This is a genomic window from Streptomyces sp. NPDC060035, from assembly GCF_042736635.1.
Lineage (GTDB): Bacteria > Actinomycetota > Actinomycetes > Streptomycetales > Streptomycetaceae > Streptomyces.
This window is the reverse complement of record NZ_JBHWVO010000005.1, coordinates 220,581-334,340: the sequence shown is the minus strand read 5'-3', so window position 1 is coordinate 334,340 and position 113,760 is coordinate 220,581. Positions and strand designations below refer to the sequence as shown.

Genomic DNA, 113,760 nt, shown 5'->3' with positions numbered 1-113,760 from the left:
ACCCCGTCCAGGTCTGCGTACGAGGAGGGCAGGTAGACGAAGACCGCCACCGCGACCAGGACCAGTGAGATCACCGCGGAGACGAAGAATCCGCGGTTGATGGCCGTCATCCCGCTGCGGTCGGCTCGCCGCGGGGCGACCGCGAAGATGCCGATCATAGCGGTGACCACGCCGATTGCCGGAACGATCAACGGAAAGGCCAGCCCGGCATCCCCGAAAGCCGCCTTGCCGAGAATGAGTGCGGCCACGAGCGTCACCGCGTACGACTCGAAGAGGTCGGCGGCCATTCCTGCGCAGTCACCGACGTTGTCGCCCACGTTGTCGGCGATGGTGGCGGCGTTGCGCGGATCGTCCTCGGGAATGCCCTGCTCCACCTTGCCCACGAGGTCGGCACCCACGTCGGCGGCCTTGGTGAAGATGCCACCGCCGACCCTCATGAACATGGCGATCAACGCCGCACCGAGGCCGAATCCCTCCAGCACCTTGGGCGCGTCGGCGGCGTAGACGAGGACGACACAGGAGGCGCCGAGCAGACCGAGGCCCACCGTGATCATGCCGACCACACCGCCTGTACGGAAAGCGATCTTCATCGCCTTGTGCGAGACAACGGTGAGATCCTTTTCCGGTTCACCCTCCGCAGGAGTGGCCTCGCGCGCGGCAGCGGCCACGCGCACATTGCTGCGTACGGCGAGTCGCATACCGATGTATCCGGTGGCTGCCGAGAAAAGCGCACCCACCAGGAAGAACAACGAGCGGCCTGCACGCTGTGACCAGTTGTCGGCCGGCAGCAGCAGAAGCAGGAAGAACACGACGACGGCAAAGATGCCGACGGTACGCAGCTGCCGGGCCAGATAGGCGTTCGCGCCTTCCTGGACGGCAGCCGCGATCTCCTTCATCCGATCGGTGCCTTCACCGGCCGCCAGGACCTGGCGGACCAGCAGCTGGGCGACGACCAGCGCGGCGAGGGCGACGGCCGCGATGACGACGACGATCAGCCGATTGTCATCGGTGAGTACCGCGGCTGCGAGTGAGGTGGGCCGGCCGGAAGGTGCGGAAACGTGCGTCAGTTCTGCGAGTGGGGTGTTGAAGAACTCCGCCATACGTCCTCCTTGACGCTCAGCGCTCAAGACGTGGACGGATTGTAGGGAGCAGAACCTGATCAAAACAGTGGGTGGTCAATGAAATCGGCGACTGCCCACCCAAAGACAAATGATCTCGCCCGGGATTGCACCCGAATGCAGTAATGGGGCAGCCGCATGCCACCCGGAGGAAATCAATAGATCATCGATCAAGCGCACAGGAAAAAGGCCCTGCTCAGCAGGGCCCGGAAAACTTGATCGCTCGTCTCACCCGAGGGCGTGACACACCTCAGGGAAGCACCACAGCCGAAGTCGTCGGCCAGGTCATACGGATCACTCCGCCGTCCGTGCCCGAACGGACTTCCACGTCGTCGACCAACCCGCTGATGACGGCGAGACCCATCTCGTCCTCGGCATCCGTTTCGTCGAGCCCTCCGGCTCCACCTCCGGGCGCTCCCTCCAGTGAGGTATCACTGCCCGGGCCGGGCACTCCGTCGCCGACCTCGATGGAGAACGCCTTCTCCTCCTCGGTCAGCACGACCGTGACCGGGGTGGTGATGTCATGACTCCGATGCAGCCCGACAGCGCGGCTGCACGCCTCGCCGACGGCGAGTCTGACCTCGTCGAGCACCGCCTCGTCCACGCCGGCCCTGCGTGCCACGGCGGCTGCCACGAGGCGGGCCGTCCTGACGTGTTCGGGCTGAGCGCTGAAGCGGAGTTCAACGGTTGGCATGCCATCCCCCTCGAACGTATGGGCGTGCATCTCAGGGGCCCGGGCGTGGCGCCCGGTACCCCTGCTCTCACTTCTCCACCGGAACCGACGAAGCCGGCAGCCGACCAAAGGGGTCGACCGCCTGCTCGTGGCGGCCCGCCTGCTGCCGCCTGTCGGCCTGTCACAACCTGCTGGCCGGCCCGAAGAGCGACCGACCTGCGCCGACGTCAGTCGGTGGCCGCGACAGCCTCGTCGACCGTGGTGTGAATGGGAAACACCTTGGTCAGACCTGTGATCCGGAAGATCTTGAGAATGCGCTCCTGGTTGCACACCAGTCGCAGCGAGCCCTCATGGGCCCGGACACGCTTCAAGCCGCCCACGAGCACGCCGAGGCCGGTGGAGTCGAGGAAGTCGACACCTTCCATGTCGACAACCAGGTGGTAGCTGCCGTCATTCACCAACTCGACCAACTGCTCGCGCAGCTTGGGCGCGGTATACACATCAATCTCGCCACCGACCTCGACGACCGTACGGTCGCCACCAGGGCCGGACACATTGCGAGTCGACAGGGACAGGTCCACGGATCCTCCAGCACCTTGCTATCGAGCGGTCGCCCCTCGGTCTCCCCGACGGAGGCCAGGGGACGGATCGCCAGCCGCGATGGCATTCAATCACTTACCAGCAGCCATGCACGACGCCTTGGGACCATTGTCCGTCATGCCAGTGACACACTCGATGCCGATGGCCAAGAATCACCGCCCCAGTCGACCGCCCGAGAACGGGGGCTCCCGCCCCTCTCCCGACATGGTCCTCGACCGGCTCGCCGCAGGGGCGGGCCGGGCCGCGCGCATCACTCATACGGAGCACTTGCCCCCGCGTACGGGAACCCATGCCATCTGGCCGGATCGCATCCGGCCGGAAGTGATCGCGGCAATTACCCAGGCCGGGATCGACCATCCGTGGGCACACCAGGCTGCCGCCGCCGAGTACGCCCTGGACGGCGAATCCGTCGTGATCGCCACCGGAACCGCGTCCGGCAAGTCCCTCGCCTACCTGGCTCCGGTCCTGAGCGCCCTCCTGGACGGCTCACAGGCCCCGAACGGCCGCGGCGCGACTGCCCTGTATCTCGCCCCCACCAAGGCCCTCGCCGCCGATCAGCGGCGCTCGGTGAAGGCACTCGCGGCACCGCTGGGCACCGCGGTCCGCCCCGCTGTCTACGACGGAGACACGCCGGTCGAAGAACGCGAATGGGTGCGCCAGTACGCCAACTACGTCCTGACGAACCCCGACATGCTGCACCGGGGAATACTCCCGTCCCACCCCCGCTGGGCCTCCTTCCTGCGCGCCCTGCGCTTCGTCGTCATCGATGAATGCCACACCTACCGGGGTGTGTTCGGGTCGCACGTCGCCCAGGTGCTGCGCCGTCTGCGCCGCCTGTGCGCCCGGTACGGCTCCGATCCGGTCTTCCTCCTCGCCTCCGCCACCGCGGCCCAGCCCTCGGTCGCAGCGGGCCGCCTCACGGGCCTGACCGTCAAGGAGGTCGCCGACGACGCCTCCCCCCGCGGCGAGACGGTCTTCGCCCTCTGGGAGCCGCCGCTGACCGAGCTGCACGGCGAGAAGGGGGCTCCGGTGCGCCGTACCGCCACGGCCGAGACCGCCGACATCCTGACCGAACTGACCCTCCAGGGAGTCCGCTCGGTTGCCTTCGTACGCTCCCGGCGCGGCGCCGAGCTCATCTCCGTCATCGCCAAGGAACGCCTGGGCGAGGTGGACCGCTCTCTGCCGAAACGGATCGCCGCCTACCGTGGTGGCTACCTGCCCGAGGAGCGCCGTGCCCTGGAACGCGCTCTGCACTCCGGGGAGCTGCTCGGACTGGCCGCCACCACGGCCCTGGAGCTCGGCATCGACGTCTCGGGCCTGGATGCCGTCGTCATCGCCGGATACCCGGGTACCAGGGCATCCCTGTGGCAACAGGCCGGCCGCGCCGGACGCGCCGGCCAAGGCGCCCTGGCCATCCTCGTCGCCCGGGACGACCCACTGGACACATTCCTCGTCCATCACCCCGAGGCACTGTTCCAGCAGCCCGTGGAGTCGACAGTCCTGGACCCGGACAACCCGTACGTCCTCGCCCCGCACCTGTGTGCCGCAGCCTCGGAGCTCCCGCTCACCGAAGCCGACATCGCCCTCTTCGGCCCTGCGGTACCCGAGCTGCTGCCGCAGCTGGAGGCGGCGAAGCTGCTGCGCAGACGGGCAACAGGCTGGCACTGGACCCGCCGCGAACGGGCCGCCGATCTGACCGACATCCGAGGCGGAGGCGGCCGCCCGGTCCAGATCGTCGAGGAAGGGACCGGCCGTCTGCTGGGCACCGTCGACGAATCGGCCGCGCACACCGCCGTGCACGAGGGCGCCGTCCACCTCCATCAGGGCCGCACCTACCTGGTCCGGAAACTGGATCTGGAGGACTCGGTGGCCTTGGTCGAGGAAGCCGTTCCGCCGTACTCGACCACCGCCCGCGACACCACCGCCATCGCCGTGCTGGAGACCGACACCGAGATCCCGTGGGGCGACGGGCGACTCTGTTTCGGCTCCGTGGAGGTCACCAACCAGGTCGTCTCCTTCCTGCGTCGCAGGCTGATCACCGGGGAGGTACTCGGCGAGACGAAGCTCGACCTGCCGCCCCGCACCCTGCGCACCCGTGCCGTGTGGTGGACGGTCACCGAGGATCAGCTCGATGCGGCCCGGATCAATCCCGAGATCCTCGGTGGCGCCCTGCACGCCGCCGAACACGCCTCGATCGGGATGCTGCCGCTCTTCGCCACCTGTGACCGCTGGGACATCGGCGGTGTCTCCGTACCGCTCCACCCGGACACGTTGCTGCCGACCGTCTTCGTGTACGACGGCCACCCGGGCGGCGCGGGATTCGCAGAGCGGGCCTTCCACACCGCCCGCACATGGCTGACCGCGACCCGCCAGGCCATCGCTTCCTGCGAGTGCGAGGCCGGCTGCCCGTCCTGCATCCAGTCCCCCAAATGCGGCAACGGCAACGAGCCGCTTCATAAACGGGGAGCCGTACGCCTTCTCACCGAGCTCCTCAGAACCGCGCCCCCGGACCCCGGAGAGGACCGTCACGAGGCGGAAAGCACCGACGGCTAGACATCCGTTCGGCAGTTCCGGCCGGTGCCGCGGTCCCGACCGGTGCCTGTGCTGGTGCCTGTGCCGCGCAGAGCTGAGCCGGTGTCGCAGCGCTTGCCCGTGTCGCAGTGCCAGCCGGTGTCGCAGCGCCAGCCGGTACCGGAGTGCCAGCCCGTGCCGCAGTGCCAGCCGGTACCGGAGTGCCAGCCCGTGCCGCAGTGCCAGCCGGTACCGGAGTCCCCGCTGGTTCCGGAGTCCCCGCCGGATACCTTGCCCCGGCCGGCGTCGGCGTGGCGGCCGGCGGCCTGGTGGCCGGCCCGGTCGCCGGTGGCCCCGCTCGAGACCTGACCTGCGGCGCATACGGGCCGAAGCGCGCGCGGGCCGTCACATCAGCGATCTCGCCCTGGATCGCGCACCGCACCACTTCGGCCCCCTGTGCCCCCGCTACCTCTCTCGCCGCCCCGCATGCCTCGGATGTGCCGCGCAGCGCCCGGTCCGCCGCGGCGAGGGCCGCCAGATCCGCCGCACCGGCCGCCTTGTGGCGGGCGGCCACGGCCTGCCCCAGCGCAAGCACCACTGCGAACACCGCGCACAGCGTCGCCGTCGTCATGGCCACCCACACCGTTGCCAGTCCCTGGTCCCTCACCCTGGACTCCTTCCGCGCCGCCTCCACGACCCCGCCCCCTTCACGGTTCGGCTCCCACCAGGTCCTCGGCCGACGCAACCGCCTCTGCGCTCAACGTCAGGGCCAGCGGCCCCGGTCCTGGTGCGGGAGCCTCCACCCGGACCCGCCACAGCTCCCCAGTCCGCTTGACAGCGACCCGCGCCCTCCCCGGCGCCGCCTCCCGCGCCGCGGAGAGCACCGACGCCTCCGGCTCCGAACGTGCCGCCGCCCGCGCCCCGGCCCGTGCGGCGTCCACACAGCGGATCTGGTCGGCCGCGGCAACCAGCGCCCACACCAGAGCCAGGGCGAACGCCACCAACACGGGAATGGCCATGGCAGCCTCCGCCGTCACCGCGCCCCGGTCCAGGGCCAGGGCCTTGGGTCGGCCCCCCTTCCGGGCCGTCTCAGAACTTCGCATCGAGCGCATCCTTGATCAGCGACTGCATCGCCGACAGCACAGGTCCGCTGGTGACGACCTTGTAGAGCACCGCTGCGAACGCACAGGCCGCGATGGTGCCCACGGCGTACTCGGACGTCGTCATCCCTCGGTCCGGCAGGCCGGACCGCATGAACCTGTCCGCCCATGCACGGCGCACCGCGCTCATTGCACGTCCCATGACGTTCTTTGCCATCTCGTCCCCCGTTTGGTTTGTCGATTTTCGTTTTGCACAGGTGTCCGAAATGGGCACCTGTGGCTCCTGTCAGTTGCCGTGCAACAGCCCCGTCGCAAGCCCGATCACCACCGGCGCCACCCCCACCGCCAGAAAGGCGGGCAGGAAGCAGAGCCCGACGGGTGCGGTGATCAACACGCCCGCACGCTGGGCACGTGCCACGGCGGCACTCGCGCGCTCGGCGCGCATCTCGTCGGCCAGCCGGGAGACCGACTCCGCCGCCGGAGCCCCGGTCGCCCCGGCCCGTTCCAGACAGCGGGCCAGGGGCCCTGCGCCCGGTATTTCTCCGAACCGCCCCCACGCGTCGGCTGGTTCGCCTCCCAGCCGGATCTCGGCTGCCGTACGGGCCAGCCGGTCGCCGACCGGACCGCCCATGGATTCCCCGACAGCCCCTGCCGCCTCCCGCGGTCCTGCGCCCGCCGAGATGCAAGCCGCCAACAGATCGGCGGCCAAGGGCAATTGCCGGGTCACCGCCATGACCTCCTCCGCCTTCTGGACACCGGCCTCTCGGCGTTGCCCGGACTGCTGCCATCGCCACGCTCCGTACGCCGCCGCCAGACCGACCCCACATCCAGCCGGCCCGCCGACGAGAATCCAGCCGGTTGCCCCCGCGCCCAGGAGCGCCGCCCACCGCTGGGCACGGCTCCTGCCCCTCGCCCGCCGGAACCGCCACCCCCGCCGCGGGCTTCCGGAGCAGACGGCCAACAACAGCGCGCCCCGTCCGCGCATCGTCCGTTCCTGCCGTCGCCCGGCCAGGGCCAGTGCCACGTACACAGCCGCACCCAGAACTGCTCCGCCCCCGCCGAGTCTGTGAACCTCTTCGGGCAGCCCGCTCACGGCGCCTCCCCCGCCCGGACGATCCGCGCCGCCCAGAACAGCCCCGCCGTCTCCAGCAGGCAGCCCGCCACCAGACAGGCCAGCCCTCCCGGACTGTGCAGCAGCACCCGCAGCGGGTCCGCTCCGAGCGCCGCCCCCAGCCCCAGTCCCACCACCGGCAGCAGCGCCAGCACCACGACCGTCGACCACGCGCCCGCCAGCTGCGCCCGTAACGCCTCCCGCCGACGCCGCTCGGCCCTCAGCGCCCCTTCCAGGCGGTCCAGACCGGCGGCCAGACCTGCTCCGCCGTCGACCGCCACCCGCCAGCAGGCCGCCACCCCCGCGAGCCCGCCCAGGCCCGGCCCGGCCGACGCCTGCCGCAGTGCGCCGGGTACATCGCCGCCGAACCGCGCAGCCGCCAGCACGGCGGCCTCGGCCACGCCCAGTGCCCCTGCGTTCCGCCCGGCAGCGAGCAATGCCTGCCCCGGCTCGCGCCCTGCCCGCAGCTCACCCACCACGGCCCCGCAAAGTGCCGTCACCGCATCGGCCGCCCGCTCACGCTCGCACCGCAGCACCCGCCGCTGCAGCCATCGCCGCACCAGAGGCACCGCCACGGCCCCCGCAAGCAGGGGCAGCACCGACTCGCCAAACACTGCGAGAAGCGCCGCTACAGGGGCGCACAGCCATTCACGTCGCGCATCGAAGTACGCCCGAGCCATGGCCCACACCGCCCACAGTCCCTGCTGCCCCGCCCCTCCTGCCGAGAACAACGCCCGCGCCCGCCGCACGCCCGGGTCCCTCATCACCGTCAACCCGCCTGCCAGGCCCGCGCAGACCGCTATGGCCAACGCCAGCACCTGCATCAAGGAACCCGGACCGGCGGCTGTCACGGCGCACCCCCGACCAGCGACTCCAGCTGCTCCCAGCCACGTTCCCGGACGAATCCATCGGCGCCCCAGCGCAGCGCGGGCACCGTAACCACCAGCCCCGCCGGATCCCGCTCCAGCACATGCACTTCGGCGAGCCTCCGCTGCCCCGCGCGGTCCCGTACGAGATGAAGCACCACGGAAAGCGCGGCAGCCAACTGGCTGTGCAGCGCCGCCCGGTCGAGCCCGGCAGCAGTCCCCAGGGCCTCCAGACGGGCCGGGACATGCTCCGCAGCATTGGCGTGCACCGTGCCGCACCCGCCCTCGTGTCCGGTGTTCAGCGCGGCCAGCAGCTCCGTCACCTCGGCACCTCGCACCTCTCCCACCACCAGTCGGTCGGGGCGCATGCGCAACGCCTGGCGCACCAGGTCCCGGAGCGTCACCCGCCCCGCCCCTTCCTGATTGGCGGGACGCGACTCCAGGCGCACCACGTGGGGGTGATCCGGACGCAGTTCCGCCGAATCCTCGGCAAGCACGATGCGTTCCTGCTCCCCGACCGCGCCCAGCAGGCTCGACAGCAAGGTCGTCTTACCCGCGCCGGTTCCTCCGCTGATCACATACGAGACCCTCGCCTCGACCAACGCTCTCAGGAACCGGTCGCCGCCGGGCGGGACCGTGCCCGCCCCAACAAGCTCCGCCAGAGCAAATGCCCGGGGCCGAACCACTCGCAGCGACAGGCATGTCGAGCCGACGGACACGGGCGGCAGCACCGCATGCATCCTGGTCCCGTCGGGCAGCCTCGCGTCGACCCACGGCCGGGCGTCATCCAGTCGGCGCCCCGCCACGGCGGCGAGCCTCTGTGCCAGTCTCCGGACAGCTGCCGCATCCGGAAAGGTGACCCCGGTCAGTTCGAGTCCGCCTCCCCGGTCCACCCACACCCGGTCCGGCGCGGACACCAGGACGTCGGTCACCGCCGGGTCTGCCAGCAGCCTTTCCAGTACGCCCGTGCCGACCAGCTCGCCACGCAACTCCTCTGCTGCCCCCAGCACTTCTGCATCGCCGAGCAGTCGGCCTTGCGCCCTCAGGGCGGCCGCCACCCCAGCTGGAGTCGGCGCCTCGCCGCTACGGGCCAGCCGTTGCCGAACCGCGTCGAGCAGGGCCTCCGTCATGACACGCCTCCCCCGGAATGCCCTGCGACAAGGCCGCCCCCGCCGCCCGGCACATCCGCCCTGTCCCAGAACGCTGTACAGAACCGGGCCAGTGGGCCTCGGGGACTGCCACCCGGCGGCTCGCCACCGTCCTGTGCCGTCGTCAGCCCGATTTCCAGGGGCAGATCTCCTACGAGGGGAAGCCCCAGCACCTGTGCCACCCACTCCTCGTCGAGCCCTGCGGAATAGGGACCCCTCGCGACTACCCGCAGGTCCTCCAGCACCATTCCGGCCGCCGACGCCACGCGTTTGGCTGCCGCAACCGCCCTGAGCTCTCCAGGCACCACCAACAGCCCCAGGTCCAGCTGTGCAAGCGCCTCGGCAACGCCTTCGTCGACCCTGCGCGGCAGGTCCACGACGACCACACCGCCGAGCCGGCGCGCGGCCGCGAGCACTGCCTGCATGGCCTGCGGTGGGATGACCACCTCGTCGTCCCGCCCCCAACTGAGCACGCGCAGCCCGTGCAGGGCAGGCAGGGACTCTTCAAGTGCGCCGCCGCCGACCCTGCCTTTGGAACGGACGAAATCAGGCCACCTCATTCCGTCGCTTCCTTCACCCCCGAGCAGCACGTCGATGCCGCCGCCCAAAGGGTCGCCGTCGATCAGCATCGTTCGCCTGCCCGACCTGGCTGCGGTCACCGCGAGCGCACAGGCCAGCGTGGATGCGCCGGAGCCTCCCCGCCCTCCCATCACTCCGACAGTGAGCGCGGGACGGCCCACACCTTCCGCCGCATTGGCGATCTGGTCGACGAGCCAGTCCTCGGAATCAGGCAGCCGCAACACGTATTCGGCCCCGATCTCCACAGCCCGGCGCCACACGTCCGGGTCGTCCTGGTCCCGCCCGACGAGCATCACACCCCGCCTTCGGGCCATCCCGCGACACCGGAGGACCGCGTCATCACCCACCAGAACCATCGGGGCCTGTTCCCAGCCGCCCCTCCGTCCGAGCGGGCCCTGTTGAACCTCCGGCACCGCCCCGGCAGCCGCGCACAGCCTCAGCAGATCGTCGAGCAACTCCACGTCCTCGGTCACGATCAAGGGTCCGCCCCGCCGCTCTCCGCCGATCGGCTGACCTTCTTGTACGAGGGATCCAGCCACGATCTCCGCCCCCTTCTCACTGCCCCTGCAGTACGGTTCGCGGCGATCTCGGACCGATCCGAGATGCGCGATTCCGGAACCCGCGGACTTCGCGGGTGGAATCAACATGCAGTGCCTCGGAAAAACATGTGGATCTTGCTCGAGAACTGTGGACAACTTCGGCATTGTGAATATCTCGGTAGCTCATACCGGCGACTTTCGGAGCGCAACCCTTCCGCAACACAGCGTGACGGTGCACGATCGAGTGAGCCCCCGGCAGAGTCGGAGCGACACAGGCGCGAAGGGAGGGGAAGGCTCGATTCCGGGCGGCAAAAACACATCCGGACATGCGACGACCCCCGCCGGGGGGGAGAGCGGGGGTCGTCCCCACGGCCGACTCGGGGGGGGAGGAGCCGGACCGGGTTAGCACGGTCGCGAACGATCCGTGACTTCCATGGTGTACCCGAGAGCCTTCTCAGGCAAACCCACCCGCCGGATTTTACGCCGAATGGTGGGCCCCTATGCTCACCTTTGTGGAAAACTGCTTCTCGCCGCGCACAGCAGCCTTCTTTGACCTGGACAAGACGGTCATTGCGAAGTCATCGACGCTGACCTTCAGCAAGTCCTTCTACCAAGGCGGGCTGATCAACCGCCGTGCCGTACTGCGCACCGCGTACACACAGTTCGTGTTCCTTGCCGGGGGTGCCGATCACGACCAGATGGAGCGGATGCGCGAATATCTCTCAGCGCTCTGCAAGGGATGGAACGTCCAGCAGGTCAAGGAGATCGTCGCCGAAACTCTTCACGATCTGATCGACCCGATCATCTATGACGAGGCGGCGACCCTCATCGAGGAACATCACATGGCCGGGCGGGACGTGGTCATCGTGTCGACCTCGGGCGCCGAAGTCGTCGAGCCGATCGGTGAACTGCTCGGCGCCGACCGGGTCGTCGCAACGCGGATGGTCGTCGGCGACGACGGCTGCTTCACCGGCGAGGTCGAGTACTACGCCTACGGGCCGACGAAGGCCGAGGCTGTCAAGGAGCTCGCGGCATCGGAGGGATACGACCTCTCACGCTGCTACGCCTACAGCGACTCCGCCACCGATGTACCGATGCTGGAGTCCGTCGGCCATCCGCACGCGGTCAACCCCGACCGGGCACTGCGGCGCGAGGCCACCCTCCGGGAATGGCCGATTCTCGTCTTCGATCGACCTGTCCGCCTCAAGCAGCGGCTGCCCACGTTCTCGATGCCGCCGCGCCCGGCGCTCGTGGCCGCTGCAGCAGTCGGCGCCGCCGCCCTCACGGCGGGACTGGTCTGGTACACCAACCGCCGCCGCCGCGCCGCCTCGCTCACCACCTGACGCAGGCTGTACCGGCGGCCCCGGCGGAGCTGCGCGACGGCTCCGCCGCCATAGCCGAGCAGTGTCCGACTCACCCTTATTTGAACCTAAAAGTAAAGAAGTACGGCCAGGACTTCCGCTACTCCCGGTCCTGGAGTACAAAGGACTCAACGGCCCGCGAGACCAAGGACATCCGAGAGGATCACCTTTACACGCAGAGACGGCCCCACGGACCGCGCATGAAAGTCGAGCACCCACGCGACGTCGACCCGTCGATTACGGGCCAGCCGCACCAGGTGACGGGCAAAGAACCCGACCTGATGGGCATATATCGAGGACGCTTGGTAACTGGGCGGACATGCCAGCGGCGGTACCGGAATCGGTACCGCCGCAACCCTTTCCGGGCAGCGCGCCGCGCGCGTCCGCCAGGTCACGGGCCTTCTATGCCGCACCTCGCTGCAGCGCTTCGCACACCGCCGTCGACTCCCTGGTGCCCAGTTCCACCGAGCGCCCGCAGTGTGCGATCCAGGCAGCCATACCCTCCGGCTTTCCCGAGAGATAACCCTCGAAGCCCGCGACATACGCCGCCCGCCCCTGCTCCGCGTGCCCCACTTCGGCGGGGCAGATCGACTTCGGGTCGAGTCCACTGCCGATCAGCACGATCCGCTCAGCGGTCCGGGCCACCAGACCGTTGTGCGAGCCGAAGGGGCGCAGCGCCAGCAGTTCACCGTGCACGATCGAGGCTGTCACCAACGCGGGCGCCGCACTCCCGGTGATGATCAGCTGCGACAGCCCCTCCAGACGCCCGGCGACTTCGTCGGCATCCGGGACCGGCGCCTCGATAAGCGGCTCATCCACCGGCTCACCCGACAGACGTGGGCGCCCAACAGCATCATCACGAGTTGCCCCGCCGGCCGCTACCAGGTGCAGCCGAGCCAGGACCCGCAGAGGTGACTGCCGCCAGATCGAGAGCAGTTGCCCCGCCTCCGCGGTCAGCCTCAGAGCCGCTCCGATCGTGCGCGCCTCGTCCTCGCCACTGAAGTCGGTACGCCGACGCACCTCCTCCAGATTCCAGTCGGCGCCCGAGAGCGCCGCCGAGCCACGTGCGCCCCGCAGGGCCGCCTCTGCGGTGACCTCATTGCTGCGGCGCCGCATGACACGGTGGCCGTACACCCTGTCCACAGCCTTGCGTACGGAGTCCACCGCGTCGGCGACCCCCGGCAGGGCGCCCAGGGCGGCGAGCGGATCTGAGGCAGTCGTACTCATAAGTAGGGAGGCTACGCGTCCCCTGCGCGGATCCCTCCCTTGAGTGGCCTTCTTCACGAAGTTCGACAGCAGCGAGCGACAACACCGCTACCCTAGGTGAACATGAAGATCGCTTTCGTAGGGAAGGGCGGCAGCGGCAAGACCACGCTGTCCTCGCTCTTCATCCGCCACCTCGCTGCCAATGAAGCTCATGTCGTCGCGGTGGACGCCGACATCAACCAGCATCTCGGGGCCGCGCTCGGCCTGGACGAGACGGAAGCCGCCGCGCTCCCTGCCATGGGGGCCCAGCTGCCTCTCATCAAGGACTACCTGCGTGGCAGCAATCCCCGAATCGCGTCCGCCGAGACAATGATCAAAACAACTCCACCGGGCGAGGGCTCACGACTGCTGCGTGTCCGCGAGGACAACCCCGTCTACGAAGCCTGCGCACGGACGGTCAAGCTCGACGACGGCGACATCCGGCTGATGGCCACCGGCCCGTTCACCGAGTCCGACCTCGGGGTGGCCTGCTACCACTCAAAGGTCGGAGCGGTCGAGCTGTGCCTCAACCATCTGATCGACGGTTCGGACGAATACGTCGTGGTCGACATGACAGCGGGATCGGACTCGTTCGCCTCCGGGATGTTCACACGCTTCGACATGACATTCCTGGTCGCCGAGCCGACCCGGAAAGGGGTCTCGGTCTACCGCCAGTACAAGGAGTACGCACGAGACTTCGGTGTCGCCCTGAAGGTGGTCGGCAACAAGGTGCAGGGCGAGGACGATCTCGATTTTCTGCGCACGGAGGTCGGCGACGACCTGTTGGTCGGAATCGGTCAGTCCGACTGGGTGCGGAGCATGGAGAAGGGCAGGCCGGCCCCGTTCGACCTGCTGGAGGCCGGCAACCGGATGGCCCTGCAGGCCCTGCAGGACGCTGCGGAGGACTCGTACGAACAGCGCGACTGGGAGCGCTACACCCGCCAGATGGTGCACTTCCACCTGAAGAACGCGGAGAGCTGGGGCAACGAGAAAACGGGTGCCGACCTGGCTGCCCAGGTCGACCCCGCCTTCGTACTGAAGGAATGCTGCACGGACGTGGGCGCTGCCCAGCCGGCCTGACCGGCCGACGAGCCCCGGACCGGCCTGCGGGCCCGTGACCCCGCCGACGGATCCATCGCCCGGCCGGGCGTGATCCGGAGAGAGGCCTACTCCGCGCTCCTGTCGGCACCCTTGCCGGCCGGTTGGCCGGACGACTCGGCCGGTGCGGGGCTGCCCAGGCCCTTCCTCGGAGCTACCCCTCCAAGAAAGGACGACCAGCCCTGCTGGGGCTCCTGACCGACCTTCAGCGTTCCGAGTCTGGACAGCGTCCCCGGGTCCTGTGCATCCAGCCAGTCAGCAAGCTGGCGGAAGGAGACACACCGCACATCCTGCTGGGTACAGACAGTCTTGATCGTCTCCTCGATGGCACGCATATAGGTGCCACCGTTCCAGGACTCGAAGTGATTGCCGATGATCAGAGGTGCACGGTTACCGTTGTACGAGCGCTCGAATGCCTGAAGCAGACCGTCCCGCATCTGGTTGCCCCAGTACGCGTGCTGATCCGGGTCCCCTTGCGTCGTACCGGACTGGTTGAACATGAAGTTGTAGTCCATCGAGAGGGTCTCGAAAGCGCGGCCGGGAACCGGTACGAGCTGGAGGGGGAGATCCCAGAGGCCATCCTTCTTCGCAGGCCAGACCTGGTTGCCGACGCCGCTGGAGTCATAGCGGAATCCCATCCTCCGGGCCGCTGCGACCATGTTCTTCTGCCCTTCGAGGCAGGGTGTGCGAGCGCCGACAAGTTCCTTGTCGTAGTCGAAGGGCAGCGGCGCTTCGGCCTTGAGCACCGGGGCGTTGGTCTTCCAGTTCTTCACGAAGGACTTCGCCTGGCTGATCTCGCTCTTCCACTCTTCGACGGACCAAGTGCCCACACCACCGTCGGGGCCACAGAAATGCCCGTTGAAGTGGGTGCCGATCTCGTTGCCGTCAAGCCAGGCGGCGCGTAGTTCGTCCAGGGTGTCGCGGATGCCGTCCGTGTCGTTGAAGCCGATGTCGGAGCGGCCGGCCGAGTGCTGTGGAGGGTCGTAGAGGGCCTTCCTCTCCTCCGGCAACAGATACACGCCGCTGAGGAAGTAGGTCATCTTCGCGTCGTACTTCTTCGCGACGCCGCGGAAGTGCGAAAAGAGCTTCTGACTGTCCTCCCCCGCACCGTCCCAGGAGAACACCACGAACTGCGGTGGCTTCTGGCCCGCCTTCAGGCGCTTCGCCACGGGGAGTTTCGGCTGAACTCCGGTATAGGCCGTCGAGCCGTCACCGATGACCTTGACCGCTCCCTTGGGTGCTGCCGCCGGGGAGTGCTCCTCCGCGTCGGCCGCTGACTTCTTCCCGGTGCCGGACCCGGCACCACCGGCTCCCGTACCGAAACCCGAGCAGCCCGCCAGGCCGGCAATCAATGCCGTGGCTACGGCGCCCAGGGCGATCCTCTTCGTGGCGGCCATCATTCCGTCCACCCTCTTCCTTGCAGAAGTCGTGCGTTGAAGTACCGACACGGCGCCGTCAACGTCGCACGCAGCTCTGCAGGATTCAGTACGACAAGCCGGATGAAAAGCTGCTTATTCACTTGAAGGGGTGACTCAATGGGCTATGTGATCGAAAGTATGGACACTGTTCTTTACTCTGCATTACGATTCATTTACTGAGAGTTGAGAAATCCCGCCGCTGCACGCCGTGACCCACGGCCGCGTCATCACATTCCGCGACCGCGCTGCCCCGGAGGAGACGGGAACATGCCTGCCTGCGTCCCTACCCGCAATGACCACACGTCCCGCAGTTCGCGCCCGCCCCGCGCCTCGGGGATCAAGCGAACGCACAGCCCCCCACCACCGCCCCGAGGCCGCCGATTCCGCATCTCGGGCGCCAATCTGTCCGCATCGATCACTGTCTTTCTGATCGCGGTCCCCATGTCGCTCGGCCTGGCCGTCGCCATGGACGCTCCACTCGAGGCCGGACTGGTCTCAGCAGCCATCGGCGGCATCGTCGCCGGACTGCTCGGCGGCGCCCCCCTCCAGGTCAGCGGCCCGTCCGCCGGGCTGACCGTGGTTACAGCCGAGCTGATCCAGATCTACGGCTGGCGAACTACCTGCGCAATCACCATTGGTGCGGGGCTCCTGCAGTTCCTGCTGGGATCGTTGAAAACCGCCCGCAGCGCACTGGCTGTCAGCCCCGCCATCGTCCACGGCACCCTCGCCGGCATCGGTGTGGCCATCGCGCTCGCCCAACTGCGCATCGTGCTCGGCGGCTCACCCCAGAGTTCCGTCCTCGGCAACGCCCGTGCGTTGCCCGCTCAGTTGACGCAGCTCAGCCCGGCCGCCCCTTCCATCGGTGCACTGACCATCGCTCTGCTTGTCCTGTGGCCACGACTACCCGGCCGCGTCGGGCTCATGGTGGGCCGGATTCCGGCAGCGCTCGCCGCTGTGGTGATCGCGACGGCCGTGGCCGCCGTGGCCACACCCGGGATCGCCCGGGTCGATCTGCCGTCCTGGCGCTCGCATGCACTGCCGGAGCTGCCACAGGGGCCTGTTGCCGCCCTGGCCACCGCAGTCCTCACGGTCATGCTGGTGGCCAGTCTGGAATCCCTGCTCTCCGCAGTCTCCGTGGACAAACTGGCTGCCGACCGGGCAGCCGCCACACCCAAGGACGGCACGGCACCGGCCATGCCCGCAAAGCGCTCCGATCTCGACCGCGAGTTGCGCGCCCAGGGCATGGCCAACGCGCTGGCCGGGATGTTCGGCGGTTTGCCCGTATCCGGGGGCGCGGTGCGCAGTTCGGCGAATGTGCGGGCGGGGGCGACGGGGCGCGCCGCCACGGTGCTGCACGGCTTCTGGGTGCTGCTCGCCGCCGTGCTGCTGGTCACGGCACTCGAGTGGATCCCGCTGGCTGCGCTCGCCGCCCTGGTGATGGTGGTCGGCATTCAGATGGTCAGCTTCGCTCACATCCGTAACGTCCACAAGCACCGGGAATTCCCGGTGTACGGAGCCACGATTTCCGGCGTGATCCTGGTCGGCGTCCTCCAGGGTGTAGCTATCGGCATCGCCGTGGCGGTGGCCTTTGCCCTGCACCGACTTGCCCACACCCGGATCACGGTGTCGGAGCAGGAGGGCAGGTATCTGGTGACCGTCCGAGGGCAGTTGACCTTCCTGGCTGTGCCCAGGCTCAGCCGGACGCTCGGGCGGCTCCCTCAAGGGGCCGACGCAATCGTCGAGTTGGATGGCTTCTTCATGGACCATGCGGCGTACGAGACGATCCAGGAATGGCGTACCACTCAGACCGCCCTGGGTGGCCGGATCGTCTTCACCGGGCGGTCGGGGGGCCGGATCGCCGAGCCGGCGTCGGCGGCCCATTCCTGCTGTCGCCCCTGGACCCCGTGGCGCAACCACCACTGCCACGACCGGTCGGAGCACGCCATCGCGAGCGCGGCCTCCACAGCGGCGGCCTCCATGACGGCCCGCGCCACAGCTGCCAATGCCGGCGACCGGCGCGGCGCCCATTGGCTGCTCAGCGGCCTCAGCTCGTTCCAGCGCACGACGGCCCCGCTGGTTCGCGAAGAGCTGGCCCGGCTGGCCGCCGAGGGCCAGCAGCCCTCCCAGCTGTTCATCACCTGCGCCGACTCCCGCCTGGTGACGAGCATGATCACCTCAAGCGGTCCGGGAGACCTCTTCACCGTAAGGAACGTCGGCAACCTTGTTCCCCTGCCGGATACGGAGGGCGAGGAGAGCAACGACGACTCCGTGGCTGCCGCGATCGAGTACGCGGTGGATGTGCTGAAGGTCGAGTCGATCACCGTCTGCGGTCACTCCGGATGCGGCGCCATGCAGGCTCTGTTGGGGGGCGCGCCGGATACTCCCAAAACGCCTCTGTGGCGTTGGCTGCGGCACGGCCTGCCGAGCCTGGAGCGCATGGGATCCCGCCACCACACCTGGGCGCGGATCTCCGGCCGGCTGCCCGCCGATGCGGTGGAGCAGCTCTGTCTGACCAATGTGGTCCAGCAGTTGGATCATCTGCGGGCCCATGACTCGGTCGCGCGTCGGCTCGCTGCGGGCACCCTGCAGCTCCACGGAATGTATTTTCACGTCGGCGAGGCGCAGGCGTACCTGCTGACCGAGGGAGAAAGTTCCGGTACGGGCCCCGACGAGGTCTTCGCCCGGGTCGCCCCCGGCCCGGAACCCGGCCCGGAACCCGGCCCGAGCCGCCCCGGACTCACCCCTCAACCCTGCGCTCAGCCCGTCCGAGCTGCCCGCGCAGCACCCGGCACAGCGGTCGACGCCTGAACCGCATGCCTCCCAGGTCCGTGAGACCTTGTGGTCCCGCTTCCGCAGCGCACAACGCCGCTTGCGGAAGCGGGGCGCGTGCCCCCATACACGAGACACAGGTCTAAACCAATTCCGGGCAGACACTTGTCACCTGGCCTGCGGCCTGATGAGCTGTCCCCCGGGACACAACGGACACCCTGGGAATGGGAGATGTCGTGAGCAACGAAAGCCTGGCCAATCTGCTCAAGGAGGAGCGGCGGTTCGCACCGCCTGCCGATCTGGCCGCGAACGCCAACGTGACAGTGGAGGCGTACGAGCAGGCCGATGCGGACCGGCTGGGCTTCTGGGCCGAGCAGGCCCGCCGCCTGACCTGGGCCACTGAGCCGACCGAGACGCTCGACTGGAGCAACCCTCCCTTCGCGAAGTGGTTCGCGGACGGCAAGCTCAACGTCGCGTACAACTGCGTGGACCGCCACGTCGAAGCAGGCAACGGCGACCGGGTCGCCATCCACTTCGAGGGCGAGCCCGGCGACACGCGTGCGATCACTTACGCGGAGCTGAAGGACGAGGTCTCCCGCGCCGCCAACGCCCTCACCGAGCTCGGTGTCGGGAAGGGCGACCGGGTCGCCATCTATCTGCCGATGATCCCCGAGGCCGCCGTCGCGATGCTGGCCTGCGCCCGCATCGGTGCCGCTCACTCGGTCGTCTTCGGCGGCTTCTCCGCCGACGCCATCGCGGCCCGCATCCAGGACGCGGACGCCAAGGTCGTCATCACCGCCGACGGCGGCTACCGCCGCGGGAAGCCGTCCGCACTCAAGCCCGCCGTGGACGACGCCGTCTCCCGTTTCGACAGCATCGAGCACGTTCTCGTGGTCCGTCGCACCGGGCAGGACACCGCCTGGACCGAGGGCCGTGACGTCTGGTGGCACGAGATCACCGGCCGGCAGTCCACCGAGCACACCCCCGAGGCCTTCGAGGCGGAGAACCCGCTCTTCATCCTCTACACCTCGGGTACCACGGGTAAGCCGAAGGGCATCCTGCACACCTCGGGCGGATACCTCACGCAGACGGCGTACACACACCAAGCGGTCTTCGACCTCAAGCCCGAGTCGGATGTGTACTGGTGCACCGCCGACATCGGCTGGGTCACCGGACACTCGTACATCGTCTACGGCCCGCTGGCCAACGGCGCGACCCAGGTCATGTACGAGGGCACGCCCGACACCCCGCACCAGGGGCGCTTCTGGGAGATCATCCAGAAGTACGGCGTCACGATCCTCTACACCGCGCCGACCGCGATCCGTACGTTCATGAAGTGGGGTGACGACATCCCCGCCAAGTTCGACCTGTCGTCGCTGCGTGTCCTCGGTTCGGTCGGTGAGCCGATCAACCCCGAGGCATGGATGTGGTACCGCAAGCACATCGGTGCCGACGCCTGCCCGATCGTGGACACCTGGTGGCAGACGGAGACCGGCGCGATGATGATCTCGCCGCTTCCCGGAGTCACGGAGACCAAGCCCGGCTCGGCGCAACGCGCGCTGCCCGGTATCTCCGCCACCGTCGTCGACGACGAGGCCCGCGAGGTACCGGACGGCGGGGGCGGCTACCTCGTCCTCACCGAGCCCTGGCCGTCGATGCTCCGCACCATCTGGGGCGACGACCAGCGCTTCATCGACACCTACTGGTCGCGCTTCGAGGGCAAGTACTTCGCGGGCGACGGTGCCAAGAAGGACGACGACGGTGACATCTGGCTGCTCGGCCGGGTCGACGACGTCATGCTCGTGTCCGGGCACAACATCTCGACCACCGAGGTCGAGTCGGCTCTCGTGTCGCACCCGTCGGTCGCCGAGGCGGCCGTGGTCGGTGCCAATGACGAGACGACCGGTCAGGCCATCGTCGCGTTCGTGATCCTGCGCGGTACGGCCACCGCCTCCGAGGAGCTCGTCGCCGAGCTGCGGAATCATGTCGGCACCACGCTCGGCCCGATCGCCAAGCCCAAGCGGGTTCTGCCGGTCGCCGAGCTGCCGAAGACCCGCTCCGGCAAGATCATGCGGCGTCTGCTCCGTGACGTCGCCGAGAACCGTGAGCTGGGCGACGTCACCACACTCACCGACTCCTCGGTGATGGACCTCATCCAGACGCAGTTGCCGACCGCGTCCACCGAGGACTGAGCCAAGGACGACGAACAAGGCCGAGCGCAGGAACGCCGCGGTCTGCGGTCTGCGGTCCGAGGACTGCGGACTGCGGACTGCGGACTGCGGACTGCGGACCACGAACCGAGGACCACAGGCCGAGAACCACAGGCCGAGGGACCGGTTGACCAGGGACCAGAGTCCGCACCGAGCGTCCAGTTTCTTCGTACGGCTCCGAGGGGCATCCGGCAACGCGCCGGATGCCCCTCGGGCATCCAGGGGCGAAGATGAGCTTCGATGGACGTCGATGGGCGACGAGCACCGGATACGTCCATCGGCGCCCCGGTAGAGTGACGACTGCTTCGTCAATGGAGCAGGTCGACAACCTCATATCAAATCTTCACAGGGGCGCCGGGAAGTCTGGTCGGCACGTGCATCTGCCATGCCATCGCTGCCGTACCGACCCGGAGGTCTCCCCTCGTGGCCGCGCCTGTACCCCCGTCCCCCCGCCGTGCCCTGCTCGGCCGCCTTTCCCTGCCCGAGCGGAACTATGTCGCCGAGGCACTGCGCACCGAGACGGTCGGCGGCGTCATCCTGCTGGCCGCCGCCGTCACCGCATTGATCTGGGCGAACACCGCCGGGTCCAGCTACGCAGCCGTGAGCAATTTCCACTTCGGCCCCGGAACGCTGGGACTCCGTCTCTCCGTGTCCCACTGGGCGGCCGACGGACTCCTCGCCGTCTTCTTCTTCGTCGCAGGCGTCGAACTCAAGCGCGAGCTGGTGGCGGGCGAACTGCGCGACCCCCGGGCAGCGGCCCTGCCCGTAGCCGCCGCGCTGTGCGGCATGGCCGTTCCCGCCGTCGTCTACACCCTGGCCGCCGTACTCGGTGGAGGTTCCACAGCCGGCTGGGCAGTCCCCACCGCCACCGACATCGCGTTCGCGCTGGCAGTTCTCGCGGTCATCGGCACCTCGCTGCCGGCGGCACTGCGCGCGTTCCTGCTCACTCTCGCCGTGGTCGACGACCTGTTCGCGATCCTGATCATCGCGGTCTTCTTCACCGAGGACATCAACCTCCTGGCTCTCGCAGGCGCCTTCGCCGGTCTGGCCGTCTTCCATGTCCTGCTGCGCGCGGGAGTCCGGGGTTGGTACGTCTACCTGCCGCTCGCCCTGGTGATCTGGGGGCTGATGTACAACAGCGGCGTCCACGCCACGATCGCCGGTGTCGCCATGGGCCTCATGCTCCGCTGCACCCGGCGCGAAGGCGAGTCGCACTCCCCCGGCGAACACATCGAGCACCTGGTGCGCCCTTTGTCCGCCGGGTTCGCGGTGCCGGTGTTCGCACTCTTCTCGGCCGGTGTCACCCTCAAGGGCGATGCCCTGGCAGGCGTTTTCACCCGGCCCGAAGCGCTCGGCGTCGTTCTTGGCCTGGTCGTCGGCAAGACAATCGGCGTCTTCGGCGGCACCTGGCTCGTCGCCCGCTTCACCAAGGCGGAGCTGAACAAGGGCCTGGCCTGGGCGGATGTGCTTGCCGTCGCCACGCTCGCCGGAATCGGCTTCACCGTTTCGCTGCTCATCGGAGAGCTCGCCTTCGCGGGCGACGAGGACATGATCAACGAGGTCAAGGCCGCGGTCCTGCTCGGTTCCCTCATTGCCGCCGTACTCTCCGGTGTACTGCTGAAAGTCCGGGTACGCAGATACAGGGCCCTGTATGAGGGGGAGGAGCTCGACGAGGACGAATCGGGTGTGCCCGACATCTACGAGCAGGAGGACCCGGAGTACCACCTGCGGATGGCTGCGATCCACGAGAGGAAGGCTGCCGAGCACCGTCGCCTTGCCGAACAGGCGGGGGCAGCGAGCAGCAAGCCGGACAGTCCGGCATGATCTGACATCGGATGTACTGAAGAGGAGAGGGAGTCAGGGATGAGCGACCCCGGCAACTACGCGGGCAGCGCCGACCGTAGTCTCGGACAGCTGTTCGCTTCGGCGACGGCTGAGATGTCCGCGCTGGTGCACGACGAGATCGCCCTGGCCAAGGCCGAGGTACGCCAGGACGTCAAGCGCGGCGTGATCGGCAGTGTGGCGTTCATCGTCACCGGCGTGCTGATTCTGTTCGCGATCCCCGTGCTCAGCTTCGCGGCGGCCTACGGGATCCACAATCTCGGGCTCGGGCTCGCCTGGTCGTTCCTGATCGTGGGCGGCGCGTTCATTCTGCTGGGGATTCTGCTCGCCCTCTTCGGCCTCGCCAAGTTCAAGAAGGTCAAGCCGCCGGAGAAGTCCATCGCCTCGGCCAAGCAGACCGCGGCGGTCCTGCAGGGCGTCAAGCCGCACCCCCGCCCCACCGTCACCGCGGGTGCGATCGGCCGGGCGCAGGGCAGCACCCTTGCGGACAAGGCCATCGAGAACCGTCCGGTCCAGGACAAGGCGGCCTCTGTGGCACGCTCGTCGACATGACCGACCCCGATTTCAGCGCACCCGGCCCGGCCGGCCCAGCGGGACCGTTGGGACCGGCAGCCGGTTCCGGCAGTCCCGTACGTCTCGACGGTCCCTGGACCCACCGCGATGTGGCGGCCAACGGTGCCCGCTTCCATATCGCCGAGCTCGGCGACGGGCCGCTCGTGCTGTTGCTTCACGGCTTCCCGCAGTTCTGGTGGACCTGGCGCCATCAGCTGACCGCGCTCGCCGACGCCGGGTTCCGCGCGGTCGCGATGGACCTGCGCGGGGTGGGCGGCAGCGACCGTACGCCCCGGGGCTACGACCCGGCCAACCTGGCACTCGACGTCACCGGTGTGATCCGCTCGCTCGGCGAGCCGGACGCGGCCCTGGTCGGACATGACATGGGCGGCTATCTCGCCTGGACGGCCGCGGTGATGCGGCCCAAGCTGGTACGGCGTCTCGTGGTGTCGTCGATGCCGCATCCGCGCCGGTGGCGTTCCTCGATGCTCTCCGATTTCGCACAGTCCCGGGCCGGCTCGCATGTCTGGGGGTTCCAGCGGCCGTGGGTTCCGGAGCGTCAGCTCGTCGCGGACGAAGCGGCGTTGGTGGGCCGACTGATCCGGGACTGGTCGGGCCCGCGGACCTCGGACTTTCCCGACGACAAGACGGTGGACGTCTACCGCCGTGCCATGTGCATCCCTTCGACGGCTCACTGCGCCATCGAGCCGTACCGCTGGATGGTGCGCTCGCTGGCCCGTCCGGACGGCGTCCAGTTCAACCGGCGGATGAAGCGCCCGGTGCGCGTACCGACGCTGCATCTGCACGGTTCACTCGATCCGGCGATCCGTACTCGTAGTTCCGCGGGATCCGGGGAGTACGTCGAAGCGCCGTACCGTTGGCGACTTTTCGACGGTCTGGGGCACTTCCCCCACGAGGAGGATCCGGTCGCGTTCTCGACCGAACTCATCAACTGGCTCAAGGATCCTGAGCCCGACCGGTAGCCGACGGGCACAGTTGTCCGACGAACAGCCAATTGCCTGCCGCATAAGCCAATTGGCTGACTCCCACGCGATTACCGACCTTGGGTCACGGGCAGACGTCGGGGTATGGGCTGGACGCGCGACTTCAGTGACGCAGCACGCAACCGCCGCTCGACCGCTCCTGCTGGTCCGAGCACTCATGAGGGGGGCGGCTCCCGGAGCCGGGTGCACGATGTGAGTGATTTCCATGATCTCCGGCTGGGCATTCCACGCATTCTGCATCGTCGGGCCCGCTGGGTCTCGGCGCGGCTGCGTCATCCCCGTGGATGACACACAGCACCCGTCCGACGCACTACGGCGCAGGCGCCGGCCGGGCTGTGCCTGACGACGGCACACCCGGCGCATCTGCCCCGCACACGCGTCGGGCGTCGCACCGCCTCCCGGTCAGAGCGCGCAGCCCTGACTGTCGACCTGTTGAGCGGCGGCCCTGCCGAGCTCGATGTCCTCGCGGATCTCGTCGGCCGTCAGCGCGTAGCCCGTGTCCGGGTCGTCGAGCGACTTGGCGAACACCACGCCGTACACCTTGCCGTCCGGAGTGAGCAGCGGGCCGCCGGAGTTGCCCTGCCGCACGGTGGCGAACAGGGAGTACACATCGCGCCGCACGGTGCCCCGGTGGTAGATGTCCGGGCCATCGGCGTCGATGCGGCCCCGGATGCGAGCGGAGCGTACGTCGTAGGCGCCGTTCTCCGGGAAGCCGGCGACGATGGCATCGTCGCCGCTCTCCGCGTCGCTCCGGGTGTCGGTGAAGCGCAGCGGCTCCGCGTCGAGGTCCGGGACGTCCAGTACGGCGATGTCACGCTGCCAGTCGTAGAGAACGACCTTCGCGTCGTACAGCCGGCCTTCACCGCCGATCTGCACGGTCGGCTCGTCCACGCCGCCGACCACATGGGCGTTGGTCATCACGCGGCGGTTCGAGAAGACGAAGCCGGTGCCCTCCAGGACCTTGCCGCAGCCCGGCGCCATGCCGACGACCTTGACGATGGACCTCTTGGCGCGGGCGGCTACCGGGCTGCCCTCCAACGCCGGGTCCGGAGCCTTGACCTCGGTGATGGGCTCATTGGCGAAGGGACTGAAGACCTGCGGGAAGCCGTTCTGCGCGAGGACCGACGAAAAGTCGGTGAACCAGTTGGACGCGCTGTCGGGCAGCACCCGGGAGACACCGAGCAGGACCGAGGAGCTGCGGACCTCCTTGCTCACTGTCGGCATCGACGCCTGCGCCAGCAGGGAACCGATCAGCCAGGCGACCAGCAGCATGGCCACCACGTTCACCAGGGAGCCACCGGTGGCGTCCAGGGCGCGCGCGGGCGACCACGTGATGTACCGGCGGAGTTTGTTGCCGAGATGGGTGGTGAACGCCTGTCCGACGGAGGCGCACACGATCACGATCACGACCGCGACGATGGCGGCGGTGGAGGAGACCTGAGACCCCTCGGTCACCTGCTTCCAGATGATCGGCAGCAGATAAACGGCGGCGAGACCGCCACCCAGGAAGCCGATCACGGACAGGATGCCGACGACGAAACCCTGGCGGTAGCCGATGACCGCGAACCATACGGCGGCGACCAGCAGCAGGATGTCCAGCACGTTCACCGTCTATAGCCTCGCAGATTCGTCACCTGGCCCGTCCGGTTCGACGGGGTCCGGGCCAGGCCCGGAACAGCGCAGCAGGGAAGTCAGCCTGTCATGCGCGCCAGTCGAGCGGCACCTGCTTGGCCCGGTCCCAGGGGCGTTCCCACCCCGCGTAGTGCAGAATCCGGTCGATCACACCGGCTGTGAACCCCCAGACCAGTGCGGATTCGACCAGAAATGCCGGACCTCGGTGGCCGCTCGGATGAACGGCCGTGGCCCGGTTGGCCGGATCCGTGAGATCCGCCACGGGAACGGTGAAGACACGGGCGGTCTCGGCCGGGTCGACCACGCCCACGGGGCTCGGCGTCCGCCACCAGCCGAGGACGGGCGTGACCACGAAGCTGCTCACCGGGATGTAGAGACGGGGCAGGACGCCGAAGAGCTGGACACCGCTGGGATCGAGGCCTGTCTCCTCCTCGGCCTCCCGCAGCGCCGCCCTGAGCGGGCCGGTGGTCGCCTGATCGCCGTCCTCCGGGTCGAGGGAGCCCCCGGGGAAGGACGGCTGGCCTGCATGGGAGCGCAGGGAACCGGAGCGCTCCATCAGGAGCAGCTCGGGGCCGCGCTCACCCTCGCCGAAGAGGATCAGGACGGCCGACTGCCGGCCGGCTCCGCTCGCGGGCGGCAGAAACCGGCTGAGCTGCTGGGCCCGGACGCTCTGCGCCGCGCGGGCAACGGGGTCGAGCCAGCCGGGCAGCCCGTCGGTGGTGACGGTGACCGCGCCGTCATGGGGCGCACCTGTCTGCGACGCGTCCGTCCGCGTCGTGGCCGCCTGTGTCGTGGCCGCGTTCCGTGCGGCCCGTGTGCTCTGTGCGTGCGTCATGGGCACCCCCGTCGTTGCAACGCCTGTCGTCGGCCATTTCGTTCCGCACACGGCCGGGGCAGCCCGTGAACGGTGGCTGTCACCCGGCTCCCAGGGGCGGCGCGGGCCTGCCCGGGTAGTCCGGGGGCGGGCTGAGGCGCTGGCCGGGATATCCGCCCATCTCGTACTTGAGGAGCTTCCTGGCCTTCTCGGGGTCCGTCTCGCCCTCACCGTACGAGGGGCAGAGCGGGGCGATCGGACAGGCGCCGCAGGCGGGCTTGCGGGAGTGGCAGATGCGACGGCCGTGGAAGACCACGCGGTGCGAGAGCATCGTCCACTCACTCTTCGGGAAGATCACTGCGATCTCCGCCTCGACCTTCTCCGGGTCCTCCTGCTCCGTCCATTTCCAGCGACGGACCAGCCGGCCGAAGTGGGTGTCGACCGTGATGCCCGGTACGCCAAAAGCATTGCCGAGGACGACGTTGGCCGTCTTGCGGCCGACGCCGGGCAGCTTCACGAGATCGGCGAGGCGGCCGGGGACCTCACCGCCGAAGCTGTCCCGGAGGGCTGCCGACAAGCCGATCAGGGACCGCGACTTGGCCCGGAAGAAACCGGTCGGCCGGATGATCTCCTCCAGCTCCTCGGGCACGGCGGCAGCCATGTCCTCCGGGGTCGGATAGGCCGCGAAGAGTGCGGGAGTCGTCTGGTTGACCCTCAGGTCGGTGGTCTGGGCGGAGAGCACCGTGGCCACCAGGAGCTCGAAAGGATTGCGGAAATCCAGCTCGGGATGGGCGTACGGATAGAGCTCGGCCAGCTCGCGGTTGATCCTGCGGGCACGGCGGACCATCGCGAGATGCGATTCCGGTTTCGCCGTCTTCTTCGCTGCCCGGGGTGTCTGAGCCGTGCGACCGGCCCGGGCTGTCCGGTCAGCCTGCGCGGCCGACGCCCCCTGGGTGTCCGACGACGCTCCCGCTGGGCGTTTTGTGGCACTTCTCCGACCCCGTACGGGCTGTTCGCCCACAGCGGAATTCTTGTCCTCCGACACCCCATCAGCCCCCTTGGCCTGCGCTCTCACCGGCTTTCCGGACACTCGGCCAGCCTAGAGCCAGCCGCCGACATCCGCGCCGGTCACTGCGCATCCACGCCCAATCGGCCCCCTGCCGTAGGGTCCGGCACGCCCGTGCGTCAAACTGGTTTGTGATTGATCGCACTGTTTTACCGTCCGGCATTATGGGGACCACGGTTCCCTGACCAGGCCGACAAGGAGAGAACTCGTGGACGACGTTCTGCGGCGCGCCCCGCTTTTCGCGGCGCTCGATGATGAGCAGGCCGCGGAGCTCCGCGCCTCGATGAGTGAGGTGACCCTCGCACGCGGTGACGCGCTGTTCCATGAGGGCGACCCGGGTGACCGCCTGTATGTGGTCACCGAGGGCAAGGTGAAGCTCCACCGCACCTCCCCCGACGGGCGCGAGAACATGCTTGCCGTCCTCGGTCCCGGCGAGCTGATCGGAGAGCTGTCGCTCTTCGACCCGGGCCCGCGCACCGCTACGGCGAGCGCGCTCACCGAGGTCAAGCTGCTCGGCCTCGGCCACGGCGACCTCCAGCCCTGGCTGAACGCGCGCCCGGAGGTGGCCACCGCACTGCTGCGCGCCGTCGCCCGCCGGCTGCGCAAGACCAACGACCAGATGTCCGACCTGGTCTTCTCCGACGTGCCGGGCCGTGTCGCCCGTGCGCTCCTCGACCTGTCGCGCCGCTTCGGCGTCCAGTCGGAGGAGGGCATCCACGTCGTCCACGACCTGACCCAGGAAGAGCTGGCCCAGCTGGTCGGCGCCTCCCGCGAGACGGTCAACAAGGCGCTCGCGGACTTCGCGGGGCGCGGTTGGCTGCGGCTCGAGGCGCGCGCGGTGATCCTGCTCGATGTGGAGCGGCTGGCGAAGCGCTCGCGCTGACCCGGCGACGTCAACGCATTCCGAAGGGCCCCCGATCCGGTGAAACCGGATCGGGGGCCCTTCTGTGCGTGCTCAGAGCCCCAGCAGCCACTCCATCAGCGACGAATCCACCACGACCACCGTCGCCACCAGACACAGCCGCGCCGTGGCGCGCCAGCTGCGCAGCCCCTCACTCAGCACCCGCCCGGTCTCTTCTGCCCAATTTCCCCTCATGGGCCATCACCTCCTTGGTACGACTAAAACCGCAACTCCCTTCATTTCTTAATCATTTGAACCGGGAGGGAACGAAGTGAGACGTCTCAGACCGCCCGCGCCGCCTCCGCCGTTCGACTCGCACAGCGCGCTCCTGCGAGACCTCCGCGCGCTCAGAAAACTGAGCCGTCTCAGCTTCGAGCAACTCGCCGACGGCTCCGCGGAGGCCGCCCTTGCCCACCCCGGGCTGCTGCCCTACTCCAAGCCGACCTTCAGCCGGTTCCTCGCGGGCAGATCCGGGAGCGACCGGCACCTCGAAACGTTCGTTGCCGTCTGCGTCCTCGCAGCCGAAGCGGCAGGTACCGTGCTTCCCGCCGGCTGGGGCGATCACAGGTGGTGGCTCCGGCGCTGGGCCGCGGTGGGCCCCGGGAGCGAACTGCGGCTGGAGAGCCAGGACGCCACCTGGGAGGGCGACGCTCTGGGGCTGCCGTACGGCTTCCCCGGCGTCCTGCCGACCGTGTTCTGGGGCGATGTCGGGTCGGCCGCCCACCAGCTCGTGGAGCGGATGCGCGCGGCGGGCAGGAACGACGACCCCGAGGGCGCCGTGGAGCTGGCGGACGAACTCACGCGGCACTGCCCCGAAGGCCCCGGCTCCTGGGCCGCCCGCCAGGCGGCCGCGTACTGGGCGGCGGAGGCCGGTCTGCTGCGCAAGGCGCGGCAGCTCACCTCGGATCTGCTGCGTGCGGCGCGTGAGGAGTTCGGCCCCGACGACCCCTTCACCCTGCTCACGGCGCGGCGGCTCGCCGACCGGGAGGCGGACCTCGGGAACCACCGGAGCGCCGTGCTCGGCTACGAGGCGGTGCTGCTCGGCTCCCCGGGCGACGAGAGCAGGCCGGACCCGCTGCTCGCCAGGCTCGGCCGGGCCCGCTCGATGGCCGAGCGGGGGCATTCCTACACCGCGTACGACACACTCGGCCGACTGCTGCCCGTGGTACGCGGCGTCTTCGGGGCCCAGCATCCGGCCAGGCTCCGGGCGGAGCTCGAATTACTGCGGGTCAGAGCGGTGTTGCCGGGTGCTGAGCCGCCCGGCCCGGATGAGTACGCGGCGCTGGGGAGAGACTTCGACAGGGTCTTCGGCGGTGGTCACCGGTACACCGCACTGCTGCGCGCGACCACCGCCGAGCAGCTCACGCACCTCGCGGTGCGCGCGGGCGACCGGAAGCAGGCGCGGGCGCAGCGCGAAACGGTGCTGGGGCTGTGGGAGAGGAGCCGGGCGAAGCGGCAGCACCACCCGGTCACCCTCGCTCTGGGCCTGCTCGGCGCCGCGCTCTCCCTGTGCGACCAGGAGCTGCTCGATTCGGATCATGTGCGGCTCCAGGCCCGTACCCAGGCGATCTCGCTGTGCGAGATCGTGGTGCACCACTGCGCCCACGGGCGGGCCGCCCTCGGCGACCACCACCCTTACGAGGCGGCCGCCCGCAGCGTGCTCGGAGCCCTCCTGCCCGAACACGAACGGCACCGGGAGGCGGCCGAGCACCTGCTGAGCGCGACCTCCATCTTCCGGCGCACGCTCGGGCCGGAGCATCCGGAGGCCCTCGCGTCCCTGGCCGCGCTGGTGCGCGCCGCCCCATCCGGGCCGCCGGGCGTCCACTGCGTGCCCCTGGCGCAACTGCTCGACGAGGAGAGCCAGGGGGCGCTGTACGGGCCCCGGATCCCGCCTCAGCGAGCCCCGGGCTGAGCCGCCGGGGCCTGGCGGGCGGCCGTCGAGCCCTGGGAGACGCCCAGGGACTCGCTCGACGCCATGGCAGCCGACGCCGTCCCGTAGGCCGTACTCCCGTAGCCCTGGCCATCGGCGGACCGGCGGCCGTCGAGCGTGGGCAGCAGCGTGAACCGGCCGAGCGCCGCACCCCGTTCGACACGCAGGACCATCCGCGTGTTCCGGGCGTCCGGCGCCTCGACCTGCCCCTCCTCGAGCAGCAGCTCCCTGACGAGACGGATGAAGCCCTCGAACTCCCCGGCCAGCCTGGCGCTGTCCACCGGCTTCCCCGCCTCGTACGCCGACACGGCCTTGCGAAGGCGGTAGTGCGCGGGCTCACTCTTGAGGAGCGTCACCAGCCGGGCCGGGATCGTCGCGCACTGGTCCAGGCTCAGGGCCAGGAACGGGAGTTCGAAGACTTCGGACACGTGATCGCGATCGTTCTCCCTCTGCCTCGGGAGTCCCCCGCCCAGCGGCAGGTCGATCATCCCCCAGCGCAGGTCTCGCGCCTGCGGATAGTCCGTCGCAAGGCCGAGTGCCAGCGGCACGTTGTAGCGGTAGCAGACCGCCGCCGTGTCATCGATCGCATCCCAGTCGGCCTGACTGAGCGCGCCTGCGTCACGGCTCCGGGTCGCCCACGCCCGCAGCCCGTCGAAGTACACCACCTCTTGGTCATTGATCCACTCGGTCACGAGCGCGCGCTCGCGCGGCGCGAGCGCGCAGCGGACGTTGGCGGGCGAGAACTGGAGCAGCAGCTGGGTACGGAACTGGAGAGCGAGAAGCCCCACATCGTATCCATGCCCGAAATCATGCCGGTTGGCGTCGAGATACTCCACGTATCCGGCAGGAGGCAGGCCTTCGACGCCGCGCTCCCGCTGGGAGGCGTGGATCTCCGTGAGGGACGCGCGGCCCTGGCGCACGACCGGCGTCAGATGCCCGTCCTCGAGCAGTACGGACAGATCGCGGCGGACGGGGAAGACCCGCTCCCTGCCGGGCCAGAGCAGCTCTCTGAGGTGGGGGTTGTTGTTGATCTGCGAGTCGCCGACGAGTAACGGGCCCCGGAACAGCGCGTGCCGTATCAGGTAGCCCCTCAACTGCCGTAAAGAGCTCTCCGGTTCACCTGTGTCAGGGGCCAGCCGGCCGTCCGGGTCGGCCTCCGTCGCGTAGAGCTGCCCCACCGAGTCGATCACGCGCTTCGGCCCTCCCGAGGATCTGGTCCCTGGCCTGGTACAGCAACACCAGGGTCACGGCGTCCTGTACATGGTCGTGGAAGTCCGGCCGGGCGGAGAGCAGGTCGACCGAACGCACCCCGACGATCACCTCGGAGAGCTCAGGAGCCGGGCTCACCTCGCCGCCCACCTCGTCCAGCCACGCGATGAAGCAGTGGTGGGGGTGGGCCGCGAACGCCGGGTCCGGGTGCACCACCCCCGTCGGCTGCAGCTCCCCCGGCACGACAAGGCCGAGCTCCTCCGCCAGCTCCTTGCCGGCTACCGCCTCGGGGTCCAGCTCCGCGGTCCCGAACCCCATGACCGCCTCGGGCGACACGGCGCGCGCGGAGTGGCGGTAGACCTCGACCAGGAGCGCATGGCGCCCGCCGATGACGGGAAGCACCGCGACGGAGTAAGGGGCCCGCCACTGCCAGCGCACATAGGTACCCGGTACGCCCTGCGGCTCGAAGACCACCTCGTCGTCGTAGAGCCGCCCGTAGCTGTTCTCGTAGACAATCCGCTCTTCGGCGATGCGGATCTCGCTGAGGGGAGCCGGCTTGTCCTGATGCATGCACGCAACCTATGCGACCTGAACGAACACCCTCTAGATCAGGCCGTGTTCACTTAGGTACTCCATCTGTGCCCGCACCGACAGCTCCGCAGCCGGCCACAGGGAACGGTCCACGTCCGCGTACACCGCCGCCACCACCTCCGCCGGTGTCCGGTGTCCGGCCTCCACGGCCGTCTCCACCTGGGCCAGGCGGTGTGCCCGGTGGGCGAGGTAGAACTCGACCGCCCCCTGGGCGTCCTCCAGCACCGGACCGTGTCCCGGGAGCACCGTGTGCACCCCGTCGTCGACCGTCAGCGAGCGCAGTCTCCGCAGCGTGTCGAGGTAGTCGCCGAGCCGCCCGTCCGGGTGCGCGACGAGCGTCGTGCCACGTCCGAGGATCGTGTCGCCCGTCAGCACCGCACGGTCGGCGGGCAAATGGAAGGAGAGCGAGTCCGCGGTGTGCCCCGGGGTGGGCACGACCCGGAGTTCGAGCCCCCCGGTGGTGATCACGTCGCCCGCCGTCAGCCCCTCGTCGCCCAGGCGCAGCGCCGCGTCCAGGGCGCGCACCTTCGTGCGGGTGAGCTCGGCGAAGCGTGCCGCGCCCTCGGCATGGTCGGGATGGCCGTGCGTGAGCAGCGTGAGGCCGACGCGCCGCCCGGACCTTTCCGCGGTGTCGATGACGGCCCGCAGATGTACCTCGTCGAGCGGACCCGGGTCGATGACGACCGCGAGATCGGAATCCGGCTCCGCGACGATCCAGGTGTTGGTGCCGTCCAGAGTCATCGCCGATGCGTTGGGCGCGAGGACGTTGACCGCACGGGTGGTGGCGGGGCCGGAGAGGACGCCGCCGCGGGGCTGTCCGGGCAGTGCTGCCGCGTCGCTCATGCGGGCCCACCGTCCGTTCCGCGGTCCGCCGTCCGGTCCGCGCCCGGTCCGCGGCCGCGGTCCTCCGTGCCCGTACCGCTGTCCGCCGCATGCCCGCCCGCGGACGGGATGTGTTTGGTGAACTCCTCGTGCCCGGGCCAGCTCAGCACCACATCGTCGCCCTCCGTACGGGCCTGTGCGAGCACAGGAGCCAGGTCCTGGGAATCCGCAGCCTGCAGCGCCTCGGCGGCCGTCCTGTACGGCCTCAGCGCCCGCAGCGTGGCGACGGTCGGCGGCATCATCAGCAGTTCGCCCTTGTCGTAGCGGTCGGCGGCCTCGCCCGGACGGATCCACACCGTCCGGTCGGCCTCGGTGGACGCGTTCCGGGTGCGCTGGCCCTCCGGGAGCGCGGCCACGAAGAACCAGGTGTCGTACCGGCGCGGTTCGAACGCCGGAGTGATCCAGCGCGCCCATGCGCCCAGCAGGTCGGAGCGAAGGACCAGGCCCCGCCGGTCGAGGAAGGCGGCGAAGGACAGCTCACGGGCGACGAGTGCCTCGCGGTCGGCCTCCCAGTCGGCGCCCGTGGTGTCGCTCACGACGGTGTCGGCGGTCGGTCCGGCCAGCAGGACGCCCGCCTCCTCGTACGTCTCACGGACCGCCGCACAGACGACGGCCTGCGCCTCGGTGACCGTCTCCACGCCCAGCCTTTCCGCCCAGCTCTCCAGGGACGGTCCCGCCCATCCCACGAGGTGGTCGTCGTCGCGCGGGTCGACCCCGCCACCCGGATAGGCGTACGCACCCCCGGCAAAGGCCATGGAGGTGCGCCTGCGCAGCATGTGGACGACGGGACCGGCGGTACCCGTCTCGGACCGGCCGTCCCGCAGCAGCATCACCGTGGCCGCCCGCCTGGGGGTCACGGCTGTGAGGTCGCCGCTGGCGAGGGCCCTGATCCGGGCGGGCCATTCCGGTGGGTACCACTGACCGTTGGGCATGGCCGGAGGCTATCCGGAACCGCGCCGATGTTCGAGGGCTCCATGGCTCCGTGGCTGCCCCTTACACACGTCATCCCGCCCGGTCACAGGGACCGGGCGGGATGACAGGACGGCGACCATACGGCTCAGGCCCCGACGAGCTCGACCTGGACCTCGATCTCCACCGGTGCGTCCAGGGGCAGTACGGCGACGCCCACGGCGCTCCGCGCATGCACGCCCTTGTCGCCCAGGACCGCGCCCAGCAGCTCGCTCGCGCCGTTGACCACGCCCGGCTGCCCGGTGAAGTCGGTGGCCGAGGCGACGAAGCCCACGACCTTCACGACCCGGGCGATCCGGTCCAGGTCTCCGGCGACCGACTTCACGGCCGCCAGGGCGTTCAGCGCGCAGGTCTTCGCCAGCTCCTTGGCCTCGTCCGGCGTCACCTCGGCGCCGACCTTGCCCGTCACTGCGAGCTTGCCGTCCACCATCGGCAGCTGGCCGGAGGTGTACACGTACACCCCGGACTGCACGGCCGGCTGGTACGAGGCCAGCGGCGGGACGACGCCCGGGAGCGTCAGGCCGAGCTCGGCGAGCTTCGCCTCGACGGCGCCCGCCACTACGGCTTCTCCCGCTTCAGGTAGGCCACGAGCTGCTCGGGGTTGTTCGGGCCGGGAACGACCTGGACCAGCTCCCAGCCGTCCTCGCCCCAGGTGTCCAGAATCTGCTTGGTCGCGTGCACGAGAAGGGGCACGGTCGCGTATTCCCACTTGGTCATGAGCCGACTGTAATGCCTGGCACAGGTGGTCTCGTGCGTAGCCTGCCTGCCGACTGGTTAGGCTCGAAGACGTGAGCAGGTTCCAGGTCGTCAGCGGCAAGGGCGGTACCGGTAAGACCACGGTCGCCGCCGCACTCGCGCTCGCCCTCGCGACCGAGGGCAGGCGCACTCTCCTCGTCGAGGTCGAGGGCAGACAGGGCATCGCCCAGCTCTTCGAGTCCGAAGCCCTTCCGTACGAAGAACGCAAGATCGCCGTGGCGCCCGGTGGCGGGGAGGTCCATGCGCTGGCGATCGACGCCGAACGTGCGCTGCTCGACTACCTCCAGATGTTCTACAAACTGGGCAGTGCCGGCCGGGCGCTGAAGAAGCTCGGCGCGATCGACTTCGCCACCACCGTCGCCCCCGGCGTCCGGGACGTCCTCCTGACCGGCAAGGCCTGTGAGGCCGTGCGCCGCAAGGACAAACAGGGCCGGTTCGTCTACGACTACGTGATCATGGATGCGCCGCCCACCGGCCGCATCACCCGCTTCCTCAATGTGAACGACGAGGTGGCGGGGCTGGCGCGGATCGGTCCGATACACAATCAGGCGCAGGCCGTGATGCGGGTCCTGAAGTCTCCCGAGACGGCGGTCCACCTGGTGACGCTCCTCGAGGAGATGCCGGTCCAGGAAACCGCTGACGGCATCGCGGAACTCCGGGCCGCCGAGCTGCCCGTGGGGCGGGTCGTGGTGAACATGGTGCGACCCCACCTGCTGGACGAGGACGCGCTGCGTACGGCGTCGGGGGGCCGCCGCAAGGAGATCGCGAAGACGCTGACCAGGGCGGGCGTGACGGGTTCCGCCGGGCTCGTGCGACCGCTGGTGGAGCAGGCCGCCGAGCACGCCCAGCGGGTGGGCCTGGAGCGCGAGCAGCGCGCCGCGCTTGCCGGGCTGGGACTGCCCACCGCCGAGCTCCCCCTGATGGGCGAGGGCGTGAGCCTTTCCGCGCTGTACGAGCTGGCGGCGGAGTTCCGTAAACAGGGTGTGGGCGACGAGACGGCGGACGCGGCGGGGCAGGGGTCCGCAAGGGGCGCGCGGCGCTCCGGACAAGGGGTGGGTTCATGACGCTGGGCACGGACATCGCATCCGGGCTGGACACCGACGCGCTCCTGGACGACCCGGGGATCCGGATCGTCGTGTGCTGCGGATCGGGTGGCGTCGGCAAGACGACGACCGCCGCGGCGCTCGGTGTACGGGCGGCCGAGCGCGGCCGCAAGGTCGTCGTCCTCACCATCGACCCGGCCCGCCGGCTCGCCCAGTCCATGGGCATCGACCAGCTCGACAACATCCCGCGCCGGGTCGAGGACATCGGCGGCGACGGCGAGCTGCACGCCATGATGCTCGACATGAAGCGCACCTTCGACGAGACCGTCGAGGCGCACACGGACGCCGAGCGGGCCCGCGCGATCCTGGAGAACCCCTTCTACCAGTCCCTGTCGGCCGGTTTCGCGGGCACGCAGGAGTACATGGCGATGGAGAAGCTCGGGCAGCTGCGGGCGCGCGACGAGTGGGACCTGATCATCGTCGACACCCCGCCGTCCCGCTCCGCGCTGGACTTCCTGGACGCGCCGAAACGTCTCGGCTCGTTCCTGGACGGGAAATTCATCCGGCTTCTGATCGCCCCCGCGAAGATCGGCGGGCGGGCCGGGATGAAGTTCCTCAATGTCGGCATGTCGATGATGACGGGGACACTCGGCAAGCTGCTCGGCGGCCAGCTCCTCCGCGACGTACAGACCTTCGTCGCGGCGATGGACTCCATGTTCGGCGGATTCCGTACCCGGGCCGATGCCACGTACAAGCTGCTCCAGGCCCCGGGCACCGCGTTCCTCGTGGTGGCGACGCCCGAGCGGGACGCGCTGCGCGAGGCCGCGTACTTCGTGGAACGGCTGGCCGCGGAGGAGATGCCGCTGGCCGGCCTGGTGCTCAACCGGGTGCACGGCAGCGATGCCGCGCGGCTCTCCGCGGAGCGGGCGCTGGCCGCCGCAGAAAATCTTGACGGCGTCGGCATTGTGGATCAGACGGCCGGGAAGGCTGGCCTTTGTGACCCGGCGGGCTCGGCGGCCGTCACCTCTCCCGAAGCCTCCGAGTCACCGCTCTCCCCCGAGCGCAACGAGCCCACGCCGCACGCCCAAAAGACGCACGAGCCGCACGACCAGAAGCAGCAGCCGCATGACCCGAAGCCGCATGCCCGGTCCAAGACGCCCGAGCACACGGAGGAGGACGACGCCTCCATCGCCGACACCGTTTCCGTCGAGCAGCTGACCGCAGGTCTGCTGCGGCTGCACGCCGAGCGGATGCAGGTCGTCGCGCGCGAGCAGCACACACGCGACCGCTTCACCGCGCTCCACCCCGAGGTCCCGATGACCGAGGTGGCCGCGTTGCCCGGTGATGTACACGACCTCGCAGGCCTTCGGACCATCGGGGAACGGCTCGCGGCCGGTTCCGCTTCTGCTCCGGCCGGAGCTGCGTAGGACCGCCGCCGGGCTCCCCTCACGGGGCCGCCCCGCGCGCGGGTCTACCCCGCGGCTGCGTACGTCTCGTGCAGTTCGTCGTCCTCCAGGCCGACCGCTGCGGGCAACAAGCCCGTGGACCGCTCGTACTCACTGCGTGCGGTCTCCAGCAGACGACGCCAGGACGTGACGGTGGGCCGTCGGCGCAGCAGTGCGCGGCGCTCCCGCTCCGTCATTCCGCCCCATACGCCGAATTCGACGTGATTATCCAGCGCATCAGCCAGGCATTCGGTCCGCACCGGGCAACCGGTGCACACCGCCTTGGCCCTGTTCTGCGCTGCCCCTTGTACGAACAGTTCATCCGGATCGGTAGTGCGGCAGGCTGCCTGCGCACTCCAGTCGGTTACCCAGCCCATGCCGGCGCCGTCCTCTCCCGAATCGAGGCTCCCCCACGGCGGCAGCGGCATATTCACCGCTGCCAGTTGAGGACGTTACGGAAGGCAGCGACAGCACAACACCCCCTTCGGGCCCAATCTTGAATGGCCCGAACGGACTATGCGTACGCGGCAGATCACCCAGAGGAGTGAGGTGAGGACATACAGGGCCATCCCGGAAAAACAGGGACAGTAGACCCAAGTCGCAACGGATATTCAGTGACACATGAGACGAATTCGGGAACGCCTCGACATGTGGCCGAGTTGCGTTGGGCCGTGCACGGGGGTTGATGCAAAACCGGACTGCTGTGACAGTTGAGAGCAGCTTAGGCCAAGGCCTATACGCGTGTCCGGCGAATGAGAACGTAGGCTGCCCCCATGCCAAAGAAGCGCTCAGGCGGGGGTCTCACCACGACCCAGCAGGCCGCCAAGTTCCTCGGTGTCGCCGCGCTGTCCGGAGCTGTGCTGGCAGGCATCGCGCTGCCGGCCGCCGGAGCGCTGGGGCTCGCAGCCAAGGGGACGGTCGAGGGATTCGACGAAATCCCTTCCAACCTCAAGACTCCGCCGCTGAGCCAGCGGACCACGATCCTGGACAGCGACGGCGGGCTCATCGCGACCGACTACTCACGCGACCGGACCGTCGTCCCGCTCAAGGACATCTCGCCGTACATGCAGGACGCGATCATCGCGATCGAGGACTCGCGCTTCTACGAGCACGGGGCCGTCGACCTCAAGGGCATCCTGCGTGCGATGAACCGCAACGTGCAGGCCGGTGGCGCCACGCAGGGCGCCTCGACCCTCACCCAGCAGTACGTGAAGAACGTCTTCGTCGAGGAGGCGGGCGACGACCCGGACAAGGTCGCGCAGGCCACCCAGCAGACCCTGGGCCGCAAGGTCCGTGAGCTGAAGTACGCGATCCAGGTCGAGGAAGAGCTCGGCAAGAAGAAGATCCTGGAGAACTACCTCAACATCACGTTCTTCGGGCAGCAGGCCTACGGCATCGAGGCCGCCTCCCAGCGGTACTTCTCCAAGCACGCGAAGGACCTGAAGGTGGAGGAGGCCGCGCTGCTCGCCGGCCTCGTCCAGTCGCCGACCCGCTACGACCCGGTCAACGACACCGAGGAAGCGACCAAGCGTCGCAACATCGTGCTGCAGCGCATGGCGGCCGTCGGGGACATCTCGCAGGACGAGGCCGCGAAGGCCATCGCCAACCCGATCAAGCTGAAGGTCAGCGAGCCGAAGAACGGCTGCATCACGGCTGTCAGCGGCTCCGGTTTCTTCTGCAACTACGTGCGCCAGATCGTCCTCAACGACCCGGCTTTCGGGAAGACCGGCGAGGAGCGGGCCAAGCTCTGGAACCTGGGCGGTCTGACGGTCAAGACCACGCTCGACCCGAAGGCGCAGCGGGCCGCCAACGAGGCAGCGACCTCGAAGGTGAACAAGGACGACAAGGTCGCCGCCTCGGTGGTGCAGGTCCAGCCCGGCAGCGGCAAGATCCTCTCGATGGCCCAGTCGCGCCCGTACGGCCTGGACCAGAAGAAGCACCAGACGATGCTCAACCTCGGCGTCAGCAACAAGATGGGCGGCAGCACCTACGGCTTCCAGGTCGGTTCGACCTTCAAGCCGATCACGGCCGCCGCGGCCCTGGAGAAGGGCATCAGCCCCGCTCAGAGCTTCTCCACCGGCTGGAAGCTCTCGGTTCCGCAGAACTCGTACCGCAACTGCGCGGGTTCCCCCGCCGGTGGTGGCAACTGGGACCTGCAGAACGAGATGGAGTCCGAGAAGGGCTCCTGGGACATGACGGGTGCGCTCGGCAAGTCCATCAACACCTACTTCGCCCTGCTGGAGCAGAAGGCCGGCCTGTGCGAGACGGTCGAGATGGCGAAGAAGGTCGGCTACGAGCGGGGCGACGGCAAGGAGATCGAGGAGCACACCTCGATCACCCTCGGGAGCGAGGTGAGCACCCCGCTGTCCATGGCTTCCGTGTACGCCACGTTCGCCAACCGGGGCACGTACTGCTCGCCGATCGCCATCGAGGCGATCATCGACCCCGACGGCAAGAAGATCGACGTACCGAAGTCCGAGTGCTCCCGGGCGATGAGTGAGCCGACGGCGGACACGATCAGCCAGATGCTCAAGGGCGTGGTCGAGGACGGCACCGGCACGCTGGCCGGTCTCACCGACCGTGACAACGCCGGCAAGACGGGTACGACCAACGACCGTCTGGACGCCTGGTTCGTCGGCTACACCCCGAACCTCTCGACGGCGGTGTGGGTCGGCGACGACATCGGCGAGAAGACCACCAAGATGTTCAACATCACCATCGGTGGTCAGTACTACGACAAGGTCTGCGGTGGCTGTCTGCCGGGACCCATCTGGAAGATCGCGATGACCGGCGCGCTGAGCGCGTCGGAGACGCCGTCCTTCAACCCGATCTCGGTGCCGCGTGCCAAGCCGAAGGAAGACAAGGACAAGGGCAAGAACAAGGGCCGGGACCGCGAGGACATCGACGAGAAGCCGGGGACCGACGACCCGCTCGGCGGCATCACCTTCCCGCCGGGCATCATCGGCGGGAACGACGGTGGCACGCGCGGCGGAGGCAACGGTCCCTGATCGTCCGGGGCAGGCATGAAGGAGGGCGCTCCCCGCACCGGGGAGCGCCCTCCTTCGTTACGTCCTGAGCCTCGTCGGCCTCTCAGCCCGCGAGGAGCTTCTTCACCGTGGCCGCCACCCGGCCGCCCTCGGCGAGCCCCGCCACCTTCGGGTTCACGATCTTCATGACGGCACCCATCGCTCGCGGCCCCTCGGCTCCGGCAGCCTTCGCCTCCTCGACCGCGGCGGCGACGATGCCCGTCAGCTCCTCGTCCGTGAGCTGCTTGGGAAGGTACGCGTCGAGCAGCTCGCCCTCCGCCTTCTCCCGCTCGGCCTGCTCGCTCCGGCCGCCCTGCGCGAAGGCCTCGGCCGCCTCGCGGCGCTTCTTCGCCTCTTTGGCGATCACCTTCTGCACCTCGTCGTCGGAGAGCTCGCGCGCCGTCTTGCCGCTGACCTCTTCCTTGGTGATCGCGGTGAGGGTGAGCCGGAGGGTGGACGAGGTGAGCTCGTCACGCGCCTTCATGGCCGTGGTGAGGTCTTCCTTGAGCTTGGACTTGAGCGTGGTCATGCGGCGATTGTGACAGGTACCGGGCGCCGGGCGCCCGCCGGTTTTCCTCTCGGCGCACCGTGTCTGCGACGATGGGCACATGCGCGCACGCTACGGAGTACCCCTGAAAGTCACGGCAGTCGGCGCAGCGGTCGGTGCCGCCGGCCTCGTGTACGCCGCCGGATTCGAGGCCCGCTCGTTCCGCCTGCGACGGATCGCGATCCCCGTACTCCCGCAAGGAGCACGCCCGTTGCGCATACTCCAGGTCTCCGACATCCACATGGTGAGCGGCCAGCGCAAGAAGCGGGCCTGGCTGCAGTCGCTGGCAGGTCTGCGCCCCGACTTCGTTGTGAACACCGGCGACAACCTCTCCGATCCGGAGGCGGTACCCGAGGTGCTCGACGCTCTCGGTCCGCTGATGGAGTTCCCCGGGGTGTACGTCTTCGGCTCGAACGACTACTACGGCCCCAAGCTCCGTAACCCGGCCCTCTATCTCCTGGAGAAGATGCAGGGCAAGCACGGCCTCAACGGAAACGCGCCGGCGGTCGGCGTCGTCCACAACCCGTGGGAGCCGATGCGGGACGCCTTCGACGCCGCGGGCTGGCTCGACCTGTCCAACACCCGCGGACACCTCAAGCTGGACGGACTCGAGATCGCGTTCACCGGCCTGGACGACCCCCACATCAAGCGGGACCGCTACGCCGACGTCGCCGGCGGCCCCGAAACGGGCGCCGACCTCTCGATCGGGGTGGTCCATGCCCCCTACCTGCGCTCCCTGGACGCCTTCACCGCGGACGGCTACCCCCTGATCCTCGCGGGGCACACCCATGGGGGCCAGCTCTGCATCCCCTTCTACGGCGCCCTCGTCACCAATTGCGACCTGGACACCGACCGGGTGAAGGGCCTCTCGAGGCATACGGTCGGCGACAAGCGCGCCTACCTCCACGTATCGGCCGGCTGCGGCACCAACCGCTACACCCCGGTCCGCTTCGCCTGCCCGCCGGAGGCGACCCTGCTGACGCTGACGCCCCGCGACTGAGGGTGACCGGCGTTCGCGGGCGCTCCTGTCGGCCGAGACAAAACCGGATTTCGCCTCCGGGCACAGGTGGGCTAAAGTAATCGATGTCGCCGGGCAACCGGTGGGCATCGGGGTGTAGCGCAGCTTGGCAGCGCGCTTCGTTCGGGACGAAGAGGTCGTGGGTTCAAATCCCGCCACCCCGACAGCTGAAACACCAGGTCAGGACCGGTCTTCCTTCACGGAAGACCGGTCCTTATTTGCGTTTCGGGGGCTCCGGGGAGTGAATCAAGGAAATTCACTCCCCAGTCGTCACCCCTGACGCGCTCGCATCAAGGCATCGAGCGCACGCACCGGAGATCGCGGATGCACTGCCACCCGTGCGCCCAACGATTCCTCCCACTGTTCAGTCAGCTCGTCCATGAGCCGATTTCGCATCCGCGCGGTGATGTGCGAGTAGCGAGCCCGCACCGAGCCGTCCTCGTGCCCCATGCGCTCATCCATGAGCTTGGGCGGGACCCCCAACTCCTCCATGACCGTCTTGTGAGGGTGCCTGAGCCCATGCGGAGTGAGGCCCCGTGCAATCGGCAGCCAGCACGCGTCCGCACGGCCCGAAGCGTTCCTTCCTCGCGCCAGGCGGAAGCGTCGGCAGTGCGCCACTGGATTGGGCGTCGGAGCGAGCCGCGGCGCAGGGCAGCGCAGGGCAAGCCGTGGTTGCGGCCAAGGGCTGTCCCGTAATCCCTGGCGGGCGCACGACGACAGCTACGACACCTCGCCCGCGTTGTCGGAACGCCCGAATACATCCAGTATGCGGACGTCCCTTCGCCTTGCGATGCACCGCATCCGACGCCGTGCGCTGATCCACCAGGGATTACGGGACAGCCCTTGGATGCGTGGAAGGACAACCAGGGGCTTGCACCGCTTCTACAAGCGCGCAGGCTTTACACTGTCCGCATCGTGGATCTCCCGCACCGCAGGTCAGGTGCCCCGTTCCAGCGGTCGACCGAATTGGCGCCCGACACCAATAGTTGATTTCAGCACCCTGCCGAGTGCGCACAGACGAGAGACCCCGGCGAGATCGGGGGCTTCTATCGTCTCCCAGCAGGCGAATGGGAGGCCGTGCGCAAGCCGAGCGGAGGCTGCTCCTCTTCGCGACTATAGGGCCAGACCGGTATCCGCATCATCGTTGGCAATGACGGCAAAGTGTTCAGTTGCTTCCCGGTCAAAACCCCGTGAGCGGCTGAGAGGGCGACATGGAATTCACCTACACGAACATCACAACGGATGAGCTGCACGGCACGAGGCTGGAAGAATTCCTCATCAACATCGAGGCCGATATCACTATCGCCGATGACGGAAGGATTGTTTTCTCCGAGGGGAGATTCCCTGTCACCGAGCTTGCCCGCGACCTCACGGAGTGGGCCACCTCGGGAAATCCAGCCCCTGATCGGGACTTCGAATGGGACTCCATGTCCTTTGCGGAGCTTGGTGCAATTCGCATCCAGCAGCGTGAGGGCGGATGGCGCCTGGGGTCAGCCTACGACCCCGAGGTCTGGAGCAGCAGCCTGCCCTGGGCTGCTCTATCTCAGGCAATTTACGAGTACGTGAAACACGTACGCGCAGATGTCGAAAAGCTGGGCATCAACCCTTCCTTCATCCCATAGCCAGAAATCTGTGACGATGACATAGGGAGATGGCTGGCCCATTTTCCCGCCGAGGCGAGAGGGAGGCGACTCACCCCTCTCGCCTCAGCAAGGATTAACAGCTGGAACAGCGGGGAGAGCGGCTCGTGCCTTCAGTTGAGCAGCACCGAGAAACGCTAGATTATCTGATCGATTACGCCCGAATGAGCACTGTCTATTGTGTGGGACGCGGCGGAAGCATTGACGGACGAGAGAGGCTCGAAATCACAGGCTAAGGCATCCACTCTCAAGCTGAACGCTCATTGCTTTGCCCCTGGGTCACGGCATTTTTGAATGACGGACAGTTCTCGCGACGTGGCGAGCTCGCCCTTTCCAAGGATTCCGCGTGCCTCACCAGTTACCTTCACACGCGACGCCGTTCTGCCGTTCACGCAACGAGTGGCAGCTCCCATTCTTCGCGCGCTGTCGAAGCGGGGCCGATCGGTGCGCATCAGGTCGATCGCGCTGTCGAGCGCCATCCGGCTCCCCGCAGCAAGGCCGTGCGACAGCGGCTGGATCTGGCTGGACGCGTACGCCGAGCGGGTCGAGTTCCACTTCCTGGCTGCCTGCATCCCCCGAGCACCGTGCGCGCCTCACGCGCCCGCACCGCCGCCCATGACAGCCTCATCGCGTCCCCGAGCAATTTCGCCTGTACGACGATCTTGCAAGTAATCGAAAAGTCTGGCCTCGATAATCTTTGGTGGTTCACATGATCGACCTTTACGCGATCGGTCCTCGGCATCCAGGCACCGATCCCGCATGGACCACTATCGACATCCAGGGCACTGTGATCCAACAGTCCATCGGGACGACGAAGGTACTGGCGGGGCTGACTTACAACCCGACAACGCGGCTCTACTACACCGTTGCACCGACCAATCCGGAAGGCCCGCTCCTCTGCAGCCTGAGCACAGCCGGAAGTCTCCAGACCGTAGCCGCGGTCGGCCCGAAGCTGAACGGCGGGATCGCCTACCGCGGCCCGGAGAACCGCTTCTACGCGGTCTCGAACGACTCCGACGGAACCGCCAGACTCCATCGGGTCACCATGGGCGGCCAGACCACCCTGATGTTCCCGCTCGCCGTGGGCGTGGTCAGCGGCCTGACCTACGTTCAGGGAAGCGACACCTTCTACGCATTGATCACGCACGACAACTTCACCTGGTTCTACTCCATCAAGCTGAACGGGACCGTGACCCGGCTCTTCGGTGCCGGCCTGCGCGTGCTCGGCGGTCTGTGCCACTCGCCGTCGGAAGGCTTCTTCTACTTCGTGGCAAATCAAACCGACGGCTTCTCCCGGCTGTGGACACTCGCGCTCAACGGCAGCGTTGTCGACCGGATGGGCCTCGGTTACAGATTCAACCACGCCGCGATCAGCACGTCCCCGTGGTTCGGCGGGTCCATGAACATCAAGAGTCCCCTCGCAGGAGAGCGTTTCATCAGCGGCGAGGACACTTTGCTCGATGCGAATATCCTCAGCGTGACCGGGCCGTCCTGGAACAGCGACGGCATCACGTGGCAGTCGAGTCGTGACGGCCTGCTCGGCACGGGCGCGCCAACCGTCAAGCTGTCGACCGGAACGCATGTGATCACCGCTACGAAGGAGCGCTTGAAGCGGAGCGTCAGTGTCCGCGTATTCGCTGATCTGTGGGCGCTGTACCAGTCCCCACCGTCGCAGGCAGAAATCGATCGCGTGCTCAGCCACTTCTCGTTCGAATGGGTGAACGGCGCAGCTGGTGATCCGACCCAGCAGTGGTCCTCCTACCCCGGCTATCCGTTCAACCAGACCTCCCCGAACCCGTCGCGAACCGCCACCATCTGCAAGCTCGACGCGCTCCGGCATCAGCGTTTCCTCCAACCGCTCCCCTTCGGGTCTGCCCAGACCGTCTACGAACACGTGCGGCTGAACACCCACACGATCCGTGTCTCCCTGGGTACCGCGGTCAACATGGCAGGCGGCGGCGTGGTGAACCTCAACCGGACGTTCTCGTTGTGGTCGAACAACCCGTCGCAGCCGACTGTGGTCACCCCGTACGTCCACTCGCTGTACCTGTTCACTCACGAGTGCCGCCACAACGAGCCGGGCGATCCCAGTCATACCTCGTGCGCCACCGCGTGGACAGGTGCCCCCGGCATTCCGAACGGCATGGACGCGCAGTTCGAGCCCGGCAGCGGCTATACGCGCTCCGCCCTCTACCTCATGTGGGTCTACAAGTACGGCCGCTACGACTCCGCGTCGATCCGCACGGAGGCGAAGAACCTCGCAGCGACGTTCAAGGACCGCTTCTGCGCACGTCCTACGAGCACGAACCCACTCGTCCGGGCGCTGCTCACCGAACTGTGGAACGTTTCGTAGGCACCACACATGACGGCGCTCTCGCCACGGGGATTCGCCTGCCGGCGAGAGGCGTCGTCGTGAGACCGGCAGATTCGTCTCACCCTCCTGTCCCGTGGGCTCCGGTTCCTCGCCGAAGTGGACGTCGGATGGAGCCGTGGGAAGCCCGTGGACGTACGCGAGTTCGTTCTGTGGCTACGGACGTGCCACAACCCGGCGCGGGACCGGTGCCGCCCGGACGCGCCCGCTCCGCGTGCCAGGGGCCGTCGCCGTCGTCAAAGGCGCCTTGCGGGTGCCGCTGCGCCAACAGGGTCCGGTAGTCCCGAGGCTTGCGGACAGAACCTGGCCTAATGGCCTCCTACGGTCGTGCCATGACGCAGACGCAGAAGATTCTTGTCGCCGGTGCCACCGGAACCGTCGGACGCCAGGTCGTCGCCGAACTGATCGCCCGCGGCCACGCGGTCCGCGCACTCACCCGGGATGCGTCGAAAGCCACCTTCCCGGTCGGTGTCGAGGTCGTCCAGGGCGACCTGACCGAACCCGACAGCCTGATCCCGGCCCTGGAGGGCGTCACCGGCCTCCATCTGATCACCTTCGGCGCCTACTTCGTTCCGCTCGAGACCGGCCCGCGGATCCTGGAGCTGGCGCGCGCAGCCGGTGTACGCCGGGTCACCGTGCTGCACGGCGGCGGGGCGTCCCTGCTGGAGGACGCCGTGCGTGCCGACGACGGTGTGGACTGGACCGTGCTCATGCCGGTCGAGTTCATGGCCAACTCCCTGGAGTGGGCGGACGGGATCGCGGACTCGGGCGAAGTTCACGAGCCGTTCGTCTCCCGGCTCAGCGCCGTGGTCCACGAGGGCGACATCGGCGCTGTCGCCGCGGTCGCTCTCACGGAGGAGGGCCACGGAGGTCAGGAGTACGTGATCACCGGCCCCGAACTGCTGACCGTCGGCGACAAGGTAGCGACGATCGCTGCCGCCCGCGGCAGCGGGATCGCCCTGGTCGAGCTGACCGAGGAGGAGGCCGTCACGCGATGGCGGGCGGCGGGCCACCCGGAGGGGGTCATCGGCTTCCTGATCGAGGCGTACGGCAACACACCGGAGGTGGGCCGTACGGTCGTCGACACCGTCGAGAAGGTCACCGGCCACCCGGCCCGCACGTTCGCCCATTGGGCTGCGGAGCACGTGGACTCCTTCGCGGCAACAGTTCCCGCAGTCACGGGGTAGCCCCCTGGTGGAGTCGGCGTTGCTACTCCCGTGCCCGCCGGGACATCGAGCGCAAGCGAGAAGGCCGGTGCCCTCCTGGGGCACCGGCCTTCTCGTCAAGGTCGGGCGACGAGCCCGGGCTCGTCCTTCCGCGCCGCGACGGGCGCCCTCCGGAGCCGGACGCAGCCTCGCCGCCCAGCGCGGGTGCGGGCGGCGAAGTGGGTGTGCACGTCCGGGCGGCGGCGCGGCATCCTCGGCGCGCCGCCGTCGGGTGAGCTGCGTCAGGCAGCCGCGGTGGCGGTCTGCTCGGTCACCTGGCGGATGACCTCGGTCAGCGAGGTGACGACCTCGGCGTCGTCGGCCGGGTGGGTCTCGGCGAAGCGGGTCACGGAGCCGGGGATGGACAGCTTGGCGTCCTCGAGGACGGCGCCGCCCGCAATGCCGACTGCCTTGCGGGCCTCGTCCTGGGCCCAGACGCCGCCGAACTGGCCGAAGGCGGTGCCGACCACGGCGGTCGGCTTGCCGGTCAGGGCGCCCGCACCGTACGGGCGCGACAGCCAGTCGATCGCGTTCTTCAGCACGGCCGGCATGGTGCCGTTGTACTCGGGCGAGAACAGCAGGAAGGCGTCGGCCTGGCCGGCTGCCTCACGCAGTCGGGCGGCGGCGGCCGGAACGCTGCCCTCGACGTCGATGTCCTCGTTGTAGAAGGGCACCTCGGACAGGCCCTCGAACAGCTCGACGTCGGCACCCGCGGGCGCGTGCTTGACGGCGGCCTCGGCGAGCTGGCGGTTGTGGGAGCCGGCGCGGAGGCTGCCGACGAGGGCGAGGATGCGTACAGACATGGGGAACTCCTGGGAGACGGAGACTGCGGAGCAAGCGGACCACGGTCCGTTTAAAGTTGTACCACCGAAACGGACCGCGGTCCACTTTCCCTCTCTGGCGTTACGCTGAAGCCATGACCTGTCCCGCCCCTCCGCCCTCCGGGCCGCCCGAACCCGGCGAGGCGCGGACGCATCTCCCGCTCGCGCCGGCCGGTGAGCCGACGGAGCAGCTGCGGGCGGATGCGGCGCGCAATCGCACACGCCTGCTGGACGCCGCCTCCCGTCTGCTGACCGGGTGCGGTGCCGCGAACCTCACCATGGAATCGGTGGCCCACGCCGCCGGCGTGGGCAAGGGCACCGTCTTCCGGCGCTTCGGCGACCGCACCGGCCTCCTCCTCGCGCTCCTCGACCATCGCGAGGGCCTGCTCCAGGCCGCCTTCCTCTCAGGACCGCCACCCATGGGCCCCGGCGCCCCCGCAGAGGAGCGGCTGCACATCTTCGGCCCCGCGGTCATGCGCCACGAACGCGATCACCATGAGCTGATCCTGGCCTCCCGCACCGATCCGCTGCGCGCCTACACCGTCCCGGCAAACCGCCTGCGCCTCAGCCATATCACCATGCTGCTGCGCCAGTTGAACGTGGACGGCAACACGGAACTGCTCGCCCACACCCTGCTCGGGTCGATCGATACCGCCCTCGTCCACCATCTGACCCGCGAACGTGGCATCGCGATCGAGCAGTTGGAGCAGGGCTGGCACGACCTCGTCACGCGCCTCGTGGCGAAGCCGTAGCTCCCGAGCCTTTCGTTTGGATCAGGGCGTGCGTGCCACTGGTGCGCCACGCCCCGCCGGACGCCTCGAGCGCGCTCAGTGTCTGCGGCTCCAGCCCGACGACGACGTCGGACTTCAACGTACGCAGCGCGGCCACGGACCCGGGGAAGTACGCCGTACGGTCCGCGAAGGGCGTCGTCGCGTCCCACAGCCGGTCGCCCACGAGACGGCGGTAGTTGAGGTCGCCCTTCAGGATCGTGAGCGCACCCCCGCCCAATTCCTTCCGCAGGTCCTCGGGCATCTCCTCGTACGGCAGTGGCGCGCAGAAGAACACGTGCGTACGTACCTCCAGGCGCCCCGCACCCATCGCCTCCCAGAGACGCCGGCCGATCCCGCCCGCAGCACCGGGTGCCCGGACGAGACGGCGCAGGGAGTCGATGACATCGGTGGTCGTCGCGTCGGAGACGTAGTACGGACAGGGCTTCACGTGCAGCACGGCACGCTCCGCGTGGCCCTGCTCCAGCAGATGGTCGATCAGGATCAGGTCCGGGATCAGCTCCCGGCCGGCATTGTCGGCCACCACCGCGACGGTCGACGGGGCCCCCACGGGAAGCAGCGACCACAGCAGGGCGCTGTCGTCGGCGACCAGCCCCGGGTCCGCATCTCCCAGCGGTTCGTCCGCCGCCACCCGGAAACCGAGATCGGCACGGTTGCCCCACAGCGAGGCGTGCAGCAGAGCGGACGCCCGCTCTCCGGCCGGGGCGTCGGCGAGCCGGTCCAGGGACCGGAGCTCGTCGTCGACCGCGCTGCCGCTCAGTTCGGCCCGCTTGAAGGGGGCGAAGGGGTCGACCCCTTGCCATGGCCCTTCGTCGAAGTACTCGATGGCCGCGAGGAGCCTGCGGTAGAAGTAGCTCTCGGCCCAGAGGAACGGGGCGTCGAACCAGGACCGTCCGAAGTGCTCACGCCCCCATGCCTGCCAGATTCCGTGGTCCGGGGCTGCGGCGTCGAGCGGTTCGACGACCCCGTGGGTGATCTCGTTCAGCAGGGCATCGAGAGCCCCGTGCTGTCGAGGGCCGTACGGGAAGGCTTCGCGCACCTGTCGGATCAGCGCCGGATGACGCTCGGCCAGCACGCCCCGGGCGAACGAACCGGGCTCGTTGCCGAGGATCACCGGTGCGCCGGTGTCTCCTGCCGTCTCCGAAGCCGCTCGCGCATCACCCATGGGTCCCAGTCTGCCGGGTGACGGGGCGGGCCCGCCGTACGGGGCGCGTCTGCCTGCCGGGCGCCCGGCCCCCTGCACGCATCCCGGAACCGGCACATGGGCATCGCGAGGGCTGGTTACGATATGCCTCGGCTCAGATGACTTACCCCAGAAAGGGAACCTGCACCCATGCCGGCCGAGACATTCGAGTTTCAGGTAGAAGCGCGTCAGCTCCTGCAGATGATGATCCATTCGATTTACTCGAACAAGGACGTCTTTCTTCGGGAGCTCATTTCCAATTCCTCGGACGCACTGGACAAGCTGCGCCTCGAAACTCTCCGCGACGACACGATCCAGGCGGACTCGTCCGACCTCCATATCGCCGTCGAGGCAGATAAGGAAAAGCGCACACTGACCGTGCGCGACAATGGAATCGGAATGTCGCACGACGAGGTCGTGCAGCTGATCGGAACGATCGCGAACTCCGGTACGGCGAAGTTCCTGCAGGAATTGAAGGAGGCCAAGGACTCCGCAACGTCCGAGGAACTCATCGGACAGTTCGGTGTCGGCTTCTATTCGAGCTTCATGGTGGCCGACGAGGTCACACTCCTCACCCGGCGCGCGGGTGAGGACCAGGGCACGCGCTGGACGTCCAGCGGCGAGGGCACGTACACCGTCGAGTCCGTCGACGATGCTCCGCAGGGCACCGCGGTCACTCTGCGGCTCAAGCCCGAGGACGCCGAGGACCAGCTCTTCGACTACACGTCGCCCTGGAAGATCAGGGAAATCGTCAAGCGGTACTCGGACTTCATCACCTGGCCCATCCGCATGGCCGCCGCGTCGGCGGGTGAGGACGGAGCAGTGCCCGAGATCGAGACGGTCAACTCGATGAAGGCGCTGTGGGCGCGGTCGAAGAACTCCGTGACCGATGAGGAGTACAGCGAGCTGTACAAGCACATCAGCCACGACTGGACCGACCCGCTCGAGACCATCCGCATGCAGGCGGAGGGCACCTTCGAATATCAGGCGCTGCTTTTCCTGCCGTCCCACGCACCGCAGGACCTGTTCATGCAGGGGCACAAGCGCGGGGTCCAGCTCTACGTCAAGCGCGTATTCATCATGGATGACTGCGAAGCGCTCATGCCGACGTATCTCCGCTTCGTGAAGGGCGTTGTCGACGCGCAGGACCTGTCGCTCAACGTGTCGCGCGAAATCCTGCAGCAGGACCGCCAGATCGAGCTGATGCGCCGTCGGCTGGTCAAGAAGGTGCTCTCGACGGTGAAGGACATGATGTCCGCCGCCCCGGAGAACTACCGGACGCTCTGGAAGGAATTCGGCCGGGTGCTCAAGGAAGGCCTGCTCCAGGACTTCGAGAACCGGGACGCGATCCTCGAGATCTCCTCGTTCGCCTCGACCCAGGACGAGGAGGGGCTGACCACCCTGCGCTCGTACGTGGAACGCATGAAGGAGGGTCAGGAGCAGATCTTCTTCATGACGGGCGAGTCACGCGCGGCCATGGAGAGCTCGCCCCACATGGAGGCCTTCCGCGCCAAGGGCTTCGAGGTCCTTCTCCTGACCGATCCGGTCGACGAGGTCTGGGTCCAGTCCGTGCCCGAGTTCGACGGCAAGCAGCTGCAGTCGATCGCCAAGGGTGAAGTCGACCTCGACACCGACGAGGAGAAGAAGCAGGTCGAGGCCGAGCGTGAGAAGCAGCAGCAGGACTACGCCGGTCTGCTGACCTGGATGACCGGGCAGCTGGGCGAGAACGTGAAGGAGGTCCGGCTCTCCTCGCGGCTCACCGTCTCGCCGGCCTGCATCGTCTCGGACACGCACGATGCCACCCCGGCCCTGGAGAGCATGTACCGCGCCATGGGCCAGGAGGTGCCGCACATCAAGCGGATCCTCGAGCTCAACCCCTCGCACCCGCTGATCAGCGGACTGAAGAAGGCGCACGAGAAGGCGCACGCCGAACAGGACGCCGGCGAGAAGGCCGGTACGGAGCTGGCGGAGACGGCCGAACTGGTCCACGGGCTCGCCCTCCTGTCGGACGGCGGCGAACTGAGCGATCCGTCGCGCTTCAGCAGGCTGATGGCGGACCGACTGGAACGCACTCTGTAGACAGACCCGCGCACACGACTGCGGCCGCCAGGAGCCCCCTGGCGGCCGCAGTCGTGTGCGGGGCGTGACGGCAGTTGTGAAGGCGGATGCTCACGGCCTCACGGACTGCGGAGCACCCGCGAGCCGTACGCCTCGCGGTGACTCAGAGGAGTCACGGAGTGTCGTAGATGATCCACAACTTGACCCATCTGGGGGCCAGTTGAAGGTTTATCTACGCGCGGAGCATCGGCCCCCGAACGATCATTCGGGCATATCAGACGACTTCCTCCGCCGCCATTACCGGCGGGTACCGGGAGCTGCTACAAACGTGCTCGCCCCACGAACTCCCCACCCGTTCCCCACATTTCGAAGGGCTGGCAGTCATGTCAGTACGAACCTTCTGGGCCTCCGTATCCACCCTCGCGATCGCCGCCGTGGCCGCACTCGGCGTGGCACAGCCTGCGTCCGCCGCAGCCGACAACTACGTTGCTCTCGGTGACTCCTACTCCTCAGGGGTCGGCGCCGGGAACTACACCTCGGAGAGCGGTGACTGCAAGCGCAGCACCAATGCCTACCCGTCCCTCTGGGCGGCCGCGAACGCTCCGTCGTCGTTCACATTCGTCGCCTGCTCGGGCGCAACGACGGGCTCCGTCTCCAGCGGTCAGCTGGGCGCGCTGAGTTCGTCGACCACACTGGTCAGCGTCACGGCCGGCGGCAATGACGTCGGGTTCGCGGATGTCATGCAGACCTGTGTCCTGCAGAGCGAGGCCACGTGTGTGAGCCGCGTGAACACGGCGGTCTCGCAGATGGAGAACTCGCTGCCGAACAGCCTCAACTCGCTCTACGGCAACATCCGTTCGAGGGCGCCGCAGGCTCATGTGGTCGTGCTCGGGTACCCGCGCTTCTACAAGCTCTCGGGCAGCTGCATCGCCGGGCTCACCGAGACCGAGCGCGGAGCGATCAACAACGCGTCCAACGCCCTGAACGGCGTGCTCGCCAAGCGGGCAGCCGACGCCGGGTTCACCTTCTCCAGCGTGGTGGACGAGTTCACCGGGCACGAGCTCTGCTCGGGTGACGCCTGGATCCACAGCGTGTCGATTCCGGTCTCCAACTCGTACCACCCCAAGGCGATCGGACAGTCGAGCGGGTACCTGCCTGCCTTCCGCTCTGTGGCGTAACGCGCGTAGAAGCCCCAGGCGCACACGGCGGCACCACCGGGTCCGTTCGTTCCGGTGGTGCCGCCGCACTGCTGTCAGGCAGTGCACTGGCGTCAGGTGCGGCGAGCTTCCGGTGCGCGGTGGGCTTCCGGTGCGCGGTGGGCTTCCGGTGCGCGGTGGGGCAGCGTCAGTGCTGCGGCGGCTGCGAGTACGGCGGTGGCGACCGCTGCCCACCAGCCCCGGCGGAACGCGTCGAGTGCCGCTTCGGAGGCGGCGGGGGTGCCGAGCAGGGTGACCATCAGGGCGACCCCCAGAACGGCACCGGTCTGGCGGGCCATGGTGGTGACGGCCGAGCCGGTGGCGAAGCGGGCGGGCGGCAGGGCGGCGGCTGCGGCACCGACCAGGGTGGGCAGCGCGAAGCCGACCCCGATGCCGGTGATCAGCATGCCGGGGAGGAACCCGGTTGCGTAGTGGGGGTCGGTGCCGAGCGCCGTGGCCCACCACGCCAGCCCCGCGCCGGACAGCAGGCAGCCGAACGCTGCCGTCCGGCCGACGCCCAGACGGCGGACGACGGGGCCGGAGGTGACGGCGAGCAGCGGAACGACCAGTGGCCCGGGGGCGATCGCCAGGCCCGTACGGATCGCCGAGTACCCCCACACCTGTTGGCACCAGAGCACCGAGGTGAGCAGCATGGCCGCGAACGCGACCGTGAAGAGCAAGGACGCGAGCGTGGCGGCGGCAAAGGCGGGAGTACGCAGCAGAGGAAGCTCGATCACCGGAGCAGCGTGCCGGGCGGAACGCAGCAGAAACGCCGTGGTGAGGACGGCCGCCGCGAGGAGTGCGACAACGACTTCCGGCGAACTCCAGCCCCAGGCGTCCGCCTTGACCAGCCCGAGCGCAAGGGCGCCGATCGCAAGGGTGAGGAGCGCGGCGCCCATGAGGTCCGGGAGGCGGCCTTCACGGTCCGGGCGGGTGTCGGGCAGCAGCTTGGCTCCGGCCACCAGACCGGCCACACCGACCGGCACGTTCACCAGGAACACCCAGCGCCAGTCGGCCTCGACGAGCAGCCCGCCGACGACCGGGCCGAGGCCGGCGGCTATCCCGCCGATCGCCGCCCAGCCGCGAATGGCCTGCGGGCGGCGCTCCGGTGGGGTACCGACGAGAAGCAGGGCGAGCGAGGTCGGCATCAGGGCCGCGGCACCGGCGGCCTGGAGGACACGGGCAGCGACCAGCCAGCCGACGTCGGGCGCGAGCGCACAGAGGGCGGAAGCGACCGTGAAGACCGCCAGGCCCAGCAGAAAGCCACGGCGGTGGCCGTACCGGTCGGCCAGTCGGCCCGCGACGACGAGCAGGGCGGCGAAGACGATCGCATACGCGTTGAGTACCCACGAGAGCGAGGAGAGCGAACTGCCCTCGAAGGCGTCGCCCAGTGCGGGAACAGCCACGTTGACGATGAACAGATCGAGATTCACGACGAAGACACCGGCCGAAACGATCCAGACGAATCCGCGGGAGGCAGTGGGCGCGGGGGATGCGGGGGATGCAGGGTGCGGGGGCATCGAAGAGTCAGAGGGAGCAGGTGGGTTTGATTTTCCAACTGTCATGACGGCAAGCTAGCGCCAGTAAGTTTGAGATGGCAACCTGGTAGGGATGAGTGCCTCGGAGAGTCCTGCCGCCGGCAGCCCGGCCGTAACCCGCCCGGCTGCGATCCGCCCCGCCGCCACGCTGCCCGGGCGGCCCTGTTCCGCCGCCGCCACGCTCCAGGTGGTGGGCGAGAAGTGGGCCCTGCTCGCGGTGCGCGAGATCTTCTTCGGCAACCACCGGTTCGAGGCGATCGCCCGCAACACCGGTGCGCCCCGCGACCGGCTGGCCGCCCGGCTGCGCACGCTGGAGGAGGCGGGGGTGATCGAGCGGCGGCCCTACAACGAGCGCCCGCCGCGCTACGAGTACCACCTGACCCCGTCCGGCCGGGATCTCGCTCCGGTCATCCGGGCGCTGCTGGACTGGGGCGACCGCTGGGTCAACGAGGAACCGCCGGTGGTCATGGTCCACGATCCGCACACCGCGGGCGCGGAGGAGTCCGCGCACGACCTCGATGCCTCATGGGTCTGCCGCACCTGTGGCGAGGAGGTCGCCATGAACACCCTCACCGTGGACGTTCGAGCCCCCGGCTGGGACCGCGCCGGCCCGGTCGCGGCGTCGCAGTAGCAGCCCCAGCGGCAACGGCAGCGGCAGCTCAGTACCGCTCGACGAGGTGCTCCCGGCCTGCCGGGGGCTCGTACGGCTCGGGCCAGAAGTCCGTGACCGCGGTGATCCGCCCCTCGGCGTCGAACGTGAAGAAGTGGATGGCGTGCATCCGGTCGAGGCCGACCGTGACCAGGGTCCGGGCCGCGGCCTGCAGTCCTTCCCCATCGGCCACGATCCGCTCGATCCGGACGTGCCAGTCCCCCGGAAAGTCCCGGTTGAACTCGACGTACCGCTCCTTGCCATGGATCCGCTCACGGCTCTGCGGAAGGTCGTAGACCACGTCGTCGGCGAGTGTCGCCGCGAAGGCGTCCCAGTCGCGGGCTTCGGCCGCGGCCCAGTACGCCTCCACCGCGGCCCGCACCTCGGCCGTCCCGACAGCCCTGCCGGGCGTGCCGGACCCGTCAGCCACACCCGTCCTGTCAGCCATGTCAGCCATGTCAGTCATGCGAACGAGTGTGACCCCCACCACTGACAATCGGCGGAAAACCCCGGCCCGGTCAGCCGCTGACCGGCCTCGACGCCTTGACCGAGTACATCATCGGGATGCGCGGACGGTCCGCCGCGAAGCGGTAGTAGCCGTCCGGGTGCCGCTGCAGCGCCGGGTAGCGCGCGAAGAGCGAGGCATCGTGCTCGTGCAGGAAGTCGATCCGCAGCCCGGCCGCCGCCAGCGCCGAAACCACATCACCGACCGGGTGCTGCCATTCGACGCTGCGGTTGTGGACCGTCGCGGCGTCGAAGTCGGCGTACGTACCCGGTGCTTCCTCCACCCAGGGGTCACGGCTGAAATAGTCGTACGTGATCGTCGAGCCGGTCTCGTCGTCGAGGCAGTCGGTCAGCGGATGGAACTCCGCGAGGTAGAGAAATCCGCCGGGAGCGACCAGCGAGGCGACGATTTCCGCCCAACGGTCCACCTCCGGCAGCCAGTTCAGCGCTCCGATCCCGGTGTAGACGATGTCGTACGAGGAGTCGGGCACGGCCTGCGCAGCGTCGTACACATCGGCTGCCACGAAGGCCGCCCGCTCCGGCGGCAGCCCCAGCGAGCGCGCCAGCCCGCGGGCCGTCTCGACGGCGGGCTCGGAGAAGTCGAGGCCGACGACATGCGCGGCACCGTGGCGGGCCCAGGAAAGGGTGTCGAGCCCGATGTGACACTGCAGATGCAGCAGCGTGCGTCCGGTGACGTCTCCGATCTCGGCGAGCTCGAAGTCGCGCAGGGAGTCCTTGCCTGCGCGGAAGGCATCGAGGTCGTAGTAGTCGCCGGCGGCGTGAATGGCCACGCGTTCGTCCCAGCGTGCACGGTTCGCTTCGTGCCAGTCGTCAGGCGTCGGTGCATACATGCCGGGAAAGTTACCCACAGGCTGGGGGAACGTGCGAACAGTTATCCACAGGCCGCCCGGCGTCACGGCCGTATCGGGTTGGATGGGGCCATGAGCGACACACAGAACGACGCGTCCGTACCTGATCGGGAGCATCGGCCGAAGCGGGACCAGCTGCCGGAGTGGGAGCAGCGTTTCCGTGCTGCCCGTGTGTCCCTGCCCGACTGGGCGGAGGACGCTCCCGACCGCTCGCTCTTCGTCTCCAACGCCACCGGCACGTACGAGCTGTACGCATGGGACCGGGCGACCGGGGAGCAGCGCCAGGTCACGGACCGGCCCAACGGGACGACCGACGGGGTGCTGACGCCGGACGGCGAGGCCGTCTGGTGGTTCGCCGACACCGACGGCGACGAGTTCGGCGTGTGGATGCGGCAGCCCTTCGGCGGCGGCGCGGACAAGCCGGCCGCTCCCGGTCTGGAGCCTTCCTACCCCGCCGGTCTCGCGATCGGACGCGACGGGACAGCGGTTGTCGGCCGGTCCACGGACGAGGACGGCACAACGATTCACCTCGCGCGCCCCGGGTCCGAGCCGGCCGTGATCTACCGGCACCGGGAGTCCGCCGGGGTCGGAGATCTGTCGCACGACGGCAGCCTGATCGCCCTGGAGCACACCGAGCACGGGGACGCGATGCACTCCGCCCTGCGAGTGGTGCGCCCGGACGGTTCGACGGTCGCCGAGCTGGACGACACCGAGGGCGGCACGAAGGAGCTGGGCCTGTCGGTGCTGGGCTTCGCCCCCGTCGCCGGTGACACCCGGCTGCTCATCGGGCATCAGCGCCGCGGCCGCTGGGAGCCGATGATCTGGGATCCGGTGGCCGGCACGGAGACGGACCTGCCGGTCGATCTCCCCGGCGACGTGGGCGCCGAGTGGTATCCGGACGGGGCCGCGCTGCTGATCGAACACAGCTTCGAGGCCCGCAGCGAGCTGTGGCGGTACGAGCCGGGCGCGAAGGGGCCGGTGCGCGTCGAGACACCCGCCGGCACGGTGTCGGGCGCCACGGCACGCCCCGACGGCACGGTGGAGTATCTGTGGTCGTCGGCCGCGCAGCCGCCCGCCGTACGGTCCACGACGGGCGCCGTCGTCCTCGATCCGCCCGGCGCGAAGGCTCCCGCTTCCGTGCCCGTGCAGGACGCCTGGGTGGACGGTCCCGGAGGACGCATCCACGCCCTGGTGCAGACACCCGCCACCGGTGACGGCCCGTTCCCCACGGTCTTCGAGATACACGGCGGGCCCACCTGGCACGACAGCGACGCGTTCGCGTCCGGTCCGGCGGCCTGGGTGGACCACGGTTTTGCCGTCGTACGGGTCAACTACCGCGGGTCGACCGGCTACGGGCGCGCCTGGACGGACGCGCTCAAGCACCGGGTCGGGCTGATCGAGCTGGAGGACATCGCCGCGGTCCGGGACTGGGCGGTGAAGTCCGGGCTCGCGGACCCGGCGCGGCTGGTCCTCGCCGGCGGCTCGTGGGGCGGTTATCTGACTCTGCTCGGGCTCGGTACGCAGCCGGATTCCTGGGCGCTGGGGCTGGCGGCGGTCCCGGTCGCCGACTATGTCACCGCGTACCACGACGAGATGGAGGCCCTCAAGGCGATGGACCGCACGCTGCTGGGCGGGACACCTGAGGAGGTACCGGAGCGGTTCGAAGCGTCGTCCCCGCTGACGTACGTGGATGCCGTGCGTGCCCCGGTCTACATCTCGGCGGGTGTCAACGACCCGCGCTGCCCCATCCGTCAGGTGGAGAACTACGTGGACCGTCTCGCCGTGCGCGGCGCCGTCCACGAGGTGTACCGGTACGACGCGGGGCACGGCTCGCTCGTCGTGGAGGAGCGGATCAAGCAGGTCCGGCTGGAGCTCGACTTCGCGCTGAGGCATCTGGGACAGGCAGCGGGAGAGGCCGCTGGACAGGCAGCGGGGCAGGCAGCTGAGGCATCCGGGCAGGAATAAGGCGCGGATAAATGGTGCACCCCGCTCCGGGCGTCCGGAGCGGGGAACCGTACCGTGGAGGGGTGTACCGGTTCCTGCTGACCCCGCGATGGTGGGGGATCAACCTCTTCGTCGTGCTGGCCATCCCGTTCTGCGTGTTCATGGGCACCTGGCAGCTCGGCCGCTTCGAGGACCGCGTGCAGTCGCACGAGGAGGCCGAGCAGCAGCCCGATCCGGGCACCCGGACCGCGAAGCCGCTCGCCGAGCTGCTGCCCGTGGACCAGAAGACCTCCGGCCGGCCCGCCGTCACGACCGGGACGTACGCCGACCAGTTCCTGGTCCCCGGGCGCACGTTGGACGACCGGGACGGCTTCTACGTACTGAACCTGCTGCGTACCGACAGCGGTAAGGCCCTCCCGGTCGTACGGGGCTGGCTGCCCGGCACCGCGGGTCGCGCCGATGTGCCCGCGGCTCCGGCCGGCGAGGTCACCGTGACCGGCGATCTGCAGGCCTCGGAGAACACCGGCAGCGACGGTGTCAGCACCAGGGGCGGGCTCCCCGAGGGCCAGCTCGGCATGATCAGCGCCGCATCCCTGGTGAACCTCGTCCCGTACGACGTGTACGACGCCTGGGTGACCCTGACCGAGCCCGAGGCGGGCGGTACGGGCGGTTCGATGAAGCCCGTGCCCGCGGCGGCGGCACAGGGCAGTGGGCTCGACCTGAAGGCCTTCCAGAACCTCGGCTACACCGGCGAGTGGTTCGTCTTCGGCGGCTTCGTTCTGTTCATGTGGTTCAGGCTGGTGCGCCGCGAGGCGGAGGCCGCGCGCGACGTGGAGCTGGGACTCGCGGCCGACGCCGACTGAGAGTGCAGGTACGTCGAGAGGCCCGCCGGACCGGATCCGGCGGGCCTCTCGACATACGTACTGTCGTACCGGCTACGAGGCGTTCAGCACACCCGTGCGGTAGATCGTGCCCGCGCAGGCGTGGGGGATCGTGGTCTCCGCCGTCGGCGCTCCCGCCTCCGGGGTGTGCGTCACCGCGACACTCCCGTCGGCCGGGCCCTCGTCCGCGCTGCCGAACTGCGGCGACATGTCCGCCGCCGTCCCCGATCCTGCGGCACCACCACCTCCGTCGCCCTCGGTGGGCGTCGGGCTGGGCGAACCGCCGGTCGTCGGACAGGTCTCCGTCGGCACCCAGGCGAACTGCACCTCGTACGCCATCGTCGGCTTCAGCAGCACCGTCCCGGGCTCCAGCGACGGATCGGGCAGCCCGGCCGCCGGGTCACCCGAGGCGTGCTGCACGACCACGATCTTCTGCGGGTCGGCGGCGCCCGCCGCCTGGAAGCCGACCGTGCCGTTGCTCGTCACCGAACAGCCCTTGCCGGACGCGTTGGCGATCCTGAAGGTCCCGTACACCGTGCCGTCCGCGCCTGCCTCGCCCGTCTGGGCGGAGGCGACACGGAGCTGGCTGGGGTCACAGGCCGGCAGGGCCGCCGCCTCGGACTGCGGCGAGTCGTCGGTGCCGGTCCCGTTGCCCTCGGTGTCCGAACCGTCGTCCTGCGACGGCGTCGTGGAGTTGCCGGTTTCGCCCTTGCTGCCCTGGTTCTGCTGGTCGGCGGGGTCGGCGTTCTGCTCACCGTCGGCCACGGCGCCCGAATCCTCGCCGTTGCCGCCCTGGGCCTGCTCGCCGTGACCGGCGATAGCGGGATTGGCACTGTCCGCGCCGTCCGAATTCGCCACATGGACGAAGGCGGGCACCGCCGTACCGATCAGGAGCGCCGCAGCTGCCGCGCCCACCACGGCCTGACGCCGCTTGGCGCGCCGGGCGGGCACCGCACGGTGCAGGTGGTCGAGCGTGCCGTCCGGGGGTTCGAGACTCCGGACGGCGCCGTGGAGCATGCGGCGCAGCGCGGCCTCGTCCATCTCCGCCGTACCGGCGCGGCCGTTCCCGAAGAGTTCGGTCAGCGTGCCGCCTCCGCCGGACGCACCGGCATCGGCACCGCCGGCCTCTTCGGCCCTGCCGGAGGCGGCAGTCCTGCTGCCGGAGGCGGCAGCCCTGCCCGAGGCATCAGCCCCGCCCACTGCGTCGGCCCCGCCGGAGGTATCAGCCCCGCCCACTGCGTCGGCCCCACCGGAGGCGCCGGAGGCGACGCCCGCGACCGCATCCCTGCCCTGCTCCCGCTGACCGCCGTGCTCCGGCTCGGTGTTCGGGGTCTTCTCCGGCCCGTGGTTCACAATTCCGTTTCCAGTCCGGTCATCGTCGTGCCTGTGTTCGGGCCCGCTCATGCCTGCGCCTCCATCACGACGCGCAGTGCCGCAATGCCCCGGGAGCCGTACGCCTTCACCGAACCGAGCGATATCCCCAGCGTCTCCGCGACCTGGGCCTCCGTCATGTCCGAGAAGTAGCGCAGCACCAGCACCTCGCGCTGGCGGCGCTGCAGCCCCTTCATCGCCTTGATCAGCGCATCGCGCTCCAGCTGGTCGTAAGCCCCCTCCTCGGCGCTCGCCATGTCCGGCATCGGCTTGGAAAGCAGCTTCAGCCCGAGAATGCGGCGGCGCAGCGCGGACCGGGAGAGGTTGACCACGGTCTGGCGGAGATACGCGAGCGTCTTCTCCGGATCGCGCACCCGGTTGCGCGCCGAGTGCACGCGGATGAACGCCTCCTGCACCACGTCCTCGCAGGACGCGGTGTCGTCCAGCAGGAGGGCTGCGAGGCCCAGCAGCGAACGGTAGTGGGCGCGATAGGTCTCGGTGAGATGGTCGACCGTGGTTCCTGCCGCCACCGTCTCGTCAGCGCCCTCGCGCTGCGACGGCAGCGCGGTGGGCCGCGCAGCGGGCATGGGCGCAATCACCGGCATACCGCCGGCTGCGCGGGGCCGCCGGAGCGGGCGCACCGAAGCGCCGCGCAACGGGCCCACCACTGTGATGTCGAGAACCTCTGCCACGCCAGTTGGACACGCTTCCCCCCGTCAGGGTTGTACGCGAACGGCACCGCGTTCGATGCTGTGCGACATGCCCTCATTCGTACCTGCTCTTCCACAAATGCCCCGAAAACACATCCAGCCATGCAAGAAGTGACGGCATAGACGCGCCGCTTCCGGCTAGCGGTTGCAGGGGGCCAGGAGATCATCGTCGGATATGGCAACGCCCCAGCTCAAGAGGTTCAGACCAGCAAGTTGCCCACCGGCCGCACACAGATCCTACAAAACTGGTTCGATCAGGCCCGAGGGAATTCCGCGGCCACGGATTCGGCGATCTGGGCCACATTGAGAGCCGCACCTTTTCGGAGGTTGTCTCCGCAGATGAACATCTCGACGGCCCGCGGGTCGTCCATCGACTGCCGTACCCGCCCCACCCAGGTCGGGTCGGTGCCCACCACATCGGACGGCGTGGGAAAGTCGCCGGCTGCCGGACTGTCGAAGAGCACCACTCCGGGCGCGGTCGCCAGGATCTCGTGCGCCCGGTCCACCGCCACCTCGCTCTCGAAGCGGGCGTGGACGGACATGGAGTGCGTCGCGATGACGGGTACGTACACGCAGGTCGCCGTGACCTTCAGGTCCGGCAGGCCCAGGACCTTGCGGCACTCCGCGCGGATCGCGAGCTCCTCGGACGACCAGCCGTCCCCCGCATCGGTACCCGCCCACGGCACGACGTTCAGCGCGACAGGAGCGGCGAAGGGACTCCTGGCCCCGTCGTCGCCCAGCGCCCGCCGTACGTCCCCGGGGCGGGTGCCCAGCTCCGTACCGGCCACCAGCGACAGCTGCTCGCGAAGCGCGGTGACGCCGTCACGGCCCGCGCCGCTCACCGCCTGGTAGGACGAGACGATCAGCTCCCGCAGCCCGAATTCGGCATGCAGCGCGCCGACCGCGACGATCAGCGACAGCGTCGTGCAGTTCGGGGACGCGACAATGCCGCGCGGCCTCAGCCGCGCGGCATGCGGGTTGATCTCGGGGACGACCATCGGCACGTCGTCACTCAGACGGAACGCCGCCGAGCCGTCGATGACCACGACACCCTTCGACGCGGCGATCGGCCCCCACTGTGCGGACACCTCGTCCGGCACCAGGAACAGGGCCACGTCCAGGCCGTCGAACACGTCCTCGCCGAGCGCGAGGACCTCGGTCTCCTCACCGCGTACGACCAGCTTGCGGCCGGCGAGACGCGGTGAGGCGATCAGCTTCACCTCGCCCCAGACATCCGCGTGCTGCGAAAGGATCTGGAGCATGACGCCACCGATCGCCCCGGTCGCGCCTACGACCGCGAGCGAAGGGCGGCGCTGCGTCATCGGCCGGTGCCCCCGTACACGACAGCCTCGTCGGAGTCGCTGTCGAGACCGAAGGCGGTGTGCACGGCGCGCACGGCCTCGTTGACATCGTCGACGCGGGTGACCACCGAGATACGGATCTCGGACGTCGAGATCAGCTCGATGTTCACGCCGACGTCGGACAGCGCCTCGAAGAAGCCCGCAGTGACACCCGGGTTGGTCTTCATACCGGCGCCGACCAGGGAGATCTTGGCGATCTGGTCGTCGTAACGCAGCGACTCGAAGCCGATGCCCTCCCGGCAGCGCTCCAGGGCGTCGATGGCCTTGCGGCCCTCCGCCTTGGGCAGGGTGAACGTGATGTCGGTCAGACCGGTCGACGCGGCGGAGACGTTCTGCACCACCATGTCCATGTTGATCTCGGCGTCCGCGATGGCGCGGAAGATCGCCGCGGCCTCGCCGGGCTTGTCCGGCACGCCGACGACCGTGACCTTGGCCTCGGAGACGTCGTGGGCGACTCCGGAGATGATGGCGTGCTCCACCTGCTGGTCCCCTTGCGGCTCGTTGCTGACCCAGGTTCCGCGCAGTCCGGAGAAGGACGAGCGTACGTGGATCGGGATGTTGTAACGGCGTGCGTACTCGACGCAGCGGTGCAGGAGCACCTTGGAGCCGGACGCGGCCAGCTCCAGCATGTCCTCGAAGGAGATCCAGTCGATCTTCTGGGCCTTCTTCACGACCCGGGGGTCGGCGGTGAAGACACCGTCCACATCGGTGTAGATCTCACAGACCTCGGCGTCCAGCGCGGCGGCCAGCGCGACAGCGGTGGTGTCGGACCCGCCGCGGCCGAGGGTGGTGATGTTCTTGCCCTCCTGGCTCACGCCCTGGAACCCCGCGACGATGGCGATGTTGCCCTCGTCGATCGAGGTCCGGATGCGGCCCGGCGTGACATCGATGATGCGCGCTTTGTTGTGGACCGAGTCGGTGATGACACCGGCCTGGCTGCCCGTGAACGACTGGGCCTCGTGGCCCAGGTTTTTGATCGCCATCGCCAGCAGGGCCATGGAGATCCGCTCTCCGGCGGTCAGCAGCATGTCGAATTCACGCCCGGCAGGCATCGGGGATACCTGCTCGGCGAGATCGATCAACTCGTCCGTCGTGTCGCCCATCGCGGACACCACGACAACCACCTGGTTGCCGTTCTTCTTGGCATCAACGACTCGCTTGGCGACGCGCTTGATGCCCTCGGCATCGGCTACGGAGGAGCCTCCGTACTTCTGCACGACAAGGCCCACGTGCGCTCCTCGCTCAATAATGGTGCGGTCGGCTCAGTTTAACGAGCAGTCCGGAATGGACCCGCTCCTACCAGATGGTGAGATGTCCCGCCCACCAAGTGGTCCGGCGTGTCGCTCCGAACTGCTCGTATCCGTCTGCTGCCCACTGCCGTGCCCCGCACGCCTGTTTGTGTCCCAGGCCACAGGAGTGGCCCGGCGTCACTTGACCGGCCGCAGCCCCAGTGGTCCCGCGATCTCCTCCACCATCACACGGCCCGCCTCCTCGGCCAGGTCGTCCTCTCCCGGGTCCTGGTCCGTGTCCAGGCCGTCGAGCTCCTGGAGGGGCTGGTTCAGCCGGATGTGGGCGATCAGGGACTGGAGGGCACGCAGGGTCGCCGATGCGGTGGAGCCCCAGTTGGAGAAGTACGAGAACTGCCACCACCACATGGCCTCCGCCGTGCGGTCCGCCTCGTAGTGGGCCAGGCCGTGGCCGAGGTCCGTGACCAGGTCGGCCAGGTCGTCGGAGATGCGGTGCGGGACGGGGGGCTTGCGGGGCTCGTACGGGTCGAAGACCTCGGAGTAGACGTCGATCGGCTCCAGGAGGGCCGCGAAGCGCTCACGCAGGCCGTCGGCGTCCGGTTCGGGGCCCAGGTCCGGCTCGTAGCGCTCGTCCGGAAGGATGTCCTCGTACGCACCGAGTCTGCCGCCCGCCAGCAGGAGCTGGGAGACCTGGAGGAGCAGGACGGGGACGGCCTCCTCGGGCTCCTCGGCCTTGGACACCTCGGTGACCGCGACGATGAACGTCTTGATCTGGTCCGCGATCTGGACGGCGAAGTCGTCCGGGTCCTGGGTGACGGAGTTCAGCGTGGCGTCAGACATCGAGGAGACCTCCCGTGGGCACGATCGCGACCAGTGGGTAGAACATAGCGCCGCCGAACATAAAACCGCCGTCAGACATCGAGCAGCCTTCTCCCCTCGAACGCGCGGCCGAGGGTGACCTCGTCCGCGTACTCCAGGTCGCCGCCCACCGGCAGCCCGCTGGCCAGCCGCGTCACCCGCAGGCCCATCGGCTTGACCATCCGCGCCAGGTACGTCGCGGTGGCCTCGCCCTCCAGGTTGGGGTCCGTCGCCAGGATCAGCTCCGTGATGGAGCCGTCCGCGAGCCGGGCCAGCAGCTCCCGGATGCTCAGATCGTCGGGGCCGACGCCCTCGATCGGGCTGATCGCGCCGCCGAGCACGTGGTAGCGGCCCCGGAATTCACGGGTCCGCTCGATCGCGACGACATCCTTGGGCTCCTCGACCACACAGATCACCGTAAGGTCGCGGCGCGCGTCCCGGCAGATCCCGCACTGCTCCTGCTGTGCGACGTTGCCGCAGATCTCGCAGAAGCGGACCTTGTCCTTGACCTCGAGGAGGGCGTGGGCGAGACGGCGTACGTCGGTGGGCTCGGCCTGCAGGATGTGGAAGGCGATCCGCTGCGCGCTCTTGGGACCGACGCCGGGCAGCCTGCCCAGTTCGTCGATGAGCTCCTGAACCACGCCTTCGTACAACGGAAACGCCTTTCCCTATTCGTGCTCGTACCGTAGCCCGTACGCCCGGGTAGCCACAGGTCCCTGCGAGAAGGTCAGAAGGGGAGACCGGGCATGCCGCCCAGGCCCTGCGCCAGCGGGCCCAGCTTCTGCTGCTGGAGCTGCTGGGCGTTCTCGTTCGCCGCCTGCACCGCGGCCACCACGAGATCGGCGAGCGTCTCCGTGTCCTCCGGGTCCACCGCCTTGGGGTCGATCACCAGGGCTCGGAGCTCGCCGGAGCCGGTCACGGTGGCCTTCACCAGGCCGCCGCCCGCCTGCCCCTCGACCTCGGTCCTGGCCAGCTCCTCCTGGGCCTCGGCAAGATCCTGCTGCATCTTCTGGGCCTGCTGGAGCAGCTGCTGCATATTGGGCTGGCCACCACCGGGAATCACTGTCACTCCTGGCATTTCGACGACGAATTGTTTCGGTACGCCGAGCCTACGTGCTCACCGGACGCCGCGCCCCACCCGCCGGGGACCAACTCTTTCGAGTGAGTTCCGGAAAGTGCCTGTTGCGCTCCTATACCTGACCAGAGGCCGTGTGCACGCGGGAATCCCGCGATTTCGACCCCATGGCCCACCATTCGGCGGTAGGAAGGGCATGCGTAACCGTACGCACACGCACCTACAGGTAACGCAGAGTTACGCGGGCGCGGCCCCGTCATATGCCGGAGTCCGCCCCGCCCGTGTCCACAACCGTGCCGATCCGCGTAGTCATGCGCCGATACGCGCCGAACGCAGAGTGCAGAGGAGTGCCCGGGTGAGCCAGCCGGAGATGCAGCCCGAGGGGCCCCACCGCAAGGAGTCCGGCGGGAAATCCGGCGCAGACACCGGAACCGAGTCCTCCGGTTCGCGCTACGGTGCGGGTCCCCGGGACCTGACCGGCCGCGCCTTCCCCCTCGGCGACTGGGGCGAACCCGCGGAACGGCTCGACGAGCTCTACCGCTGGGTCGAGGCAGGCGCCCTGCACACCGCCGACTGGTACCTGCGCGACCGGATCCGCAAGCGGCGGGCGGCCAGGCTGCTGCGGTTCGGCACGGCGGCCGGGGTGATCGCGGGCGCGGCCCTCCCTCTGCTCGATCTGACCGGGGAGCTCCACGGGTCGGCCGGCTGGGGCTATCTGTCGCTGCTGCTGGGCGCCGCGTGCATGGCGTGCGACCGGTACTTCGGACTGACCTCGGGCTGGATAAGGAACTTCGCGACGGCGCAGGCCGTGCAGCGGCGTCTTCAGGTGCTGCAGTTCGACTGGGCCTCGGAGTGCGTACGGGAGATGCTCGGGCCGACGGAGGGCACGGCCAGCGAGGCCGCGGAGCGGTGCCTGGGGGTGCTGCGGCGGTTCTCCGAGGACATCACCGAGCTCGTGCGCCTGGAGACCGCGGACTGGATGGTTGAGTTCCGGGCGGGGCCCGCACCCATGGGAATGCAGTCGCTGGTCCCGGGCGGAGCGGGCTCGCGGCCGGAGCAGGGAACATCGCCGGGGCGCCTCACCATGCCCTCGGTGACCCGGCCGAACATGCCGCGGCAGCGACCGCCCGAGCCGCCCCGCTGAACCCCGTCTGCCCGCTGAACCCCGCCGCCTTCCGGACGGCGCCTCGCCGCTCCGGACGTCCGGAGGAACCCCGCCGGGCCTCCGGAGCCGCTCCGCCGGATCTCCGGAGCGGCTCACGGCCGGCCGGTCAGCTGAAGATGATCATTGAGCCCTGCGCGAGGCTGCGTGTCGCCGCCGCGTGCAGGCCCAGCCAGACGTGACGCTCGCGTGCGAACGGGCTCTCGTCGTACGGAATCGGGCCGGCCGGCTCCTCCAGCGAGGTCGGGCCGGAAGGCGGAAGCGGTGCGGCCGGCGGATTGGCCGGGTCGATACCGATGGACGGGGCGACGGACTCCAGTTCGCGCAGCAGCCCGTGCGAGGAGCCCAGCGGGCCACCGCCCTCCAGAAGCTGGTCGTCGGAGAGCGGAGCGGAGAAGTCCACCGGGACGTACGCCCCGGCATGGTCGTAGTGCCAGACCAGATGCGACTGCTGTGCGCTCTGCTCGAACATCTCCAGCAGCTGCTCGTAGTCCCCGCCCAGTTCATCGATGGGGGTGACGGCGAGCCCGCTCAGCTGGAGCAGATAGGCGCGCCGCAGGAAGTGCAGCGCGTCGTAGTCGAAGCCCGCGACCGGGGCGACGTCCCCCGTGAGACCGGGCATGTAGGCGTAGACGGGAACGGGGGGCAGCCCCGCCTCGCTCAGCGCCTTGTCGTAGATGGCGATCTCTTCGGCGAACGGATTGTCGGGGCTGTGGCACAGCACATCGACGAGGGGAACCAGCCACAGGTCACAGGCCACGAATTCTCGCTCTCCAACGGGTTCTTGCGATGGTCGGAACAGCGTAATGCGGCCGGAACCCTACGCACAGTGCCCGGGTCAGCCCCTGCCCCGGGCCGGGTGCGGCGGGTCGTCCGCGGCCAGCCGGTCCGCCCACTTCATCCCGTGCGCGTAGTAGGCGTCGAGCACCGCGCGTACCGCATCGCCGTCAGCGGCGATGATCGCTTCCACCAGCTCCTGGTGGCCGTTCCACAACCAGTCCCGCACATCGGCGTCCCCCCGCAGGTAGGGGACGGCGAAGACCCACGCCTGCACCCGCAGCCGGTGCAGGAAGTCGGTGATGTAGGTGTTTCCGACAACCGCGCCCAGCTCCCGCCAGAACCGCAGGTCGTATCCGATGAGGATGTCGAGGTCGCCGCAGCGTGCCGCCCGCGCGGCCTCCTCGGCCCTGCGGCGTACGGAGACCAGGGCGTCATGGTGGGCGCCCAGGACCCCCGGCGCCGAGCCCGTACCGTCGAAGATCCTCCGGAACACCCCGTCTATGACGAGGGCGCGCGCCTCCACCATCGAGCGGTAGTCGGCGACGGTGAACCGGCGCACCCGGAAGCCCCGGTGCTGATCGGATTCGAGCAGCCCTTGCGCGGAGAGGTCGAAGAGCGCCTCGCGGACGGGCGTCGCGGACACTCCGTACTGCTCGGCGATCTGCTTGACGGTGAACTCCAGCCCCGGCTGGAGACGCCCCGCAAGCACCTCGTCACGCAGCGCGTCGGTGATCTGCTGTCGCAGCGTGCTGCGGGTGACACCTCCGCTCGCACTCATGACGCCCCCTCCCGGTTCTCGGCTCCGGTCACCTTAAGCCAGGGCCCGCGCCCGGATCCGGGCCCGGGGGCGGCGTCCCGTTCGGTGTCTCCTACATGGGTGCCCGGTGCGCACTCGGCTGCACGGTGTGCTCGTCGGCGACCGCGAGGGCCGCGTCCAGGGCGGCGAGGCCTTCCTTCGCCTCGGCCTCGGTGACATTGCAGGCGGGGACCGCGTGGGTGCGGTTCATGTTGATGAAGGGCCACAGGCCGTTCTTCTTGCAGGCCGCACCGAAGGCAGCCATGGGCGCGTTGGCCTCGCCGGTCGCGTTGTACGGAACCAGCGGTTCGCGGGTCTCCTTGTTGCGGACCAGCTCCAGCGACCAGAAGGCGCCGAGGCCGCGGACCTCGCCGACCGACGGGTGGCGTTCGGCGAGCTCGCGCAGACCGGGGCCCAGGATGTGCTCACCGAGGTGGGCGGCGCTCTCGACGACCTTCTCCTCCTCCATGACGTTGATCGTCGCGACGGCCGCTGCGCAGGCCAGCGGGTGACCGGAGTAGGTGAGTCCGCCGGGATAGGGCCGCGTCTCGAAGGTGGCGGCGATCTCGGCGCTGATCGCGACGCCACCGAGCGGCACATAACCGGAGTTGACGCCCTTCGCGAACGTCATCAGGTCCGGCACGACGTCGTAGTGGTCGGCGGCGAACCACTTCCCGGTGCGCCCGAAGCCGGCCATCACCTCGTCGAGGACGAAGACGATCCCGTACCGGTCGCAGATCTCACGGACGCCCGCGAGATAGCCGGGCGGCGGCGTCATGATGCCCGCCGTGCCGGGGATGGTCTCCAGGATGACCGCGGCGACGGTGGACGGGCCCTCGAACGCGAGGGTGTCCTCGAGGTGTTGCAGTGCGCGGGCGCACTCCTCGGCCTCCGTCTGCGCGTAGAAGGGCGAGCGGTAGAGGAACGGCGCCCAGAACCGGACGACACCCGCCGAGCCGTTGTCGGACGCCCAACGGCGCGGGTCGCCGGTGAGGTTGATCGCGGTGGAGGTGGCGCCGTGGTACGAGCGGTAGGCGGAGAGCACCTTCGTGCGGCCGGTGTGCAGCCGGGCCATGCGGACGGCGTTCTCGACGGCCTCGGCACCGCCGTTGGTGAAGAAGATCTTGTCCAGGTCGCCGGGGGTGCGCGCGGCGATGAGGCGTGCGGCCTCGGAGCGCGCCTCGATGGCGAACGCGGGGGCGAAGGTGGTGAGTCTGCCTGCCTGTTCCTGGATCGCGGCGACGACGGCGGGGTGCTGGTAGCCGATGTTGGTGAAGACGAGGCCGCTGGTGAAGTCCAGGTAGCGGTTGCCGTCGTAGTCCCAGAAGTACGCCCCCTCGGCGCCGGCGACGGCGAGCGGGTCGATCAGGCCCTGGGCGGACCAGGAGTGGAACACATGCGCGCGGTCGGCGGCCTTCACGGCCGCACCGGCGGCGGAGTCGACGTAGGGGGCGCGAGGGGCGTGAGGGGTCATGGCGGTGAGCGTAGGAGACGCGGTGACCGTGCTCCATGGCCACTGTGTATGGCGTGGGGCGCCCGGCTCGGCAGGATGTCGGGTCCTGGTCGGGCCCGCGCCCCGGCCTCGAACAATTGACAACATGCTGTCGTCATGACAGCCTTCTGTCATAAGGGTTCCACGAGGGTTCCTCATTCCCTTTCGGAGGTCATCATGACCAGCACGAGCGTTCACCTGGCCGTCTACGACACCTTCGCCGACTGGGAGCCGGGCTTCGCCACGGCCCACCTCGCCCAGAACGGCCACACCGTGCACACCGTCGGAGCCACCACCGACCCCGTCACCACCATGGGCGGCATGCGCATCCGGCCCGACCTCGCACTCGATGACCTGCGCCCCGAGGACAGCGCACTGCTCATCCTCACCGGCGCCGGCCTCTGGGACACCGGCGACACACTTGCCCCCTTCGCGCGCAGGGCCCGCACCTTCCTGGACGCGGGGGTGCCCGTTGCGGCGATCTGCGGGGCGACGGCAGGGCTGGCCCGCGAGGGGCTGCTCGACGACCGCGCCCACACGAGTGCCGTCTCCTTCTATCTCGCGGCGACGGGGTACGCGGGCGGCTCGCACTACATCGACGCCGACGCGGTGACGGATACCGGCGGTGCCTCGCACGGCGCGCTCGTCACGGCCGGGCCGACCGAGCCCGTGGCCTTCGCCCGCGAGATCTTCGGACTGCTCGGGGTGTACGAGCCGAAGAAACTGGACGCGTGGTACCGGCTGTTCCACGACTCCGACGCGAGCGCGTACGAGGTGCTCCAGGGATGAGCAGCGAGAATCAGGACCGGTTCAGCCGGACGGCCATCGGGGTGTTCAGGCTCAACGGGCAGTTCCTGTCCGTGGCGGAGGAGCTGGCGAGGCCCTCCGGACTCACCGCGGCGTGGTGGCAGGTCCTCGGCGCCGTCCTGGACGAGCCGCTCCCGGTGTCGGGGATCGCCCGGTCGATGGGGATCACCCGGCAGAGCGTGCAGCGGATCGCGGATCTGCTGGTGGCCAGGGGCCTCGCGGAGTACGTGCCGAATCCGGCCCACCGGCGGGCCAAGCTCGTCAGGCCCACCGACGAGGGGCGCGCGGCAGTGAGCCGGATCGGCCCCGCTCACGCGGAGTTCGCCGGGCGGCTGGCCGAGGAGCTGGGCGAGGAGGAGTTCGCGCAGACCGTACGGGTGCTGGAGCGGCTGTCTGAAGCGGTGACGGCGGTGGCCTCCGGGGCGGCCTCGCCCCCGCCTGAGGGCTGAGAGCGGAACGGGTCCTGGGCAGGGGGGTGGTGGGCGCCGCTATCCTCAAGCACGGTCTGCCATGACCGCACGGGGGAGGAAGCGCACCATGGAGAAGCTGGGCTCCGGCGATCCACTACGCATCGGCGCCTACCGGCTGCTGGGACGCCTCGGCGCCGGGGGCATGGGACAGGTGTTCCTGGCCCGCTCCGAGCGGGGCCGTACCGTCGCCATCAAGCTGGTCCGGCCCGATCTGGCCGAACAGCAGCAGTTCCGCGACCGCTTCCGGCAGGAGGTGCAGGCCGCCCGCCGGGTCGGCGGCGCCTGGACCGCGCCGGTGCTCGACGCCGACATCGACGCTGCGGTGCCCTGGGTCGCCACCGGTTACGTCGCCGGCCCGTCGCTCCAGCGCATCGTCTCCGGCCGGCCGGGCACCCCGGTGACCGCCTCGGGGGCGTACGGTCCGCTGCCCGCACGATCCGTCCGCATCCTGGGCGCCGGGCTCGCGAGCGCCCTGCAGGACATCCACCGCGCCGGACTGATCCACCGCGACCTGAAGCCCTCCAACGTCCTGATGACGATCGACGGTCCGCGCGTCATCGACTTCGGCATAGCCCGGGCGCTGGATACCGTCACCGACGGCGGCCTGACCCGCACGGGTGCGCTGATCGGCTCCCCCGGTTTCATGGCGCCCGAGCAGGTGCGGGGCGAACGCGTGAGTTCGGCGTGCGATGTGTTCTGTCTCGGTTCCGTGCTCGCGTACGCGTCCACCGGCCGGCTCCCGTTCGGCGCGGCGGACAGCGGGGTCCACGCCCTGATGTTCCGGATCGCGCAGGAGGACCCGGATCTCACCGGTGTCCCCGTGGACCTGGTCGAGCTCATCCAGGACTGCCTGGCCAAGGACCCGGCCGCGCGGCCCTCCACCGACAGTGTCCTGGAGCGGCTGGGCGGGCCCGAGACCGGGGAACCGTGGCTGCCCGGTGCGCTGATCGCCCAACTCGGCCGGCACGCTGTGGAGCTGCTCGATTCCGAGGACCCGGAAGAGGGCCCTGCACCTTCCCCGGCCAGCCCGGTGTCACCGGCACCCCCGGCCACCCCACCCGCACCCCAGCGCCCGACCGGCCAGGCACAGGCTCCCCAATTGCCGCCCGGCCAGGCACAGGCGCCCCCGCTCCCACCCAGCCAGGCACAGGCACCCCCGCTCCCACCCGGCCCCGTACACACGCTGCCCACGATGGTCGGCCCGCCCGCACCGCCGCAGACACCCCGGCCTCCTTCCTACGGCTACCCGCAACAGGCCGCACCGGGGTACGGCACCGGCTACGGCCCCACGCCCGGGTACGGCCCGACTCCCCCCTACGGCCCGCCCCACTTCCTCGCACCCCTTCCCGCTCCCGAACCGGAGCGCCGCCGCTCCGCGGGCTCGACCGTGCTGCTGGTCGCGGTCGCCCTGCTCGTCGCGGTAGGAGTGGGCTGGTCGGTGTACGCGTTCATGAAGGACGGCGACGGACACACCACGACGTCTCCGACGCCCACCCCCACGGCCGGCCCGTCCCGGTCCCTCTCCCCCTCCGCCGCGGACCCCAGCCCCTCGACGGACGAGAAGAGCGGCGAGGGCACCATTCCCACCGGCTATCTGGGCACCTGGTCCGGCACCATCGACAGCGGTTCGGGACAGTCCACCCGTCAACTCGTCATCGAGCAGGGCGAAGTCGGCGACACCGTGCTGTCCCTCACCGCCGACGGCCCGCTCGACACCGGAGGCTCGTACCACTGTGTCTTCCAGGCACCCCTTCAGAGCGAGCCCTCCTCCGGCTCCCCGGTCAGCATCGGTCCGTCCACGGTCACCGTCGGCGAACCGATGACGTCGTGCACCCCGGGCAGGTCCACCGTCCTGACGCTGCTGCCCGACGGCACCCTGCGCCGCGAGATCGCAGACACGGGCGAGAGCCTCACGTACACGAAGTCGGGCTGATCAGGGGCCGGGCCCGGCACCCGCCCGGTCCGGCTCTCCCGCCGTCAGGTCGACCGCCCTGAACGCCAGCCACAGGTCGTGGCGCGCGCTCGGGGTCTGGAGCAGCGAGCGGCCGATCACGGCTTCCAGCCGGGTCAGGCGCTTGCGCGCCCCGGGTACGGAGATGCCCAGCTCCGCTGCGGTCGGGCCCAGTTGGGCCTCGCACCGCAGCCACGTACGCAGGGTCTCCCCGGCCGTGGGGCCGGCCGGCGCGAGGAGGCTCAGCTGATGGGACGCCCAGTCCTGGACGGCGGGACTGCGCAGGATCTCGTCGAGGTTCCCGGCAGTCCCGGAAGCCCGCCCGCCCGGGCGGCCTGGCCGGATGAGGGCGGGGGTGGCCCTGATGCAGAGGGCGAGGTCCAGGGCCGCCTGGTCCGCGACCCGGTTCAGATCCAGGCCGAGCAGTTCGCCGATCAGCTTGAGCCGGGCGGTGAGGGTGTTGCGGTGGATCTTCAGGTGCTGGGTGGCGTGCGAGGAGAACGCCAGCCAGGACGCGACGGTCGCCGCCAGTTCCTGGCTGCCCGGGTCCTGCGAGCGGCGTGGCAGATAGGCGAGCAGCGGCGCGAGCAGCGCGTCGGCCCACTGCGTGCCCGCGCTGCCGACGACCAGGGCGGGTTCCGGCGAGGAGCCGAACCGGGCGTGCCGGCCGGGCAGTCCTCGGGCCACGGCAAGGGCGTGGAAGGCCTGCCGGTACCCCGTCGCCGTGTCGGAGAGCTGCACTTCCTCGCTGACGCCCACGACGCAGTCGTCCACCAGCTCGGCGACGGTCCGGTCGAGTGCGGCACCGCCCTTCGCCGCCTCCGGTTCCGCTTCCGATTCCGGGTCCGCCGGCATGACGAGGATCAGATGACGTGCGTACACCGGGCACCGGACGATCCAGGTCCTGCCGCCCGAGGCGTCCGCGCATATGCGCGCCACCTCGTTCCGCTGTCCGCCCGAACACTCGACGACACAGACCCGCACGGGGTCGGGGAGTTTCGGCCGCAGTGCCCCTGCCACCTGGTGTGCGATGGAGAGCTGACCGGTCATGAGCAGATGCAGCACCGCCTCGCGGCCCCGGGACTCCGCGAGGTCGACCCGGCGCCGTCTGCGTTCGAGGGTCTCCGCCGCCCAGGCCAGCGTCAGGGGCATCATCGCGTCGGCGAGCAGCGTGGACAGCCCGCCGGGCAGCGGCCGGGGGGCGACGACGGCGAGAACCGGGGCGCGGTCCTCCGGCGGCCCGTCGAGGGGGAGCACCAGCGCGGTGCACCGGTCCGCGTCGAGCGAATAGGCGCGGGCGCCCCGGGACTTGAGCTCTTTCGCGGCCTCGGCCGCGAGGGCGGCAGCCTCCTGGCCGGGCCGCTCGGAGGTCCGGGCCACGGCCTGGAGCACCGTGCCGTCACCGTCGAGCAGTCCGGCCCAGCCCCCGGCGCGCTGCGCCAGCCAGCGCAGCAGTTCCGACGATCCGCCTGTCCGGGCCGCCCGGTACATCCGCAGTACGTCGTCGGCCCGTTCCCACCCGCGCACGCATCCCCCGCTCGTACCCGAAAACCGGAGTGCAGAGTACCGGTTCGGCTGTGCGGTCTGATACCCCCGCGAGGCCCTCACAGTGCGGATTGAAGCTCCCGTTCCACTGCCCTGCCCGCCTAGAGTCCGAGAGGTGTTCCGGGACGTCCGGGGGACGTCGGGGGACGTCAAGGGCGTCCTGGATCCGGGGGATTGTCGAAGGGCGTCGGGGGACGCCCGGAGGCGTGGCGGCAGCGGCCCACGGGGGTGGTCGCTGTCGTCGTCCACCGGTGATTGTCAGTGGCGGCGCATAGCGTGTTTCCCGACCGTGTCGTACACCGGACGAGAGGCCCCCTGCCATGGAGTTCAGCATCGAGCGTGGGGCACTGGCCGATGCCGTGACCTGGGCTGCCCGTGTACTGCCGACGCGGTCACCCGTTCCCGTCCTCGGTGGCCTGCTTCTCGAAGTGACCGACGGCCGGCTGAGCGTCTGCGGGCTGGACTTCGAGGCCTCCGCGCGCATCGAGGTGGGGGCACGGACCGTACGGACCGGGAAGGCGCTGGTCATGGGCCGACGGCTGCTCGACATCTGCAAGGTGCTCCCCGACGGACCCGTGGAGTGCGCGGTGGAGGGCTCGCGGTTCACGGTGACCGGGGACGGCGCCCGGTTCGGGCTCTCGTTGCTGCCGCTCGACGACTACCCCGCGCTGCCGCCGCTGCCCGAGGTCCGCGGCGCGGTGGACGCCGCCGCGTTCGCCGCGGCCGTCGCCCAGGTGAGCGTCGCCGCGGGGCGGGACGACACCCTGCCGACACTCACCGGGGTCCGGCTCGGGCTCGACGGCTCCACGATGACCCTGGCGGCCACCGACCGGTACCGCTTCGCGGTGCGCACGCTGCCCTGGAAGGCGACGGCGCCGGACGTCACCGCCGATGTCGTGGTGTCGGCCCGCAGACTGACCGAGATCGCCCGGTCGATGGGCCGGTCGGGTCTGGTCAGCGTCGCTGTGGACGCGGGTTCGGTCGGCTTCGAGCACGCCGGGATGCGTACGACGGTGCGCCTCCTGGACGGCCGGCTGCCGCGCCACGACAAGCTGTTCGCGCTGTCGGAGCCTGCGCTCGCGGTGACGGACCGCGCCCGGCTGGTGGAGGCGGTGAAGCGCGTCTCCGTGGTGGCGGACGGCGGCAGCCCGCTGCAGATGACCTTCTCGGCACCGGACGGTTCGGTGCTGCTGCAGGCGGGCTACGAGGACGATGTTGCCTCGCAGCGGCTGCCGGCCACGCTGGAGGGCGCCGAGGAGATGACCGTGGCCTTCAACCCCGCCTACCTCGTGGATGCCCTGTCCTCCCTGGAGGAGCCGACGGTCCGGATGAGTCTGATGGGGCCCGGCCAGCGCGCCTTGATCACCGGAGGCGACGAGGACGCACATCAGCACCAGCACCTGCTGATGTCCGTGAAGCCGGCGCTGCTCTGACTCCGCCCGCTCCTCATCCGGGCAGTGTCCCGGCCTCGCCCACGGCGGCGAGCAGCCAGATGGGAAATTCGGGGTCGGCCTGACCCACGGTCAGACCCAGCCACCGCTCGCTCCGCCCGCCCTGGCGCTCGCCGTTGCGCTCGCTCTTCCGCCCGCCCGGCGGAAGGCGCCAGACCTGCATGCTGCCGGCCAGATTGCAGAGCTGCCCCATCGGCTCCGGGGCCGGACCGCCCATGTCCAGATACGGCCACAGGTCAACGGTCTCCGGCTCGCCCCACCGATCCGTCAACACGGTGGCGACGGAGCTGAATTCGGCCTCGATCTCCTGCTCGGCCGGCTCGACCAGCTCGGGGGACCGGTCGTCCCAGAAGTCCTGGCTCGCCCGCAGGATCAGAAGGTGGTGTCCGGGGCTCGCTGCTGCGTACGCCGCTGTCCTCGCTCTCCTCCCCCGCCGGGAAGGGCAGAGCGAGGACGCTGTCGATCAGGGCGAGCCGGGCCCACCCGGTGCTCGCGGGCGGTGTGCTGCTGTCCGGTGTCATGGTGCGTGATCCTGCCAACCGCCGGCCCCGGAAACCGAATCGGGGGGCGCACCCGGCCGTGGCCGGGCACGCCCCCCGTTCAGGTGGGGGCAACGAACGTCAGCAGCTCAGGTTCCCACCGGGGGTCGTGCCGAGGATCTGGACGAACGCCTGGTACTTGTCGATACGGCTCTGGACCTGGGCGGGGTTGCCGCCGTTGCACTCGATGCTGCCGTTGATCGAGCGGATCGTCTCGCCGAATCCGCGGCCGTTGACGATGGCGTTGTGGGGCGTCATCGTGCCGGGGCCGCTCTGGGTGTTCCAGTACCAGAGACCGGTCTTCCAGGCCACGGAGGCGTTCTGCTCCACCTGCCACGGGTTGCCGAGCAGGTCGATGCCGAGCGCGTCACCCGCGGCCTTGTAGTTGAAGTTCCAGCTGAGCTGGATCGGGCCGCGGCCGTAGTAGGCGGCCTGGCCTGCCGGGCAGCCGTAGGACTGGCTGCTGTCGCAGTAGTGGGGGTAGTTGGCCGTGTTCTGCTCCACGATGTGGACCAGACCGCCGGTCTCGTGGCTGACGTTGGCGAGGAACGCCGCCGCCTCCTGCTTCTTGACCGTGTCGCTGCCCGTGTTGGCGAAGCCCGGGTAGGCGCTCAGCGCCGCCGTCAGGCCGCTGTACGTGTAGAACGAGTTCCGGCCCGGGAACATCTGGTTGAACTGGGCCTCACTGACGACGAATCCGGAGGGGTTCGGCTGACCCGGGTCCGTACCGCCGCCGCAGCTGCCCTGGTCGGCCCAGACGTCGACCGTGCCGGGGATCTCGTTCTGGGTCCACCACTTCGCGGACCAGTTGTGCCCGTTGTACGAGGCCGATCCGCCGCCCCAGTACACGGACGAGGAGTTCCAGGCCGGGGCGCAGGCCGCTGCCGAGGCAGTGGAGGCGGGGAGGAAGACGAGGGCCGCGACGACCGCACTCAGTGCGGTCAGCAGGCTCATGACACGTTTGATCACGTGATCACTCCTTCGGCGCGGCGCCGGCGATGAGCGTGCGCCGCCATGGGGGGTGACCGACACTCAACCGCCGATGGTCTGGACCTGTCAAGGTCTAGACCAGGATTGCCCGCGCTCGAGACGGCCCGGCCAACTGCCCCGGACTTCCAGCCGGTTGAACGCGAGACGAACTTCTCCGGAAGGAATCCGGCCACCCGCCCGCCACCCTGCCCCCGGTCGTACGGTGGCGCGAACCGGCACACCGCACCCACGAGGGAGGGGCGAGGAGACCGTGGAGTGGTTCAGTCCCGAGAACGTCGTGGCCGTGCTCACCGCCGTACTGGGGGTCCTCGCGTCCGTGGGCGTGCTCTGGTACGAACGCCGTGTCCCGCGCCGCAAGCGCATCGGCTACCGCGTCCAGATGGATACCCCGATCGGCAGCGGCGTCAGCCCGGGCCGCGCCAATGTGCGCCTCGGCCTCTTCAGCGAGACCGCGGAGATGTCCGATGCCACACTCGTCCTGCTGCGCATAGAGAACGACGGATCGCAGTCCATCGCCCAGGACGACTACACCGGGCGTGGTGAGCAACTCCACGGGCTGACAGCCGAGTTCACCGGTCGTACCGTCCGCGGCATCGCCGTCACCCACTCGGCGGGCGCCGACCATCTGATGGAGCACTTCACCCCGGCGGCCGGCATGCGGCACAGCGGCTCCCTCATCCGGCTGCCGCGCGTCCCCCTCAACCGCAACGAACACTTCAAGCTCCTGGTCCTGCTCACCGGCTCGCACGTGGGCAGCCCGATCAAGATCACCGGGGGCATCAGGGACGGCAAGGTCGCGACGAACAAGGCGGCCCGCCCCGACGAGAAGCCCCCGCTGTTCGGCCCTGCCGCCCGGCTCATCACCGTGGCGCTGACCGTCTGCGTCGTCACGCTCGCCGCGATCATCCTCGTACGGGACGACACCCCGCCGCCGATCGAGTGCGCCCCGGGCACGCTGACCGTCACCGGTTCCACGGCGTTCGGGCCGGTCCTGGAGGAGGTGGCCCAGAAGTTCGAGGACAAGTGCGAGGGCGCCACGATCGACGTGGACCCGCACGGCAGCAACGCCGGCATACGGCAGCTCGACAGCGACGGCGCCGAGGCGGGCAACTCCGGCTCGCCCGCCCTCATCGCCTTCTCCGACGGCCCGAAGCCCGACGGCTACACGGAACTGCGCGAGACCCGCGTCGCCGTCTCGCTCTTCCACCTGGTCGTCAACGACCGTGTACCGGTGCGCAACCTCAGCCTCGACGCCATCCGGAAGATATACCGCGGCGAGATCCTCAACTGGAAGGAACTCGGCGGACCCGATCTGAGGATCCTTCTGGTCAGCAGGGACGCCAACTCCGGCACCCGGGAGGTGTTCCAGCGCCGGGTCCTGGGCAGGAACGAGCCGGCCCAGTCCTCCCGCGACTGCGTCACCAAGGACGACGCCCAGGCCCGCGTGATCCGCTGCGAGCTCGACAGCACCGAACAGGTTCTGCCCAGGGTCGCCGAGCTCGACGGCGCGATCGGCTACAGCGAACTGCGCAACGGCAAGGACCTGAACGGGCTGCACCAGATCGCCATCGACGGCACGGCACCGTCCGTCGACACGATCGACTCGACCGCGTACCCGTTCCGCGAGATCGAGTACGCCTACACCTACGGCCGCCCACCCGCCGACTCCCTCGCCTCCGGCTTCCTCGGCTACCTCAGCCGGGGCAGCGGCCAGGACGTCGTCCGTACGCATGGACACCTGCCGTGCGCGACGCCCAAGGGCCTGCGGATCTGCGGCACGGACTGAATCCGTCGCCACGGCCGTCCCGGAACAGCACCGAGCTCTGTTCGCTCACGTACGGCAGATTCCCCGGCCGCGGGGCGGACGCCGAAACGCGAAAGGGCGGCCGGTCCCGATGAACAGGACCGGCCGCCACTTCGTCGACTCCTACAGGAAGGAGTTGATCTCGATCGTCTCGGTGCGGCCGGGGCCGACACCGATCGCGGAGATCGGAGCGCCGGACATCTCCTCCAGCGCCTTCACGTAGTCCCGCGCGTTCTTCGGCAGGTCGTCGAAGGTCTTGGCCTTCGTGATGTCCTCCGACCAGCCCGGCAGCATCTCGTAGATCGGCTTCGCGTGGTGGAAGTCGCTCTGGTTGTACGGGAGCTCCTCGACGCGCTTGCCGTCGATCTCGTACGCCACGCACACCGGGATCTGCTCCCAGCCGGTCAGCACGTCCAGCTTGGTGAGGAAGAAGTCCGTGAGGCCGTTGACCCGGGTCGCGTACCGCGCGATCGGAGCGTCGAACCAGCCGCAGCGGCGGTCACGGCCGGTGGTGACCCCGCGCTCGCCGCCGATCCGGCGCAGTGCCTCGCCGTCCTCGTCGAGAAGTTCGGTCGGGAAGGGTCCGGCACCGACGCGCGTGGTGTAGGCCTTGAGGATGCCGATGACCCGGCTGATCTTCGTCGGGCCCACGCCGGAACCGGTGCAGGCGCCGCCCGCGGTCGGGTTCGACGATGTGACGAAGGGGTACGTGCCGTGGTCGACGTCCAGCAGGGTGCCCTGGCCGCCCTCGAAGAGGACGACCTTGCCCTCGTCGATGGCGTTGTTCAGGATCAGCGTCGTGTCGGCGACGTACGGCTTGATCTGTTCCGCGTACTGGAGCAGCTCCTCCACGATCTTGCCGGATTCGATCGCGCGCCGGTTGTAGAGCTTGGCGAGGATCTGGTTCTTGAAGTCGAGAGCCGCTTCGACCTTCTGGACGAGGATCGACTCGTCGTAGAGGTCCTGGACCCGGATGCCGACGCGGTTGATCTTGTCCGCGTACGTGGGTCCGATACCGCGACCGGTGGTACCGATCTTGCGGGAGCCGAGGAAGCGTTCCGTCACCTTGTCGACCGTGGTGTGGTACGAGGTGATCAAATGAGCATTGCCGCTGATCAGAAGCTTGGACGTGTCGACGCCTCGCTCGTTCAGACCGCTCAGCTCGGAGAGCAGGACCGCCGGGTCGATGACGACACCGTTACCGATCACCGGCGTACAGCTCGGCGACAGGATTCCGGAGGGGAGGAGATGAAGTGCGTACTTCTGGTCGCCTACGACGACCGTGTGGCCGGCATTGTTGCCGCCCTGGTAGCGCACCACATAGTCCACGGATCCACCGAGGAGGTCGGTGGCCTTCCCCTTGCCCTCGTCACCCCACTGAGCACCGAGCAGCACAAGTGCGGGCACAGGCGTACACCCCTTCCGGGCGGGGCATGTCCAAGGTCAGGGGGCGTACGTAAAGGTCGTACCTGCCGTACGACGATGTACGGCAAAGCCTGAGCCGTCGAACCGGGTGCCCCGGAATAGACGAAGCCCCTGGCGCAATAGCGCAAGGGGCTCTTGCACCAAGATGCTACCCGAGGAAGGACCGAGGTGTCGGCTGCAGAGCCCCCCGGCGACGGCGACCACCAGCTACTGGTACTCATCGACCCCCTTGCCCGCAGGGCCGACGGCGAGTCCGTGCGTATCGCGAAGGACGTGCTGAGCGCTGGTTCACACGCCAAGATCTGCCTCCCGGACAGTCCGGAGGAGTTCGCCCGGGCCTTGTCCCGGCGTGGCGGGCGACGGCCGGTGGTCGTCGGCGACGACCATGCGCTGCTGCGTGCCGTGTCCCAGCTCCACCGGGAGCGCGAGCTGGCCGACAGCGCGCTCTCCCTGATCCCGGTCGGCGCGGCGCACGCGCTGGAACTGGCCCATGGGCTCGGTGTGCCCCGGGGCGCCGTGGCCGCGGCCCGTGCGGCGCTCGACGGGACCGCCCACCGACTGGACCTGCTGGTCGACGACAGCGACGGCGTCGTGCTGGGCGATCTGCGCATCCCGGCACTGAGCCCGGGGGCGGTCCCCGGGGCGCCCCATACGGGTGTCACTGCGGTCTGGGACACCTGCCGGACCCTGGTGGCGGCCCTGGTCCGCCCGGCCCCGTCCTCGTCCCAGCCGCACGCGCACCGGCTGCGGGTCGAGGCGGACGGGGTCCTGCTGAACGACCTGGACCGGCCGGTCGAGGGCGTCTCGGTGACCTCACAGGGCGACGGGGGCCTGGCGGACGTGGTGATTCACACCACGTCCGGCGAAACGGTCACGGTGGAGGCCAAGTCGGTCACCGTCTCCGGACCCGACTTCCGCTACCGCGCGGACATACAGGTCGCGGGCCCGGTCCGGACCAGGACGTGGACGGTGCGGGCGGGGGCGTGGGGGCTGATACTTCCGTCGACGGCGAGCCCGGGGCAGGTGACGGGCACAGGCGCCCGGGGCAGGTGACGGACACAGAGCCTGCCGGCCGCTGGTCACGCGGCCCCGCTGGTCCCGCGGTGCCGCTGATCACGCGGTGCCGCAAGGGCGGGCGGCGACCGCCCGGGGTCGTTCCCGGGTGTCAGCTCCCGCCCGCCGCCCCGCGGCTCTCGCGCCACCGGTCCATCACGCCGACCAGCTCCGTCTGCAGGAACTCGAAGAACTCAGCGGTCTCGGTGATCCGCGCACCGGCCGGTGTGTCCTCGCCCAGGGAGCGCGCGCCGTCCCTGAGCGTGCGCTCCCAGCGGGTCAGCACCTGGTCACGGCTCGCGAAGGTGGCGTACCAGATCTCGTTGTGCAGCCGGTAGCGGTCGCGGCGTGAGCCCGGTTCGCGCTCCCGGCCGACCATGCTGACCTGGGTGAGGTAGTTGATCGCGCCCGAGACCGCGGCCGGGCTGATCTGCAACTGCTTGCCGAGCTCGGCCGAGGTCATGGAGGCGTCGTCGTCCGCGAGAAGCGCCGCGAAGACCCGCGAGGCCATCCGCTGCATGCCCGCTGCCGTCATCTCGGCTGCGAAGCGCTCGACAAAACGCGCCACGGCCTCCTCGTCGCGCTCGGCACCTTCCCCGGCCCGGCTGGTCATCGTGTCGTCGCCTCCCCTGCCCCGATCATGGCGCCAACTTTATACGCTTCCTTAACTTCACAACTTTGTGAATTCAGCGTACGTTCAAAATCATGACGAAGGCAATCAGCGTCGCCGGACTTCACAAGTCGTTCGGGCGGACACACGCACTGGACGGCCTGGACCTGGACGTCGAAACGGGCGAGGTCCATGGCTTCCTCGGGCCCAACGGCGCCGGAAAGTCCACCACCATCCGGGTCCTGCTGGGTCTCCTGCGCGCCGATTCGGGCGCGGCACAACTGCTCGGCAAGGACCCGTGGAACGACGCCGTCGAACTGCACCGGCGCCTGGCCTACGTCCCCGGCGACGTCGAGCTGTGGCCCAACCTCACCGGCGGCGAGGCCATCGACCTGCTCTCACGGCTGCGTGGCGCGAGCACCATCAAGCGCCGTGACGAGCTCATCGAGCGCTTCGATCTCGACCCGACGAAGAAGGGACGGGCCTACTCCAAGGGCAACCGCCAGAAGGTCGCGATCGTCGCCGCGCTCGCTTCCGACGCGGAGCTGCTGCTGCTCGACGAACCGACCGCCGGACTCGACCCCCTCATGGAGGTGGTCTTCCAGGACGTGATCCAGCAGGCGAAGACCGCGGGAAAGACGGTGCTGCTCTCCAGCCACATCCTGGCCCAGGTGGAGAAGCTGGCCGACCGCGTCAGCATCATCCGGCTCGGCAGGATCGTGCAGTCCGGGTCGCTGAGCGAGATGCGCCATCTGACGCGTACGACGATCGAGGCCGAGACGGCCCGACCGGTCACCGGGCTCGACGAGCTGGCCGGCGTGCACGGGGTGCACACCATCACCGAAGGCGCCGAGGGCGCCGGCCGGGTGCGGTTCGACGTGGACGGGGGCCACCTCGACGACGCGATCCGCCGGCTCGCCGAGTTCGGCGTCCGCAGTCTGACCAGCCACCCGCCGACCCTCGAGGAGCTCATGCTGCGCCACTACGGCGACGAGCTCGCCGGCGGCGGCCACCCCCACGGAGGCAGCCGATGACCGCCGCCACCACAACCCGGGCACCCGCAGCCGACCGGTCCCTCGCGAACGGCGGCGGCACGCTGGCCGGAACCCGCACCCTGATCCGGTTCGACCTGCGCAGGGACCGCGTCCGGCTTCCCGTATGGATCCTCGCCCTGTTCATCGGAACGGCCTCCACGGCGAACAACTACAGGACGCTGTACGCCGATCCCGAGGACCGCGCCTCCGTCGTCACCACCATGCAGAGCCCGGCCGGGCTCGCCATGACAGGGCCCGGGCACTACCTCGACGACTACACCTTCGGCTCGATGATGGGCCACCAGATGCTCGGCTTCATGGCCGTCCTGGTCGGCCTCATGAGCGTCCTGATCGTCACCCGGCACACCCGCAACGAGGAGGAGACCAACCGCGCCGAACTGGTCCGCTCCACCGTCGTCGGCCGGCATGCGCACCTGGCCGCCGCCCTGTCCGTCGCGGTGCTCGCCAACCTCGCACTCGCCCTGCTGCTGGCCCTCGGCCTCGGCTCGATGGGCCTCGACTCCATCGACACCGGCGGCTCGCTGCTCTACGGGTTCTCGCACGCGGCCGTGGGCATCGTCTTCGCCGGCGTCGCCGCGGTCACCGCACAGATCACCGCGCACACCCGGGGCGCCTCCGGCACGGCCATGGCCGTCATCGGCCTCGCCTACGTCCTGCGCGCCGCCGGTGACGCGGGCGGCAGCGACGCACTGTCCTGGCTGTCCCCGATCGGCTGGGTACAGCGCACCTACGTCTACGTGGACAACCGCTGGTGGCCGCTGCTGCTCTGCCTCGCACTCGCCGTCCTCTCGGCGGGCGCGGGATTCGTCCTGTCCACCCGGCGGGACGTGGGAGCCGGACTGCGCGCCGCACGGCTCGGCAGCCCGGTCGCGTCCGCGTCCCTGACCCGGCCGCTGGGCTTCGCCCTGCGGCTGCACCGCTCCATGCTGGCCGGCTTCGGCGCCGGCCTGTTCCTGATGGGCGCGATGTACGGGTCGATCCTCGGCAACGCGGACGACATGCTGAAGAACATCGACCAGCTCCAGGAGGCGCTGAAGGACATCGGCGGCGCGACCATGGCCGAGTCGTTCGCGTCGATGGTCATGGTGGTCCTCGCCGTCGTCACCGCCGTGTACGTGGTGATGGCCGCCCTGCGGCCGAGGTCCGAGGAGAACGCGGGCCGGGTGGAGCCCCTGCTCGCGACCGGCCTGTCCCGCACCCGCTGGGCGGGCAGCCACCTCACCGTCGCGCTGGCGGGCGGCACGCTCCTGCTGCTCCTCGCCGGGCTCGGCATCGGCGTCGCGGGGGCGGCGTCGGCCGAGGACCGGGGATTGTTCCTGAAGCTGGTGGGGGCCTCGCTGGCGTACGCACCGGCGCTCTGGGTCACCGTCGGGGTCGCTGCCGTCCTCTTCGGCTGGCTGCCCCGGGCGGCCTCGGCGGCCTGGGCCGTACCGGTGTACGCGTTCGTGGTCGGCTACCTGGGCAAGCTGCTGCAGTTCCCGCACTGGATGAACAATGTGTCGCCCTTCGGACACGTGCCTCAGCTGCCGGCCGCGGAGATGAGCTGGACACCGATGGTGGTGCTCACCCTGATCGCGGCCGCCCTGCTGTGGCTGGGGCTGGAGGGCTTCCGGCGCCGCGATCTGGAAACCAAGTAGCGGCGCCCGGGCCCCCCGTCTCAGATCTCCACCAGCAGCTCCCGCAGCCCCCGGATCACGTACCCCGGCTTCCACTCCGGCTCCGTCGACAGCCGCATGCCGGGCGCCCTGCGCAGCAGCTCCCCGAACGAAGCCGCCAGTTCGAGACGGGCCAGCGGTGCGCCCAGGCAGTAGTGGATGCCCGCCCCGAAGGAGATGTGCGGGTTGTCCTCCCGGGACAGATCCAGCGTCCCGGCCTCGGCGAAGCGCTCCGGGTCCCTGTTCGCCGAGCCGAAGAGCAGGGCGACCTGCGAGCCGCGCGGAATGATGGTGCCCTCGATCTCGATGTCGTCCAGGACCCAGCGCGCGAACATGGGCACCGGGGTGTCGTACCGAAGCAGCTCCTCCAGCGCGGTCGGCAGCAGACCGTGATCGCCGCGCAGGGAGGCCAGCTTCTCGGGGTGCTGGAAGAGCGTCCACCAGCCGTTCACGGTGGCGTTGACCGTCGCCTCGTGGCCCGCGTTGAGCAGGAGCACACAGGTGGAGATGATCTCCTGCTCGGTCAGCCGCTCCTCCTCGTCGTGGGCGGCGATGAGCGCGGTGATCAGATCCGTACCGGGGTCCCCGCGCCGCTCGTCGATCAGCCCGCGCAGATACGCGGAGAACTCGACCGACGCCTGCACGGCGGCCCGCGCCCTCTCCTCCGGCGGGTTCAGCTCGAACATCCCGCAGATCGCCGCCGACCAGGGGCGCAGCAGCCCCCGGTCGGACTCCGGGATGCCGAGCATCTCGGCGATGACCGCCACGGGCAGCGGCTCGGCGACCGCGGTGAGCAGATCGCCGCCGCCCGCCGCGACGAACTCCTCGACGAGCCCGGTGGCCAGCCGCTCCACGGCCGGGGCGAGCATCTCGACCGTGCGGGGCGTGAACGCCTTGGCGACCAGCCGTCTGATCCGGGTGTGGTCGGGGGCCTCCAGGTCGAGGATCCCCTGCCCGTTGAGCGTGTGGAAGGGCTCGTGGGCGGCGGGCGGGGCGTCGAGGCCGAACTCGTCGTGGGTGAAGCGGTGCAGATACGTCCGGCCGAGGCGCCGGTCGCGCAGCAGCCCCGCCACATCGGAGTAGTGCGGGATCAGCCACTGCCGGGTGGGCTCGAAGTAGTGCGCCCGGCCGGTGGCGCGCAGCGCTGCGTAGGCGGGGTACGGATCGGCGACGAACGCCGGCGACCAGGGGTCGAAGGACACATGCATGAGCCCGACGCTATCCGGGTGTGACCAGCCTCGCCTCGTACGCGAACACGGCCGCCTGGGTCCTGTCCCTGAGCCCCAGCTTCACCAGGATGCGGCTCACATGTGTCTTGATCGTGGACTCGGCGACCACCAGGTGCGAGGCGATCTCCAGATTCGACAGCCCCTGGGCGATCAGCACGAGCACCTCCGTCTCGCGCTCGGTGAGGTCACCGATCCGGGCCATGGCGGGCGGCCGGGGTGCCTCGGCGAGCTTCGAGAACTCCTTGATCAGCCGCCTGGTCACGGTCGGCGCGAGCAGCGCCTCACCGGAGGCCACCACCCGTACTCCGTCAGCAAGTTGGCGGGCCGAGGCATCCTTCAGCAGGAAGCCCGAGGCCCCTGCGCGCAACGCCTGGTACACGTACTCGTCCAGGTCGAACGTGGTCAGGACGAGCACCTTGGCGTCCGCGTCGGCGGCGACGATCTCGCGCGTGGCCTCGATGCCGTTGAGCTCCGGCATCCGAATGTCCATCAGCACCACGTCGGGGCGCAGGGCCGCGACCTGCGAGACGGCCTGCCGGCCGTCGACGGCCTCGCCGACGACCTCGATGCCGGGCATCGCGTTGAGCAGCACGGAGAAACCCTCGCGGACCATCATCTGGTCGTCGACGATCAGCACCCGGATGGTGGAGTCGTTCACGCGTCCCCGCCCTCCCCGGCGCCTGCCTGCACAGCAGCGACGGGCAGGAACACGGCGACCTCGTAACCGCCGTCCCCCGTGGCCTCGGCCGTCATCTCGCCGTTCAGCATCGCGACCCGCTCCCGCATCCCCGTGATCCCGTGCCCGGCCCCGGGCGACGGCTTGACCAGCCCCGTCGCAGGCCCGTTGACGACCCGCAGCCCCAGCCCACCGAGCACGTACCCGATCTCCACCTTGGCCGTGGCGCCGGGCGCATGGCGGAGCGTGTTGCTCAGGGCCTCCTGGATGATCCGGTACGCCGACAGTTCGACGCCCGGCGGAAGCTCGCGCACCGCACCGGTGACCGTCTTCTCCGTCTCCAGGCCCGCTTCCCGCACATTGGCCAGCAGCCGGTCGGTCTCGGCCAGGGTGGGCTGAGGGGCGTCCGGTGCCTCGTAGTCGTCCGCCCGTACGACGCCGAGGACGCGCCGCAGCTCGGTGAGCGCGGCGACCGCGTTCTCCCGGATCGTGACGAAGGCCTGCTCCAGCTCGGGCGGCGGGTTCTCCACCCGGTACGGGGCGGCCTCGGCCTGGATCGCGACGACGGACATGTGGTGGGCGACGACGTCGTGCAGCTCACGGGCGATGGTGGTGCGCTCCTCCAGGAGCGTGCGCCGGTCGCGCTCGACGGCGGTGACGGTGCGCTGCACGGTCACCTCGCGCTCGGCGTCACGGCGTACCTGCACCACGGTGACGAGGAGCAGGGCGAAGGCGGAGGTGACGGCCATGGGCGCGGTGGTGGAGGAGTAACCGCCTCCGAAGTTCCCCAGGAAGGACCCGACGAGCAGGGTGATCAGCCACATCCAGGCGGCGGTACGCGGCCGGGTCCTCGCCGCGACGACGATCAGCACACCCAGGTGACACGCGAAGGCGTTCGGCCCCCACGGCCAGTCCCCGTGGCCCGCGACGGCCACCAGCGGGGTGGCCGCGAGCGACACCCAGAACGCGAGAACGGGGCGGATCAGTGTCATCAGCAGGGCGGCGGACGGCACCACACCGGTGATGAGCGTTGCTATCCCGAACACCGAGTAGGTGTTCGCCTCGAAGACTCCGGCCAGCAGTGAGATCAGCGCGACCGCCCCGACCACCGCGTGCGGCGTCCAGACCGCCCGCGTCCGGATCGCCCTGGGCAGCCTCCTGATCACCGGACCGCCGGTGCCCAGCGGGTCCAGCGGACGGTAGTCGAACGCGTCGTGGAAGAGGTCCTGCCGCAGGCCGTCTATCGCCCCTGCGGCCAGCCGGAACTCGGGGCTTCTGGTCTTGGTCTCGGTCACGCTTCCCAAGGTAGGCGCCACCGCGGCCGGGGTCGTCAGCAGTGATGCGGATCCTGCGCCGTCCGTCGCAAGTACTACCGGGCCCATCGGCCCGGACCTGTAGGACCTACCAGGCCAGCTGGGCGATCTCCTCCGCCACCACCGCGCACGCGTCCGCCGACGGATCGATCAGCGCAAAGTGCCCGACCCCGTCCAGCAGCGTCAGTCCGACCATCTCTCCCGCCTTCGCCGCGGCGTCCACGAACGCCTCGGTGACCGCCTGCGGCACGGTGAGGTCCTCGACGCCCTGGACGACGGCCGTCGCGATCCCGGTCGGGAGCAGCTCGGCCGGATCGGCGTGCATCCTGCGTTCCTCGAAGTCCGCTTCCTTGCCGAGGAATTGATGCACCGCACCGGAGCAGACGTCCAGCTCGACGGCGCTCGAGAAGTCACCGATCGGCGCCAGCGCGACCACCCCGCGCAGCGGCGGCGGCGCGGGCAGCCGCCACGGCGAACCGAGCGGAAGCACGTGCCGGGCGGCGGCCCACAGGGCCAGCTGCCCGCCGGCCGAGTGCCCGGTGACCACGGTCCGCCGCACATCGGCCTGCGGCAGTTCCCGGGCGGCGAGCACCGGAAGGGCGTCCATCGCGGCGGCCACGTCGTCGAACGTCTCGGGCCAGCGCCCCGCGACCGGACCGTCTCCACCCTGCTGCGGGATCTCACTGCCGCGCCGGTACTCGACACTGGCGACGGCGAACCCGCGCCGGGCCAGGAAGTCCGCGAACGGCGACAGATGATGCCGGTCGTACGGGGCACGCCAAGCCCCTCCGTGCAGGACGACCACGAGCGGCGCCCCGTCCCGGCCGTCGCGCGGAGCGAAGAAGTCGATCACCTGGTCGGGGTGGCTGCCATAGGCCGCTGACCGATCGGGGGCGACCACCGGATGCGCGAACGCCGACTCGGTCTCGGCGGCGTCACGATCACGCGCGGCAGAATCCGACATGCTGCTCCAACCGTCCTACGCATATGCCCAACTGGACTGACCTGCGGGGACGGTATCAGTACGGCGGGCCGCCGCCGGACCCGCGGCAGGGCAGGACGGGCCCGGTCCGGAAACCGGGCCCGTCCGGCACGGCGGCACCAGGACCTCTCGGCCGGATCATGCTCCGTTCGCGGGGCCCGATCCAGTCGAAGACCCTAGGCCGCCAGCACCTCCGCCAGGATCCGCGCGGCGCGTTCCGCGTCCGCGAAGCCGACGTACAGCGGGGTGAAGCCGAACCGCAGCACGTCCGGGCGGCGCAGGTCGCCGATCACGCCGCGCTCGATGAGCGCGCGCATCACCGGCTCGGTGTCGTCCGCGTTCTCGCACCGCAGGGACACCTGGCTCCCGCGCTCCGCGTGTGCGGCCGGGGTGACGGGGACAACCCGGCCCTCGGGTACGTACGCGTCGACGCACTCGAGGAAGAAGTCCGTCAGGGCAAGGGACTTGGCCCGTACGGCCTCGACCGTGACGCCCTCCCACACGTCCAGCGCCGCTTCGAGCGCCAGCATGGAGAGGATGTCCGGGGTACCGACCCGGCCCCGTACGGAACCGTCCGCCGGGGTGTATTCGGGAGTCATCCCGAAGGGGTCGGCGTGCGAGGTCCAGCCGGGGAGGGGCGAGTCGAATGCCGGCTGGTGGCGTTCGGCGACGTACAGGTAGGCGGGCGAACCGGGTCCGCCGTTGAGGTACTTGTACGTACAGCCGATGGCCAGGTCCACCCCGTGCGCGTCGAGGCCGACCGGCAGGGCGCCCGCGCTGTGGCACAGGTCCCAGACCGCGAGGGCACCCGCAGCGTGGACGGCGGCGGTGAGGCCCGGCAGGTCGTGGAGCCTGCCCGTGCGGTAGTCGACGTGGTTGAGCAGGACGACCGCCGTACGGGGGCCGAGGGCGCCAGGTACGTCGGCCGGGGCGACGGGGACGATGCGGTGGCCCGTCATCCGGGCCGCCGACTCGGCGAGGTACCCGTCCGTGGGGAACGTCGTGGCGTCGACCAGGATCTCGTCGCGCCCTTCGGCTGCCAGCCGGCTCGCGGCGACCAAGGCCTTGAAGACGTTCACGCTGGTGGAGTCGCCCACCACGATCTGTCCGGCGGCGGCCCCGACCAGCGGGGCGATCCGGTCGCCGATCCGCTCGGGCGCCGTCCACCAGCCGCTCTCGTCCCAGGAGCGGATGCGCAGGGCGCCCCACTCCCGGGTGATGACCTCCTGCATGCGGGCGGGGACGTGGCGGGGCAGTGCGCCCAGCGAGTTGCCGTCGAGGTAGACGGTGTCGTCGAGGACGAACAGGTCCCTGAGTACGGCCAGTTCGTCGGCGGTGTCGAGCGCCTCCGCGCGCTCCTGCAGGTCAGACATGGCTGCGCGCCGTCCACAGCTCGGGGAACACGCTCTTCGTGGCGCGCTTCTCCAGCCAGGCGACCCCGGCCGACCCTCCGGTGCCGGTCTTCGAGCCCATCGCCCGCCGGGTGGCGGTGAGGTGGTCGTTGCGCCAGCGCCACACCAGCTCGCCGACGTCGGTCAGCACCTCGCCGAGCCGCACGAGCTCGTCGTTCTGGTCCGGGTTGGCATAGATCTCCGCCCAGACGGCCTCGATCCGGGGGGACGGTTCGTACTTCTTCGACAGGTCCCGGCCGAGCACCGACTGCGGCACGGCGTGACCGCGCCGGGCGAGCAGGGCGAGCGTCTCGTCGTACAGGCCGGGCTCGTGGAGCGCCTTCTCCAGCTCGGCGTGGACACGGGGGGCGCCCCGGTGCGGCACGAGCATGGACGCGGACTTGTCGCCCAGCAGGAACTCCATCCGCCGGTACATCGCCGACTGGAAACCGGAGCCCTCGCCGAGGGAGCCCCGGTAGGAGTTGAACTGGGCGGGAGTGAGGCCTGCCAGCGGCTTCCAGGAGGCGTTCAGTGCCTCGAGCTCCCGGAGCGAGCGCTTCAGCGCGTCACGGGCGACGGGTATGCGGTCCTCGCGCAGGGCACGGGTCGCGGTCTCCCACTCATGGACGATGACCGTGAACCACAGCTCCATGACCTGGGTGGTGACCAGGAAGACCATCTCGCCGGGATCGTCCGAGCGAAGGTGCTGGAGGTGGGTCAGGACATCCGCCTGGACATAGTCCTCGTACGGAGTCGTTCCCGCGAAGTCCAGGTGCGGGGTGTCCGCACCGGTGGCTTCGGGGTCGGGGTGGATCGTCGACATTTCTGTCTCCTCGACACGAGCTTCCGGGTAGCGGTCCGCCCCTTCCTCTGAGGTGGTGGAGCTCCGGTCCCCTGTTCGCATCCTAAACCGGAGCGACGCCCGGTGACGGGCCGGTCGGCGTGCGGTGCCGTCGGGGCGGGTGCCGTCGACGCCATACGGGCCCCGCAGGCGGCGGTGCTGCCTGCGGGGCCCGGACGGGCCCGGACGGTGCGTGGAGGGGCAGCCTCTCGGAGGGCAGCCCGTCGGCCTCTCAGCCCAGGGTGTCGGCTGCGGTCTGCGAGGAGTCGCGGAGGAACGAGGAGCAGCGCTCGTACTCCTCCTGCTCACCGATCGACTGCGCGGCGCGCGCGAGGGCGTGCAGGGCGCGCAGGAAGCCACGGTTCGGCTCGTGCTCGAACGGGACGGGGCCGTGGCCCTTCCAGCCCGCCCGGCGCAGCGCGTCGAGGCCACGGTGGTAGCCGGTGCGGGCGTACGCGTACGACTCGATGACCCGGCCGCCCTCGTACGCCTCGTCGGCGAGCTGGGCCCAGGCCAGCGAGGACGTGGGGTACTTCGCCGCGACATCGGCGGGCGCGGCGCCGCCGGCGAGGAGGTCGCGCGGCTCCGGGTCGTCGGGCAGGTGGGTCGGGGCGGGGCCCCCGAGCAGGTTCTCGTGGATGGACATGGTTCAAGTGTGCCTGGCTCCGCCCGCATCCTGGACACCCGGGCGACTACGTTCCGCCTGCCTGTTCCGCGGTCTGCCGCTCCGGCTCCAGGGGCGGGGCCGTGACCCCGCAGTGCATCGTGCACTCGGGCCGGCACTCGCGTGCCGCCTCCGGGGACGTCCGTACCGTCCACCAGGCGATCACCGCCCCCGCCACCAGCAGCCCCGCGCACATCGGCATCGCCCGGCGGAAGGTCGAGGCGAACTCCCCCGCATCGCGGTACGCCTCCGGGCCCATCCCTGCGAGCAGCGGCAGCGCGGCCACGGCGATCAGCCCGGCGGCCCGCGCCGCCGCGTTGTTGATCCCGCTGGCGAGCCCGGCCCGCCCCGTGTCGACGGCGGCCAGGACGGTCGCGGTGAGAGGCGCCACGAGGACGACCATGCCGAGGCCCAGCACCAGGACGGCCGGCAGGACGTCCTGGACGTACGAGGAGAGCGAGGCCCCGGGGCCGACCCGCAGCATCAGCAGCATCCCGGCCGCTGCCAGCAGCGGGCCGACCGTGAGCGGGATCCGTGGACCGATGCGCCGGCCGAGGTCACCGGCGGACGCGGAGAAGAGCAGCATGAGCGCGGTGGTCGGCAGGAGCGCCGTGCCCGCGCCGAGCGCCGAGTAGCCGGCGACGACCTGGAGCTGGATCGCGGAGAGGAAGAAGAAGCCGCCGAGGGCCGCGTACACGCAGAACGTCACGATGTTGACGGCGGTGAACTGCCTGGACGCGAAGATCGACGGCGGCACCATGGGGTCGGCCCGGGTCCGTTCCACCTGGACGAACGCCACCCCGAGGAGCACGCCGCCGATCGCCGCACCGACGACCGGCACGGACGCGCCCTGCTCCGGTACCTCGATCAGCGCGTAGGTGACCAGCGCGAGCGCCAGGGCCGCCAGCGCGGCTCCGAGCACGTCGAAACGGCCGTGGGCGTCCGGGTCCCGGGACTCCGGTACGTGGCGCAGGGCGACGGGTAGGCAGACGGCGGCGAGCGGGAGATTGAGCAGGAACACCCAGCGCCACCCGGGCCCGTCCACGAGCCAGCCCCCGAGGAACGGCCCGACCGCGGCGCCGACCCCGCCGAGCCCGGACCACAGCCCCACGGCGCGGGCCCGGTCGTCGGGATGGAAGCTCGCCTGGATGAGCGCCAGCGAACCGGGGGTGAGCAGGGCTCCGCCGATGCCCTGGAGGGCGCGGGCCGCGATCAGGATGGCCGCGTTGGGCGCCAGGCCGCAGAGCAGCGAGGCCACCGCGAACCAGACGACGCCGATCACGAAGACCCGCCGCCTGCCGAACCTGTCCCCGAGCGCACCGCCCAGCAGGATCAGTCCGGCCAGCGTGAGCATGTAGGCGTTGACGGTCCACTGGAGGGCGGCGAGGTCGGTGCCGAGGTCCTCGCCGATCCGGGGGAGGGCGACGTTGATGACCGTGGAGTCGAGCAGTGCCATGCTCGACCCCAGGACCGTGGTCAGGACGATCCACCGCCCGGCGGGCGAGGCAACCCGGATTCCGCCGTCGGCCGCGTCTGTCATACGAGCAGCATCGCCCGCCCGGCGCTCGGGAGCACCTTCAAGCCCACCCGGGCGCACCCTTCAGGCCCGCCCGGCGCTCGGAAGCACCTTCAAGCCCACCCGGGCGCACCCTTCAGGCCCGCCCGGCGATCGAGGGCACCTTCAAGCCCCTCCGGCGATTGAGGAGCGGGGTCCGGGGCGGAGCCCCGGTTCGGGAAGGGGCGGCAGGGGACAAGGGCCCCGCGCAGCGGCCCCGCACCCCGCACCCCCTACCGCACCGCCCGCACCCCCCGCACCAACGCCGCCACCCCCGCCTCCACCTTGCTCCGCGGGCACCCCGCGTTCAGGCGGAGGAACCCCGGCGCCCCGTACACCGCACCCGGCATGATCGCGACCTTCTCCCGCTCGATCAGCGCCCGCTGCAGCGCCTCGTCGTCCACACCCAGTGGGCGCAGATCGATCCAGGCCAGGTAGCCCGCCTGGGGCGGCTCCCACCCGAGCTCCGGGAACGCCTCGTTCAACCGCTTCGCTATGAGCGCCAGGTTCCCGGCGACGTACTCCCGTACCTCGTCCAGCCAGGCCCCGCCCTCCCGGTACGCGGCGATGTGCGCCGTCAGCGACAGTACGGCCGGTGAGGCGAGCCCCTCCGCCGTCTCCATGCGCCGCAGGAACTCCTCCCGGTCCGCCGGATCGCCGATGATCCCGTACGAACCGGTCAGCGCCGGAAAGTTGAACGCCTTCGACGCCGAGCTGATCAGCGCCCAGCGCCCGTCACCTGCCACCCGCGGCCACGGCACGTGCCGGTATCCGTCGTGCACGAAGTCCGCGTGGATCTCGTCGCTGATCACAGCGACCCCGTGGCGCAGGGCGAGCGCGGCCATCTCCCGCAGCTCGGCCTCCGTCCACACCCTCCCCGTCGGGTTGTGCGGCGAACACACGACGAGCACCTTCGCGTCGGCCCGCCCCAGCTCCCGCTCGAGCGCCTCGGTGTCCCCCACCGGCACCCCACGCAGCTCCCGCCCGAGACCGGTGACGGCCTTGCGGAAGCCGTCGTACGTGGGGGTGTGGACGACCACGCCGTCCCCCTCGCGTGTCCACATCTGCAGCAGCTGCGAGAGCTGGCTGAGCACGGAAGGACCGTAGACCAGCCGGCCGGTGTCGAGCTCCGTGCCGTGCCGGGTCGCGTACCAGTGCGCGATCGCCGACCTGAAGTCGTCCTGCTGCCAGGTCGTGTAGCCGAGAACCCCGTGATCGAGCCGGGCGCGCAATGCGCTCAGCACCTCGGGCGCCGTCTCGAAGTCCATGTCGGAGATCGTGAACGGCAGCAGCCCGTCCACCCCGAACCGGTCGGCGACCCCGTCCCACTGGACGCACCAGGTGCCCCGGCGGTCGATGACGGTGTCGAAGTCGTAGCGCGCACGCGTACTCACAGGGGATCCCTCGATGTATCGGTCGGACATGGAACGGGCCCGGCACCCCAGGAAGGGGGACCGGGCCCGGTACGTCCGTGACGTACTTACTTCAGCTTGGTGCCCGTGGAACGCAGGTTGGCACAGGCCTCCGTGACGCGCTTGGCCATGCCCGCCTCGGCGGACTTGCCCCAGCTGCGCGGGTCGTAGACCTTCTTGTTGCCGACCTCGCCGTCGACCTTCAGCACACCGTCGTAGTTGCGGAACACGTGGTCCACGATCGGGCGGGTGAAGGCGTACTGGGTGTCGGTGTCGAGGTTCATCTTCACGACGCCGTTCTCCAGCGCGGTGGCGATCTCCTCGGCCGTGGAGCCGGAGCCGCCGTGGAAGACGAAGTCGAACGGCTGGCTTCCGGCCTTGCCGTACTTGGCGCCGACGCCCTCCTGGAGGTCCTTGAGGAGCTCGGGGCGCAGGACGACGTTGCCCGGCTTGTAGACGCCGTGGACGTTGCCGAAGGACGCTGCCAGCAGGTAGCGGCCCTTCTCGCCCAGACCGAGCGCCTCGGCGGTACGCAGCGCATCGTCGACCGTCGTGTACAGCTCGTCGTTGATCTCGTGCGTGACGCCGTCCTCCTCGCCACCGGTCGGGGTGATCTCGACCTCAAGGATGATCTTGGCGGCAGCGGCCTTGGCGAGCAGCTCCTGGCCGATGGCCAGGTTGTCGGCGAGGGTCTCGGCCGAACCGTCCCACATGTGGGACTGGAACAGCGGGTTCAGGCCCTTGGCGACGCGCTCCGCGGAGACCTCGATCAGCGGACGTACGTACGTGTCCAGCTTGTCCTTGGGGCAGTGGTCGGTGTGCAGGGCGACCGTGATGTCGTACTTGGCGGCGACGATGTGCGCGAACTCGGCCAGGGCTACGGCGCCCGTCACCATGTCCTTGTTGTGCTGGCCGCCCAGGAACTCCGCCCCACCGGTGGAGATCTGGACGATGCCGTCGCTCTCCGCCTCCGCGAAGCCGCGCAGCGCAGCGTGCAGGGTCTGGGTCGACGTCACATTGATGGCCGGGTAGGCGAACTTGCCTGCCTTCGCCCGGTCGAGCATCTCGGCGTAGACCTCGGGGGTTGCGATGGGCATCTGTCCGCTCCTTGGGATGTGCGGGTGTGCAGTGCTGGTCCCTGACCTGGGGGCGACGTCATCGTCGCCCCCATCTTTCCAGACTCTCGCCCCGGCTCCACCCTGCCCATGGCCCGAGCATCTTTCCGGGCATACGCGAAGGGCGGCCGGTTTCACGTGAACCCGGCCGCCCTTCAGGAAAGGTGCAGGTCAGGCCAGGTCGAGGTCCGCCACGCCATAGGCGTTGACGTACGGCAGACCGGCCTCGGCGATCGCCGGAGCGGCGCCCCGCTCCACGATCACGGCAACGGCGACGACCTCACCGCCGGCCTCGCGCACCGCCTCGACCGCGGTCAGCGGGGAACCACCGGTGGTCGAGGTGTCCTCGACCACGAGGCAGCGGCGGCCCTTGACGTCCGTGCCCTCGATCCTGCGCTGCATCCCGTGCGCCTTCTGCGCCTTCCGGACGACGAACGCGTCGAGCCTCTTCCCGCGCGCCGCGGAGGCGTGCAGCATCGAGGTGGCGACCGGGTCGGCGCCCAGCGTCAGACCGCCGACGCAGTCGTAGTCCAGCTCGGCGGTGGCATCGAGCATCACCTGGCCGACCAGCGGTGCGGCCTTGCCGTCCAGCGTGATCCGGCGCAGGTCGATGTACCAGTCGGCTTCCAGACCCGAGGAGAGGGTCACTTTGCCGTGCACCACGGCCTTGTCCTTGATCTGCTGGAGCAGCTCAGCGCGTACGTCAGTCATGCCCACGAGGGTAAGCGCTGCAGCAGCCGCGCTGCCGCCACCTCTCAGAGCCGTACCCAGTTCCAGGTCGTCGCGATCTCGAGCGGCTCGATCGGGGTGACCAGCCGGGGCGCGGTGTTCAGCCCGTTCGGCGGGCCCGACTGCGGCTCCACGCACACCGCTTCGGGCTGTTGGTCGTAGATCACCACCCACTCGTCCCGGCTCTTCACCGTCAGCTCCAGCTGCTCGGGCCAGGTGAGCTTCACATCCACGCCCTCGGGCATCCCGAAGCAGTCGTCCCACGGGCCGGGCAGGGGATCGATCCGGCGGCCGGTCGGCAGATGGTTGTCGCCGCGCTCCTCCTGCCAGGCGGCGTCGAAGTCGATCCGCACATCCTGGCCGCCGGTGTTGCGGAGGAACCAGGGGTGCCAGCCGGCCTGCGCCGGGAAGGAGTTCCCGTACGTCTCGATGCCGAGGCGGAGCGTCAGCGCGTCCTCGGTCAGCTCGAAGGACTGCGTCACCCGGCCCTCGTACGGCCATGGGTCGGCCAGGTCGTAGAAGAAAGCCGCCTCCGCTTCGTCCTGCCGGGCGGGCTGCCAGGCAGTGTCGCGGCCTGTGCCGTGGATGGCGTGCGGCGGGGGGTTCAGTGGCAGTCGGTGCAGCTCGCCGCCGTTGCGGAACAGGCCGTTCTCGGTGCGGCCGCACCACGGCACCATCGGGAAGCAGCCGTACCGCTCTCCCTGGCGCAGCAGTTCGGTGCCACCGATCCGCAGGCTGCGGATGCGGCAGCCATGGACGGGGTCAACGGTCAACTCGGCGTCGCCGGCGGTCAGCCGGACGTTCTTCGCATCTCTGCTCACCCCACGACACTACTGGCGCGACCAGGGGCTGTCCCGCCGTCCCCGGCGTCCCCTGCGGATCGGCGCACGGCGTCGGATGCGGCGCGTCCGACGGTGCGCGGACCGGGACGGCCGTTACCGTCGGCGCCGCAGCGCCCGGCCCACGACCACGGCCGAGGCGATCGCGAGGGCGGCCGCGGGAGCGACCCAGCGAAGTGTGGCGCCGACGGCCGTGTCGTCCGGCGAGGGCACCGGGGCGTACCGGCCGCGTGGCGGGGCGTGGTCGACCTCTTCCGTGCTCCGGCCGATCATGGTGCGCCGGGCGTGCGCGGCCTCGGCCGGCGGGCCGTCGGGCACGGTGAACTCCAGCTCCGCGGCCGGGTCGAGCGAGGGCGGGGGCACGGGGGCATCGAACACCGAGCCCTTGTCGGGGGCGTCGGCGGAGGAGGACGGCTCGGAGGACGACGGATCGGGCTGCGCCGGATCGGACGGCGACGCGTCGTCCGCGGCGGAGGCGGCGGAGTCGGCGGAGTCGGCGGAGTCGGCGGCAGGCTCGTCCCGAGCGGAGTCGGCGGCAGCAGCCTCCTCCGGAGCGGAGCCGGCGGACTGTCCGGTCGCACCGGAGCCGGCACCGGACTCCGGAGCAGCCCCGGGAGCGGTCTCCTGCGCATCCCGTGCTGCCAGGGACTCCGTCACCAGCTGCTGCGTGAAGCGGTCCAGCAGCCGGTACGCCGCGGTGAGCGCCGCTGCCTCGTCCAGTTCCACGATGCGGCCCTCGCCGCTCGCCGACCCGACGAATGCGACCGTCGTGCCGCCGTCCGTCTCCGTGAGGCCGACCGTCAGGGACAGCTCCGCCGAGCCCGTACCCCGGGCCTCCACGCCCTGCCCGGTCACCGAGAAGGTGTCGCCACCCCGGTCGGTGAGCGTCAGCGACCCCCGGTAGGTGATCGTGTGGCCGTCGATCCGGATCTTCAGCCGGCCGGTCAGGGGACCCGCCGCCACGTCGGCGTCCTGCTGGAGGCCGGGGACGCAGCGCGCCACACGGGCGGGATCACCCAGCGTCCGACGAAGGGACGCGACCGGAACCGGAACGAACACCTCATGCTCCATACCGACCGAGCCTACTCAGCCGGGGCCGTCCCGTCAGCGCTTCCACACCCCGTACACCGTGAGGTCCACACCGCCCCGCCCTGCTCACGGTTCCTCCCAGTAGCGCGGATGCACCAGCGTCGACGGCAGGGCACCCCTCAGCCGTACACGCTCCGCAGAGCGCTCGGCGGCCCGCAGCTCCCGTTCCCCCAGGGACCGCAGCGTCGGCACCCGCGGGTCGAGGCCGAGCGGGCCCAACGCGTGCGGAGCGGCCAGCACGAACCCCCAGTCGTGCGGCGCCTTCGACTCGCCCGTGGCCCGGTCCGGGCCCGCGGCGAAACCGTTGAGTCTGCCCTCGATGCGGTACGGGAGGGTCGCCAGGCCCCCGGCCCTCATCGACGCCTCCACCGTCCAGAACGTCTCCGGCCTGCTGCCCAGTGGCCCCGCGTGCACCACCAGCCGGCCGGCCGGGGCCAGGACTTCCGCGACCAGACCGTAGAACTCCGCCGAGTAGAGCTTCGTACTGGCCGTGATCCCCGGGTCGGGCAGATCCGAGATCACCACGTCGTAACGGCCACCCGTGGCACGCAGCCAGTTGAACGCGTCCCCGTCGGCCGCCGTCAGCCTCGGATCCCGGTATGCGTGCCCGTTCAGCCCGGAAAGCGCAGGGTCCGTGCGGGCCAACCGGGTGACGGCCGGATCGAGCTCGACCACCACGACGGACTCGACATCCGGATAGCGCAGCACCTCGCGGGCGGCCAGCCCGTCGCCCCCGCCGAGGATCAGCACCCGATCGTGCCGGCCCCTCATCACCGGGTGCACCAGCGCCTCGTGGTAGCGGTACTCGTCGCGCGAGCTGACCCTCAGCCGGCCGTCCAGATAGAGGTCGAGCGAGCCCCGCCCCGGGCCGGTGAGGACGACCTCCTGCACCTCGGTCTGCACGGCGACCCGCACCTCGTCCCCGTACACCGCGCGCCGCGCCGCCCTCTCGAAGTCGTCGACCAGGACCGTGGCCGTGGCCAGCAGGATGATCACCACGGCGTTGACGACGATCAGCAGCCAGCGCGCGCGGGTGCCGAGATCCCGCCGGAACACCCACAGCACCAGCGCCCCGCCCGCCGCCGCGTTGACCGCACCGGTGAACAGCGCACCGGTGAGCTGCCCCATCATCGGCAGCAGCAGGAACGGAAACGCGAGCCCGCCGACCAGCGCGCCCACATAGTCGGCGGCGAAGAGATCGGCGACGGCGCCGCCCGCGTCCTGCCGGTCGACCCGCTGGATCAGCGTCATCAGCAGCGGGATCTCCGCGCCGATGAGGATCCCGATCGCGAGCGAGAACCCCACCAGCGCGTAGCGCGACTCGCCGAGCCAGGCGAATGACGCGTACAGCACCAGGGCCGATGAGCCGCCGACCAGCGCGAGAGCGGCTTCGATCAGTCCGAATCCGACCGCGGCGCGGTTGCATAAACGTTTCGCGAGAAGCGACCCGATCCCCATCGCGAACACCATCACGGACAGCACGACGGAGGCCTGGGTAACCGAGTCACCGATCAAGTAGGAGGCCAGTGCAACCAGTTCGAGCTCGTACACCAGACCGCATGCGGCGCAGATGAAGACCGCGGTCAGCACGAGGAAGCGGCCGGTCCTCGGCCGTACGGGAAGTCGCGCCGCGCCCCCTCGCAGCGACACCTGCTGGTCGATCATGAGGCGAACGCTACGTTACGAATTCGTCGCCACCTGTCACCCACAAGGGTGCAAGTGAGGCACGCCGGAGGCGCGTTGAACGCGCCCCGCACCGCCCCGGCCGGACCCTCGCCCGTTCACAGAACCGGCGTCGGCATCCGCACACCCACCCGGGTCCGGGTCACCACCAGTTGCCCCTCCTGCGGATACGCGTGCCAGGTCCGCCACCGCACCTGACCCTCCGAGAACTGCGCCAGCATCGCCGTGAAGGCATACGGGCTGCCGGGAAACGTCCCCGCAAGGCCGTGCGGATGATCGGTCACCAGCGCGAGCAGCTCCTGCGCGCGCCCCGCGAACGAGCCCTCGGAGAGAGTCTCGACGCGCGCAGCGAACTCGTACTCCCACTCGCCCATGCGCTTGGCGACGCCGAGCGGCAGGGGCGTGCTGCTGCCCGGAATGCAGGCAACGGTCTCGGAACAGGTACCGCGCTCCTCTTCCAGGAGGACCTGGTGCGAGGCACCGAGCAGTCTCATCTGCAGCTTGGCGCACGGGAGTTGGAGGTCGAGGACGGCGAGGGCCGGCAGCGGCTCCCGCCCCAGCGCCCAGGCCAGATCGGCGGCACGAGTATCGGAATAGGCGGTCTGGAGGGTCGTGAGCATGGGTCGGCTCCGCAAATCACGCATGGACACACGGACAGGAGGCGCCCCCGGTGCATCGCACGTGGGGGAAGGGGAACGCCGAATCGACCCGAATGGGGTCCGATGGCTGAATGTTCCCTTCACAGCGAGGGAATCATGAAGTACGCCGTACTCACAGCGTTTTTACCCAACTTGACGTGGTTTCCATCCCCTCGGGGGCAGCACGGTTCACCTGTTCCCGAAGAACCCCAACGAAAAGGTGCCCGGCGGGAGTTCACCCACCGGACACCTCACGGACGCGGCGCCCGCTTCCCGGTCGGCACACCCGGGTCAGCTCCCCCCGCCGCATCCTCCCCCGCCACCGCAGGACGAACTGCTGCTGCCACCGCCGCACGAGTGACCGCCTCCGCACGAGTGACCGCCCCCGCTGTCCCCGCCGCCCCACCAGCCGGAAGCCCCGGCCCCGCCTCCGCCGGAGGCGGACGAGTACCGGCGCCGGCCGCGCCCCGCCGGCACCTTCTTCCTGCCGGCCGCCCTTGCCAGGAGCGCGACCGCACCGCCCATGACCACCAGGACGACCACGATGAAGATGAAAAGCTCCACCGACCTCACATCCTTCTGTCCCCCGAAGCGAGGTCCCCCGCTTCTCACGTGACAGGGGGATTCCCTCGCCCTGCCGCGGCCAAAGCAGACTTGAGCAACTCCAGAGCTTCGGCACAGGATGGCGCCATGACACAGGGACGACCGCTGCTCAACCGCCGCCTCGCCGAGTTCGGCACGACGATCTTCGCGGAGATGTCTGCACTGGCCGCACGGACCGGATCGATCAATCTCGGCCAGGGCTTCCCCGACACCGACGGCCCCGAGGAGATCCGCGAGGCCGCGGTGCGGGCGCTGCGCGCCGGCCACGGCAACCAGTACCCACCGGGCCCCGGCGTGCCCGAGCTGCGCACTGCGATCGCGGAGCACCAGCAACGGCGCTACGGACTGGCGTACGACCCCGACACCGAGGTCCTGGTCACGACGGGCGCCACCGAGGCCATCGCCGCCGCCCTGCTGGCCCTGCTGGAGCCCGGCGACGAGGTCATCGCGCTGGAGCCCTACTACGACTCGTACGCCGCCTGCATCGCCATGGCGGGCGGCACCCGCGTCCCCGTCACCCTTCACCCCCACGAGGGTGCCTACCGGCTCGACCTGGACGAGCTGCGCGCCGCCGTCACCCCGCGCACCCGTCTGATCCTGCTCAACACCCCGCACAACCCGACCGGCACCGTCCTGACGCGCGAAGAGCTGGCCGCCGTCGCCGAGCTCGCGTGCGAGCGCGACCTCCTCGTCGTCACGGACGAGGTCTACGAGCACCTGGTCTTCGAGGGCGAGCACATCCCGCTCGCCTCCTTCCCCGGCATGCGCGAGCGCACGGTCTCCATCAGCAGTGCGGGAAAGACATTTTCGTTCACCGGCTGGAAGGTCGGCTGGATCACGGCGAACCCCGCCCTGGTCACCGCGGTCCGCTCCGCCAAGCAGTTCCTGACGTACGTGTCGGGCGGGCCCCTCCAGTACGCGGTCGCCGAGGCACTGCGCCTGCCCGACAGCTACTTCGACGCACTGCGCGCGGACCTGCGCGCCAAGCGCGACCTGCTGAGCAACGGCCTCGCCGAGGCCGGCTTCGAGGTCTACAAGCCTGCCGGAACATACTTCGTCACCACCGACATCCGGCCGCTCGGCGGTGAACGGGACGGCCTCGCCTTCTGCCGGGCGCTGCCGGAGCGGTGCGGGGTCGTCGCCATCCCGAACGCGGTGTTCTACGACCACCGCGAGCAGGGCGCACCCTTCGTACGCTTCGCCTTCTGCAAGCGTACGGACGTACTCGCCGAAGCGGTCACCCGCCTGAAGAGCATCGGTCCGAGCTGAGACCGCCCGGACGGGAAGAAGCCCCGCCCGGACAGGAAGAAGCCCGGCCCGGCGGCGCGGTCGCGATGACCGCCGCCCCCGGCCGGGCTGTCGCTCCGGCGCCGGATCAGGCCTCCGGGGACTCCTCGCCCTCGGACTTCTCCTCGGCGGACTCCAGGCCCAGGCGCTCCACGAGCCACTTGTCGAACTCGATCGAGGCCCGCACCCAGCTGACCGTCGAGGAGACGAAGTGCTCCAGGCTGACGCCGGTGCCGATGAGCATCTGCGCCTCACCGATCAGCCGGACGGAGGCGGCAGCGCCCTCCTCGCCCTCGTGGGCATGCGTGTAGACCTTGGGCCACAGGGTGCGGCGGTTCCAGTCGTCGATAGCGTCGAGGAGGACGGCGCGCTGGTCGACGGCGTGGGGGCGGTCGTAGAACGTACGGACCGAGAAGACCTGCTGCTCATCCTCGCCGCGGAACATGAAGTACGTGCGGAACTCTTCCCACGGCGCTGCGAGGTCACCCTCGTCATCGACGACGTACTTCAGCTCCATCTGCTCGAGAAGCTGCTTGACGAGGTCCTGGTCAGGGACAACGGGCCCCTCGGGTCCTGCCGCCTGCGGCTCGGGCTGGCCCCCGAAGTTGGGAATCGAGGACGGGTCGATAGACATCGCTGGGTACTCCTGTGGATCGCTCGTGGTTTCCTGCCATCGACCCTAACCGCGATCGGCGGCCAGTAGTCCTACGCCCTCAGGGGAATCGTCCCCGCGCCGCTCCCACGAGCCCGCGACCAGGCAACCGCGACCAGAATCGCGCACAGCGTTCCCAGAAGTCCCGCCCCTCCGATCGTGTCCGAGCACGATCCGGACAGCTCCGCCGCCAGACCGCCGGCCGCGACGCCGATCCCCTGCATGGCGGTCAGCCCCGACCTGGCGAGCCCCAGTACCTGGCCGCGCTGGCCGGCCGGGGTGAGCAGGACGAAGGTGGCTCCGGCGGTGATCTGGTAGGCGGAGCACACTCCCGATGCCATCAGCAGCAGGACGGCCACCCCGACACCGGGGCCCGCCCAGTACACGAGCAGCGGCAGATTCGCGCCGATCGCCAGCGGCCCGAGCAGACGTCGGCGCCAATCGTCCCCGACGCCCGCCCGCCCGAGCAGGGCCGCCCCCAGCACCATTCCCGCCGGGTGCGCCGCGAGCAGGAGCCCCACGGAGGCGCCGCCCCCGCCGGCCTCGTCCGCGAACGGAGCGGCCAGTCCCTCCGGCAGCACGATGAATCCCGCCAGCCATCCCAGGCCGACCAGCGCCCGCAGCCGGGGGTCCGCCCAGATCAGTGCCGCCGCGCTCCCGACCTGGGTGCGCAGCCTCTTCTGCCGCCCGTCGTCGCTCGCGATCGGCCGTGCCTTCACACCGAACCTGATCAGGGTCGCCGAGACCAGGAACGATGCCGCGTTCAGCCCCAGGGAGGTGTGGCTGCCCAGCCACACCACGAGCACACCGCCACCGGCGAAGCCGACCAGCTGCCCGGTCTGGTGGGTGATCAGCATGACCCGCTGGCCACGCTCGTACCTCCGCTCGCCGAGCACGGTCGGCAGCAGAGCGCCCTGCGCGGCGCCGAAGGGCGCCTCGGCCAGCTGCGCCAGCACCAGCAGCGCCGCCAGCAGGGGCAACGGCGTCCCCGGGAGGGCCATCAGCCCGACCAGAACGGCGCGCACCAGGTCGCATCCGACCATGACCGTCCGCCGGGGAAAGCGATCCGCCAGGCCGGACAGCAGCACCCCGGACAGCAGGGCGGGCAAGGTCGTCAGGGCATACGTCGCCGCGGTCCAGCCGGCCGACTCGGTACGTTCGAAGACCAGCAGCGACAGCGCCACACGCGCCAGCTGGTCGCCCAGGACCGACTGAGCATAAGCCGCCCAAAGAGTGCGAAATTCGCTGAGGCGAATTAGGTTGTCACTTTTGCAATCCTTCGGCTCCGTGCTTATCTCATCAGGTATGCGCTCCGTCATGCGCGTACCTTACCGGCTTCCAAATTCCGCATATGCCCCCTCCGACAGATCACGAAAGGTGGTCCGGAGTGTCCTGGTATTGAGCGGAAACCGCTTGGTTGCCTGGCCGTTGACCGGAGTGTGATCGGGATACGGATATGCGCCGGCCTCGCCCGGAGAACACCCGGGGGCAGCGCACTGCGCCTGCCATTCGGCCACGGAATGGACATTTTCGGCTCAATTTGGCGGGCGGCTGCGCAGCGCGGCTCGACTTACTTCTCCAGCCCGCCACCAGGGCGCTTCAACAATCAAGGGTGTCGGATGCACACATCAATGCAAACGATGCTGCACACAAACGTGTCCCCGGCCGGGACGCAGGGTCCTCGGGCCGGGGACACGACACGTGGTCTACCTGACCTTCTCCGAGGTCACGGACCTCACGACCAGACCGTCCCCGGCCCGGTCCACCCGCACGGTGTCGCCGTCCTTGACCTCGCCCGCGAGGATCTCCTTCGCGAGCCGGTCACCGATCGCCGTCTGGATCAGCCGGCGAAGCGGCCGGGCACCGTAGGCCGGGTCGTTGCCCTCCACGGCCAGCCAGGCCAGGGCGTCCGGGGTCACGTCGAGGGTGATCCGGCGGTCGGCCAGCCGGCCCGCGAGGCGGCCGACCTGGAGGCCCGCGATGTGGGCGAGCTCGTCCCCGGACAGGGCGGAGAAGACCACCAGGTCGTCGAGCCGGTTGAGGAACTCCGGCTTGAAGGATGCCCGTACGACATCCATGACCTGCTGCTTCTTCACGTCCGGCTTGGTCAGGGGGTCGACCAGGAACTGGCTGCCGAGGTTCGACGTGAGGATCAGGATGGTGTTACGGAAGTCCACCGTCCTTCCCTGCCCGTCGGTGAGCCGGCCGTCGTCGAGCACCTGCAGCAGGATGTCGAAGACCTCGGGGTGGGCCTTCTCCACCTCGTCGAGCAGGACGACGCTGTACGGGCGGCGGCGGACGGCCTCGGTGAGCTGGCCGCCCTCCTCGTAGCCGACATAGCCGGGCGGGGCGCCGACGAGCCGGGCGACGCTGTGCTTCTCGCCGTACTCGCTCATGTCGATGCGGATCATGGCCCGCTCGTCGTCGAACAGGAAGTCCGCGAGCGCCTTGGCCAGCTCGGTCTTGCCGACCCCGGTCGGGCCGAGGAAGAGGAACGAGCCGGTGGGACGGTCGGGGTCGGCGATCCCGGCGCGGGTGCGGCGTACCGCGTCCGACACGGAGCGCACGGCCTCGGTCTGGCCGATGAGCCGACGGCCGAGCTCGTCCTCCATGCGCAGGAGCTTCTGGGTCTCGCCCTCCAGGAGGCGTCCGGCCGGAATGCCCGTCCACGCCCCGACGACGTCGGCGATGTCGTCCGGTCCGACCTCCTCCTTGACCATGGTGTCCTTGGAGGCCTCCTGCTCGGCCTCCGCCGCTTCGGCCAGCTCGCGCTCCAGGCCGGGGATCTCCCCGTACAGCAGCTTGGACGCGGTGTCGAAGTCGCCGTCGCGCTGGGCGCGTTCGGCCTGGCCGCGCAGTTCGTCCAGGCGCTCCTTCAGCTCGCCGACGCGGTTGAGGCCCTGCTTCTCCTTCTCCCAGCGGGCGGTCAGGCCGCGCAGCTCCTCCTCCTTGTCGGCGAGGTCGCGGCGGAGCTTGTCCAGGCGCTGCTTGGAGCCTGCGTCGGTCTCGTTCTTGAGGGCGAGCTCCTCCATGTGCAGGCGGTCGACGGCTCGCTGGAGCTCGTCGATCTCCAGGGGAGAGGAGTCGATCTCCATGCGGAGGCGGGAGGCGGCCTCGTCGACCAGGTCGATGGCCTTGTCCGGAAGGAAGCGGGAGGTGATGTAGCGGTCGGAGAGAGTCGCGGCTGCCACCAGCGAGGAGTCCGCGATCTGGACCTTGTGGTGCGCCTCGTACCTGCCCTTGAGGCCACGCAGGATCGCGATCGTGTCCTCGACGGACGGCTCGGCCACCAGGACCTGCTGGAAGCGGCGCTCCAGCGCGGGGTCCTTCTCGATACGCTCGCGGTACTCGTCCAGCGTGGTGGCACCGACCATACGGAGCTCACCGCGGGCGAGCATCGGCTTGAGCATGTTGCCCGCGTCCATCGCGGAGTCGCCGCCGGCGCCCGCGCCGACGACGGTGTGCAGCTCGTCGATGAACGTGACGATCTGGCCGTCGCTCTCCTTGATCTCGGAGAGGACGGTCTTGAGGCGCTCCTCGAACTCGCCGCGGTACTTGGCACCCGCGACCATCGCGCCGAGGTCGAGGGAGACGAGCCGCTTGTTCTTCAGCGATTCGGGGACGTCCCCCTTGACGATCCGCTGGGCAAGCCCTTCGACGACGGCGGTCTTGCCGACGCCCGGCTCCCCGATGAGCACGGGGTTGTTCTTCGTACGGCGGGACAGGACCTGGACGACGCGGCGGATCTCCTGGTCACGTCCGATGACGGGGTCGAGCTTGCCCTCGCGCGCGGCGGCCGTGAAGTCGGTGCCGAACTTCTCCAGGGCCTTGTACTGGCCCTCCGGGTCGGGTGTGGTCACCCGGCGCCCTCCCCTGCTCTTCTCGAATGCGTCCAGCAGCTTCTTCGCACTGGCTCCCTGCCGAGTGAGGATCTCACCGGCGCGGCCGCCCTCGGCGGCGATACCGATCAGCAGGTGCTCGGTGGAAAGGTAGTCGTCACCGAGTTCCTTCGCCCGCTGTGCGGCGTCGGAGATGACGGCGAGCAGCTCACGGTTGGGCTGCGGCGGGGCGACGGTGGATCCGGTGACGCTGGGCTGTGCGCCGAGGAGCTGTTCCGTCTCGGCACGCACGGCCACCTGGTCGGCGTCGGCCGCGGCCAGCAGGTCGGTGATGTTCGCGTTGTCCTCGCCCGCGAGCAGTGCAAGCAGCAGATGCCCGGGGGTGAGGTCGGGGTGCCCCTCCTTGACGGCCCTGCTGGTGGCCGCGTTGAGGGCGTCCCGGCTCCTGTTGGTCAGCTCGGCGTCCACGGGCGCTGTCTCCTCCCTGGTACGGGTGTTTCTCGGCTTCACGGAAGTTTGACTCGAATAACGGGTACAAAGTTGAGTCTATTCCACTCAAGCTTGACCGGGTGCGAGCGTCGGGGCCCGTCTCTCTAGGCTGACCCCATGCCTGATGTACGCAACCCCGGACCCGATTACCTGGCCTTCTGGCGGGAGCGCCATGTGTGCACCCTGACGACGCTCCGCCCGGACGGCACCCCGCACGTGGTGCCGGTCGGCGTGACGTACGACCCGCAGACGCGACTGGCACGTGTCATCACCAACAAGAACAGCCGGAAGGTCGCCCACATCCTGGCGGCCGGCCCGCAGGGCGCACGGGTCGCGGTCTGCCAGATGCAGGGACGCCGCTGGGCGACCCTGGAAGGCCTCGCGGCGGTCCGTACGGAGCCCGGGCAGGTGGAGGACGCGGTACGCCGCTACGCGGAGCGGTACGAGCGCACCCCGGCGCACAACCCCGACAGGGTCGTCATCGAGATCGCCGTGGACCGGGCGCTCGGCAGGGGCTGAGAAATCCACCCGGACAGCACAACGGCGCCATCGTGTTCAGGTCACGATGGCGCCGTTGTGTGGGGGAAGCGCCTGAACGACATGGAACGACGGGGGAATCGTTCAGGCACTGCGGGGGGTGGCGGAGATGGCTTCTTGTTCGAACAGCTCGTGGTCCCGCTGATCGAGATTGACGAAAATCATGCCGTACCTCACGGCACAGCGAACCGGCTGCGGCGCTCCGCGCGGCCGGCGAAGACAGCGATAGGCGCGGACGTCGTCGTCCGTTTCCATCACCACGACGATCGGCTCTCCGAACAGGGTGACCATCAACGAATCGCCACGGCCGGTGAGCGCCGTGAGCAGATCGATGAAGTGCCACCCTGACCGGTAGGCCGTGGCCATTTCACGTCGGAACGTGCGGTCGTCCGGAGGGGTGGTCATGCGCCGGTAAGGGTCGGAGCGGACCAGGCGATGTCACCGGGCGCAGGCGCGGCCGGAACACCCCAGGCGATGTCACCCGGAGCCGGCGCGGCCTCGACGCTCCAGGCGATGTCACCCGGTGCGGACGCAGCCGGAACACCCCAGGCGATGTCACCCGGAGCCGGCGCGGCCTCGACGCTCCAGGCAATGTCACCCGGTGCTGCGGCAGCCTCCCCGCCCCATGCGATGTCGCCTCCGCCCGCCAGTCCAATGCCCAAGGCTGCAACGAACGAGGCGGCAAGCGCCGAGCGAAGCATTCGCTTATACATAGTCGGCTTCGTCCTCACTTGTGGTTTCTTCTCCCCCGCACTTAAGACGATGTCTCACCCAGGCACTCGAACACCACTGAGTCGATGCATCATGTTCCTGCATGTTCAGGAACCTGGGGGGTGGAGATATGACCACAAGCTACACAAAGCCGACACATCCTCACGGGATCACCGAACTATGCGAAGAGGGAGGGCGCTTGTACGCCAGCGCTTTGCGCTCCGGGCGCATCGCCCGCACCGAGGTGGCGTCCGCTCCGTGCCTGATCGACTTCGCCCTGCTGCACCCCGACCCCGACGACGCGGACTGGCTCCGCCCCGTGCCCCCGTCCGCCGCGCTGGCCAAGCACCTGCACCCGCTCGAACGCGAGATCCTGGAACGCCGTCGTCGCTCCGTCCTGCTCACGGAGTCCTTCGAGCCCTACATGGACATCAGCGCCCAGGACCCGCCGACCACCCACGCCATCACCGTCCTCGAAGGCGCCCACCGGATCAACGCGGCGCTGGACCTCGCCACGGCCGAGTGCCGGACCGAAGTCCTGACCGTCCAGCCGGGGGGCGGCCGGAGCGAAGACCGCCTCATCGAGGCCCTGGAGCGGGGCCTGTCCGTCGTGGACCGCGGCGTACGTATCCGCACGCTCTACCAGCACACCGTGCGGCACAGCCCCAGCACACTGGCGTACGCCGAACGCATCGCGGACGAGAACGTGGAAATCCGCACGCTCGAGGAACTCATAGAGCGCCTGATCATCTTCGACCGCACGGTCGCATTCATCCCCGCCACGAACGACCGTCAAGTCGCTCTGGAACTGCGGCATACGGGGCTGATCGAGTACCTCGTCAAAGTCTTCGAACAACTCTGGACCCGAGCAGCTCCTCTGCTGGAGGAAGTCAAGTACAACCCGACATCCCTCGGCATCAGCGGAGTTCAGCATTCGATAGCCCAACTCCTCGTCGAGGGACACGTCGACGACTCAATTGCCCGTCGTCTCGGCATGAATGTCCGCACCTGCCGCGCACATGTGGCCAAACTGAACGCCGCTCTCGGCAGCAACAGTCGCGCCCAACTCGGCTATCTGATCGCGCAGTCAGGGATCCTGGATCAGGAGTGACCTCGATTCGTCCGGCGGGTGCGGCCGCGCCGGGGGAGGATCCCGACCACACCCCGAGTGCCCCGGAGGAGTCGCTCGCTCCTCCGGCACGACCACGATTCCCCCAGAGTTAGGCTTCCGCCACCGTCATCTTGTTGCAGTGCAAAAAAATGAGGGACCCAAATCGACGCGGAAAAGGCAAAACCGACCCATTCCCATGGGAATCGAGAGCTGTGCGACCCGGCGATACGGCTGTACGAGGAGGCGCTGCACGCGGGACGCCTCCCCCGCGCCGACCTGGACTCCGCCCCGTGCCTGCTGGAGATGGGCCTCGTCCAGCCCGACCCGGGCGACGACGCGTGGCTTCGACCGGTCCCGCCGTCCGCCGCTCTGGCCCACCTGCTGCAGCCCATCACCAGGGAGATAGACGAGCGGATACGGCTGACCGCCGCGCTGTCCGGGGCCCTGGCGCCGCTGATGGCCGTCGCCGATGAAGACCCCAACCACGCGATCACCGTGCTCGAAGGCCGGTCGCTGATTATTTCCGTGCTCCGGGAGGCTTCCACCCATGCCAAGGAGGAGGTCCTGACGGTGCAGCCAGGAGGCAACCGGCTCGCGCACAACATGCGGCAGGGGCTGGAGAACGCCCGTTCCGCGATCGCCTCAGGAGCCCGTCTCCGGCATCTCTACCAGCACCCGGCACGCTACAGCCCCGGGCTCAAGGACTATCTGGCGGAGATACCGTCCGACCGCCTCCAGGTGCGGACCGTCGAGCAGACCGTCGACCGGCTCATCATCTTCGACCGCGCCGTGGCCTACATCCCTGCCACTCCCACGCGGGAGACCGCCCTGGAAATCCGCCATCCTGCCCTCGTCGCCTACCTCACCCAGGTCTACGAGGTCCTCTGGGCGCAGGCCACCCCCCTCGCCCAGCAGCTGCCGGCGACCGTCCCCGGCACCCCCGTCACCGCCGTCCAGCAGAGCGTCGCCCGGCTGCTGGCCGAGGGCCACGTCGACGACGTGGTGGCCCGCAAGCTGGGCATCAGCGTCCGCACCTGCCGCTCCCACATCTCCAAACTCATGCAGACGCTCGACGCCACCAGCCGGACCCACCTCGGGGCGCTCATCGTCCGGTCCGGCATCGCGGAGGCCGGCACCGGGACAGCGCAGAGGCCCGCCCCCGGGTCATGAACTCCGAAGGGCGGGCCTCTGCAGCCAATTTCAGTCCTTCGGCCTCTTGGGCCGCCAGACGACCAGCGCACTGGTCTGCTGCACATCCTGGTACGGCACCAGGTCACGCCGGTACGAGGCATGCACCTGGGCCTCGCGCTGCTGCATGGCCACGGCCGCGCCGTCCACCGCCGCCGAGAGCTCGGCGACGCGCTGCTGGAGCGCTGCGACCTGGTTCTCCAGCTCGATGATGCGCTTGATGCCCGCCAGGTTGATGCCCTCGTCCTGCGACAGCTGCTGCACCGTGCGCAGCAGCTCGATGTCGCGGGCCGAGTAGCGCCGGCCGCGTCCGGCCGTGCGGTCCGGCGAGACCAGGCCGAGGCGGTCGTACTGGCGCAGCGTCTGCGGATGCAGGCCCGAGAGCTGGGCCGCGATCGAGATCACGTACACCGGTGATTCATCGGTCAGCTGGTACGGATTGCGTCGACGGCCGTCCATCTCAAGCTCCCTTCGCAGCCTGGAACAGCTCCGCCCGCGGGTCCTCCCCCGCGGTCGCCTTCCGGTAGGCCTCCAGCGCTTCCTGCGCCTCTGCGCCGAGGTCCTTGGGCACGGACACCTCGACGGTGACCAGGAGGTCGCCACGGGTGCCGTCCTTGCGCACGGCGCCCTTGCCGCGGGCCCGCATCGTACGCCCGTTGGGTGTTCCGGGCGGGAGTTTCAGGGTGACCGGAGGTCCGCCGAGCGTGGGGACCTTCACCTCGCCACCGAGTGCTGCCTCCGCGAAGGTGACGGGCACCGTGACGGTGAGGTTGTCACCCTTGCGGCCGAAGACCGGGTGGGCGTCGACGTGGACGACGACGTACAGGTCGCCGGCCGGACCGCCGCGCTCGCCCGGGCTGCCCTTGCCGCGCAGACGGATCCGCTGGCCGTCCAGCACGCCCGCCGGGATCCGCACCTGCATGGTGCGGGCGGACTTCGCCCGGCCGCTGCCCTTGCAGACCTCGCAGGGGTCCTGGGCGATGAGGCCCCGGCCCTTGCAGTCCACACAGGGATCGGTGAGCGAGAAACCGCCGCCGCTGCCGCGTGACACCTGACCGGTGCCGACACAGGTCGGGCAGACCCTCGGGGTGCCGTTCCTGTCGCCGGTGCCCGAGCATGCCTTGCAGGGCGCCTGGCTGGACATCCGCAGCGGGACCGTGGCCCCGTCGACCGCCTCGGTGAAGCTGAGCGTCACCTCGGACTCGATGTCCTGGCCCCGGCGCGGCTGCACGCGGGTGCCCGCACCGCCCCGGTTGAACAGTCCGCCGAAGACGTCGCCCAGGCCGCCGCCACCGCCGAACCCGCCGGCACCGCCGCCCTGGCCACCGCCCGGTGCGCCCCCGAAGAGGTCGCCCAGGTCGAAGTTGAAGTTGCCGCCCGCACCGCCGGGACCCGCCCGGAAGCCTCCGTTGCCGAAGAGGGCGCGCGCCTCGTCGTACTCCTTGCGCTTCTTGGGGTCACCGAGGATGTCGTTCGCCTCGGAGATCTCCTTGAAGCGCTCCTCCGCCTTCGCGTCGCCCTTGTTGGCGTCCGGGTGGAACTCGCGGGCGAGCTTCCGGTACGCCTTCTTGACCTCGGCGTCGGTGGCGTCCTTGGGGACGCCGAGGACCTTGTAGTAGTCCTTCTCGACGAAGTCCTTCGTGCTCATCGACGTCCCTCCTTCCGGACGATCGGCCGTGGGGGGGGGGCGGGGGGCGCCGCCCCCCCCCCCCCCGGCGGCCCCCACACGAAGGGCGAGGTGGGGGGGAAAGAGGAGGAGC

The 113,760-nt window shown here is 69.7% G+C and carries 103 protein-coding genes, 1 tRNA gene and 1 pseudogene (1 of these 105 cut by a window edge); 38 read left to right on the top strand and 67 right to left on the bottom strand.

What is annotated here, in order from left to right; genetic code table 11:
- The 3 genes from ACFWBQ_RS10730 to ACFWBQ_RS10720 all read right to left on the bottom strand — a co-directional run.
- On the bottom strand, positions 1-1,100 hold the 5' portion of the coding sequence (locus tag ACFWBQ_RS10730; RefSeq protein WP_385486324.1) for a sodium-translocating pyrophosphatase. The gene continues 1,342 nt to the left of window position 1, outside the view; the window shows 1,100 of its 2,442 coding nt (coding positions 1-1,100); its start codon is at positions 1,098-1,100; the stop codon falls past the left edge of the window.
- A 268-nt stretch (positions 1,101-1,368) separates the two neighbouring features.
- Positions 1,369-1,812: an ATP-binding protein gene (locus ACFWBQ_RS10725; protein WP_385486322.1), complete on the bottom strand. Its 444-nt coding sequence runs from the start codon at positions 1,810-1,812 to the stop codon at positions 1,369-1,371.
- A gap of 206 nt (positions 1,813-2,018) precedes the next feature.
- Positions 2,019-2,372 (bottom strand): STAS domain-containing protein, encoded by a 354-nt coding sequence (locus tag ACFWBQ_RS10720; protein WP_003967428.1) that lies wholly within the window; start codon positions 2,370-2,372, stop codon positions 2,019-2,021.
- Between the two features lie 79 nt (positions 2,373-2,451).
- Between ACFWBQ_RS10720 and ACFWBQ_RS10715 the strand changes: the two genes are divergently transcribed.
- Positions 2,452-4,944: a DEAD/DEAH box helicase gene (locus tag ACFWBQ_RS10715; RefSeq protein ID WP_385486320.1), complete on the top strand. Its 2,493-nt coding sequence runs from the start codon at positions 2,452-2,454 to the stop codon at positions 4,942-4,944.
- Here ACFWBQ_RS10715 and ACFWBQ_RS10710 read toward each other — a convergent pair.
- From ACFWBQ_RS10710 to ssd, 7 genes are all read right to left on the bottom strand, one after another.
- Positions 4,883-5,533: an Rv3654c family TadE-like protein gene (locus ACFWBQ_RS10710; protein WP_385486496.1), complete on the bottom strand. Its 651-nt coding sequence runs from the start codon at positions 5,531-5,533 to the stop codon at positions 4,883-4,885. The genes ACFWBQ_RS10715 and ACFWBQ_RS10710 overlap by 62 nt on opposite strands.
- Positions 5,534-5,609: 76 nt before the next feature.
- A complete protein-coding gene (locus ACFWBQ_RS10705; protein WP_385486318.1) occupies positions 5,610-6,005 on the bottom strand; it encodes a TadE family type IV pilus minor pilin in 396 nt (131 codons plus the stop codon).
- Positions 5,992-6,219 carry a DUF4244 domain-containing protein gene (locus ACFWBQ_RS10700; RefSeq protein ID WP_385486494.1) on the bottom strand — a complete coding sequence of 76 codons (228 nt, stop codon included), beginning with the start codon at positions 6,217-6,219 and terminating at the stop codon, positions 5,992-5,994. The genes ACFWBQ_RS10705 and ACFWBQ_RS10700 overlap by 14 nt, the downstream gene beginning before the upstream one ends.
- A gap of 69 nt (positions 6,220-6,288) precedes the next feature.
- Positions 6,289-7,095 carry a type II secretion system F family protein gene (locus ACFWBQ_RS10695; protein ID WP_385486316.1) on the bottom strand — a complete coding sequence of 269 codons (807 nt, stop codon included), beginning with the start codon at positions 7,093-7,095 and terminating at the stop codon, positions 6,289-6,291.
- Positions 7,092-7,937 carry a type II secretion system F family protein gene (locus ACFWBQ_RS10690; RefSeq protein ID WP_385486492.1) on the bottom strand — a complete coding sequence of 282 codons (846 nt, stop codon included), beginning with the start codon at positions 7,935-7,937 and terminating at the stop codon, positions 7,092-7,094. Before ACFWBQ_RS10690 ends, ACFWBQ_RS10695 begins: the two co-directional genes overlap by 4 nt.
- A 23-nt stretch (positions 7,938-7,960) precedes the next feature.
- On the bottom strand, positions 7,961-9,109 hold the full coding sequence (locus ACFWBQ_RS10685) for a TadA family conjugal transfer-associated ATPase (protein WP_385486314.1): 1,149 nt from the start codon (positions 9,107-9,109) through the stop codon (positions 7,961-7,963).
- Positions 9,106-10,179: a septum site-determining protein Ssd gene (gene ssd / locus ACFWBQ_RS10680; protein ID WP_385486312.1), complete on the bottom strand. Its 1,074-nt coding sequence runs from the start codon at positions 10,177-10,179 to the stop codon at positions 9,106-9,108. Before ssd ends, ACFWBQ_RS10685 begins: the two co-directional genes overlap by 4 nt.
- A gap of 566 nt (positions 10,180-10,745) precedes the next feature.
- Between ssd and ACFWBQ_RS10675 the strand changes: the two genes are divergently transcribed.
- Positions 10,746-11,588, top strand: a complete 843-nt coding sequence (locus ACFWBQ_RS10675; RefSeq protein WP_385486310.1) for an HAD family hydrolase — start codon at positions 10,746-10,748, stop codon at positions 11,586-11,588.
- A 420-nt stretch (positions 11,589-12,008) separates the two neighbouring features.
- On the opposite strand, the gene ACFWBQ_RS10670 is transcribed toward ACFWBQ_RS10675, so the two are convergent.
- Positions 12,009-12,833, bottom strand: coding sequence for an oxidoreductase (locus ACFWBQ_RS10670; protein ID WP_385486308.1), 825 nt, complete (start codon positions 12,831-12,833; stop codon positions 12,009-12,011).
- Between the two features lie 102 nt (positions 12,834-12,935).
- On the opposite strand from ACFWBQ_RS10670, the gene ACFWBQ_RS10665 reads away from it, so the two are divergent.
- The gene (locus tag ACFWBQ_RS10665) at positions 12,936-13,931 is read left to right on the top strand and encodes an ATP-binding protein (RefSeq protein WP_385486306.1); all 996 of its coding nucleotides are present in this window, start codon (positions 12,936-12,938) and stop codon (positions 13,929-13,931) included.
- A gap of 86 nt (positions 13,932-14,017) precedes the next feature.
- On the opposite strand, the gene ACFWBQ_RS10660 is transcribed toward ACFWBQ_RS10665, so the two are convergent.
- Positions 14,018-15,349, bottom strand: a complete 1,332-nt coding sequence (locus tag ACFWBQ_RS10660; RefSeq protein WP_385486304.1) for a hypothetical protein — start codon at positions 15,347-15,349, stop codon at positions 14,018-14,020.
- A 285-nt stretch (positions 15,350-15,634) separates the two neighbouring features.
- Here ACFWBQ_RS10660 and ACFWBQ_RS10655 point away from each other — a divergent pair, with 285 nt between their 5' ends.
- From ACFWBQ_RS10655 to ACFWBQ_RS10630, 6 genes are all read left to right on the top strand, one after another.
- Positions 15,635-18,175 (top strand): SulP family inorganic anion transporter, encoded by a 2,541-nt coding sequence (locus ACFWBQ_RS10655; RefSeq protein WP_385486302.1) that lies wholly within the window; start codon positions 15,635-15,637, stop codon positions 18,173-18,175.
- Positions 18,176-18,360: 185 nt separating this feature from the next.
- Positions 18,361-20,328, top strand: a complete 1,968-nt coding sequence (gene acs / locus ACFWBQ_RS10650) for an acetate--CoA ligase (RefSeq protein WP_385486300.1) — start codon at positions 18,361-18,363, stop codon at positions 20,326-20,328.
- 441 nt (positions 20,329-20,769) lie between these two features.
- Complete coding sequence (nhaA, locus tag ACFWBQ_RS10645; protein WP_385486298.1) at positions 20,770-22,170, top strand: Na+/H+ antiporter NhaA; 1,401 nt, start codon at positions 20,770-20,772, stop codon at positions 22,168-22,170.
- Between the two features lie 39 nt (positions 22,171-22,209).
- Positions 22,210-22,740, top strand: a complete 531-nt coding sequence (locus tag ACFWBQ_RS10640; RefSeq protein WP_385486296.1) for a phage holin family protein — start codon at positions 22,210-22,212, stop codon at positions 22,738-22,740.
- Complete coding sequence (locus ACFWBQ_RS10635) at positions 22,737-23,723, top strand: alpha/beta fold hydrolase (RefSeq protein ID WP_385486294.1); 987 nt, start codon at positions 22,737-22,739, stop codon at positions 23,721-23,723. Before ACFWBQ_RS10640 ends, ACFWBQ_RS10635 begins: the two co-directional genes overlap by 4 nt.
- A gap of 105 nt (positions 23,724-23,828) precedes the next feature.
- Positions 23,829-24,032 (top strand): hypothetical protein, encoded by a 204-nt coding sequence (locus ACFWBQ_RS10630; protein WP_383182993.1) that lies wholly within the window; start codon positions 23,829-23,831, stop codon positions 24,030-24,032.
- 114 nt (positions 24,033-24,146) lie between these two features.
- Here the strand turns inward: ACFWBQ_RS10630 and ACFWBQ_RS10625 are convergent, their stop codons facing one another.
- The 3 genes from ACFWBQ_RS10625 to nth form a co-directional block, all read right to left on the bottom strand.
- Positions 24,147-25,352, bottom strand: a complete 1,206-nt coding sequence (locus ACFWBQ_RS10625) for a MarP family serine protease (protein WP_385486290.1) — start codon at positions 25,350-25,352, stop codon at positions 24,147-24,149.
- A 91-nt stretch (positions 25,353-25,443) separates the two neighbouring features.
- Entirely contained in the window at positions 25,444-26,211 is a 768-nt protein-coding gene (locus ACFWBQ_RS10620) for an NUDIX hydrolase (RefSeq protein WP_385486288.1), read from the bottom strand.
- Positions 26,212-26,290: 79 nt separating this feature from the next.
- Entirely contained in the window at positions 26,291-27,235 is a 945-nt protein-coding gene (gene nth, locus ACFWBQ_RS10615; RefSeq protein WP_385486286.1) for an endonuclease III, read from the bottom strand.
- A gap of 229 nt (positions 27,236-27,464) precedes the next feature.
- Between nth and ACFWBQ_RS10610 the strand changes: the two genes are divergently transcribed.
- The gene (locus ACFWBQ_RS10610; protein WP_031090867.1) at positions 27,465-28,139 is read left to right on the top strand and encodes a Crp/Fnr family transcriptional regulator; all 675 of its coding nucleotides are present in this window, start codon (positions 27,465-27,467) and stop codon (positions 28,137-28,139) included.
- A 72-nt stretch (positions 28,140-28,211) separates the two neighbouring features.
- On the opposite strand, the gene ACFWBQ_RS10605 is transcribed toward ACFWBQ_RS10610, so the two are convergent.
- Complete coding sequence (locus tag ACFWBQ_RS10605; protein WP_385486284.1) at positions 28,212-28,352, bottom strand: hypothetical protein; 141 nt, start codon at positions 28,350-28,352, stop codon at positions 28,212-28,214.
- A 76-nt stretch (positions 28,353-28,428) separates the two neighbouring features.
- On the opposite strand from ACFWBQ_RS10605, the gene ACFWBQ_RS10600 reads away from it, so the two are divergent.
- Positions 28,429-30,069, top strand: coding sequence for a hypothetical protein (locus ACFWBQ_RS10600; RefSeq protein ID WP_385486282.1), 1,641 nt, complete (start codon positions 28,429-28,431; stop codon positions 30,067-30,069).
- Here ACFWBQ_RS10600 and ACFWBQ_RS10595 read toward each other — a convergent pair.
- The 6 genes from ACFWBQ_RS10595 to ACFWBQ_RS10570 form a co-directional block, all read right to left on the bottom strand.
- Positions 30,051-31,277 carry a hypothetical protein gene (locus tag ACFWBQ_RS10595; protein ID WP_385486280.1) on the bottom strand — a complete coding sequence of 409 codons (1,227 nt, stop codon included), beginning with the start codon at positions 31,275-31,277 and terminating at the stop codon, positions 30,051-30,053. The genes ACFWBQ_RS10600 and ACFWBQ_RS10595 overlap by 19 nt on opposite strands.
- Entirely contained in the window at positions 31,213-31,866 is a 654-nt protein-coding gene (locus ACFWBQ_RS10590) for an NUDIX hydrolase (protein WP_385486278.1), read from the bottom strand. The genes ACFWBQ_RS10595 and ACFWBQ_RS10590 overlap by 65 nt, the downstream gene beginning before the upstream one ends.
- Before the next feature lie 33 nt (positions 31,867-31,899).
- Positions 31,900-32,730: an MBL fold metallo-hydrolase gene (locus ACFWBQ_RS10585; protein ID WP_385486276.1), complete on the bottom strand. Its 831-nt coding sequence runs from the start codon at positions 32,728-32,730 to the stop codon at positions 31,900-31,902.
- Positions 32,727-33,701, bottom strand: coding sequence for an NUDIX hydrolase (locus ACFWBQ_RS10580; RefSeq protein ID WP_385486274.1), 975 nt, complete (start codon positions 33,699-33,701; stop codon positions 32,727-32,729). Before ACFWBQ_RS10580 ends, ACFWBQ_RS10585 begins: the two co-directional genes overlap by 4 nt.
- A 125-nt stretch (positions 33,702-33,826) precedes the next feature.
- The gene (locus ACFWBQ_RS10575) at positions 33,827-34,297 is read right to left on the bottom strand and encodes a RidA family protein (RefSeq protein ID WP_385486272.1); all 471 of its coding nucleotides are present in this window, start codon (positions 34,295-34,297) and stop codon (positions 33,827-33,829) included.
- Positions 34,297-34,455 carry a DUF4177 domain-containing protein gene (locus tag ACFWBQ_RS10570; protein ID WP_019992579.1) on the bottom strand — a complete coding sequence of 53 codons (159 nt, stop codon included), beginning with the start codon at positions 34,453-34,455 and terminating at the stop codon, positions 34,297-34,299. The genes ACFWBQ_RS10575 and ACFWBQ_RS10570 overlap by 1 nt, the downstream gene beginning before the upstream one ends.
- A 71-nt stretch (positions 34,456-34,526) precedes the next feature.
- On the opposite strand from ACFWBQ_RS10570, the gene ACFWBQ_RS10565 reads away from it, so the two are divergent.
- Positions 34,527-35,558 carry an ArsA family ATPase gene (locus ACFWBQ_RS10565; RefSeq protein ID WP_385486270.1) on the top strand — a complete coding sequence of 344 codons (1,032 nt, stop codon included), beginning with the start codon at positions 34,527-34,529 and terminating at the stop codon, positions 35,556-35,558.
- Positions 35,555-36,964, top strand: coding sequence for an ArsA family ATPase (locus ACFWBQ_RS10560; protein WP_385486268.1), 1,410 nt, complete (start codon positions 35,555-35,557; stop codon positions 36,962-36,964). Before ACFWBQ_RS10565 ends, ACFWBQ_RS10560 begins: the two co-directional genes overlap by 4 nt.
- A gap of 44 nt (positions 36,965-37,008) precedes the next feature.
- Here the strand turns inward: ACFWBQ_RS10560 and ACFWBQ_RS10555 are convergent, their stop codons facing one another.
- On the bottom strand, positions 37,009-37,359 hold the full coding sequence (locus ACFWBQ_RS10555; protein ID WP_385486266.1) for a WhiB family transcriptional regulator: 351 nt from the start codon (positions 37,357-37,359) through the stop codon (positions 37,009-37,011).
- Positions 37,360-37,755: 396 nt separating this feature from the next.
- On the opposite strand from ACFWBQ_RS10555, the gene ACFWBQ_RS10550 reads away from it, so the two are divergent.
- The gene (locus tag ACFWBQ_RS10550) at positions 37,756-39,990 is read left to right on the top strand and encodes a transglycosylase domain-containing protein (RefSeq protein ID WP_385486264.1); all 2,235 of its coding nucleotides are present in this window, start codon (positions 37,756-37,758) and stop codon (positions 39,988-39,990) included.
- Positions 39,991-40,072: 82 nt separating this feature from the next.
- Here ACFWBQ_RS10550 and ACFWBQ_RS10545 read toward each other — a convergent pair whose 3' ends face one another.
- The gene (locus ACFWBQ_RS10545; RefSeq protein WP_385486262.1) at positions 40,073-40,537 is read right to left on the bottom strand and encodes a GatB/YqeY domain-containing protein; all 465 of its coding nucleotides are present in this window, start codon (positions 40,535-40,537) and stop codon (positions 40,073-40,075) included.
- Between the two features lie 79 nt (positions 40,538-40,616).
- Here ACFWBQ_RS10545 and ACFWBQ_RS10540 point away from each other — a divergent pair, with 79 nt between their 5' ends.
- Both ACFWBQ_RS10540 and ACFWBQ_RS10535 read left to right on the top strand, forming a co-directional pair.
- Positions 40,617-41,555 (top strand): metallophosphoesterase, encoded by a 939-nt coding sequence (locus tag ACFWBQ_RS10540; protein WP_385486260.1) that lies wholly within the window; start codon positions 40,617-40,619, stop codon positions 41,553-41,555.
- A gap of 108 nt (positions 41,556-41,663) precedes the next feature.
- Positions 41,664-41,737 (top strand) — tRNA-Pro (locus ACFWBQ_RS10535).
- Positions 41,738-41,843: 106 nt separating this feature from the next.
- On the opposite strand, the pseudogene ACFWBQ_RS10530 reads toward ACFWBQ_RS10535, so the two are convergent.
- A pseudogene (locus ACFWBQ_RS10530) lies at positions 41,844-42,164 on the bottom strand (tyrosine-type recombinase/integrase); the annotation flags it as partial.
- Between the two features lie 620 nt (positions 42,165-42,784).
- Here ACFWBQ_RS10530 and ACFWBQ_RS10525 point away from each other — a divergent pair.
- From ACFWBQ_RS10525 to ACFWBQ_RS10515, 3 genes are all read left to right on the top strand, one after another.
- Positions 42,785-43,195 (top strand): hypothetical protein, encoded by a 411-nt coding sequence (locus tag ACFWBQ_RS10525; RefSeq protein ID WP_385486258.1) that lies wholly within the window; start codon positions 42,785-42,787, stop codon positions 43,193-43,195.
- Positions 43,196-43,922: 727 nt separating this feature from the next.
- The gene (locus ACFWBQ_RS10520; RefSeq protein ID WP_385486256.1) at positions 43,923-45,566 is read left to right on the top strand and encodes a hypothetical protein; all 1,644 of its coding nucleotides are present in this window, start codon (positions 43,923-43,925) and stop codon (positions 45,564-45,566) included.
- A 350-nt stretch (positions 45,567-45,916) separates the two neighbouring features.
- Positions 45,917-46,771 (top strand): NAD(P)H-binding protein, encoded by an 855-nt coding sequence (locus ACFWBQ_RS10515; protein ID WP_385486254.1) that lies wholly within the window; start codon positions 45,917-45,919, stop codon positions 46,769-46,771.
- A gap of 260 nt (positions 46,772-47,031) precedes the next feature.
- Here the strand turns inward: ACFWBQ_RS10515 and ACFWBQ_RS10510 are convergent, their stop codons facing one another.
- Positions 47,032-47,592, bottom strand: a complete 561-nt coding sequence (locus ACFWBQ_RS10510; protein ID WP_385486252.1) for an NAD(P)H-dependent oxidoreductase — start codon at positions 47,590-47,592, stop codon at positions 47,032-47,034.
- A gap of 113 nt (positions 47,593-47,705) precedes the next feature.
- On the opposite strand from ACFWBQ_RS10510, the gene ACFWBQ_RS10505 reads away from it, so the two are divergent.
- Positions 47,706-48,362, top strand: a complete 657-nt coding sequence (locus tag ACFWBQ_RS10505; RefSeq protein ID WP_385486250.1) for a TetR/AcrR family transcriptional regulator — start codon at positions 47,706-47,708, stop codon at positions 48,360-48,362.
- Here ACFWBQ_RS10505 and ACFWBQ_RS10500 read toward each other — a convergent pair.
- A complete protein-coding gene (locus tag ACFWBQ_RS10500; protein ID WP_385486248.1) occupies positions 48,337-49,563 on the bottom strand; it encodes a damage-control phosphatase ARMT1 family protein in 1,227 nt (408 codons plus the stop codon). The two genes, ACFWBQ_RS10505 and ACFWBQ_RS10500, sit on opposite strands and share 26 nt — an antisense overlap.
- A gap of 168 nt (positions 49,564-49,731) precedes the next feature.
- Between ACFWBQ_RS10500 and htpG the strand changes: the two genes are divergently transcribed.
- Positions 49,732-51,660 carry a molecular chaperone HtpG gene (htpG, locus tag ACFWBQ_RS10495; protein ID WP_385486246.1) on the top strand — a complete coding sequence of 643 codons (1,929 nt, stop codon included), beginning with the start codon at positions 49,732-49,734 and terminating at the stop codon, positions 51,658-51,660.
- 362 nt (positions 51,661-52,022) lie between these two features.
- Positions 52,023-52,817, top strand: coding sequence for an SGNH/GDSL hydrolase family protein (locus ACFWBQ_RS10490; protein WP_385486244.1), 795 nt, complete (start codon positions 52,023-52,025; stop codon positions 52,815-52,817).
- Between the two features lie 92 nt (positions 52,818-52,909).
- On the opposite strand, the gene ACFWBQ_RS10485 is transcribed toward ACFWBQ_RS10490, so the two are convergent.
- Complete coding sequence (locus tag ACFWBQ_RS10485) at positions 52,910-54,355, bottom strand: MFS transporter (protein ID WP_385486242.1); 1,446 nt, start codon at positions 54,353-54,355, stop codon at positions 52,910-52,912.
- A gap of 91 nt (positions 54,356-54,446) precedes the next feature.
- Here ACFWBQ_RS10485 and ACFWBQ_RS10480 point away from each other — a divergent pair, with 91 nt between their 5' ends.
- On the top strand, positions 54,447-55,004 hold the full coding sequence (locus ACFWBQ_RS10480; protein ID WP_385486240.1) for a winged helix-turn-helix transcriptional regulator: 558 nt from the start codon (positions 54,447-54,449) through the stop codon (positions 55,002-55,004).
- 28 nt (positions 55,005-55,032) lie between these two features.
- On the opposite strand, the gene ACFWBQ_RS10475 is transcribed toward ACFWBQ_RS10480, so the two are convergent.
- Both ACFWBQ_RS10475 and ACFWBQ_RS10470 read right to left on the bottom strand, forming a co-directional pair.
- On the bottom strand, positions 55,033-55,470 hold the full coding sequence (locus ACFWBQ_RS10475; RefSeq protein ID WP_385486490.1) for a nuclear transport factor 2 family protein: 438 nt from the start codon (positions 55,468-55,470) through the stop codon (positions 55,033-55,035).
- A 70-nt stretch (positions 55,471-55,540) separates the two neighbouring features.
- Entirely contained in the window at positions 55,541-56,377 is an 837-nt protein-coding gene (locus ACFWBQ_RS10470; RefSeq protein WP_385486238.1) for a class I SAM-dependent methyltransferase, read from the bottom strand.
- A 90-nt stretch (positions 56,378-56,467) separates the two neighbouring features.
- On the opposite strand from ACFWBQ_RS10470, the gene ACFWBQ_RS10465 reads away from it, so the two are divergent.
- A complete protein-coding gene (locus ACFWBQ_RS10465; protein ID WP_385486236.1) occupies positions 56,468-58,360 on the top strand; it encodes a S9 family peptidase in 1,893 nt (630 codons plus the stop codon).
- A gap of 62 nt (positions 58,361-58,422) precedes the next feature.
- The gene (locus tag ACFWBQ_RS10460; RefSeq protein ID WP_385486234.1) at positions 58,423-59,202 is read left to right on the top strand and encodes an SURF1 family protein; all 780 of its coding nucleotides are present in this window, start codon (positions 58,423-58,425) and stop codon (positions 59,200-59,202) included.
- A 72-nt stretch (positions 59,203-59,274) separates the two neighbouring features.
- Here the strand turns inward: ACFWBQ_RS10460 and ACFWBQ_RS10455 are convergent, their stop codons facing one another.
- From ACFWBQ_RS10455 to ACFWBQ_RS10425, 7 genes are all read right to left on the bottom strand, one after another.
- Positions 59,275-60,624, bottom strand: coding sequence for a hypothetical protein (locus tag ACFWBQ_RS10455; RefSeq protein WP_385486232.1), 1,350 nt, complete (start codon positions 60,622-60,624; stop codon positions 59,275-59,277).
- Positions 60,621-61,196, bottom strand: coding sequence for a SigE family RNA polymerase sigma factor (locus tag ACFWBQ_RS10450; protein ID WP_329215230.1), 576 nt, complete (start codon positions 61,194-61,196; stop codon positions 60,621-60,623). Before ACFWBQ_RS10450 ends, ACFWBQ_RS10455 begins: the two co-directional genes overlap by 4 nt.
- 359 nt (positions 61,197-61,555) lie before the next feature.
- Positions 61,556-62,623 carry an aspartate-semialdehyde dehydrogenase gene (locus ACFWBQ_RS10445; RefSeq protein WP_385486230.1) on the bottom strand — a complete coding sequence of 356 codons (1,068 nt, stop codon included), beginning with the start codon at positions 62,621-62,623 and terminating at the stop codon, positions 61,556-61,558.
- Complete coding sequence (locus ACFWBQ_RS10440) at positions 62,620-63,891, bottom strand: aspartate kinase (protein WP_385486228.1); 1,272 nt, start codon at positions 63,889-63,891, stop codon at positions 62,620-62,622. Before ACFWBQ_RS10440 ends, ACFWBQ_RS10445 begins: the two co-directional genes overlap by 4 nt.
- A 198-nt stretch (positions 63,892-64,089) precedes the next feature.
- Positions 64,090-64,749, bottom strand: a complete 660-nt coding sequence (locus ACFWBQ_RS10435; protein WP_385486226.1) for a DUF5063 domain-containing protein — start codon at positions 64,747-64,749, stop codon at positions 64,090-64,092.
- Positions 64,750-64,820: 71 nt separating this feature from the next.
- Complete coding sequence (gene recR, locus ACFWBQ_RS10430) at positions 64,821-65,420, bottom strand: recombination mediator RecR (protein WP_385486224.1); 600 nt, start codon at positions 65,418-65,420, stop codon at positions 64,821-64,823.
- A gap of 74 nt (positions 65,421-65,494) precedes the next feature.
- Complete coding sequence (locus tag ACFWBQ_RS10425; RefSeq protein ID WP_277329769.1) at positions 65,495-65,830, bottom strand: YbaB/EbfC family nucleoid-associated protein; 336 nt, start codon at positions 65,828-65,830, stop codon at positions 65,495-65,497.
- A 367-nt stretch (positions 65,831-66,197) separates the two neighbouring features.
- On the opposite strand from ACFWBQ_RS10425, the gene ACFWBQ_RS10420 reads away from it, so the two are divergent.
- Entirely contained in the window at positions 66,198-66,986 is a 789-nt protein-coding gene (locus tag ACFWBQ_RS10420) for an SLATT domain-containing protein (protein WP_385486222.1), read from the top strand.
- A gap of 127 nt (positions 66,987-67,113) precedes the next feature.
- Here the strand turns inward: ACFWBQ_RS10420 and ACFWBQ_RS10415 are convergent, their stop codons facing one another.
- The 3 genes from ACFWBQ_RS10415 to ACFWBQ_RS10405 all read right to left on the bottom strand — a co-directional run bounded on the left by ACFWBQ_RS10415 (position 67,114) and on the right by ACFWBQ_RS10405 (position 70,054).
- The gene (locus ACFWBQ_RS10415; protein WP_385486220.1) at positions 67,114-67,764 is read right to left on the bottom strand and encodes a hypothetical protein; all 651 of its coding nucleotides are present in this window, start codon (positions 67,762-67,764) and stop codon (positions 67,114-67,116) included.
- Between the two features lie 78 nt (positions 67,765-67,842).
- Positions 67,843-68,562, bottom strand: coding sequence for a GntR family transcriptional regulator (locus ACFWBQ_RS10410; RefSeq protein ID WP_385486218.1), 720 nt, complete (start codon positions 68,560-68,562; stop codon positions 67,843-67,845).
- A 91-nt stretch (positions 68,563-68,653) separates the two neighbouring features.
- Positions 68,654-70,054, bottom strand: coding sequence for an aspartate aminotransferase family protein (locus ACFWBQ_RS10405; protein ID WP_385486216.1), 1,401 nt, complete (start codon positions 70,052-70,054; stop codon positions 68,654-68,656).
- A 195-nt stretch (positions 70,055-70,249) separates the two neighbouring features.
- Here ACFWBQ_RS10405 and ACFWBQ_RS10400 point away from each other — a divergent pair, with 195 nt between their 5' ends.
- The 3 genes from ACFWBQ_RS10400 to ACFWBQ_RS10390 all read left to right on the top strand — a co-directional run bounded on the left by ACFWBQ_RS10400 (position 70,250) and on the right by ACFWBQ_RS10390 (position 73,282).
- The gene (locus tag ACFWBQ_RS10400) at positions 70,250-70,861 is read left to right on the top strand and encodes a DJ-1/PfpI family protein (RefSeq protein WP_385486214.1); all 612 of its coding nucleotides are present in this window, start codon (positions 70,250-70,252) and stop codon (positions 70,859-70,861) included.
- The gene (locus ACFWBQ_RS10395; protein ID WP_385486212.1) at positions 70,858-71,328 is read left to right on the top strand and encodes a MarR family winged helix-turn-helix transcriptional regulator; all 471 of its coding nucleotides are present in this window, start codon (positions 70,858-70,860) and stop codon (positions 71,326-71,328) included. The genes ACFWBQ_RS10400 and ACFWBQ_RS10395 overlap by 4 nt, the downstream gene beginning before the upstream one ends.
- A gap of 88 nt (positions 71,329-71,416) precedes the next feature.
- Positions 71,417-73,282 carry a serine/threonine-protein kinase gene (locus ACFWBQ_RS10390; RefSeq protein ID WP_385486210.1) on the top strand — a complete coding sequence of 622 codons (1,866 nt, stop codon included), beginning with the start codon at positions 71,417-71,419 and terminating at the stop codon, positions 73,280-73,282.
- On the opposite strand, the gene ACFWBQ_RS10385 is transcribed toward ACFWBQ_RS10390, so the two are convergent.
- The gene (locus tag ACFWBQ_RS10385) at positions 73,283-74,791 is read right to left on the bottom strand and encodes a helix-turn-helix domain-containing protein (protein ID WP_385486487.1); all 1,509 of its coding nucleotides are present in this window, start codon (positions 74,789-74,791) and stop codon (positions 73,283-73,285) included.
- A 374-nt stretch (positions 74,792-75,165) separates the two neighbouring features.
- Here ACFWBQ_RS10385 and dnaN point away from each other — a divergent pair, with 374 nt between their 5' ends.
- Entirely contained in the window at positions 75,166-76,278 is a 1,113-nt protein-coding gene (dnaN, locus tag ACFWBQ_RS10380) for a DNA polymerase III subunit beta (RefSeq protein ID WP_385486208.1), read from the top strand.
- Between the two features lie 13 nt (positions 76,279-76,291).
- Here dnaN and ACFWBQ_RS10375 read toward each other — a convergent pair whose 3' ends face one another.
- Both ACFWBQ_RS10375 and ACFWBQ_RS10370 read right to left on the bottom strand, forming a co-directional pair.
- Positions 76,292-76,570, bottom strand: coding sequence for a hypothetical protein (locus ACFWBQ_RS10375; protein ID WP_385486206.1), 279 nt, complete (start codon positions 76,568-76,570; stop codon positions 76,292-76,294).
- 346 nt (positions 76,571-76,916) lie between these two features.
- A complete protein-coding gene (locus tag ACFWBQ_RS10370; RefSeq protein WP_385486204.1) occupies positions 76,917-77,804 on the bottom strand; it encodes a glycoside hydrolase family 19 protein in 888 nt (295 codons plus the stop codon).
- 271 nt (positions 77,805-78,075) lie between these two features.
- Between ACFWBQ_RS10370 and ACFWBQ_RS10365 the strand changes: the two genes are divergently transcribed.
- Positions 78,076-79,611, top strand: a complete 1,536-nt coding sequence (locus ACFWBQ_RS10365; protein WP_385486202.1) for a substrate-binding domain-containing protein — start codon at positions 78,076-78,078, stop codon at positions 79,609-79,611.
- Between the two features lie 141 nt (positions 79,612-79,752).
- Here ACFWBQ_RS10365 and ACFWBQ_RS10360 read toward each other — a convergent pair whose 3' ends face one another.
- Entirely contained in the window at positions 79,753-81,036 is a 1,284-nt protein-coding gene (locus ACFWBQ_RS10360) for an adenylosuccinate synthase (RefSeq protein WP_385486200.1), read from the bottom strand.
- A gap of 186 nt (positions 81,037-81,222) precedes the next feature.
- Here ACFWBQ_RS10360 and ACFWBQ_RS10355 point away from each other — a divergent pair, with 186 nt between their 5' ends.
- Positions 81,223-82,107 (top strand): diacylglycerol kinase, encoded by an 885-nt coding sequence (locus ACFWBQ_RS10355; RefSeq protein WP_385486198.1) that lies wholly within the window; start codon positions 81,223-81,225, stop codon positions 82,105-82,107.
- A gap of 112 nt (positions 82,108-82,219) precedes the next feature.
- Here ACFWBQ_RS10355 and ACFWBQ_RS10350 read toward each other — a convergent pair whose 3' ends face one another.
- A complete protein-coding gene (locus tag ACFWBQ_RS10350; protein ID WP_385486196.1) occupies positions 82,220-82,720 on the bottom strand; it encodes a GbsR/MarR family transcriptional regulator in 501 nt (166 codons plus the stop codon).
- A 92-nt stretch (positions 82,721-82,812) separates the two neighbouring features.
- Between ACFWBQ_RS10350 and ACFWBQ_RS10345 the strand changes: the two genes are divergently transcribed.
- Together ACFWBQ_RS10345 and ACFWBQ_RS10340 are read left to right on the top strand one after the other, a co-directional pair.
- Positions 82,813-83,751, top strand: coding sequence for an ABC transporter ATP-binding protein (locus ACFWBQ_RS10345; RefSeq protein WP_385486194.1), 939 nt, complete (start codon positions 82,813-82,815; stop codon positions 83,749-83,751).
- Positions 83,748-85,409, top strand: a complete 1,662-nt coding sequence (locus ACFWBQ_RS10340; protein WP_385486192.1) for an ABC transporter permease — start codon at positions 83,748-83,750, stop codon at positions 85,407-85,409. Before ACFWBQ_RS10345 ends, ACFWBQ_RS10340 begins: the two co-directional genes overlap by 4 nt.
- A 20-nt stretch (positions 85,410-85,429) precedes the next feature.
- Here the strand turns inward: ACFWBQ_RS10340 and ACFWBQ_RS10335 are convergent, their stop codons facing one another.
- The 15 genes from ACFWBQ_RS10335 to ACFWBQ_RS10265 form a co-directional block, all read right to left on the bottom strand.
- Positions 85,430-86,635: a cytochrome P450 gene (locus tag ACFWBQ_RS10335; RefSeq protein WP_385486190.1), complete on the bottom strand. Its 1,206-nt coding sequence runs from the start codon at positions 86,633-86,635 to the stop codon at positions 85,430-85,432.
- A 10-nt stretch (positions 86,636-86,645) separates the two neighbouring features.
- Positions 86,646-87,314: a response regulator transcription factor gene (locus ACFWBQ_RS10330; RefSeq protein WP_329209540.1), complete on the bottom strand. Its 669-nt coding sequence runs from the start codon at positions 87,312-87,314 to the stop codon at positions 86,646-86,648.
- Positions 87,311-88,627 (bottom strand): sensor histidine kinase, encoded by a 1,317-nt coding sequence (locus ACFWBQ_RS10325; protein WP_385486188.1) that lies wholly within the window; start codon positions 88,625-88,627, stop codon positions 87,311-87,313. The genes ACFWBQ_RS10330 and ACFWBQ_RS10325 overlap by 4 nt, the downstream gene beginning before the upstream one ends.
- Positions 88,628-88,733: 106 nt before the next feature.
- The gene (locus tag ACFWBQ_RS10320) at positions 88,734-89,609 is read right to left on the bottom strand and encodes an alpha/beta hydrolase family protein (RefSeq protein WP_385486186.1); all 876 of its coding nucleotides are present in this window, start codon (positions 89,607-89,609) and stop codon (positions 88,734-88,736) included.
- 194 nt (positions 89,610-89,803) lie between these two features.
- A complete protein-coding gene (kynU, locus tag ACFWBQ_RS10315; protein WP_385486184.1) occupies positions 89,804-91,000 on the bottom strand; it encodes a kynureninase in 1,197 nt (398 codons plus the stop codon).
- Entirely contained in the window at positions 90,993-91,841 is an 849-nt protein-coding gene (locus ACFWBQ_RS10310; RefSeq protein WP_385486182.1) for a tryptophan 2,3-dioxygenase family protein, read from the bottom strand. Before ACFWBQ_RS10310 ends, kynU begins: the two co-directional genes overlap by 8 nt.
- A 250-nt stretch (positions 91,842-92,091) precedes the next feature.
- Positions 92,092-92,505: a DUF3151 domain-containing protein gene (locus tag ACFWBQ_RS10305; RefSeq protein ID WP_385486180.1), complete on the bottom strand. Its 414-nt coding sequence runs from the start codon at positions 92,503-92,505 to the stop codon at positions 92,092-92,094.
- A 46-nt stretch (positions 92,506-92,551) separates the two neighbouring features.
- Positions 92,552-94,063, bottom strand: a complete 1,512-nt coding sequence (locus ACFWBQ_RS10300) for an MFS transporter (RefSeq protein ID WP_385486178.1) — start codon at positions 94,061-94,063, stop codon at positions 92,552-92,554.
- Between the two features lie 248 nt (positions 94,064-94,311).
- Positions 94,312-95,502 (bottom strand): MalY/PatB family protein, encoded by a 1,191-nt coding sequence (locus tag ACFWBQ_RS10295; protein ID WP_385486176.1) that lies wholly within the window; start codon positions 95,500-95,502, stop codon positions 94,312-94,314.
- A 56-nt stretch (positions 95,503-95,558) separates the two neighbouring features.
- Positions 95,559-96,587 carry a class II fructose-bisphosphate aldolase gene (gene fbaA / locus ACFWBQ_RS10290; RefSeq protein WP_385486174.1) on the bottom strand — a complete coding sequence of 343 codons (1,029 nt, stop codon included), beginning with the start codon at positions 96,585-96,587 and terminating at the stop codon, positions 95,559-95,561.
- A 189-nt stretch (positions 96,588-96,776) separates the two neighbouring features.
- Positions 96,777-97,316, bottom strand: coding sequence for an orotate phosphoribosyltransferase (pyrE, locus tag ACFWBQ_RS10285; protein ID WP_385486172.1), 540 nt, complete (start codon positions 97,314-97,316; stop codon positions 96,777-96,779).
- A gap of 44 nt (positions 97,317-97,360) precedes the next feature.
- The gene (locus tag ACFWBQ_RS10280; protein WP_385486170.1) at positions 97,361-98,155 is read right to left on the bottom strand and encodes an aldose 1-epimerase; all 795 of its coding nucleotides are present in this window, start codon (positions 98,153-98,155) and stop codon (positions 97,361-97,363) included.
- A gap of 114 nt (positions 98,156-98,269) precedes the next feature.
- Entirely contained in the window at positions 98,270-99,244 is a 975-nt protein-coding gene (locus tag ACFWBQ_RS10275) for an SRPBCC domain-containing protein (RefSeq protein WP_385486168.1), read from the bottom strand.
- Positions 99,245-99,328: 84 nt separating this feature from the next.
- Complete coding sequence (locus ACFWBQ_RS10270) at positions 99,329-100,927, bottom strand: polyamine aminopropyltransferase (protein WP_385486166.1); 1,599 nt, start codon at positions 100,925-100,927, stop codon at positions 99,329-99,331.
- Between the two features lie 116 nt (positions 100,928-101,043).
- Positions 101,044-101,565: a DUF2617 family protein gene (locus ACFWBQ_RS10265; protein ID WP_385486164.1), complete on the bottom strand. Its 522-nt coding sequence runs from the start codon at positions 101,563-101,565 to the stop codon at positions 101,044-101,046.
- Positions 101,566-102,273: 708 nt separating this feature from the next.
- Here ACFWBQ_RS10265 and ACFWBQ_RS10260 point away from each other — a divergent pair.
- Complete coding sequence (locus tag ACFWBQ_RS10260) at positions 102,274-103,455, top strand: pyridoxal phosphate-dependent aminotransferase (protein WP_385486162.1); 1,182 nt, start codon at positions 102,274-102,276, stop codon at positions 103,453-103,455.
- Positions 103,456-103,561: 106 nt separating this feature from the next.
- Here ACFWBQ_RS10260 and ACFWBQ_RS10255 read toward each other — a convergent pair whose 3' ends face one another.
- The 3 genes from ACFWBQ_RS10255 to clpB form a co-directional block, all read right to left on the bottom strand.
- Positions 103,562-104,107, bottom strand: a complete 546-nt coding sequence (locus tag ACFWBQ_RS10255) for a YbjN domain-containing protein (protein WP_385486160.1) — start codon at positions 104,105-104,107, stop codon at positions 103,562-103,564.
- A 71-nt stretch (positions 104,108-104,178) separates the two neighbouring features.
- Positions 104,179-105,444 (bottom strand): MFS transporter, encoded by a 1,266-nt coding sequence (locus ACFWBQ_RS10250; protein ID WP_385486158.1) that lies wholly within the window; start codon positions 105,442-105,444, stop codon positions 104,179-104,181.
- A gap of 387 nt (positions 105,445-105,831) precedes the next feature.
- Positions 105,832-108,432: an ATP-dependent chaperone ClpB gene (gene clpB, locus ACFWBQ_RS10245; RefSeq protein ID WP_385486156.1), complete on the bottom strand. Its 2,601-nt coding sequence runs from the start codon at positions 108,430-108,432 to the stop codon at positions 105,832-105,834.
- Positions 108,433-108,570: 138 nt separating this feature from the next.
- On the opposite strand from clpB, the gene ACFWBQ_RS10240 reads away from it, so the two are divergent.
- Complete coding sequence (locus tag ACFWBQ_RS10240; RefSeq protein ID WP_385486154.1) at positions 108,571-108,972, top strand: pyridoxamine 5'-phosphate oxidase family protein; 402 nt, start codon at positions 108,571-108,573, stop codon at positions 108,970-108,972.
- A gap of 102 nt (positions 108,973-109,074) precedes the next feature.
- On the opposite strand, the gene ACFWBQ_RS10235 is transcribed toward ACFWBQ_RS10240, so the two are convergent.
- On the bottom strand, positions 109,075-109,395 hold the full coding sequence (locus tag ACFWBQ_RS10235; protein WP_329209504.1) for a (2Fe-2S)-binding protein: 321 nt from the start codon (positions 109,393-109,395) through the stop codon (positions 109,075-109,077).
- Positions 109,392-109,652, bottom strand: a complete 261-nt coding sequence (locus tag ACFWBQ_RS10230) for a 5'-nucleotidase (RefSeq protein ID WP_385486152.1) — start codon at positions 109,650-109,652, stop codon at positions 109,392-109,394. Before ACFWBQ_RS10230 ends, ACFWBQ_RS10235 begins: the two co-directional genes overlap by 4 nt.
- A 179-nt stretch (positions 109,653-109,831) precedes the next feature.
- Here ACFWBQ_RS10230 and ACFWBQ_RS10225 point away from each other — a divergent pair, with 179 nt between their 5' ends.
- Positions 109,832-110,812 (top strand): helix-turn-helix transcriptional regulator, encoded by a 981-nt coding sequence (locus tag ACFWBQ_RS10225; protein WP_385486150.1) that lies wholly within the window; start codon positions 109,832-109,834, stop codon positions 110,810-110,812.
- A gap of 303 nt (positions 110,813-111,115) precedes the next feature.
- Positions 111,116-111,982: a LuxR C-terminal-related transcriptional regulator gene (locus tag ACFWBQ_RS10220; RefSeq protein WP_385486148.1), complete on the top strand. Its 867-nt coding sequence runs from the start codon at positions 111,116-111,118 to the stop codon at positions 111,980-111,982.
- A 30-nt stretch (positions 111,983-112,012) separates the two neighbouring features.
- Here ACFWBQ_RS10220 and ACFWBQ_RS10215 read toward each other — a convergent pair whose 3' ends face one another.
- Positions 112,013-112,459, bottom strand: a complete 447-nt coding sequence (locus tag ACFWBQ_RS10215; RefSeq protein WP_014155378.1) for a heat shock protein transcriptional repressor HspR — start codon at positions 112,457-112,459, stop codon at positions 112,013-112,015.
- 1 nt (position 112,460) lies between these two features.
- Positions 112,461-113,648: a molecular chaperone DnaJ gene (dnaJ, locus tag ACFWBQ_RS10210; RefSeq protein ID WP_385486146.1), complete on the bottom strand. Its 1,188-nt coding sequence runs from the start codon at positions 113,646-113,648 to the stop codon at positions 112,461-112,463.
- Positions 113,649-113,760: the final 112 nt, after the last annotated feature.

Coding starts and splice junctions, on each gene's coding strand:
- ACFWBQ_RS10475 (WP_385486490.1), bottom strand. CDS start 55,470: ATGGCTGACAGGACGGGTGTGGCTGACGGGTCCGGCACGCCCGGCAGG.
- ACFWBQ_RS10705 (WP_385486318.1), bottom strand. CDS start 6,005: ATGCGAAGTTCTGAGACGGCCCGGAAGGGGGGCCGACCCAAGGCCCTG.
- ACFWBQ_RS10665 (WP_385486306.1), top strand. CDS start 12,936: ATGAAGATCGCTTTCGTAGGGAAGGGCGGCAGCGGCAAGACCACGCTG.
- ACFWBQ_RS10240 (WP_385486154.1), top strand. CDS start 108,571: ATGCCTGATGTACGCAACCCCGGACCCGATTACCTGGCCTTCTGGCGG.
- ACFWBQ_RS10235 (WP_329209504.1), bottom strand. CDS start 109,395: ATGACCACCCCTCCGGACGACCGCACGTTCCGACGTGAAATGGCCACG.
- ACFWBQ_RS10310 (WP_385486182.1), bottom strand. CDS start 91,841: ATGTCGACGATCCACCCCGACCCCGAAGCCACCGGTGCGGACACCCCG.
- ACFWBQ_RS10560 (WP_385486268.1), top strand. CDS start 35,555: ATGACGCTGGGCACGGACATCGCATCCGGGCTGGACACCGACGCGCTC.
- ACFWBQ_RS10670 (WP_385486308.1), bottom strand. CDS start 12,833: ATGAGTACGACTGCCTCAGATCCGCTCGCCGCCCTGGGCGCCCTGCCG.
- kynU (WP_385486184.1), bottom strand. CDS start 91,000: ATGTCTGACCTGCAGGAGCGCGCGGAGGCGCTCGACACCGCCGACGAA.
- ACFWBQ_RS10445 (WP_385486230.1), bottom strand. CDS start 62,623: ATGACGCAGCGCCGCCCTTCGCTCGCGGTCGTAGGCGCGACCGGGGCG.
- dnaN (WP_385486208.1), top strand. CDS start 75,166: ATGGAGTTCAGCATCGAGCGTGGGGCACTGGCCGATGCCGTGACCTGG.
- ACFWBQ_RS10220 (WP_385486148.1), top strand. CDS start 111,116: ATGGGCCTCGTCCAGCCCGACCCGGGCGACGACGCGTGGCTTCGACCG.
- ACFWBQ_RS10520 (WP_385486256.1), top strand. CDS start 43,923: ATGATCGACCTTTACGCGATCGGTCCTCGGCATCCAGGCACCGATCCC.
- ACFWBQ_RS10265 (WP_385486164.1), bottom strand. CDS start 101,565: ATGCTCACGACCCTCCAGACCGCCTATTCCGATACTCGTGCCGCCGAT.
- htpG (WP_385486246.1), top strand. CDS start 49,732: ATGCCGGCCGAGACATTCGAGTTTCAGGTAGAAGCGCGTCAGCTCCTG.
- ACFWBQ_RS10525 (WP_385486258.1), top strand. CDS start 42,785: ATGGAATTCACCTACACGAACATCACAACGGATGAGCTGCACGGCACG.
- ACFWBQ_RS10485 (WP_385486242.1), bottom strand. CDS start 54,355: ATGCCCCCGCACCCTGCATCCCCCGCATCCCCCGCGCCCACTGCCTCC.
- ACFWBQ_RS10630 (WP_383182993.1), top strand. CDS start 23,829: ATGGGCTGGACGCGCGACTTCAGTGACGCAGCACGCAACCGCCGCTCG.
- ACFWBQ_RS10385 (WP_385486487.1), bottom strand. CDS start 74,791: ATGTACCGGGCGGCCCGGACAGGCGGATCGTCGGAACTGCTGCGCTGG.
- ACFWBQ_RS10455 (WP_385486232.1), bottom strand. CDS start 60,624: ATGAGCGGGCCCGAACACAGGCACGACGATGACCGGACTGGAAACGGA.
- ACFWBQ_RS10605 (WP_385486284.1), bottom strand. CDS start 28,352: ATGAGGGGAAATTGGGCAGAAGAGACCGGGCGGGTGCTGAGTGAGGGG.
- ACFWBQ_RS10480 (WP_385486240.1), top strand. CDS start 54,447: ATGAGTGCCTCGGAGAGTCCTGCCGCCGGCAGCCCGGCCGTAACCCGC.
- ACFWBQ_RS10715 (WP_385486320.1), top strand. CDS start 2,452: ATGGCATTCAATCACTTACCAGCAGCCATGCACGACGCCTTGGGACCA.
- ACFWBQ_RS10225 (WP_385486150.1), top strand. CDS start 109,832: ATGACCACAAGCTACACAAAGCCGACACATCCTCACGGGATCACCGAA.
- pyrE (WP_385486172.1), bottom strand. CDS start 97,316: ATGACTGACGTACGCGCTGAGCTGCTCCAGCAGATCAAGGACAAGGCC.
- ACFWBQ_RS10450 (WP_329215230.1), bottom strand. CDS start 61,196: ATGCCGGTGATTGCGCCCATGCCCGCTGCGCGGCCCACCGCGCTGCCG.
- dnaJ (WP_385486146.1), bottom strand. CDS start 113,648: ATGAGCACGAAGGACTTCGTCGAGAAGGACTACTACAAGGTCCTCGGC.
- ACFWBQ_RS10685 (WP_385486314.1), bottom strand. CDS start 9,109: ATGACGGAGGCCCTGCTCGACGCGGTTCGGCAACGGCTGGCCCGTAGC.
- ACFWBQ_RS10340 (WP_385486192.1), top strand. CDS start 83,748: ATGACCGCCGCCACCACAACCCGGGCACCCGCAGCCGACCGGTCCCTC.
- ACFWBQ_RS10660 (WP_385486304.1), bottom strand. CDS start 15,349: ATGATGGCCGCCACGAAGAGGATCGCCCTGGGCGCCGTAGCCACGGCA.
- ACFWBQ_RS10465 (WP_385486236.1), top strand. CDS start 56,468: ATGAGCGACACACAGAACGACGCGTCCGTACCTGATCGGGAGCATCGG.
- ACFWBQ_RS10510 (WP_385486252.1), bottom strand. CDS start 47,592: ATGTCTGTACGCATCCTCGCCCTCGTCGGCAGCCTCCGCGCCGGCTCC.
- ACFWBQ_RS10690 (WP_385486492.1), bottom strand. CDS start 7,937: ATGCAGGTGCTGGCGTTGGCCATAGCGGTCTGCGCGGGCCTGGCAGGC.
- ACFWBQ_RS10395 (WP_385486212.1), top strand. CDS start 70,858: ATGAGCAGCGAGAATCAGGACCGGTTCAGCCGGACGGCCATCGGGGTG.
- ACFWBQ_RS10515 (WP_385486254.1), top strand. CDS start 45,917: ATGACGCAGACGCAGAAGATTCTTGTCGCCGGTGCCACCGGAACCGTC.
- ACFWBQ_RS10635 (WP_385486294.1), top strand. CDS start 22,737: ATGACCGACCCCGATTTCAGCGCACCCGGCCCGGCCGGCCCAGCGGGA.
- ACFWBQ_RS10505 (WP_385486250.1), top strand. CDS start 47,706: ATGACCTGTCCCGCCCCTCCGCCCTCCGGGCCGCCCGAACCCGGCGAG.
- ACFWBQ_RS10270 (WP_385486166.1), bottom strand. CDS start 100,927: ATGATCGACCAGCAGGTGTCGCTGCGAGGGGGCGCGGCGCGACTTCCC.
- ACFWBQ_RS10710 (WP_385486496.1), bottom strand. CDS start 5,533: ATGACGACGGCGACGCTGTGCGCGGTGTTCGCAGTGGTGCTTGCGCTG.
- acs (WP_385486300.1), top strand. CDS start 18,361: ATGGGAGATGTCGTGAGCAACGAAAGCCTGGCCAATCTGCTCAAGGAG.
- ACFWBQ_RS10470 (WP_385486238.1), bottom strand. CDS start 56,377: ATGTATGCACCGACGCCTGACGACTGGCACGAAGCGAACCGTGCACGC.
- ACFWBQ_RS10275 (WP_385486168.1), bottom strand. CDS start 99,244: ATGGAGCATGAGGTGTTCGTTCCGGTTCCGGTCGCGTCCCTTCGTCGG.
- ACFWBQ_RS10540 (WP_385486260.1), top strand. CDS start 40,617: ATGCGCGCACGCTACGGAGTACCCCTGAAAGTCACGGCAGTCGGCGCA.
- ACFWBQ_RS10300 (WP_385486178.1), bottom strand. CDS start 94,063: ATGACAGACGCGGCCGACGGCGGAATCCGGGTTGCCTCGCCCGCCGGG.
- ACFWBQ_RS10390 (WP_385486210.1), top strand. CDS start 71,417: ATGGAGAAGCTGGGCTCCGGCGATCCACTACGCATCGGCGCCTACCGG.
- ACFWBQ_RS10335 (WP_385486190.1), bottom strand. CDS start 86,635: ATGCATGTGTCCTTCGACCCCTGGTCGCCGGCGTTCGTCGCCGATCCG.
- ACFWBQ_RS10305 (WP_385486180.1), bottom strand. CDS start 92,505: ATGTCCATCCACGAGAACCTGCTCGGGGGCCCCGCCCCGACCCACCTG.
- ACFWBQ_RS10410 (WP_385486218.1), bottom strand. CDS start 68,562: ATGAGTGCGAGCGGAGGTGTCACCCGCAGCACGCTGCGACAGCAGATC.
- ACFWBQ_RS10545 (WP_385486262.1), bottom strand. CDS start 40,537: ATGACCACGCTCAAGTCCAAGCTCAAGGAAGACCTCACCACGGCCATG.
- ACFWBQ_RS10320 (WP_385486186.1), bottom strand. CDS start 89,609: ATGTCGGATTCTGCCGCGCGTGATCGTGACGCCGCCGAGACCGAGTCG.
- ACFWBQ_RS10550 (WP_385486264.1), top strand. CDS start 37,756: ATGCCAAAGAAGCGCTCAGGCGGGGGTCTCACCACGACCCAGCAGGCC.
- ACFWBQ_RS10675 (WP_385486310.1), top strand. CDS start 10,746: ATGCTCACCTTTGTGGAAAACTGCTTCTCGCCGCGCACAGCAGCCTTC.
- ACFWBQ_RS10620 (WP_385486288.1), bottom strand. CDS start 26,211: ATGACGCACGCACAGAGCACACGGGCCGCACGGAACGCGGCCACGACA.
- ACFWBQ_RS10295 (WP_385486176.1), bottom strand. CDS start 95,502: ATGTCCGACCGATACATCGAGGGATCCCCTGTGAGTACGCGTGCGCGC.
- ACFWBQ_RS10500 (WP_385486248.1), bottom strand. CDS start 49,563: ATGGGTGATGCGCGAGCGGCTTCGGAGACGGCAGGAGACACCGGCGCA.
- ACFWBQ_RS10260 (WP_385486162.1), top strand. CDS start 102,274: ATGACACAGGGACGACCGCTGCTCAACCGCCGCCTCGCCGAGTTCGGC.
- ACFWBQ_RS10255 (WP_385486160.1), bottom strand. CDS start 104,107: ATGTCTATCGACCCGTCCTCGATTCCCAACTTCGGGGGCCAGCCCGAG.
- ACFWBQ_RS10725 (WP_385486322.1), bottom strand. CDS start 1,812: ATGCCAACCGTTGAACTCCGCTTCAGCGCTCAGCCCGAACACGTCAGG.
- ACFWBQ_RS10580 (WP_385486274.1), bottom strand. CDS start 33,701: ATGCCCAACGGTCAGTGGTACCCACCGGAATGGCCCGCCCGGATCAGG.
- ACFWBQ_RS10570 (WP_019992579.1), bottom strand. CDS start 34,455: ATGACCAAGTGGGAATACGCGACCGTGCCCCTTCTCGTGCACGCGACC.
- ACFWBQ_RS10400 (WP_385486214.1), top strand. CDS start 70,250: ATGACCAGCACGAGCGTTCACCTGGCCGTCTACGACACCTTCGCCGAC.
- ACFWBQ_RS10555 (WP_385486266.1), bottom strand. CDS start 37,359: ATGGGCTGGGTAACCGACTGGAGTGCGCAGGCAGCCTGCCGCACTACC.
- ACFWBQ_RS10585 (WP_385486276.1), bottom strand. CDS start 32,730: ATGAGCGACGCGGCAGCACTGCCCGGACAGCCCCGCGGCGGCGTCCTC.
- ACFWBQ_RS10250 (WP_385486158.1), bottom strand. CDS start 105,444: ATGACGGAGCGCATACCTGATGAGATAAGCACGGAGCCGAAGGATTGC.
- ACFWBQ_RS10700 (WP_385486494.1), bottom strand. CDS start 6,219: ATGGCAAAGAACGTCATGGGACGTGCAATGAGCGCGGTGCGCCGTGCA.
- ACFWBQ_RS10345 (WP_385486194.1), top strand. CDS start 82,813: ATGACGAAGGCAATCAGCGTCGCCGGACTTCACAAGTCGTTCGGGCGG.
- ACFWBQ_RS10350 (WP_385486196.1), bottom strand. CDS start 82,720: ATGACCAGCCGGGCCGGGGAAGGTGCCGAGCGCGACGAGGAGGCCGTG.
- ACFWBQ_RS10405 (WP_385486216.1), bottom strand. CDS start 70,054: ATGACCCCTCACGCCCCTCGCGCCCCCTACGTCGACTCCGCCGCCGGT.
- ACFWBQ_RS10435 (WP_385486226.1), bottom strand. CDS start 64,749: ATGTCTGACGCCACGCTGAACTCCGTCACCCAGGACCCGGACGACTTC.
- ACFWBQ_RS10655 (WP_385486302.1), top strand. CDS start 15,635: ATGCCTGCCTGCGTCCCTACCCGCAATGACCACACGTCCCGCAGTTCG.
- ACFWBQ_RS10590 (WP_385486278.1), bottom strand. CDS start 31,866: ATGCATCAGGACAAGCCGGCTCCCCTCAGCGAGATCCGCATCGCCGAA.
- ACFWBQ_RS10215 (WP_014155378.1), bottom strand. CDS start 112,459: ATGGACGGCCGTCGACGCAATCCGTACCAGCTGACCGATGAATCACCG.
- ACFWBQ_RS10490 (WP_385486244.1), top strand. CDS start 52,023: ATGTCAGTACGAACCTTCTGGGCCTCCGTATCCACCCTCGCGATCGCC.
- ACFWBQ_RS10640 (WP_385486296.1), top strand. CDS start 22,210: ATGAGCGACCCCGGCAACTACGCGGGCAGCGCCGACCGTAGTCTCGGA.
- fbaA (WP_385486174.1), bottom strand. CDS start 96,587: ATGCCCATCGCAACCCCCGAGGTCTACGCCGAGATGCTCGACCGGGCG.